80 protein-coding genes, 1 other RNA gene and 4 CRISPR repeat arrays (1 of these 85 cut by a window edge) are annotated in these 115,343 nt (G+C 48.9%); of the genes, 43 read left to right on the top strand and 38 right to left on the bottom strand.

What is annotated here, in order from left to right; translation table 11 throughout:
* Positions 1–946, top strand: the 3' portion of a protein-coding gene (locus Pan54_RS21850) for an NAD-dependent epimerase (RefSeq protein ID WP_146505577.1). 65 nt of this gene lie to the left of the window's left edge; 946 of the gene's 1,011 nt are visible here — the last part of the coding sequence; its start codon lies off the left edge, out of view; the stop codon is at positions 944–946.
* 66 nt (positions 947–1,012) lie between these two features.
* Positions 1,013–1,882: a glucose-1-phosphate thymidylyltransferase RfbA gene (gene rfbA, locus Pan54_RS21845; RefSeq protein WP_146505576.1), complete on the top strand. Its 870-nt coding sequence runs from the start codon at positions 1,013–1,015 to the stop codon at positions 1,880–1,882.
* A gap of 6 nt (positions 1,883–1,888) precedes the next feature.
* Here the strand turns inward: rfbA and Pan54_RS21840 are convergent, their stop codons facing one another.
* The 3 genes from Pan54_RS21840 to Pan54_RS21830 all read right to left on the bottom strand — a co-directional run bounded on the left by Pan54_RS21840 (position 1,889) and on the right by Pan54_RS21830 (position 5,346).
* Positions 1,889–3,226 carry a replication-associated recombination protein A gene (locus Pan54_RS21840; protein WP_146505575.1) on the bottom strand — a complete coding sequence of 446 codons (1,338 nt, stop codon included), beginning with the start codon at positions 3,224–3,226 and terminating at the stop codon, positions 1,889–1,891.
* A gap of 98 nt (positions 3,227–3,324) precedes the next feature.
* The gene (gene folK, locus Pan54_RS21835) at positions 3,325–4,080 is read right to left on the bottom strand and encodes a 2-amino-4-hydroxy-6-hydroxymethyldihydropteridine diphosphokinase (RefSeq protein WP_165441919.1); all 756 of its coding nucleotides are present in this window, start codon (positions 4,078–4,080) and stop codon (positions 3,325–3,327) included.
* Positions 4,081–4,347: 267 nt separating this feature from the next.
* A complete protein-coding gene (locus Pan54_RS21830; RefSeq protein ID WP_146505573.1) occupies positions 4,348–5,346 on the bottom strand; it encodes a GDSL-type esterase/lipase family protein in 999 nt (332 codons plus the stop codon).
* A 257-nt stretch (positions 5,347–5,603) separates the two neighbouring features.
* On the opposite strand from Pan54_RS21830, the gene Pan54_RS21825 reads away from it, so the two are divergent.
* The 5 genes from Pan54_RS21825 (at position 5,604) to Pan54_RS21805 (ending at position 13,929) form a co-directional block, all read left to right on the top strand.
* A complete protein-coding gene (locus Pan54_RS21825; protein WP_165441918.1) occupies positions 5,604–7,334 on the top strand; it encodes a type II secretion system protein GspK in 1,731 nt (576 codons plus the stop codon).
* Positions 7,335–7,489: 155 nt separating this feature from the next.
* The gene (locus Pan54_RS21820) at positions 7,490–9,040 is read left to right on the top strand and encodes a hypothetical protein (protein ID WP_146505571.1); all 1,551 of its coding nucleotides are present in this window, start codon (positions 7,490–7,492) and stop codon (positions 9,038–9,040) included.
* A 2-nt stretch (positions 9,041–9,042) separates the two neighbouring features.
* On the top strand, positions 9,043–10,485 hold the full coding sequence (locus Pan54_RS21815) for a cadherin repeat domain-containing protein (RefSeq protein ID WP_146505570.1): 1,443 nt from the start codon (positions 9,043–9,045) through the stop codon (positions 10,483–10,485).
* A 440-nt stretch (positions 10,486–10,925) separates the two neighbouring features.
* A complete protein-coding gene (locus Pan54_RS21810) occupies positions 10,926–13,409 on the top strand; it encodes a transglutaminase TgpA family protein (protein ID WP_165441917.1) in 2,484 nt (827 codons plus the stop codon).
* Positions 13,410–13,545: 136 nt separating this feature from the next.
* The gene (locus Pan54_RS21805) at positions 13,546–13,929 is read left to right on the top strand and encodes an STAS domain-containing protein (protein ID WP_146505568.1); all 384 of its coding nucleotides are present in this window, start codon (positions 13,546–13,548) and stop codon (positions 13,927–13,929) included.
* Between the two features lie 367 nt (positions 13,930–14,296).
* On the opposite strand, the gene Pan54_RS21800 is transcribed toward Pan54_RS21805, so the two are convergent.
* The 3 genes from Pan54_RS21800 to mutY form a co-directional block, all read right to left on the bottom strand.
* Positions 14,297–14,512 (bottom strand): hypothetical protein, encoded by a 216-nt coding sequence (locus Pan54_RS21800; protein ID WP_146505567.1) that lies wholly within the window; start codon positions 14,510–14,512, stop codon positions 14,297–14,299.
* Positions 14,513–14,947: 435 nt separating this feature from the next.
* A complete protein-coding gene (locus Pan54_RS21795) occupies positions 14,948–16,528 on the bottom strand; it encodes an SLC13 family permease (protein ID WP_146505566.1) in 1,581 nt (526 codons plus the stop codon).
* Between the two features lie 117 nt (positions 16,529–16,645).
* Entirely contained in the window at positions 16,646–17,824 is a 1,179-nt protein-coding gene (mutY, locus tag Pan54_RS21790) for an A/G-specific adenine glycosylase (RefSeq protein WP_146505565.1), read from the bottom strand.
* Positions 17,825–18,035: 211 nt separating this feature from the next.
* Here mutY and ssrS point away from each other — a divergent pair.
* A non-coding RNA gene (ssrS, locus tag Pan54_RS21785) (6S RNA) lies at positions 18,036–18,218 on the top strand.
* Between the two features lie 174 nt (positions 18,219–18,392).
* Here the strand turns inward: ssrS and Pan54_RS21780 are convergent.
* Entirely contained in the window at positions 18,393–20,654 is a 2,262-nt protein-coding gene (locus Pan54_RS21780; protein WP_146505564.1) for an FAD-dependent oxidoreductase, read from the bottom strand.
* 189 nt (positions 20,655–20,843) lie between these two features.
* A complete protein-coding gene (sppA, locus tag Pan54_RS21775) occupies positions 20,844–22,691 on the bottom strand; it encodes a signal peptide peptidase SppA (protein WP_242631395.1) in 1,848 nt (615 codons plus the stop codon).
* A gap of 292 nt (positions 22,692–22,983) precedes the next feature.
* Here sppA and Pan54_RS21770 point away from each other — a divergent pair, with 292 nt between their 5' ends.
* The 3 genes from Pan54_RS21770 (at position 22,984) to Pan54_RS21760 (ending at position 26,690) form a co-directional block, all read left to right on the top strand.
* Entirely contained in the window at positions 22,984–23,979 is a 996-nt protein-coding gene (locus tag Pan54_RS21770; protein ID WP_146505562.1) for a 3'(2'),5'-bisphosphate nucleotidase, read from the top strand.
* Positions 23,980–24,108: 129 nt separating this feature from the next.
* Positions 24,109–25,875 (top strand): SLC13 family permease, encoded by a 1,767-nt coding sequence (locus Pan54_RS21765; protein WP_146505561.1) that lies wholly within the window; start codon positions 24,109–24,111, stop codon positions 25,873–25,875.
* Positions 25,876–26,222: 347 nt separating this feature from the next.
* Positions 26,223–26,690, top strand: coding sequence for a hypothetical protein (locus tag Pan54_RS21760; RefSeq protein ID WP_146505560.1), 468 nt, complete (start codon positions 26,223–26,225; stop codon positions 26,688–26,690).
* Between the two features lie 225 nt (positions 26,691–26,915).
* On the opposite strand, the gene Pan54_RS21755 is transcribed toward Pan54_RS21760, so the two are convergent.
* Together Pan54_RS21755 and Pan54_RS21750 are read right to left on the bottom strand one after the other, a co-directional pair.
* Positions 26,916–28,400 carry a leucyl aminopeptidase gene (locus Pan54_RS21755; protein WP_242631394.1) on the bottom strand — a complete coding sequence of 495 codons (1,485 nt, stop codon included), beginning with the start codon at positions 28,398–28,400 and terminating at the stop codon, positions 26,916–26,918.
* A gap of 137 nt (positions 28,401–28,537) precedes the next feature.
* Entirely contained in the window at positions 28,538–29,632 is a 1,095-nt protein-coding gene (locus Pan54_RS21750; protein ID WP_146505559.1) for a sodium:calcium antiporter, read from the bottom strand.
* Positions 29,633–30,342: 710 nt separating this feature from the next.
* On the opposite strand from Pan54_RS21750, the gene Pan54_RS21745 reads away from it, so the two are divergent.
* Both Pan54_RS21745 and Pan54_RS21740 read left to right on the top strand, forming a co-directional pair.
* The gene (locus Pan54_RS21745; RefSeq protein ID WP_146505558.1) at positions 30,343–31,641 is read left to right on the top strand and encodes an ABC transporter substrate-binding protein; all 1,299 of its coding nucleotides are present in this window, start codon (positions 30,343–30,345) and stop codon (positions 31,639–31,641) included.
* A gap of 9 nt (positions 31,642–31,650) precedes the next feature.
* Entirely contained in the window at positions 31,651–34,077 is a 2,427-nt protein-coding gene (locus tag Pan54_RS21740; protein WP_146505557.1) for an ATP-binding protein, read from the top strand.
* Between the two features lie 140 nt (positions 34,078–34,217).
* Here Pan54_RS21740 and Pan54_RS21735 read toward each other — a convergent pair whose 3' ends face one another.
* The gene (locus tag Pan54_RS21735) at positions 34,218–35,138 is read right to left on the bottom strand and encodes a M48 family metallopeptidase (protein WP_146505556.1); all 921 of its coding nucleotides are present in this window, start codon (positions 35,136–35,138) and stop codon (positions 34,218–34,220) included.
* A gap of 268 nt (positions 35,139–35,406) precedes the next feature.
* Between Pan54_RS21735 and Pan54_RS21730 the strand changes: the two genes are divergently transcribed.
* From Pan54_RS21730 to Pan54_RS21720, 3 genes are all read left to right on the top strand, one after another.
* Positions 35,407–35,886 carry a PDZ domain-containing protein gene (locus Pan54_RS21730; RefSeq protein ID WP_146505555.1) on the top strand — a complete coding sequence of 160 codons (480 nt, stop codon included), beginning with the start codon at positions 35,407–35,409 and terminating at the stop codon, positions 35,884–35,886.
* A gap of 393 nt (positions 35,887–36,279) precedes the next feature.
* A complete protein-coding gene (locus Pan54_RS21725; RefSeq protein ID WP_146505554.1) occupies positions 36,280–36,765 on the top strand; it encodes a hypothetical protein in 486 nt (161 codons plus the stop codon).
* A 96-nt stretch (positions 36,766–36,861) separates the two neighbouring features.
* Complete coding sequence (locus tag Pan54_RS21720) at positions 36,862–37,335, top strand: hypothetical protein (RefSeq protein WP_146505553.1); 474 nt, start codon at positions 36,862–36,864, stop codon at positions 37,333–37,335.
* Positions 37,336–37,549: 214 nt separating this feature from the next.
* Here the strand turns inward: Pan54_RS21720 and Pan54_RS21715 are convergent, their stop codons facing one another.
* The 3 genes from Pan54_RS21715 to Pan54_RS21705 form a co-directional block, all read right to left on the bottom strand.
* Positions 37,550–40,246, bottom strand: coding sequence for an O-antigen ligase family protein (locus Pan54_RS21715; protein ID WP_146505552.1), 2,697 nt, complete (start codon positions 40,244–40,246; stop codon positions 37,550–37,552).
* 95 nt (positions 40,247–40,341) lie between these two features.
* Positions 40,342–42,672 (bottom strand): polysaccharide biosynthesis tyrosine autokinase, encoded by a 2,331-nt coding sequence (locus Pan54_RS21710; protein ID WP_146505551.1) that lies wholly within the window; start codon positions 42,670–42,672, stop codon positions 40,342–40,344.
* Between the two features lie 388 nt (positions 42,673–43,060).
* Entirely contained in the window at positions 43,061–44,149 is a 1,089-nt protein-coding gene (locus Pan54_RS21705) for a polysaccharide biosynthesis/export family protein (RefSeq protein ID WP_165441916.1), read from the bottom strand.
* Between the two features lie 491 nt (positions 44,150–44,640).
* Here Pan54_RS21705 and Pan54_RS26620 point away from each other — a divergent pair, with 491 nt between their 5' ends.
* A complete protein-coding gene (locus tag Pan54_RS26620) occupies positions 44,641–45,030 on the top strand; it encodes a DUF2946 family protein (RefSeq protein WP_146505549.1) in 390 nt (129 codons plus the stop codon).
* A gap of 393 nt (positions 45,031–45,423) precedes the next feature.
* Complete coding sequence (locus Pan54_RS21695) at positions 45,424–46,359, top strand: DUF1559 domain-containing protein (RefSeq protein WP_146505548.1); 936 nt, start codon at positions 45,424–45,426, stop codon at positions 46,357–46,359.
* Positions 46,360–46,543: 184 nt separating this feature from the next.
* On the opposite strand, the gene Pan54_RS21690 is transcribed toward Pan54_RS21695, so the two are convergent.
* From Pan54_RS21690 to Pan54_RS21675, 4 genes are all read right to left on the bottom strand, one after another.
* The gene (locus Pan54_RS21690) at positions 46,544–47,524 is read right to left on the bottom strand and encodes a hypothetical protein (RefSeq protein WP_146505547.1); all 981 of its coding nucleotides are present in this window, start codon (positions 47,522–47,524) and stop codon (positions 46,544–46,546) included.
* Positions 47,525–47,532: 8 nt separating this feature from the next.
* Positions 47,533–49,677, bottom strand: coding sequence for a 3-hydroxyacyl-CoA dehydrogenase NAD-binding domain-containing protein (locus Pan54_RS21685; protein ID WP_146505546.1), 2,145 nt, complete (start codon positions 49,675–49,677; stop codon positions 47,533–47,535).
* A gap of 166 nt (positions 49,678–49,843) precedes the next feature.
* Positions 49,844–51,166, bottom strand: coding sequence for a thiolase family protein (locus Pan54_RS21680; RefSeq protein ID WP_146505545.1), 1,323 nt, complete (start codon positions 51,164–51,166; stop codon positions 49,844–49,846).
* A gap of 282 nt (positions 51,167–51,448) precedes the next feature.
* Positions 51,449–53,242: an arylsulfatase gene (locus tag Pan54_RS21675; RefSeq protein ID WP_146505544.1), complete on the bottom strand. Its 1,794-nt coding sequence runs from the start codon at positions 53,240–53,242 to the stop codon at positions 51,449–51,451.
* Between the two features lie 249 nt (positions 53,243–53,491).
* Here Pan54_RS21675 and Pan54_RS21670 point away from each other — a divergent pair, with 249 nt between their 5' ends.
* The 3 genes from Pan54_RS21670 (at position 53,492) to Pan54_RS21660 (ending at position 55,781) form a co-directional block, all read left to right on the top strand.
* Positions 53,492–54,409, top strand: a complete 918-nt coding sequence (locus Pan54_RS21670) for a mechanosensitive ion channel family protein (protein ID WP_146505543.1) — start codon at positions 53,492–53,494, stop codon at positions 54,407–54,409.
* An 81-nt stretch (positions 54,410–54,490) separates the two neighbouring features.
* Positions 54,491–55,168: a hypothetical protein gene (locus Pan54_RS21665; protein ID WP_146505542.1), complete on the top strand. Its 678-nt coding sequence runs from the start codon at positions 54,491–54,493 to the stop codon at positions 55,166–55,168.
* 130 nt (positions 55,169–55,298) lie between these two features.
* A complete protein-coding gene (locus Pan54_RS21660; RefSeq protein WP_146505541.1) occupies positions 55,299–55,781 on the top strand; it encodes a PDZ domain-containing protein in 483 nt (160 codons plus the stop codon).
* Between the two features lie 155 nt (positions 55,782–55,936).
* Here the strand turns inward: Pan54_RS21660 and Pan54_RS21655 are convergent, their stop codons facing one another.
* The gene (locus Pan54_RS21655) at positions 55,937–56,452 is read right to left on the bottom strand and encodes an REP-associated tyrosine transposase (RefSeq protein WP_146505540.1); all 516 of its coding nucleotides are present in this window, start codon (positions 56,450–56,452) and stop codon (positions 55,937–55,939) included.
* A 91-nt stretch (positions 56,453–56,543) separates the two neighbouring features.
* On the opposite strand from Pan54_RS21655, the gene Pan54_RS21650 reads away from it, so the two are divergent.
* Complete coding sequence (locus Pan54_RS21650) at positions 56,544–59,120, top strand: recombinase family protein (protein WP_146505539.1); 2,577 nt, start codon at positions 56,544–56,546, stop codon at positions 59,118–59,120.
* Between the two features lie 227 nt (positions 59,121–59,347).
* Positions 59,348–62,466: a CRISPR direct-repeat array (repeat unit 36 nt; unit sequence GCTTCAATGGGGCCGTCCATTTTCAGGACGGAAGAC).
* A 186-nt stretch (positions 62,467–62,652) separates the two neighbouring features.
* Here Pan54_RS21650 and cas2 (Pan54_RS21645) read toward each other — a convergent pair.
* The 11 genes from cas2 (Pan54_RS21645) to Pan54_RS21595 all read right to left on the bottom strand — a co-directional run bounded on the left by cas2 (Pan54_RS21645) (position 62,653) and on the right by Pan54_RS21595 (position 77,083).
* Positions 62,653–62,946 carry a CRISPR-associated endonuclease Cas2 gene (gene cas2 / locus Pan54_RS21645; RefSeq protein ID WP_146505538.1) on the bottom strand — a complete coding sequence of 98 codons (294 nt, stop codon included), beginning with the start codon at positions 62,944–62,946 and terminating at the stop codon, positions 62,653–62,655.
* A gap of 73 nt (positions 62,947–63,019) precedes the next feature.
* Positions 63,020–64,822 carry a CRISPR-associated endonuclease Cas4g/Cas1g gene (gene cas4g/cas1g / locus Pan54_RS21640; protein WP_207310200.1) on the bottom strand — a complete coding sequence of 601 codons (1,803 nt, stop codon included), beginning with the start codon at positions 64,820–64,822 and terminating at the stop codon, positions 63,020–63,022.
* A gap of 285 nt (positions 64,823–65,107) precedes the next feature.
* A complete protein-coding gene (gene csb2 / locus Pan54_RS21635) occupies positions 65,108–66,760 on the bottom strand; it encodes a type I-G CRISPR-associated protein Csb2 (RefSeq protein WP_146505537.1) in 1,653 nt (550 codons plus the stop codon).
* A gap of 6 nt (positions 66,761–66,766) precedes the next feature.
* Positions 66,767–67,726, bottom strand: a complete 960-nt coding sequence (gene cas7g / locus Pan54_RS21630; RefSeq protein WP_146505536.1) for a type I-G CRISPR-associated RAMP protein Csb1/Cas7g — start codon at positions 67,724–67,726, stop codon at positions 66,767–66,769.
* Positions 67,727–67,783: 57 nt separating this feature from the next.
* The gene (gene cas8g1 / locus Pan54_RS21625) at positions 67,784–69,964 is read right to left on the bottom strand and encodes a type I-G CRISPR-associated protein Cas8g1/Csx17 (protein ID WP_146505535.1); all 2,181 of its coding nucleotides are present in this window, start codon (positions 69,962–69,964) and stop codon (positions 67,784–67,786) included.
* A complete protein-coding gene (cas3g, locus tag Pan54_RS26930; RefSeq protein WP_146505534.1) occupies positions 69,961–72,477 on the bottom strand; it encodes a type I-G CRISPR-associated helicase/endonuclease Cas3g in 2,517 nt (838 codons plus the stop codon). The genes cas8g1 and cas3g overlap by 4 nt, the downstream gene beginning before the upstream one ends.
* A gap of 12 nt (positions 72,478–72,489) precedes the next feature.
* Entirely contained in the window at positions 72,490–73,500 is a 1,011-nt protein-coding gene (locus Pan54_RS21615; protein WP_146505533.1) for a helix-turn-helix transcriptional regulator, read from the bottom strand.
* Positions 73,501–73,706: 206 nt separating this feature from the next.
* Positions 73,707–74,024 carry a hypothetical protein gene (locus Pan54_RS21610; RefSeq protein WP_146505532.1) on the bottom strand — a complete coding sequence of 106 codons (318 nt, stop codon included), beginning with the start codon at positions 74,022–74,024 and terminating at the stop codon, positions 73,707–73,709.
* A 39-nt stretch (positions 74,025–74,063) separates the two neighbouring features.
* Entirely contained in the window at positions 74,064–74,288 is a 225-nt protein-coding gene (locus Pan54_RS21605; protein WP_146505531.1) for a hypothetical protein, read from the bottom strand.
* On the bottom strand, positions 74,266–75,666 hold the full coding sequence (locus Pan54_RS21600) for a type IV secretory system conjugative DNA transfer family protein (RefSeq protein ID WP_165441914.1): 1,401 nt from the start codon (positions 75,664–75,666) through the stop codon (positions 74,266–74,268). The genes Pan54_RS21605 and Pan54_RS21600 overlap by 23 nt, the downstream gene beginning before the upstream one ends.
* A gap of 454 nt (positions 75,667–76,120) precedes the next feature.
* The gene (locus Pan54_RS21595) at positions 76,121–77,083 is read right to left on the bottom strand and encodes a substrate-binding domain-containing protein (RefSeq protein ID WP_165441913.1); all 963 of its coding nucleotides are present in this window, start codon (positions 77,081–77,083) and stop codon (positions 76,121–76,123) included.
* Positions 77,084–77,236: 153 nt separating this feature from the next.
* On the opposite strand from Pan54_RS21595, the gene Pan54_RS21590 reads away from it, so the two are divergent.
* From Pan54_RS21590 to Pan54_RS21570, 5 genes are all read left to right on the top strand, one after another.
* Positions 77,237–77,701, top strand: coding sequence for a hypothetical protein (locus Pan54_RS21590; RefSeq protein WP_146505528.1), 465 nt, complete (start codon positions 77,237–77,239; stop codon positions 77,699–77,701).
* A 51-nt stretch (positions 77,702–77,752) separates the two neighbouring features.
* Positions 77,753–78,742 carry an NUDIX hydrolase gene (locus tag Pan54_RS21585; RefSeq protein ID WP_146505527.1) on the top strand — a complete coding sequence of 330 codons (990 nt, stop codon included), beginning with the start codon at positions 77,753–77,755 and terminating at the stop codon, positions 78,740–78,742.
* A 20-nt stretch (positions 78,743–78,762) separates the two neighbouring features.
* The gene (locus Pan54_RS21580; RefSeq protein WP_146505526.1) at positions 78,763–80,850 is read left to right on the top strand and encodes a tetratricopeptide repeat-containing protein; all 2,088 of its coding nucleotides are present in this window, start codon (positions 78,763–78,765) and stop codon (positions 80,848–80,850) included.
* Complete coding sequence (locus Pan54_RS21575; protein ID WP_146505525.1) at positions 80,847–81,131, top strand: RyR domain-containing protein; 285 nt, start codon at positions 80,847–80,849, stop codon at positions 81,129–81,131. Before Pan54_RS21580 ends, Pan54_RS21575 begins: the two co-directional genes overlap by 4 nt.
* A gap of 158 nt (positions 81,132–81,289) precedes the next feature.
* Positions 81,290–83,164 carry a hypothetical protein gene (locus Pan54_RS21570; RefSeq protein WP_146505524.1) on the top strand — a complete coding sequence of 625 codons (1,875 nt, stop codon included), beginning with the start codon at positions 81,290–81,292 and terminating at the stop codon, positions 83,162–83,164.
* A 40-nt stretch (positions 83,165–83,204) separates the two neighbouring features.
* Here Pan54_RS21570 and Pan54_RS21565 read toward each other — a convergent pair whose 3' ends face one another.
* The 5 genes from Pan54_RS21565 to cas6 all read right to left on the bottom strand — a co-directional run bounded on the left by Pan54_RS21565 (position 83,205) and on the right by cas6 (position 91,696).
* On the bottom strand, positions 83,205–85,382 hold the full coding sequence (locus Pan54_RS21565; protein ID WP_165441912.1) for an NAD(P)-binding protein: 2,178 nt from the start codon (positions 85,380–85,382) through the stop codon (positions 83,205–83,207).
* Between the two features lie 163 nt (positions 85,383–85,545).
* On the bottom strand, positions 85,546–86,937 hold the full coding sequence (locus Pan54_RS21560; protein WP_146505522.1) for a hypothetical protein: 1,392 nt from the start codon (positions 86,935–86,937) through the stop codon (positions 85,546–85,548).
* 48 nt (positions 86,938–86,985) lie between these two features.
* Positions 86,986–87,984 (bottom strand): hypothetical protein, encoded by a 999-nt coding sequence (locus Pan54_RS21555; protein ID WP_146505521.1) that lies wholly within the window; start codon positions 87,982–87,984, stop codon positions 86,986–86,988.
* A gap of 95 nt (positions 87,985–88,079) precedes the next feature.
* Complete coding sequence (locus Pan54_RS21550) at positions 88,080–89,162, bottom strand: hypothetical protein (RefSeq protein WP_146505520.1); 1,083 nt, start codon at positions 89,160–89,162, stop codon at positions 88,080–88,082.
* Positions 89,163–89,418: 256 nt separating this feature from the next.
* Positions 89,419–90,485: direct repeats of the CRISPR family, unit length 37 nt; unit sequence GTTTCAAAGCCCTCAAGCGGGCAACAGCTCATGCAAC.
* Between the two features lie 203 nt (positions 90,486–90,688).
* Entirely contained in the window at positions 90,689–91,696 is a 1,008-nt protein-coding gene (cas6, locus tag Pan54_RS21545; protein ID WP_146505519.1) for a CRISPR system precrRNA processing endoribonuclease RAMP protein Cas6, read from the bottom strand.
* A gap of 181 nt (positions 91,697–91,877) precedes the next feature.
* On the opposite strand from cas6, the gene Pan54_RS21540 reads away from it, so the two are divergent.
* From Pan54_RS21540 to Pan54_RS21515, 6 genes are read left to right on the top strand one after another with little or no spacing between them, the layout of a single operon-like run.
* Positions 91,878–93,782, top strand: coding sequence for a Cas10/Cmr2 second palm domain-containing protein (locus tag Pan54_RS21540; RefSeq protein WP_146505518.1), 1,905 nt, complete (start codon positions 91,878–91,880; stop codon positions 93,780–93,782).
* Complete coding sequence (locus tag Pan54_RS21535) at positions 93,779–96,184, top strand: RAMP superfamily CRISPR-associated protein (RefSeq protein WP_146505517.1); 2,406 nt, start codon at positions 93,779–93,781, stop codon at positions 96,182–96,184. Before Pan54_RS21540 ends, Pan54_RS21535 begins: the two co-directional genes overlap by 4 nt.
* Positions 96,184–97,794, top strand: a complete 1,611-nt coding sequence (locus Pan54_RS21530; protein WP_146505516.1) for an RAMP superfamily CRISPR-associated protein — start codon at positions 96,184–96,186, stop codon at positions 97,792–97,794. Before Pan54_RS21535 ends, Pan54_RS21530 begins: the two co-directional genes overlap by 1 nt.
* Positions 97,787–98,389, top strand: a complete 603-nt coding sequence (gene csx19, locus Pan54_RS21525) for a type III-D CRISPR-associated protein Csx19 (RefSeq protein ID WP_146505515.1) — start codon at positions 97,787–97,789, stop codon at positions 98,387–98,389. The genes Pan54_RS21530 and csx19 overlap by 8 nt, the downstream gene beginning before the upstream one ends.
* On the top strand, positions 98,382–100,952 hold the full coding sequence (locus Pan54_RS21520; protein WP_165441911.1) for a TIGR03986 family type III CRISPR-associated RAMP protein: 2,571 nt from the start codon (positions 98,382–98,384) through the stop codon (positions 100,950–100,952). Before csx19 ends, Pan54_RS21520 begins: the two co-directional genes overlap by 8 nt.
* Entirely contained in the window at positions 100,949–102,277 is a 1,329-nt protein-coding gene (locus Pan54_RS21515; protein WP_146505513.1) for an STIV orfB116 family protein, read from the top strand. Before Pan54_RS21520 ends, Pan54_RS21515 begins: the two co-directional genes overlap by 4 nt.
* Before the next feature lie 340 nt (positions 102,278–102,617).
* Positions 102,618–103,248: a CRISPR direct-repeat array (repeat unit 37 nt; unit sequence GTTTCAAAGCCCTCAAGCGGGCAACGCTTCATGCAAC).
* A gap of 206 nt (positions 103,249–103,454) precedes the next feature.
* Here Pan54_RS21515 and cas1 read toward each other — a convergent pair.
* The 3 genes from cas1 to cas2 (Pan54_RS21500) form a co-directional block, all read right to left on the bottom strand.
* Positions 103,455–104,540, bottom strand: a complete 1,086-nt coding sequence (gene cas1, locus Pan54_RS21510) for a CRISPR-associated endonuclease Cas1 (RefSeq protein WP_146505512.1) — start codon at positions 104,538–104,540, stop codon at positions 103,455–103,457.
* 147 nt (positions 104,541–104,687) lie between these two features.
* The gene (locus tag Pan54_RS21505) at positions 104,688–106,157 is read right to left on the bottom strand and encodes a reverse transcriptase domain-containing protein (RefSeq protein WP_146505511.1); all 1,470 of its coding nucleotides are present in this window, start codon (positions 106,155–106,157) and stop codon (positions 104,688–104,690) included.
* 70 nt (positions 106,158–106,227) lie between these two features.
* Positions 106,228–106,500, bottom strand: coding sequence for a CRISPR-associated endonuclease Cas2 (cas2, locus tag Pan54_RS21500; RefSeq protein ID WP_146505510.1), 273 nt, complete (start codon positions 106,498–106,500; stop codon positions 106,228–106,230).
* A 525-nt stretch (positions 106,501–107,025) separates the two neighbouring features.
* A CRISPR array of direct repeats spans positions 107,026–107,877; the repeat unit is 37 nt; unit sequence GTTTCAAAGCCCTCAAGCGGGCAACGCTTCATGCAAC.
* Between the two features lie 957 nt (positions 107,878–108,834).
* On the opposite strand from cas2 (Pan54_RS21500), the gene Pan54_RS21495 reads away from it, so the two are divergent.
* The 10 genes from Pan54_RS21495 to Pan54_RS25965 all read left to right on the top strand — a co-directional run.
* Positions 108,835–109,542 carry a CBS domain-containing protein gene (locus Pan54_RS21495; RefSeq protein ID WP_165441910.1) on the top strand — a complete coding sequence of 236 codons (708 nt, stop codon included), beginning with the start codon at positions 108,835–108,837 and terminating at the stop codon, positions 109,540–109,542.
* A 487-nt stretch (positions 109,543–110,029) separates the two neighbouring features.
* Positions 110,030–110,338: a hypothetical protein gene (locus Pan54_RS21490; protein ID WP_146505508.1), complete on the top strand. Its 309-nt coding sequence runs from the start codon at positions 110,030–110,032 to the stop codon at positions 110,336–110,338.
* Positions 110,339–110,515: 177 nt separating this feature from the next.
* Positions 110,516–110,830, top strand: a complete 315-nt coding sequence (locus Pan54_RS21485; protein WP_146505507.1) for a hypothetical protein — start codon at positions 110,516–110,518, stop codon at positions 110,828–110,830.
* Positions 110,809–110,997: a hypothetical protein gene (locus Pan54_RS21480; protein ID WP_146505506.1), complete on the top strand. Its 189-nt coding sequence runs from the start codon at positions 110,809–110,811 to the stop codon at positions 110,995–110,997. Before Pan54_RS21485 ends, Pan54_RS21480 begins: the two co-directional genes overlap by 22 nt.
* 42 nt (positions 110,998–111,039) lie before the next feature.
* Positions 111,040–111,327, top strand: coding sequence for a molybdopterin converting factor (locus tag Pan54_RS21475; protein ID WP_207310199.1), 288 nt, complete (start codon positions 111,040–111,042; stop codon positions 111,325–111,327).
* Positions 111,328–111,443: 116 nt separating this feature from the next.
* Positions 111,444–112,487, top strand: a complete 1,044-nt coding sequence (locus Pan54_RS21470; protein ID WP_146505505.1) for a hypothetical protein — start codon at positions 111,444–111,446, stop codon at positions 112,485–112,487.
* On the top strand, positions 112,423–113,094 hold the full coding sequence (locus Pan54_RS21465) for a hypothetical protein (protein WP_146505504.1): 672 nt from the start codon (positions 112,423–112,425) through the stop codon (positions 113,092–113,094). Before Pan54_RS21470 ends, Pan54_RS21465 begins: the two co-directional genes overlap by 65 nt.
* Entirely contained in the window at positions 113,091–113,750 is a 660-nt protein-coding gene (locus tag Pan54_RS21460) for a ThiF family adenylyltransferase (protein WP_146505503.1), read from the top strand. The genes Pan54_RS21465 and Pan54_RS21460 overlap by 4 nt, the downstream gene beginning before the upstream one ends.
* Before the next feature lie 417 nt (positions 113,751–114,167).
* Entirely contained in the window at positions 114,168–114,329 is a 162-nt protein-coding gene (locus Pan54_RS25970) for a hypothetical protein (protein ID WP_165441493.1), read from the top strand.
* 71 nt (positions 114,330–114,400) lie between these two features.
* Positions 114,401–115,343: hypothetical protein (locus Pan54_RS25965; protein WP_165441909.1), on the top strand; the 943-nt coding region annotated here is incomplete at its 3' end.

The following is a 115,343-nucleotide window of genomic DNA, read 5'->3' as shown; positions in this document are numbered from 1 at the left end:
CGATCGTGGTGATGAAGTGATCGGGATCGATAATCTGAACGACTATTACGACCCGGCTCTCAAAGAGGCTCGTCTGGCGCAACTGACTCCTCGTGACAATTTCAGTTTTCAGAAAATTGCCCTGGAAGATCGCGACGAGATCAATCGCATGTTCTCAGAGGAAAAACCAGAGGTAGTCGTGAATCTGGCTGCACAGGCGGGTGTGCGCTATTCGCTGAAGAACCCCCACGCTTATGTGGAAAGCAACTTGGTCGGGTTTGTTAATATTCTGGAAGCATGCCGTCATAATGAGACGAAGCATCTGGTCTACGCATCGTCGAGTTCTGTGTACGGTGCGAATAAGACGATGCCATTTTCAATTCATCATAGTGTCGACCATCCGGTCAGTCTGTATGCGGCTTCCAAAAAGGCGAACGAATTGATGGCTCATACTTACAGCCATCTGTATGATTTGCCGACAACGGGCCTGCGGTTCTTCACCGTTTATGGACCGTGGGGACGTCCCGATATGGCATTGTTCCTGTTCACAAAAGCGATTTTGGAAGGACGGCCCATCGATGTCTTTAATTACGGCAAGATGAAACGCGATTTCACTTATGTGGATGATATTGTTGAAGGAGTCATTCGGGTTTCCGATAAAGTCCCTCAGCGAAACGACAACTGGATTGCTGAAGAAGCCGATCCGGGATCAAGCTCTGCTCCCTATAAACTGTACAACATCGGGAATAACAATCCTGTTGAATTGATGTACATGATTGAAACACTCGAAAAATGCCTCGGTAAAACCGCAGAGAAAAACATGATGCCGATCCAACCGGGCGATGTCCCGGCAACTTATGCCGATGTCGATGATCTCATCCGCGATGTCGGCTTCCGACCTGATACGTCCATCGAAACCGGCGTGAAGAATTTTGTGGATTGGTATCGTGAGTTTTATAATGTCTAGTCGCTAGTTATTAGAGGACTTATTAACTCAACCTTCAACCTTCAACCTTCAACCTTCAAAACAACAATGTCTCGACGTGGAATAATTCTGGCTGGTGGAACTGGAACGCGGTTGTATCCGGCGACACTACCGATCAGTAAGCAACTGCTGCCGGTGTACGACAAGCCGATGATTTACTATCCGCTTTCGACGCTGATGCTGGCGGGAATTCGGGATGTGTTGATTATCAGCACACCACACGATTTACCATTGTTCGAGCGACTGCTGGGAGATGGTTCAAAATGGGGGATGAATCTGGTTTATGCCGAGCAGCCTAAGCCAGAAGGTCTGGCTCAGGCGTTCCTGATTGGTGCGGATTTTATAGGCGACGAGCCGAGTTGCCTGATACTGGGCGACAACATTTTTTACGGCGACAAGCTCAGTCACTCTCTTCAACGCGTAAATGAGCAGACGGATCAGTCGACCGTATTTGCCTATCACGTTCGCGATCCTGAACGTTATGGCGTAATTGTTCCCGATGAAAATGGCAAAGCGATTGATATCGAGGAAAAGCCAAAGCAGCCGAAATCAAAGCTGGCGGTGACCGGTCTGTACTTCTATGACAATCAGGTTGTCGAGCATGCTCGTTCGCTGAAGCCTTCGCCGCGAGGTGAGTTGGAGATTACCGATTTGAATCGAGTCTATCTTCAGGCTGGTCAACTGAATGTCGAAATACTGGGTCGGGGAACCGCCTGGCTGGATACGGGGACGCATCGTTCGCTGCTTGAGGCGTCAGATTATGTCAGCGTGATCGAGGATCGCCAGGGACTGAAAATTTCCTGCCCGGAAGAAATCGCCTGGCGGATGGGCTACATCACCAGAGAAGAACTCGCAAATCTCGCCGAACCGCTCAAGGCTGGTCAGTACGGGAAATATCTGCTGGAGTTGCTGGAGTAACGATTTTCAAGATTTCTCTTCAGCCTCCGCAGTTGAGTTTCGCAACGCTTGCAGGCGAGCAAGAATTTTGGCTTCATAGCCTCGATTGGTGGGGCGATAATAGGTGCGGTCGACGCCCAGATAGTCTTGGTCGACCCAGCCAGTTTCGGCGTTGTGTGGATATTGATAATCGTCACCGTGACCGAGTTCTTTAGCTCCCTGATAGTGTCGATCTTTCAAATGCTTCGGCACGGGCAGAACTTCCTGCGTTTTCAAATCGTGCAAAGCCTCATTGATGGCAACATAAGCAGCATTCGACTTGGGTGCACAAGCCAGATACGTACAGGCTTGAGCGAGCATGATTCGGCATTCCGGCATGCCGACCATTTCGGTGGACTGGGCAGCGGCAGTCGCGATGACGAGACCATGGGGATCTGCATTGCCGATATCTTCGGATGCGGAAATCATGAGTCGACGGGCGATGAAACGGGGCGGCTCGCCAGCATCGAGCATGCGGGCCATCCAGTAGATTGCGGCATCAGGATCGGAACCGCGAATGCTTTTAATGAGCGCGCTGGCAGCATCGTAATGTTCGTCGCCGGCTCGATCATATCGAATCGATTTCTGCTGCAGCGATTCCTCAGCCACTTCCAATGAGACAACTTTTTCATCAACTGGTAAGTCGGTGACAGAGAGCACTGCCACTTCAAGTGCATTCAAAGCCCGACGGACATCACCATCGGCCCCTTTGGCCAGAAACTCAAACGCTTCATCCTCCACAGTCACTCCAGTTGACTGAAGACCTCGCTCTGAATCTGACATCGCCCGATGAAGTTGGGAAATCAAATCGGTTGAACTGAGAGGTTCGAATTCGAAGATTTGACTCCGACTTAACAACGGAGCCACCAGCGCGAAGTAGGGGTTATCGGTCGTCGCCCCAATAAAAATGACCGTCCCCTTTTCGAGATCGGGCAGCAGAACATCCTGTTGCGTTTTACTGAAATGATGCAGTTCATCGACAAACAGAATGGTTCGTCGACCCGAAGCGGCGAGTTCATTATCAGCCTGTTGAAGAACCGCTCGGACATCCTTCACTCCACAGGAAGCCGCATTGAGGGAAAAGAATTTCGATTCCGTTTGGCGGGCAATCAAATGAGCGAGTGTCGTTTTTCCAGTCCCGGGAGGGCCGTAGAAAATCAGCGAACTGATACGATTGGACTTGAGCAGCCGACGCAGCAGTTTTCCTTCTGCTAGAAAATGCTGCTGTCCTGCAAATTCATCGAGGGAACGGGGGCGCATTCGCGCTGCCAGCGGCTGCACACGCTCGCGGTTCTTCTGTTCCGATTTATCAAATAATCCAGCCATGCGAACAGAATGCGTGATTATGATGAAAACATCAATCCAACATGGAGAATTTTAGTAGATTATAGTACGTGAGCGATCGCCGGGAATGTCGACTTATTTTATTCGGTAACTAAGCAGACCGGTTGATCTAAACCTGCATGAACGACATCGGCCATGGAAACTTCAAAAGTTCCGGGTAACTCCCATTCAAACAGTCCCCCAGACTCACGAATCCCTTCCTGTTCATTCGTCAGCAGTATCCAGGTTGCTGCAGATGAACTATTCCGATCTGAACTTAAGAGAAGTGTACTCGATGTTATTAACTCCAGTTGATGCATGCCGAACACATTCCTGAGCGTCTCTTGCAAAACCTGCTGACGAGATGTCTCCAGGCGGCTCAAGTCAACACAGAGCGGTCGGCTGAGTAAGCGTTGGCGCAATTCTGCAAATGTCTTCCCAAAGACGGGATTCACAAATTCTGCCGCGACATCGCATAATGGATCGAGTACAAAGCGTCGATACCAGCAGGCGGGATGCGGCAGGTTTAACCGCTCTGAGCGAAGAATGATCTGGTCGCAGAAAATCAGATCCAAATCGATTGTGCGTGGTCCCCAGTGAATTTCTCGTGTTCGCCCGGAGTCGGTTTCCAATTTCTGACAGACATCGAGCAACGCGATGGGTTGTAAGGAGGTCTCAATTAACGCAGTCGCATTCAGAAATCGATTTCCAGCTTTCTCCCCCACAGCAGTGGTCTCATATAACCGGCTCTGTTTGAGCACGGAAATGGAATCGTTGGCATCGAGTTGATGGAGCACCGTTTGAATGATTTGAGCGGTGTCCCCAAGATTCCCACCGAGAGCAATGCCAGCGATCACAGAGTGTCCTTTTCTGAATAATTGGCGACAAGCACATTGCAAATAAAATAAATAGCTGAGACGTCAACTGTCCCCTCTCCCTCTGGGAAAGGGTTAGGGTGAGGGGAAATCGGTGTCGATATGTACGACTACGTCGAAGGGATCCCCTCATCCGGCCTTCGGCCACCTTCTCCCCAAGGAGAAGCGAAGAAAACCGCTCCCCAAGGAGAAGGGAAGAAACTCGCTTCCCTCGTCGGAGAATCATGGATTTCAGGGCCAAAATTAGTTTTATCGAGCCCAGTTTTTCAGAACGTTGCTCGCCTCAGTCTGAAGCTTCTGATCCTGCTCCTCAATCAGCGGTTCGAATTCGAGAATTTCTTTGGCGTTCTGGCCTTGTTCGTGCTTGCGGAAGCCGCGGAGGTAGGTTTCGTTCTGCGGTCGGAAGCGATGAAAGAAGAGCTCGTTTTTCCAGAGAATCTTTTCATAAACGGGAGCCACCTGAGCAGCGAATTGAGAGTCCTGCAGAATTGATTCGTTACCTTTGAGGAATGATCTGCCCAGCGAATTGGCAAGGACCTCACCAGCTGCAATATAGCCCGCGTGATGTAGATGGACTCCGTTTTCGGTCAGCGAATCCAGCTTCAGTGTATTCTGAACCTGCTGCATTGACTCGAGCATGTCGACATACACATAGCCATTGCTTTCACACATCTGTTGAATGGCTTGTCCATATTTGTTGCGGGTTTCATTTTGTGCGTTCACAACCTCTGCGGAGCGGACCATCGGTTCCAGAGGAGTAGGTCCCAGGACGATAATGCGGCGATTCTCAGCGGAGAGATCTTTGAGCAGTTGTTCGTAATTCGTAATGAACTCTTTCAAACGATCTTCGCCATTGAAGGCGGCGTTTTGTCCATAATTTACGATTAGTACGGTCGGATTTGTCAGCTGCACATACTCAAGAATGTGCTTGTAACCCTGCTCGACAGGGCCGAAGTAGGCTCGCGATTCTCCGAGGACGTTATCACCCGACCAGCCCAGATTTCGTACCGTAATATTCGTTTCCGGGGCAGCCAGCCGAAGTGACATTTCGAGGACGCCCTGCGTATTTTCCCGTTCAATAAACGTGCTGCCGAGCATGACAACGCGATCACCTGGTTTGAGTTCCCACTTCGCTTGCAGATCAGCAGCTGAACCAGGTGTTGAATTGAGCAGGCCAAATGCCAGCAAACTCAAAAGGACACCTCTGCTGAAAACGGGCATGGCTTTTATTGGATTCAATGGAAACATGGACCAACTCCACTTTATTTAGACGCATAAAAAGATTCAGTCCTGACAGTATGTCGTTCTGAGTGAATGAGTTCAACAAATGGAGAGATATTGCATACGAACGGCTTACCAAAAATTTCGGCTATTTCAAACCTGATAATCCAAATATTACTCAAAGAGTGAGTCAGACAGGTTTCCAGTTTGACAAACATCCGGGTTTTGAACATTCTTGAGCGGTCCGTTTTCCGTTAATGTGGGTTCAATCTGATATGCATAGAATGAAATCAAATTGGGACTCCTCAGTCGAACGGCGGGGCTTTTTACTGGTGATTGTGATGGTCGTCATCGTGATGGCTTCGCTCACGTGCTATCAATTTGCTGATCGGATGACGACCGAACGACAGGTCGTCAACGTCTACAAGATGGAATCCCAAGCCCAGCAGGCAGCTGAGTCGGCAATCGATTATATGATGGCGATGTTGACGGACCCCGAAATGGACCTGTCCACGCTGCCGACTTTGCCAGCAGAGGATTATGCCTGGCAGATTATTCTTCCGGGCTCTCCCGATTTGGAATCTCCCAATGATTTGATGGCGGTCGTGCTCAGTCGGCAAAGCACTGTGCAATATGGCGAGCTGACATTCGGTTTCGCCTCCGAAGCCGGGAAGATCAATTTGAATGCTTTGGCGGAGCTGGATGTGCCGCTGGAGGATCAGCGGAATATGCTGATGTCCCTGCCGGAAATGACAGAAACTCTGGCCGATACGATTCTCGATTTCATCGACAAAGATGCCACGCCACGCGATTTCGGAACGGAATCGGACGATGGCGAAATAATCATTCGTAATGCCCCGCTGACCTCGCTCGATGAATTGCTGGTTATTCCCGAGATTACACCTTCTCTGATTTATGGAGAAGATACCAACCGCAACGGTCTCCTTGATTCTTCGGAAGATGATGGGGAACTTCGCGAACCATACGACGATGCCGATGGCGTTTTGACGCTCGGTTGGGAAGATTCTCTCACTCTCTGGAGTCGAGAAACAAATTTGCGACCGGATGGAACTCCGAAAATCAATCTCAATTCGGATGATCTGGTTCAACTGGAGGCCGATCTGACATCAGAATTTGGCAGTGATCTGGCAACTTTTGTGATCGCTTACCGACAGAATGGCCCCAAAAAGCAAAGCTCGACTAGCAGCGGTGGGAGCGGAAGCGGATCTGGAGGTTCTGGCAGTGGGAATGGTTCGATGAATTCTCAACCTGCACCGCAATCGGGAAGCGGGCGCACGCGGGGAGGAGGTTCGACAAATCAGCAGCAGACAACACCTGCCCCTGCTCCTGCCGCACCAACGAGTCAGCTCGATTCGCTGCTGCCTGACTGGAATCTTACAAAATTGTTTACTGTTCAAGCGATGCAGTCCTCACCGTCATCACAGAATGGGGGAGGGGCCTCGTCCGCAGGATCGAGTACTGGTTCCTCTTCAAATTCAGGCCAATATCAACTGCAGTCACCCTATGAATTAATCGGGGCCATCGTGGAAGATGATGGAGACGATCTGATCAGCCCGTGGCAGGTTGGAGATTTGACATTTCTCGCCCAAATGGAAGAATCCTTAACGATTAACGAAGGCGAGACACGGGATGGTCGGATTGATATGAACTATGCGACTTATGAATCGTTGGCCGGGTTACCAGAAATTTCGGATGCTTTGATAGATGAGATTCTCAGTGGGACCGGCAGTTGGGTTTCTCCAGCTGAACTTCTACAGAATGGTCAGATAGATGTAGCCGGTGTCGTCCAACTTGAACCGTTCCTGACGGCTCAAAGTCGAACTTATCGATTTATTGCCGCTGGCTTCTGGAAAACGGGTGGACCGGTTGTCAGAATTGAAGTGGTTCTCGATGTGGCGGGTGCGGCACCGGTCATTCTCCAGCATCGAAATCTGACAGCCACCGGGCCGGGATATCTTCCGGAAGAATTATCAGGGGGATTTGTTGGGGAATAACATTTGAGGCGCGCTAAGTCAGTCATGACTTGGGTTCATTCGAATGTCTTTCGATCATCTATTCTTTAAGCCCTCTGGAATTCAATCGCATAATAATCAAGACAATCCCCGTGCTATAACTGGCATAGCTCGCCAAAATCAGTTTGATACGCTTTATGAATAACCGTCACCTTGTCATTGAATGGGATTTGCCCCATGTCAGCCTTATGCTTGCTCGTCGAGAGGGAGCCAGCTGGGAGATTCTGCAGTGGCATCGCTGCGATTTGCCGGAGCATGTGGCCGAATCCAAGTCGCTGAGCAGGGATGCTGCCAGTTGGTTGCTGAGCGAGTGTCCGAGTTGGCTGCGGGAGTTGGAAACATCAGGCGAGACGACTTCGCTTTCGATCATCTTGCCGCGAGATCGAGTGACATTGCGAAAACTGGAATTGCCGCCCATTCCGGCGGAAGAATTGGCGGGTGTCGTGCCATTGCAAATGGCGAGCCAGCTTTCTGCTCGGATGGAAGATCTGGCAATTGATTTTCTTCCGCCGAATTCCTCAGGATCGGCAGAGAGTCAAACCGTGCTGGCGGCTGCGTTGCCGATGGATCAATTACGAACCTTGCAGGCATTGTCGGTACACTTACATTGTGAGCTGACATTTGTTGGCCTTTCCTCGCTCACCTTGCTGGAGGCGGTGCCGCATTTTACGAACAGCACTGCAGTCTCACATCGATCACTGCTCTGTGTTTATTCAGAGGAACGACTGGAAGCCTTATATTGTGAAGCGGGGCACTTGATCGGGGCTGGATTTCGACGACGGAATCGTGAATTACCATTCCAGGCGAAAGAAGCAGTTGCAGAAATTCGCAGATTGCTGGCTACTGAAACCGAGACGTCCAACCTTCCCATCCAGATTCTATCGTTGTCGAGTACAAGAAATGTGGGAGTCATCTCGGACGCCGAAAAGGCGTTAGGGATGACTGTTCAGCCTCTGGAAATAGAATCGACAAATTCGACCGTTCGTCTCAGTGAAAACTTTTCACTGACAATTTCTGAACTGTTTTCCCAAGGAGGATTACGTTCGATTGGAGCCCTGTTCGCTGGCCAGTCTCCGAAAGTCGATCAACTCAACCTGCAAATGCCTCGTCAGCTTCAGGAGCATAAGGATTACAAAAAAGCCTGGATTGTCGGAGGTGCAGCAGCTTGTGTCGGCGGATTGATCATCGCTTATCTGGCCTGGTGGGGACAGTTGGCAGGTCTGGATGAAAAAATCGAGCGGCTCAATTCCGAGATTGTCGAAGTCGACAAGTTCATGAAAGATCAGGGCAAAGTCGTAGAACAGGCAACCAAGCTCAAAGTCTATGAAGATCGTTCCTTTGACTTCGAGGCTCACTTCGAAAAGATCCTGGCGATCCTTCCTGTTCGCGATCAACTTCTGTTGACCGAGTGGCAAAGCCTGCCATTGTCGGGCGATTCTCATACCCGAATCACTGCCAGTGGATTAGCTCGATCTCGACAGAGTATTGAATCGTTTGCGGAAAAGCTGGCTCAGGATGGCTGGATTGTTCGTTCTCCGACGATTCGAGCCAATCCGGATCGTCAACCGTTCGGATATGAATTCGATCTCGATTTCGAAATCCCCGCACCGGCATCTGCCGTGAAATCTTCCAAACGAATTCGCGTCTCCCAGTCCGATAATTCTGATGTGACATGGGGGAGAAGCTGATTATGCAGACTCGTGAAAAAGTATTATTGATTGGACTGATTACCGTTGTACTCTTCTGGTGGGCTCGCCCTGTCCTGCTGCAGAGCTTTCTGGAACCACTGAACGAGCGAAAAGCCGATGTCGAGAGAATTGCAAATACTCTCGAACAAAAGCAACTCCAGCAAAATCTTGTGCTCGCCGCCACCAGAGAGATGACAAACTATCAGGAACAATCACTGCCAGCAGATCCTTACGATGCTCAACGAAGCTACACGGCCTGGTTGACTGATCAACTCGAAGCTGCAGGCTGGGCGAAGAATGAAGTGACACCTGGAAAAATCACCCGATTTGAAGATCTCGGTTCGAGCGTTCAAGTCCGCGTGGAAGGAGTTGCCACAGCGGCCAATCTTTCGGAGTTTCTGGCGAATTTCGATCACTCAGGAATGTTACACCGACTCGAACGATTGAGCATCGACAGCCGTTCGATCCAGCCAGGGGAACTCCTCGATATTTCCTTCACGGCTGAAGCCATTGCATTGAAAACCTCGAAGCGAAAGGATTTGGATACGGTTGCCTCCACCGATAATACGCCTGAAATCTGGTCCAATTTTGCCAGACGCAGTCCGTTTTCACTCCTGCCACCAGAAGTGGTGATGACCCCGGGAATCGATATTCCGACTCGCATTCAGGTTTATCCCGGCGATCTGTTACAGGAAATAATCAGTTGGTCGGGGTTTCCGGCTGAAGCAAAACTTTCTGTGTCTTTGACTGGAGACAAGCCCGCCGGACTCGAGTATGACGAGTCGGCTCGGGAACTCATCTGGCAAACACAAACCGACACACCGCTCAAAGAACATCTACTGGCGTTGACTGTTACCAATAATGATTCAGCGGTATCGATCCGCAAAGAATTTGTGATCGATGTCCGACTGCCGAATGCGACTCCAACCGTTCAGCAGCCTCCAACACAAAACGTATTTGCGGGAGGGATGTGGCAATATCAATTGCAGGCCACCGATCCCGACCAGCCGAACCAATCACTGAATTATCGAATCGAGGGCAGTCCTCCCGCGGGATTACAACTCGATTCACGATCTGGTCGATTGCAATGGTCACCTGCGGAAGATCAAGTTGGCCAGGATATCCGTCTGAATATCGTCGTAACCGATAACGGTTCGCCCTCGAAAGAAGCCCGGACATCCTTTAATCTCAGTGTGAAAGCAGATCTGGAACCGACGACTCAACTGGTGGGGTGCCTGCAGGTTGATGGAGAATGGACGGCCTGGTTTCGAGAAAAATCGTCACAGGATCGATTTCAATTGCAACTGGGCGATCGACTCGAGGTCAGTCGTTTTCAGGCTACCATCAGTCAGATCAATGTCGATCGGATTGTTCTTGAAAACGAGAACGGTCAGCAAGTCCTGCGTGTTGGCAAACTCCTGACTGAGCGTCAATCTGCTCAATAACGACGATCAGCAATTACTCTTATCCCGGATTGTTCATGACTGATCAGGAATTACTGATTCGTGTTCCAAGACAGTAAATGTTTTGCGTCTATTAAAATTCATCCTACGAATGTTGGGGAATGAGATTCTATACAAGCACGAAGCGCAAGCGAGTGTGATTAAGAATCATGTCGATTCACTCGCTTGCGCTTCGTGCTTGTATTCTCCATCAATAAATGTTCATCAAGTTCTGATCGCAGATTCGCAAATCTATCGATTAAACAGTAGTCAGCAAAGCCTCGGGACGTCTAAAATGAAAACGTAAAGAAGGTAGTCTTCCACTTTTTACGTTATTACCAATTTTGGCACGGCAACGCCCCAGAGAGCCGACCTGTAATATGATTGATCAGATCACACAAGTTTTTCGACTTAGCCTATATTTATTGCTTGGGCTCTCCTGCGTGACAATTGGACTGGCGGAGGGTCATTTGTATCCTCATCTGTTGACCATTCCATTAATTGTGCTGGCCTACTGGTATCTCGATGATAATCCTCCGCTGAAAATCGACAGCGCGTTTACGAGTCTGTTTGGGATTGCGGCCTTGCTGATTGCAATGTGGGAATTCCAGCAAGGACGAGTGAATGTCGAGATGAGGATTTTATCCGCCTCCCACCTGCTGGCTTATTTTACCTGGATTGTTTTGATCCTCGAAAAACAGTCTCAGCAATACTGGTGGCTGCTGGCACTGGCGATTTTAAATATGGCCGTCTCGGCCAGTTTGACGACCTCTGCGGCTTTGGGGTTATCAGTCCTTCTTTTTCTGTTTCTGGCGGTCTGGACGCTGGCAATCTTCACCGCTTATCGCGGAACGGTCCACATTCGTGATTCCCGATCCACTTCAACCATAAAAACTAATAAGCAGCCAGAGACCTCACCTGCGCCTGTAAAAGCTAAAAAGTCTGTGACAGCCGTCGCAAATGCCATTCCGCTTGTCAGTCAGGTTCGTGGCGGGTTTCATTTTGATCCTTCCGATAACTGGCTCGGCTATCGGCTGATTGCATCTGTCGGCTATATAACGATCGCTTCGGTTGCGGTTGGATTAGCCATTTTCATGATCACGCCCCGTATCTGGATTGGCAACTGGACTCTTCCCTCAGGTCAGGACGAGCCATATTCATTACCTTCATTTGGCAAAAGTGTTTCCGGGTTCACATCCGAAGTGCAACTTGGAGATATTGGAGAAATCCTCTCGAATCCAACTCCTGTCCTTTATATGAAATTCAATGACTACAATTCCAAAGCCCCTCTGAACAATACAGAAGTCATGCAAAGGCTTCATATCGAAGATTTACTATTTCGGGGTGCGGTTTTATCGGACTACGTCAGTGGTCGCTGGTCTCAATCGAGTTCAAACTCAACCACGTATTCGATGAAGCGTGGTAATTTTAGAGACTCGACCAATGCGATTCGTTTTCGGTACGAACTCGAGCCTGTCGGTCGAGACATCTTATTCATGCAAATGCCGGTTTCGGGGGCTCAAATTCTGTCCGAGTCGTTTGAAAATAAAACACTCCAGCAGCATCCTCTAAGTCAGGTTGTCACTGTCACACAAGGAAGAAGGAGTGCAGAAACCAGTACCATTCAGTATGAAGCGACGACAATCCCCTCGCTGGAGAAATCGGAATCCGGGTTTCCTGAATATGAACTGGCATCCAGATGGTTTTGGCCGCAGAGTTTACAGACGATTTCTCAATCCCTCGAAGCCTCCTATCAGGCTGATGATACCGATTTGCACAGAGCTCGAACCGACTTTAAATCGACAACAGTCGATCGCAGGTCTGAGTCAAATCTCACCATTTTGGACAGTTATATTCGGAATCTATTGAATCTGAATCGTGAGCAGCTCCCCGGACTGGTCGAATTGACTGAAAAACTGTGTGCACCAGTCGATGACAAACCTCTCACTCCAGTGGAACGTGTCCAAAAACTCCATTACTACCTGCGTGATTCCGGGGAGTTCAGTTATACATTAGATTTGACGGTCACCGATCCGACTCTCGATCCAGTCGAAGACTTTCTTCTGGTCAGAAAAAGTGGTCACTGTGAATACTTTGCTTCGGCTTTAACACTGATGTTAAGGGCCGCGGGAATTCCGTCCCGCATGATCACCGGGTTTCGTACGGGACGCTGGGTTGAAGATACAAAGACCCTGGTCATCGAACAAAGACATGCCCATGCCTGGGTCGAAGCATTTGTCGATGGAAAGTGGCTGATCCTGGACCCGACAACCTATCACGATGATGAAGAGAATTATCAAGTTCAATTCAGTGCTTATTCATGGGCTGCAATTCGTGCCCAATTGGTTGGCTTCTGGCAGAATTATGTCCTCGGGGTGAGCCTGGCTGGTCAACAGCAGCGACTCTACGACCCTCTCCGCAAAACCACCGCGAATGCCTACAACGCTATTATGCAAAGTGGTGAAGAGTATCAGAATAAAATCATCCCTGAATCAAGGACTCGCTATTCTCTCTATAATCGCTTTCTGATGTTTATTGCGACAGTCTTCCCGATATTGATCATCGTTGGGGTTGTCGCCTTTTTGCTGTTTCGACAACGACTGCGGAATTTTCTCGACTGGTTATTGCCCAAACGCCGGGCTGCCCGCCGTCGCCAGATGATGGTTTTCTTTCGCAAGTTTCTGGAGGTTTCCGCAAAGCATGGATTACAGAAAAAACCCGAGCAAACTGCCCTCGAATTTGCCCGAATCTTTCAAAAGAAATTTCAGTCTCAACTGATCAATACGCCCCTTTATCAAGTACCGCTTGCGGTGACGCAAGCTTATTATCAGGCAAGATTCCGTGGGGATCCTCTGACCGAAGAGGAGATCGTCAACTGGGAAGCACAAATTCAAAGTCTTCATCAAAGACTCAGTACTTCACATTGACCCGCGGCCTGAACTTCATCATGCTGATATTGAATACTGGGAAGAGCGTAGTGCTCTCGATTTGCGAGAGATCTGAGGCTCCCCTGAGCACGACCGTCCGTTCCTGAGAAGCGCCTGACCTGGATACGTGATCGAGATGACAAATAACACCAAGTCTATTGAACTTACCCAACAAAAAGGGATTACGATTCTCACTCCGATGGGAGATACTCTGAGTTATCGGGATATCGATGTACAGCGGGAAGGGTTGGAAATCAATAGCCAGCTCAAATCGACAGAAGCACAAATGGTAATCGTCGACATGAGTCGGTCGAATTATTTCGGGAGTCTAATGATCGGCGTGATTAACAGTTTTGGACAAACAGTCAAACAGCGAAATGGGCAGATGTTTCTCTGCGGAGCTTCTGACGAGATGCAGGCCGTCCTGAAAGTGATGAAGCTCGAATCTCTCTGGCCTCATTTCCCGAAATTGGCGGATGCACTCAAAGTTGCCAGAGCCTGGAAAGCGAACCCAAACTGAATTTGGATCGACTCAAGCCGATAGTCGGCGATCATCAGAAGTTGTCTGGAGCCATGGGCTACGGACTGAAGTCTGGGAGTTCTTATGAACTGCTGTTGCAGTCCGACTCACATGTTGTGGTGAAATTTTTCGATGGAGAAGAACCTGAAGGTTTCGCCTGAATGCGAGAGCCATCGAATCAAACTCGGGCTCCATCGTTTGAAAAATAATACGCGATTGCCAAAATCCAGCCTTTCTGAAAAGGCTTCGCAATAAGACAGTTATGAATCGGTCTTATCATTGTTCAGGATCACTTCCTGAACCCCGAACGCAAGCGTCGAAGGTATGCTTTCGACACTTTAAACACATGCCAGATTGTGTTCAAATATTATTCTTCGTGATAATCCACGAGGATAAGATTGGATTTTGGCAAAGAAGATTGCTGATTGGATTGCATATCTAATTCTCTGGAAGCATTATTGATGCGTCCCCAGACGGCATCTTCTCCTGCATCATAGCCCTGCTCAAAGCCGGCGAGCCATAAGTTTGTGCCACCCCAGGTAGCTGCTGTTATAACGGCGATCATCGTGAAGGTACGCTTCATGCCTATCCCCCCTTGTTTTGGAGGTGAAGCCTATCAAATTCACGTCTTTACAGAGCCTGCGAGTGCACCCGGCTACTGGTAAGACGAGTTGTCTGCATTCATTTCCGAGGCATTCAACCCGAATAGCTTCCTGCCATTCAGTCATTCGAATCGGCAATTTGGATCAGCTGGTAAATTTCTTATCGACACAATTGTTAACCAACTTTTAACACTTGTGTTAATAATATCTTAACAATGGCTGATCTCAGGGCAATACGAAGCTTAGAAAATTAACATTTCACAAATTCGAGGGAAATACCTGCAATTTTACAACCGAAAAATTCATTTCCATACAAACACGAAGCGCAAGCGAGTGTGTCTGATTAACTCGATCGCACACTCGCTTGCGCTTCGTGTTTGTAGTAACCGATCCTGATACTCAAGAGTCTGCGATTATTACGAGACGTGAACCACACGGACGACCCACAGCATGGTCATGACAGTGACGACGAGAATTCCCAACAGGTTGAGCAGGAAGCCGGTTTTCATCATGTCCCAGACGCTCAGCTTATTCGAGCTGAAGACAATCGCATTTGGAGGCGTGGCGATGGGCAACATGAAGGCACAACTGGCGGCGATTGTCGCAGGCAGCATTAAAAATCTCGGATCCAGACTCAACGCCAGAGCCGTCTTTTCCAGAATCGGAAGCAGTGTCGAAATCGTTGCTGTGTTAGAAGTGAATTCCGTCAGAAAAATCACCAGCGTCGTCACACTGGCGACTTGGAGTGACGAAGACATCGTTGACATTTTCTGGCCCAGCATTTCTCCCAGCCAACTGGAAAGTCCTGTCGAAGAGCAGGCATCGGCAATTGCAAAGCCTCCCCCAAACAGGAGCAGAATACCCCAGGGCAATTTTTGCTCCAGGAGTTCCCAGTTCATTAAATACTGATTTGTCTCTGTTTCTTCATCTCGTACGGGAACCAGAAACATGACGATCATCATCAGCAAGCCAGCGGTCGAATCGTGGAGCAGTCCTTTGTAATTGAAGCCGGGGACATAGGAATCCAGCAGTGCGGAAAGTCCATCTTCCCAACCGACGAGCCTGAAGCTTCCAATATCCAGACTGACCCGTGTCATCCACAGGCAGGCAACGAGCAGGAAGACAATCATCATTCGGAATTCGCCAACCGACATTCGCCCCAATGCCAGATATTGATCACGAATTTCATTTCGAGCCGCATGTCCGAAAGTCAGCCCCCGCCAGATCGGCAGGCATAGCACAAACCAAACGCCAATAAACATCAACACCGACATTGGAAAGAACATGAGAAACCACTGTCCCAGCGAAACCGAATACTTCTGCAGTTCCTCGGCAGTCGCACCAGTGGACGACCAGTAACCGGCATACACACCATTAGTAGGCGTACCGATGAGCGTCGACATCCCTCCGATACTCGATGAATACGCAATCCCCAACAACAACGCCACCGCAAACCGCTTCGTCATAATAGCCTGCTTGTGTTGATCATCTTCCTGCACATTTAAAGAGGCCAGAACCGCCAGAGCGATCGGCAGCATCAACAATGCTGAAGCAGTATTACTGATCCACATCGACATCAGAGCATTTCCGAGCATAAAGCCCAGCACGACTCGTTTTGGTCCCGTTCCCAGTACAGACAGAACCCACAAGGCCAGTCGTCGATGCAATCCCCAGCGTTCCACGCCAATGGCAATCGCGAAGCCAGAAAAGTAGAGCAGGATCGTTGAATTCATATACGACTTACTGACTTCGCCAGCCGACTGAATCCCCAGAAACGGGAAAGCGACCAGCGGAATCAAACTCGTCACCGCCAGCGGGATCGACTGCGTGCACCAGAGAATGGCCATCAACGCGACAACCCCGGCCAGTCGTTGTCCCTCGGCATTAAGTTCTGAGGGCGAGGGTGAGAGCACGATACCAAGAAACAGAATCAGCGAAATAAACACAATTCCCCAGCGATAGGAAAGCGATTGATCATCGAGTGTCGAATCCGTCATGAAGAAGTGCTTTCGTCGAAGTGAAATACAGAGTTGGATCAATATTCTGGCATATGGTCAGGCAATCGCAACCGTAATACTCTCATTAAGAGTCGATTCCATCTGCTGATTTGCCATTCACTCTGAAGCGATCAGACTCTCGGCAAATTTGCGGCCTGTTTTTGAGAGCGGATATTCAGCCAGTTCAGATTTCGAAACCCAGCGAGCAGAAGTGGAAATTGTTTTCACCGATCCCTTCACATACTCGCCTGCAAAGCACATTAACGAAATTCGATAGCGAGTGACGCCGTGACGGATTGAGAGCCGAAAGTCTGTCAACTTTGCATTCAACTGATAGCGATCTGCAAGCAACTGTTCGATGCGAGCAAACTCGCGAGCATATAACTCCGTATCCTCAAACAATCCGCTCGATGTTGTGTCACACTTATTACGAACGGTTTGAAGAGTAGCCGGGAAATCATTCTGCTCCCAGCGGACAAAATCCCACAATCCGGCCCAGCGTTCTCCCTCCGCATATTGCTGTAACAAATACTTGCTGCCTTTTTTCAACGCGACGCATAAGTGGACCACATCTGTCAGTTCCGTTTTCATTTTCGGCCGGGGAATTTCCACCTGACGCCCCTGTTGAAATGCCAGACAGAATTTTGAGATGGGGCAGGCACCACAGGCCGGATCGACCGGTTTGCAAATTTGGCTACCAAGTTCCATCAATGCCTGATTGAATTCTCCGGGATCGCGTTGAGGAACAATTTCTTCCGCGAAGTTCCACAACTGTTTTTGAGCCAATGTAGTTTGCAGAGAATCTTCATAAGCAAGTAAGCGGGCATACAGCCGTTGCGTATTGGCCTCGACAATGGGGGCAGGGCGGTTGAAGGCGAAAGAGGAAATTGCCCCGGCTGTGTAGCGCCCGATCCCCGGCAGCTTCTGCAAATCATCAGCTGACTGCGGAAAGTCACTACTGAATTCCTGGGCAATCAACTTAGCCGTTTTATGAATGTTTCGCGCCCTCGAGTAATATCCCAGTCCTTCCCACAATTTGAGTACGTGAGATTCAGGAGCCACTGCCAGTTCATGAACGCTCGGAAACTGGTTCAGGAATCGTTCGTAATAGGGAATAACAGCCGCAACGGTCGTTTGTTGCAGCATGATTTCGCTCAGCCAGATGCGATAAGCATCTGAGGTCTTCCGCCAGGGCAAATCACGTTTTGAAACTTTGTACCAGCGTTTCAACTTCGCGCGAAATGATTTGAGATCCGCTTTGTCAAAGTGAGGAGAATCAGCAGTCGAGTTCGTCACAATTTCAATTTATTCCCTTTAATCCAAGTCATACAAGCACGAAGCGCGAGCGAGTGTGTTTTAGTACGCATGGACTCACTCGCTCGCGCTTCGTGCTTGTAACAATACTTAGCAATTGAGAAGGTAGCAAGCTATTGAATTGACCAGCCACAATGTTTTCAAAATGGGACTTGTATCCCGAACCGGGATGAGTAATATGTGAGCAGAGAACAAGTCTCTGCCCTGTGCGACACCGGACCTTAATTTGTTGGCCCTACAAGTTCTCCCGCGGGAACTTTTGAGTTCGGGCAACCGTGTCACCATCAGCGTGAACCACGAGACCCCGAGCCGGGATTCCCACTTTTTGAATGCGGGTTCAGAACAAATTTCGTTCGAACGGCAGGGCGGTGACTTTTCTTTTTTTAATCAGTACAAGCACGAAGCGCAAGCGAGTGTGTTCACTTTTGGACTACACACTCGCTTGCGCTTCGTGCTTGTAGAGTTGAAGAAACACTGCTGGGCAAGCCAGCAGTTGCCCACGTTAAACGACATTTAACGGCAGAGAGTATTGCCGCTTTTGATCGCGCAATCACTCGGCTGGTACGAGCCAGATGGCATCAATGTGACAGTTGCCATCGACTTGAGTCGCATCGACATGCACTTCGTAATCGGTTCCCGCTTTGAACTGATATTTGCCCAATGAAACAAAGTTCGGCTTGATGTCAGCTGCTTTTCTTTGATTCAAAGTGACATTGGAAGAGCCTTCTGCATGTGTCACGGAAACGCGGGTATTAGTCGCCCGATTTTCATGAGCACCTGTTGCAAATCGAACTTCGTATTCGCCATCTTTTTCAACACGGAATGGGAAAGTGGCCGTGCCGCCACGTCCGTAGCGATAACCGGCTTCCAGGAACGGTTTTAAACCAGTTCCGCCGGTCCAGCTTCCTGTCACCTTGGCCTTCATGTCATCTACGACCAAACCTTTGAGCGTAGAAGCCGGGACGTAGTCGTATTCCATTTCTGGAACCGTGTCCCCTTCTCGCGTGTAGAATTCGCCATCAACATTATCCCGACGCACAACTCCGGGCTTACGAGCCAGGTCTTTCAAATAGTCCAGATACGATGTGTAAATATCGCGTGGGTTACAGCCGAATTTCACACACAGCGAAGCCGCTTTGCCGACAACTTCGCCCATCATGCCGCAGGTTCGCATTACTCGTGTTGTTCCCAGAGCTTCATGTGTGACACTGATACATCGACCAGCCATGAACAGATTGGGCACATCCCGCGAATAGAAACAGCGATACGGAATCGGATATCCATACTGGCGATCAACTCCCTTGCCATGCTCGGCTACGCTGATGAAGGGATTGTCAGGATACTTCCGCATATATTGCCGCTTGGGATAATGCAGATCGATCGACCAGGTACTCGGCACCATACCATCGGGAAACTGTTTCTTGGAAACGATGTCTTCCTCAGTCAGGATGACATCGCCCAGCAACCGACGCGACTCGCGTGGTCCACCGATGTAAGCCAGCCAGGTCAAATGGGCATTCTTGTGTTTGTCTGCTCCGTCTTTATTTTTCATCGCATTCCACGCCCCATAAACGGCTCGCAGATTCCAGTCGCGAATCGATTCGAGATCCTTAATCGAATCTTTCTCAAAACCACTTTCCCAGAACCACTGACCGTGAAAGTCGCGGGGATAGGGAAAATCGTTCATAGTCAAATCGAGAGCCCAGGGAGTTTTCGGAAACGATTGCGGAGAATCAGCTTCTGCCCAGGCCCACATGTTACTCATGCCCATGCGCACGCCATCGTGAATGTCGTAATCGGCATCGGCTAGATAGCCAATCGTGCCATGGCCGGTGCAATCGGCAAATAGAGTCCCGCTGAAACGACGTATTTCGGACGTCCGCGTATCAAACGCATACACGGCTGCGATGCGATCATCGTCCATGTCGACTTTGTAGGCATGATGATTCAAAAACAGAGAGATATTCGGTTCTGCCCGAACAATCCGTTCCTTTTTTTCATCTTCGAATTCCTCGTAGGTTCCAGGCGATTTTGTCGCGTGATCGGAGATCTCATCGACAATTTCTCCAATGTGCGGAAACTCACCACGCCGGACCAACCCTTGTGCCCAGACACGAACTTCAGAACTACCGTTTCCGCCAAGTACGGGACGATTCTGAATCAAAGCAACTTTGATTCCCATGCGAGCAGCCGAGATGGCTGTTCCCATTCCAGAGTAACCACCACCGATAACGACCAGATCGTAAGGGCCATCTTCAATCGGTTCTTCAGAGAGACCAAGTTCCGTTTTTCGCCAGCTGGAAAGAATTTTTGCTTCTGCTGGAGGAGTCGAGTCATCGGTTGTGAACCAGATTGCATCGCAACGACCATCGAAGCCTGTCAAATCGTGCAGACTGATTTCCGTTTCTGGCTTTGTGATTTCAACTGTTCCGCCAGGCTGCCAGCTCCATTGGGAAGACTGTGTCCCGAAAATGGGATCCAGGGTTTTACCACCAACGGAAACCTGAAACTGCCCCGGTGGTTCCCCCGGGGCATTCCACTGTTTGACCCAGTCCTTGGTTCTCACGAACACCTGATAGGTGCCTGTAGTCGGGAATTTGACAGTGGTCTTCGCATCCTCGACCGGCTTTCCCATCCCATGTGCAAGCAGATAGGGTGAGCCCATCAGCTCGATGAACTGGGTATCGAGTTTCCAGCCACCGTGGTTGTCGAACGATTCAGTTTCCACGAGTAAAGATTCAGCGGAGGCTGAAGCTGGCATGAGCAATGCACTGATTGTCAGGCAAAGACTAATTGTCAAAAGAGAACGCATTTAAATTGTTCCTGTATTAATTATAAACTCAGTACTTCTGGGAGTTGTGCTTCGCTGCGACCTCAGCCACCCAGAATACTCTCTTGTTCCCAAGGAGGACCTTGGAAACAAGTTGAAAGTACGCCCAAGGGCCCCCCTCATCCGGCCTTTGGCCACCTTCTCCCTCAGGGAGAAGGTGATCGTCACTATTTATTCAAACTTCAAATCAAACGGCATCAACAGCAGACGGGGCTCTGTCTTGGACAGATTGTCGATCATCAGGGCTCGCTTGAGTTGAGCAGTCATTTCCACAGGAAGAACACCTTCCACCAATTCGGCTGCAGAGGCCTGCTGCATGCGGGTGTCAATCGGCCCGAATAATTGTTCGAACGGGCTGGTTGGTTTTGGCAGCAGTAGTCGTTCAACTTTGTTGTTCCCTTTGAGGTCAGCCAGTTCTTTGGCTTTTTCGACTGCCTGATCGAGCGTGCCGATTTCATCGACCAGTCCATTTTCCACGGCGACTTCACCCGTATAAATTCGTCCGCCACCAAGTTCTTTAAGACGCTCAACTTTCATGTCACGACCCTCAGCCGCTTTCGTGACGAACAACTCGTAAATATCGTTCATCATTTTCTGCATCGCTTTGCGTTCACTGTCGTTGAACGGTTGCATCGCACTCAACGCCCCCGAGTTATCTCCCCGAGTGACATAAGAGGTCGTGATCCCAATTTTTTCAAATAGTCCTTCGAGTGCCAGTTTGCCGCCAACAACGCCAATAGACCCAGTCACAGTACCGGGTTCAGCATAAATATAGTTGGCTCCCATCGAAATGTAATATCCGCCACTGGCAGCGACATCTCCCATGCTCACGACAATCGGTTTGTCAACCTGTTCCAGAGCACGCCAGATCAAGTCGCTTGCTAAAGCACTTCCGCCAGGACTGTTCACTCGCAGCACAATCGCTTTCACACGATCATTCTCAGCGGCTTCGCGAATGGTTTCGATCATCGTATCGGAACCAATGCCATCTCCACCGAATAATCCCCCAGAGCCACGGCCCGACATGATCGCACCGGTTGCATAAATGACGGCAATCTGAGGTTCAACAGACTTCTTACTGCGAGGCTCAACGCCCATCATCAGATTCATCATCTTCATCATGCCGGTGAAACCATCAAAATTCACATCGACTTTTTCTTTGCCGTATTTTTTGGCCAGCTTGAAGGTCGCATCGTCCTCGTTTTCCAAGGCGATTTCTTCGAGCTGATCTGAATAATACAGACCATCGATCAGTCCGGCTTCAAGGGCAGAGGCAGCCGTGTGTGGGCCGGTATTGATGGCGGCTTCGACTTCTTTTTCCGTCATATTCCGTGAATCTGCAATCATCTTAATCAGCATTGCATACTGACCATCGAGCAGTTCGCTGATTTCCTCGCGGAATTCCGGACTCATTTCGGTACGTGTGTAAGGCTCGGCTGCGGCTTTGTATTTGCCGACGCGGAGAATATCGGCTTCAATATCGAGTCTGTCGAACAGGTTTTTATAGAAGCTGACCTCGGCTCGCATACCAGTCATCAGCAGCATGCCCGGTTCGGGCTGATAAATTTTATCGCAGGCGGTCGCGATCAGATAATCGGGAGTGAGTGCGGTTTCGAGCATCGCATACACAGGTTTGCCCTGCTTGCGAATCGCTTTGATTTTCGTGTGCAGTTCGTAAACCGTCCCCATGCCCACGAGGGGATTATTGATTTTCAGAACAATCGCATCGACTTCATCATCTTCGATGGCTCGATCGAGTCGATCGAAAATCCGGTTCACCGATTCGCTGATCTCGCCAAACAAACCGGGCAGCGAAGGCCCTTCCGGCAGCATGCCCGAGAGTTCAATTTCCGCCCATTTGATCTCAGTTTGCTCTGATTCAGCTTTCTCCGAACTTTTCTCTTTTTCAGCCACAGCTGTCGCACTACTGGAACGACGACTGCTCTGAGCCTGAACCAGTTCGACTGATCCGAAAATCAACAACAGACAAATTAGAGACGACAATCGATTCAATATCATGGAAACTTCCTTGAAAATTTGAAGTGCCTCATCAAGGTCCATCTTAGACGATGAGGCATTAAGTTTTGTGTACCGTGGAACGCATCAATTACAGCCAATCTTACCCAGCTTAAAAGCTGATGGTCAAATCAGAAGTCAAATTGACTCTCAAATTCTAAGGAACGGGTCATTTTCCCCGAAGAATCAGGCATTCCCGAAGTGTACGAAAGACATTTGCCAGTCACTGGATTATAGTACTGCTGATTTTATTAATCATTTACATGCAGTCAGGCTTGAGAGTTGAGGAGTTAGGATGTCAGCAGATTATTCACGCGAATTGGAATTTGCGTTGCGAGCCGTGTCCCATGCGTCGGAATTGTGTTGCTCCGTCAACGGGAAAATTTCTCCCGATGTGTTGGAAAAAAGCGATAAAAGCCCAGTCACAATTGCCGACTTCGGTTCACAGGCATTAGTCAGTCGCATTCTGGAAGAAGCATTTCCCGATGATCCCATTATCGGCGAAGAAGATGCTTCCGAATTGAAGCAGCCGGACCAGATGAACTTCCTGAACGCCATTCATGCAGAAATGGCTGTGTTGGGATTGCATCCGACAAGCGAGCAGATCTTTCATTGGATTGATCGCTGCTCACAAAAAGAATATTGCGATCGTTTCTGGACGCTCGACCCGATCGATGGCACCAAAGGATTTCTCCGCAAGGGACAATACGCAATTTCACTGGCGTTGATCGTCAATGGTGAAGTGACCGTTGCCGCTGTCGGCTGTCCTAATCTGGGTTCCACCGTGGATGATGTCCCGGAATCGATTCAGGGCGAAGTTTTTTCAGCCATTCGCGGGCAAGGGGCGACTGCTCGCCCGATAGCGTCATTAAGGAATCCGGAATCGATTAAAGTCAGTTCAAGAACCGCGACCTCTGAAATGGTCTTGTGTGAATCGGTCGAATCGGGACACAGTTCACACTCTCACTCAGCTCAAGTCGCTGAACGCCTCCAAATCTCAGCAGACCCTGTGCGGCTCGACAGCCAGGCAAAATACTGTGTCGTTGCCCGGGGAGAAGCCGATATTTATCTGCGACTTCCAACTCGCCCCGGCTATCAGGAGAAAATCTGGGATCATGCCGGGGGCGTACTGGTGGTTGAAGAAGCGGGCGGAACCGTGACAGACGTCACAGGCAAGCCACTCGATTTTCGCCAGGGTTCCGAACTGAGTAACAATCGCGGTGTGGTTGTCTCCAACGGTGCCTGTCACGATCAGATTATTGAAGCACTCAAAGCGGTCGGCGTTTCCTGAGCGGTAACTTTATTACTTTAACTTGTTCCCAAGGTCTCCCTTGGGAACAAGTTAAATGAGTTTGAATTTCCATCTCACATCTGAACATCAATTGAAACTATGCATTGAAGCATTGAGGAACCCGTCAGGATGAACTGGGAGATAGGACTGACACTGCTCGTTGTGCTGGGCTCGATCATTGCGATGATTCGATCGCGATTGGGCCCGGACTTAATTCTGATTGGTGCTCTCGCATTTCTAATGCTGGCCGATGTTGTCGATGTCAATCGTGCCCTCAAAGGATTTGCCAACCAGGGACTCGCTACCGTTGCGATTTTGTTTGTCGTCGCTGAAGGGTTGAATCAAACCGGAGCAATCAATCGCTTCGTTCAGAGTTTATTGGGACACCCCAAAACCGCTCTCGTCGGCCAACTTCGGCTCGTCTTCCCGGCTGCATTCATGTCGGCTTTTATCAATAACACGCCTGTCGTTGCGATGCTGTTACCTGTCGTGAATGACTGGTCAAAAAAATGTGGGTTTTCCATTTCCCGGTTCCTGTTGCCGCTCAGCTTCGCCACCATTCTGGGAGGCATGTGTACCATTTTCGGGACGAGTACCACATTGATTCTCAATGGCTGGTTCGTGCAGGCCGGTTACGATTCCATCGGCTTATTCGAGATCGCCTGGATCGGCCTTCCTCTGGCAATCATTGGACTGATTTATCTCCTGTTAACCAGTTCGTGGTTACTGCCGGAACGAGTTTCCGCAGAAACTCAGTTTGATGACCCTCGCGAATACACCATCGAAATGATTGTCGAAAGCGGCAGCCCGTTAATCGGCAAGTCAATCGGCGATGCCGGTCTAAGATCGCTGCCCGGCCTCTATTTGATCGAGATTTCGCGCGATGATGAGTTGATCGCAGCCGTTTCTCCTGATCGAAAAATTCAGGTGCAGGACCGCCTGATTTTCGTCGGCGTCGTCGAATCGATCAAAGATCTCCAGAAAATGGCTGGCCTGAAACCAGCCACCAATCAGGTCTTCAAACTCGACAGTCCCCGCTCGCAACGCTGTCTGGTTGAGGCGGTCGTTTCCAACACTTGCCCGGCTGTCCAGCAGACAATTCGCGATGTCCATTTCCGCACGCAATACAATGCCGTCGTGATTGCCGTTTCCCGTAACGGACATCGCATCCGCGGGAAAATTGGAGATATCGTTTTGCAGCCGGGCGACACTCTGTTACTCGAAGCTCATCCGTCTTTTGCTGATGTCCATCGCAACAGTCGCGACTTCTTTCTGGTCAGCCGTGTGGAAGACTCGACACCTCTGCGGCACGAACAGGCCTGGATGGCACAAATCATTCTCGGCATCATGATCATCACCGCTACCGTCCTTAACTTCGGCATGTTGAAAGCCTCATTATTTGCGGCCATGCTGATGATCCTCTCCCGCTGTACTCGTCCTTCGGAAGCCCGAACCTGTATCGACTGGTCAATTCTTGTGACCATTGGCGCAGGCATTGGACTCGGTGAAGCGATGGAACAAAGCGGAGCCGCCAAGCTGGTTGCCGAAAGCGTGATCAACAGTGCGGGCAGTTCACCAACGGCTGTGCTGGCCGTCGTGTATGGCATCACGATGCTCATGACGAACCTCATCACGGCCAAAGCAGCCGGCATGCTCGTCTTCCCAATTGCATTACAAGCCGCAGTGAACCTCGGTGTCGACCCAACGCCGTTTGCGATCACGGTGATGATCTCCGCAGCCGCTTCCTTCGCCACCCCGCACGGCTTCCAGACCAACCTCATGGTCTACGGCCCCGGCGGCTACCACGCCAGCGACTTCCTCCGCATCGGCGGCCCCCTAAGCCTCATCCTCTGGGGCTGCAGCGTAGCACTGATCCCAATGATCTGGCCATTTTGAGTAGCAGTAGGGCCCGCTTCGCGGACCTTGAGAACCGTTTTCCAGCAGGGATCATAGGTCGTGGGGTGCGTCAGGACGCACCTTTCACTATTTATTAATTCGATCAGGAATTCATAATCCTACCTGGCTGGGTGGCTGGGCCATCTCGCCACAGCACGAGTGATCCGCGGGTGGCCCAGATAGCTCCGCTATCTGGGTGGACGAAGTCCATGAGAGGCTTTCAGATTGAGAGTGAGTTGTCCAAGAAGTATCTTACGGCTGCGCCGCCCCAAAAGCATCTTTCGGGGCCACCCGCGTATGATGAGTTCAGCAAATTCAAAAACATTGAGTCCTGAAAGATTGAGGCAATGAACGGAAATGAAAATCTTCATTCAGAGGAATTCTTTGCGAAATCTGTTTATTCAAAATTTGAATTCCTAGTATCCAAATATGGATACACTATCACCTGCAATAAAATCAACAGAATGCATACTCAAATTGTATACTCATGCAGTCCATTAAATATTTCATTCTGCCATGAGCCCCGTGCCGTTACTTATAGTATTACATATTCGGTCCAGTCAGTTGATTATCCAAAAGGGATAGGATGCTCTTCGCAACATGCCATGTTAATGAGATGTCCTGAAGAAGCTGGATGGCCATATTCCCGACGTTTATCCGATTTATGGCCAAAGTCTTCTGATCTTCTCAATACAAAAGTAATGGACAAAGTTTTAGAAAATGAAAAACGGGTAATGCTTGCGTATTTTGATGATGTTGTAAATTCTAAAAAGTTTACGATGAATGCATTTTATGAGCTTACTAAGCATAAATAAATTGCACATAAATCAGATATTTATTCCAGTCATTGAAATAACTTCACCCGCACCAGGGTGGCACTGATCCTGATCATTCGGGCATTCTAATCTGAACCCGAAGCGTCGCGAGGTTCCGGTTGAATCCTTCTGCCTCTTGAAAATGATTAGGCCAAAGAGGGTGTTATGTCGCATTATGTGGCTTTGGATGCACTGCGGGTAACTGTATGGAAGTATGCTGACGATTTACGATGCATATGCTTTCAGCAGATTCACAACACTGCGAATCATCACCCCGCTCGCTCCGCCTTCGCGTTCGGGTTTGCTGTCGGTACGGAAGGCGGGGCCGGCGATGTCGCAGTGAATCCACGGCGTATTTGAGACAAACTTTTCCAGGAACTTGGCGGCTGTAATCGACCCTCCCCAACGGGTGCCGACGTTTTTGCAATCGGCAATGTCGGACTTGAGTTGATCGTTAAACGAATCGCACATCGGCATCTGCCAGGCCTTTTCGCCCGTCGCCTCGGCTGACTTCATCAACTGATCACACCACTCCTGATTGTTCGTGAACACGCCCGTGTAATCTTCTCCCAAAGCAACCACACAGGAACCGGTCAATGTGGCGAAGTCGATCAGCTTGGATGTTCCCTCATCAACCGCATAACATAAAACATCCGCCAACACGAGTCGCCCCTCGGCATCGGTGTTCAGAACTTCGATGGTCGTGCCATTGCGAGCGGTCAATACATCGCCCACTCGATAAGACTTCCCGCTGATCATGTTCTCTGCCAAACCCATATAACATCGCAGGTTGACGGGCAGTTTCAACTCGGCAACCGCCTGCATCACCCCGAGCACCGTGGCTGCTCCCGACATATCCGATTTCATTGTCTTCATACTGTCGGTCGGCTTGATGGAGAGTCCACCGCTGTCGTAGGTGACTCCTTTACCGACAAGTCCAATAAATGGGGCATCGCCATTGCCCTGATATTCGAGCTTCACCATTCGCGGCGGTTCATCAGATCCTCTCGCCACGCCGAGCATCGAGTTCATTCGTTCTGCTCGGAGTTGGGGTTCATCGAAGATCTGACAAGTCACGCCGACCGTACTGGCGACAGCCGAGGCTCGATTGGCAAATGCAGTGGGCGTGACTTCCTCGGCGGTCCGATTGATAAGATCTCGAGCCAGATTGATCGCTCGCCCCATCGCCCGTCCCGATGCAACTGCTTTTTCATCCCCGGCAGAACTGCCAATGAGCGTCACTTTCTGATAAGGATGCTTCTTCAGTTCCTGCTGATAGACCGCCTGCGATTGCACACCCGATTCAATTGCCATCGCTGCCAGTTCGATTTGTTCAGAGTCATCGAGCTGATCTCCGCTGACTTCCGGCAGCACCCAGGCCACTTCTCGCTTTGGCTGATCACATAAGGCACGAGCAGCAATCGAAAATAGACGATACCGCTCCTGCTCGCAGGATTTGACATCTTCAGCTGGCCCCAATCCGACTAGCAGAATCCGCTTGGGGAGTGATTCGCTCAGTCCCAGCAACGGCTTTGTCTCGCCAGATTTTTTCGGCAAATCCCCCACAGTTGCTACTCGTTTGACAACCGCTGCGACTTCATCGGGTACAACTGCAGAAAGATTGGGATTGTCTCCAGAAGTGACAAACAGAACCAGCCAGTCGAGAGCTGTCAGTTCGGCAAGTTTAGGGCTGAGGGCGATATCCATCATGAACTCCGTTTCGTAATTATTTTTGTATTCGATATTTCAGGCGAGCCGGGTCAGTCATGACTCGGGTGTTGTCACGATCATTCTAGTCGATTTCGTCATGCACAGCCTGAATTAAAACGATTTAATGTAACCAATTACTACATGCTGACCACAAACTGCGACACGACATAGACTACATACATGAGAACCAGTGGTCCTCCCATCCAACGATCGAAATGACCAACTCGCGTCGCTTTGAAAATGCAGATGCGGAAATAGGTCAATATCAGCAGCATCGCTGGTAAGTGCAGGTAGAGGAATATTTCCGGAACTTTGGCGGCTGAGTCAATAATAGGCAGAGCGGCCGCTGAAGAAGCCGCTCCCGTCACGAACAGGATGTTCAGAATGTCTGCTCCGATCACATTCCCGACGAGCAACTCAGGATGCCCACGACGAATTGCCGTGAATCCGACCACTAATTCTGGCAGCGATGTCCCCAATGCAACAAGTGTGGCCGCGATGACCACTTGAGGAATCCCAATCCGAACGGCCAGTTCCGAAGCGGCTTCAATGGCGACATGCCCAGAGAAAATGACCACAACGAGACCGGCAATCATCATGCCCCACAACGCCAGCGGACCTTTCTTTGTGACATGTTCATCAGCCACATGCACCTTTTCGCCCGGTTCAACATGCTCGGCAATATTCTCGGAGACACGAGCCGTCGTTTCATTCGGATGACGACGAGACCAGCGAACCGAAATCACCATGTAAGCGGCCAGCAAAGCCAGCAGGATCACGCCATAGTATCGTTCAATACTTGCTTCAGCACCCTGTCGGGAAAACTGAAAATAACAGATCCCTGCCAATAACACGGCCGATCCATATTGCACCCAGCCCTGGCGAGAGAGAATATATTTGTCAGCGGGCAGACGAACTAACAGACACCCCAGGCCGAATATCAATGCGGTATCGGCAATCACCGAACCAACCGCATTCCCTAATGCCAGCCCGGCATTTCCATTGAAAGCCGCCAGCACAGAAACCGCACATTCCGGAGCAGTCGTTCCCAGAGAAACAATGGTTGCTCCCACGACAACTTCAGGCATTCCGAGTCGATACGCAATCGCCGAGGCTCCCTCGACCAGCCACTCGGCTCCCATCTGCAGAAAATAGAGTCCGCCAATCGCATACATGACCAGCAAAATCGAGTTCGCATCAGTAAACCAGTGATGAGGGATGAGATATTCCAAGGGCGTCTTTCAAGGGGGTTGCGAACAGCAGATCGCAGGCACAACTGTCCAGCAATCCAATTTTTATAGCGACTCAACTTTATCGGCTGCGGACGCGAGTCTCAACTGTGCGTCTGCCGAGAAGCCAATTCACGGACAGACAACGCAGGAATCTCAGAGATAGCCCAATATTTCCGGGACGCAATAGCAGCCTGAAAGACATCAGAGATACAGTAGTAATCTGTCTAACATAAAATGTCGTCTTATTCTGAAACACAACATCGTTTTCAACACTGCTGGTTTAGTCAGCAGTGGCACACATTATACGACATCTAGCGATAGTTGGATTGCTTACTGGATTGGCTGAGCTTGGGATTTCATTCCTGATCTGAATGAATCGCCGGTTTGCATGAGGATGCATTTGAGAGATACGACGTCAACGGTGTGAATATTAATCTGAGGTTTAACGATACATCGTAATGTCAGCTTTTCAATTCGATGGTTTCTGTGAGATCAGACCGAAGAAATTATTGTCGATTTTGAGATGAATTCCTGAAGTGATCATTTTTACGATCATTTCAATTAAAGGAATTACGTGATCAGAGATCACCAGCGTGCAAAAAATTGCCGAAACTATTTATACACGTCTTCATCTACATATTCTGAAGCTGCTACGACGCGCTCGTATCACTTGTCAGCGATTTCAGTATTCCATCGGCTGATCAAAATCAATGAATTGCCCATCCAAAAAACAAAATCAGCCTTCGGGAATATCGTCACGACGAGTATTTCTCGGCAAATTGGCCAGTGCAGTCGCTACCTCCTCATGGTTAGTCAGCCCCCCCGCTGTTCATGCTCGTGAGAAAACGACGATTCGTGTTCTAGGGACCGATGTCACTTTGCAGGAAGAGATCCGCAGAAAAGCCGAACAGGATTTGGGGATTAAGATCCTGTTTGAACCTCGAGGCAGTGCACAGGTATTGCAAAAAGCGTCCACAAGGCCCGAGAGTTTTGATGTTTACGAGCAATGGTCGAACAGTATTAACGTGCTCTGGGGAGCCAATGCAATACAACCAATCAGTATCGAACGCATTCCGTTGTGGAGCCAGATCAACCCTTTAAGCAAAACGGGAAGACTCCAGGAAGACATGCCAATTGGAGCAGGAGATGCTCCTCATAAAATCCTTTATGTTCAACAGGATCGTTCCCTTGCTGCGAATCCAACTGCACAAATCAGCTTTCTGCCTTATGTGCATAATGTGGATTCGTTTGGCTATAACACAAAATTTATTCCACAAGGTACCGCTTACGAAAGCGAGAGCTGGGGATGGTTGCTGTCCCCAGAGCATTCTGGACGTGTCGGTCTTGTCAATGAACCGACGATTGGAATTTTCGATGCGGCACTTGCCGCACAGTCTCTGGGACTGATTCAATTCCAGGACATCGGCAATATGACCCGGAACGAAATTGATGAGTTATTTGAGATCCTGATCCGTCTCAAACGCAACGGTCATTTCAATGGCATCTGGAGTTCGGTGCCGCAGTCGGTCCGTTTTATGAAAACCGGGCGGGTTGTGATTGAAAGCATGTTTTCTCCAGCTGTTTCCACTCTCAACGGTTCGGGAATACCGGTTACCTATGCCGCACCAAAAGAAGGATATCGAGGCTGGCATGGAGTGCTCTGCATCTCTTCGCAGACAAAAGGTTATGAACTCGACGCCGCCTACGACTATATCAACTGGTGGCTACAGGGTTGGGCAGGAGCTTATATGGCCCGTCAGGGATACTACATTTCGGTTCCGGATTTTGCCCGCGATTATCTGTCAGAACCCGAGTGGGATTACTGGTATGAAGGCAAAGTGTCAAAATTCAACTTACCTGGTATCGATGGCCAGATCGCTGTGCCGGCAAACACGCAGAGGAATGGGGGATCATATGAAGAACGCTTCAGCCGAGTCGCCGTATGGAATACGGTGATGGATGTTTATGAATACAGTCTTGTTCGCTGGTACGAATTTCTAACGGCCTAGGAGCAAGCTGTGATCATTCTGAAATTTCTGAATCAAATCATTCGACATCCGCTTCAAAGTGTGAACGCCAAAATTTCACTCGGATTTACTATCGTACTCATGCTGCATATTTCGATTGTCTGGCTCAATCATATCGGGCTTGAGATAGCCGACCACAACTTGCAGCAATCTCAGAAAATCCATCAGCAGGTAGGCCGATACGATGAAATTGATCGTGTCGTAAGTGAACTGCAACGACAGATCCTGGTTTACACTTTCAGCGGGTTTCAAGGTCCCGAAATCCGCACAGGAGAATTGCAGCGCGAACTGGCGAGATTGCTGGACGAGGCTGAGTTGGCAACCGAAGATGTTCAGGAACAGTCTGATATTCGGTCAATGCGAAATCATGCACTGTCTCATCAGGAAATTTTTGAGATGGTCATCGTCGACCGGGCAAAACGCAAAAAGCTTCTCAATGTTGATTTGAAGAATATTGGAGATCAGTTTGAGAGGCAAATTTCTGAGTTGGATCTAATTGTTCCTCAGAAATTCGATCTGCAATCGGTTAATGCCGCCTTTCAAGCTGCCAAGCTCAATACACTCAAATTTGTTTATTCTCCAGATTCTTCACACTTTCGAAAAGCTAAAACGGAATTAAATGAATGCCGCACGATATTAACGAGTTCAGGCAAGAACGCGGCTGACAACTTGAGCGCTCAGATTCAAAGTTTGATCAACTCGATCGATCAATATGAAAACGCTCTCATTCAAATGATTCAGGCGACGCGTGGCTATCTGCATCTCGTCAATGTTGTACTGACTGGGGAGTCAGAGGAACTGAAGTATCTCGCAACCAGCACACGCATGAAGCAAGCTCAAAGGATTAGCTCACTCGAAGAAAATATGAGTATTAGCAACCGCCAATTTGCAAATGCCAGTAATATCTTTTCTATTGCGACAATTCTATTGGGAATCATTGCGGCCTGGCTGATCAGTCGGGACATTGTGCCTCCCATTCAAAATCTGGCAGCGACATTTCGTGATCTTGCCAATGGAAAGTCCTGCGAATTGAATCTCAATGAGGAGCGTAACGATGAACTTGGACTCCTTTCCAAAGCCGCATGTGTATTTAATGAAAAAGCCCAGGAGACAGAATCGTTACTCAGCTTAGTGATGGAAAGGAAAGAAAAACTCCGTGACCTGAATTTGCAGCTGGAAGAACAATCAGTACACAGTTTGCAGATGGCTGAAAAGGCAAACGCAGCAGCTGCTGCAAAAACCGAATTTCTGGCTAACATGAGTCATGAAATTCGCTCACCACTCACCGCCATTATCGGATATTCGGAAATTCTACTGGAGCAGACCGAGGCTCCTGAAGCTTGTGAACGGATCATGACGATTCAACGCAATGGGAAATACCTGCTGGCGTTAATTAACGACATTCTCGATCTGTCAAAAATCGAATCCGGAAAAATGGAAAGTGAATTGATTCCAGTCGAAATTCGACAACTGGTCGATGAGGTCATTGAACTGGTTCGACCAATTGCCGAATCAGGTAATATTGATTTCTCCGTTGAATATTCCGATGACCTGCCGGTCACCATTATTTCTGATCCTACACGATTGCGACAAATCCTGATTAATCTGTTATCCAATGCTTACAAATTTACGCACATGGGCAGTGTCCAACTCAAGGTCAGAAAGTCAGTAAGCGATCAGCGAGACGAGATTCAGTTCGATATTATCGATACCGGAATCGGAATTGCGGAAGAACACGTCAACAAGCTTTTCCAGACATTTACTCAGGCAGATTCCTCAACATCCCGGCGTTATGGAGGATCAGGACTCGGATTGGCGATCTGTGACCGGCTTTCAAAAATTGTGAATGGTCGTGTTGAACTTGTGAGCAGCACAGTCAATCAGGGGTCTCATTTTCGATTCACTTTGTATGAGCCAATAATTGTTAATCAATCCGCCAGTCCAATTAATAAGAACAGCGAATCACCAATTCTCACCCTCAACGGGAATCTGCCAGCATTGTCCGGATTTCGAATTCTACTGGCAGAAGACTCTCCAGATAATCAGAAACTGATCAGTTACTTTCTTGAAAAGGCAGGTGCTCAGGTCGATATTGCCGGCACAGGACTGGACGCAATTCACCTTGCGAAAGAGCAAGACGAAAATGGTTCTCCTTACTCATGTATCCTTATGGATATTCAGATGCCAGAAATGGATGGACTGGAAGCAACTCGAATCCTGAGGCAGAATCGATACTCCCACCCAATTATCGCCCTGACGGCTAATGTTATGAATATCGATCAGACAATGTGTCTGATTGCAGGGTGTGATGCCCATATGGGCAAACCTGTAAAGAGGCAGGAGCTGATTAAGATCATTCACAAATGGAGTCAGACTGCCCGATCGCTGCCTTCTGAAAAAGATCAATCCCTCAGTTAATAACGCTGGTGTCCCCGAAGATTCTTTCGGGACTGCGAACCAGAAGCTGTCACAGTGAATATCATTCCTTAAATGGAAACCCCTTGTGGCTTAACCAAAAGAAGTCGACTCCAAAGGTCATATTGTTTCACCCTACCGACCTACGGCTTCGTAAAGAATGGATCATCCGTTGGGGGGGCGCTCAAGCTTGAAGCTGGGATAATGGCGTTGGCTGCCGGCTTTGGTTTTGAACCCGCCAGATTTGACGCGTTGAAAATTGGTTTGCCGAGGGCGTATTGTTCGGTGGCAGTGCTGTATTCGGCGAGGGCTTCAGGGAGCATCGCTTCGAGGTCGGCTGCTCGTCGTTCATCGGAAGGATGGGTCGACATAAACTCGGGTGGTTTTTGACCGCCCTGCTGGGAAAAGCGTTTCCAGAATCTTGGAGCTTCTTTAGGATCGTAACCGGCTCGGGACATCAGGATCAGGCCGATTTGATCGGCTTCCGATTCGTGCTTGCGGCTGTAAGGGAGAATATAGCCATACTGAGCTGCCGCTCCGAAGACGGCGCGAACACGTTCGCGTTCTTTCTGCTCCTTATCTTTCGAATAGAAATCGACCACTTTGCCCGCTGCCGTTGCCACACCCTGCTGAGTCATGCGTTCTCCGCCGTGACGGGCAATCGCGTGAGCAATTTCGTGAGACATCACGACAGCCAATCCAGCTTCGTTTTCGCAGATCGGCAGAATTCCTTCATAGATGGCGACTTTGCCGCCGGGTAATGCAAAGGCATTCATCTCGGGAGAATCGATCACGCGGAACTCCCAGGCATATTCATCGTGTCCGGCTTCGGCTGCGATCCTCTGACCGACCCGCTGAACCATCTCCACATAGTGGGGATTGGAAGAGAGTTTTTCTTCGGCCAGGATGTCTTCATAGGATTGCATGCCCAGCGTGATTTCCTGCTGTTCCGGAATCAGCAGCAACTGCTTGCGATTACTGATGGGTGTGGAATAGCAGCCAGCCGTTCCGAGTATCGAAACGAGCAGGATCGTCATTATGAATTGGTCATGAAATTTAAACATGAACTCGGCTCCCTGAAAACAGACCTTCCACGCAAACCTGAAAGGTGGGCGCAGGGGGGAACTGTAACGAGGAACCTGAAATCGACTCAACACGAGTTCAAAGCCTTGTCATTTGGGCCTGTTTCCAGCCGAAATTTGTAGCTGTTACAAAATAATTGCACTCTTTACCAGTTTTGACGTCCCCTCCTGCATCTGAATTACGCCTTACATCTCATCAGTAACACAACCATCACCCAACCAAACACTTATAAAAACGAGGAACAAAACCATGACGATTTTCAACTCAACCAAACTGTTCGCTGTCGCCATCATCGTTGTCGCATCAGCAGCCACTGCCAACGCAGAAAACAAGAAGTATCTGATCAATCCTGGTCAGCAAAATCAAAACTACCAACCCAAAACAAAAATGTATCTGGTGAATCCTGATCAGAACAATCATGATTGCCACATCGACATTCCAACTCTGGGTTTTTACGGGTACCAGACTTATCGGGGAATGGTGGTGACCAAAGTGAACCGGGGAACAGAAGCCTGGAAAATTGGCCTGGAACCTGGCGATATTATTGTCAGCATCGACGGTCAGCACCTGCACCATGATGGCGACTATACACGAGCGATGCGACGAGCCGGTCGTCATATTGATTTGCGAGTTAAAGATGTCCATGGTCGAGGGATCTTCACTGTGGAAGCTCACCTGCACGGCAACAACAACCGTCCTGTAATTGAGTACCGATCGACTCTGAACTAGGACGTATCAATAAAGGGCGACTGAGTCCTGCAAGCCGCACACATTAAAGTGTGCGGCTTTTTTTATGCGCAGAAGGTCTCAAGCTCCATTCACATGTCTCGATGTGAGGATTGTGCAAAAATTCCTGAACAGGTAATGGGCGAAGTTCAGTCAAGCTTTGCGTGGGACTCTCAGAAATAGTCTGTAAATGGTGGCGGTTTCACCAGGAATATCCAGCAACGTTTGTGGAGTGTGATAAGTTTGCAGTACCAAGGACCGTCAAGGTCCAGAAGCACTGATGCTCAGCTGTCGCATTGATGAGAGATGAAATCTTCGATGACTGGGTGATTTCAAATCGCAGGGTATGGCGACTCTGCCGAACTAACACTCTCTGAATTCGGAATGGAACTCCTGATGAAATCTTCAATCACTTCCTTAATCGCACTGGGCGTTACGCTATCGGCAACGGCCCAGTGGGCGAATGCAGAATGTCCCTGCGAGCGCAATCCTCAATCCAACTATCAGATGCCACCATTGCCGGCTGGCCCTGATCGGATGACAGCCGCTCCGTCACCGGGAACATTGGGCCGCACTTATTATTTACCCAGTCGGGACATCCCAGCCAGTAAACATCCTCGGATCGCTATGATCGATATCATCGTACCCGATGCTACAAGTGTGCGGGTTGTCAATATGTATGTGCATCGCGAAGAGGATGATGTCGATGGCTATGAGGACACGCGTCTAAATGGGCTGTGGCGATTTGAAACTCTACCACTTCTGCCCGGTATCCCACATATCTATAAAGTGATCTTCCGATTCTCTGATGATCCGACCGCTCCCGAGACCGTTCGGTATGTTCGGCTGATTCCAGGGCGAATTATTGAATTGACCTATTGATTCCACTTAACAAATTCGGCATGATATTGTCTCAGGTATCTGACTAAGACTTTCAGCGTTCATGCAAATCATCCGAATAGAACAGGAATTTCAACAATGAAGTGTTTCATGATCAATGGGCTTCGGTACCGCGTGGCCTTAGCTGTTCTGGCAATCGGTGCAGTATTGACATTGCCAGGCTCTGCCCAGGCAAAAGACGACGGTCGACTTTCAGCAATCGGTGGACTGTCAGCCGCTCACATGTATACCACCTATATTGCGATCGGTGCAACAGCCGATGCTTTCGGCAATGATGTGTACGAAACCGAGCAGGTTCAGGATATCATGTCGGGAATGGTCGGGATGATCGACACGCTGAAAAAACAGTTGTTGCTCGTCCAGGAAAACTGTGAAGACAAAGACGACCAGCGTTATATCGACGATACGATCCAGGTTTATAACCTGCTTCAGGAGGAAGCACGGCAATTGTCTACATTTGCCGAAACTCGGGACATTACTGATCATCGTGCCTATGAAAAAGCCCGAACGACCGTATGGCCTCGCATCGAAAAGCTCCTCGGCTTGGATTAATTAGAGCATCTTGCTCGAAATGCCTTCGAGATTTGAAAGCGGAAACACTTCAAGACCCACTTTTACGGTGGGTCTTTTTTATTGAATTATGCGTCTTGAGAAGGCTCTGCAATCGTTGAGCCAATCAGGCGCTTCAGTGATTGTGAAGGGGGATCGTGAAGGTGCGAAAGAAAATATTCGATCGACTGAAACCCAGCTGAACATTAACCTTCGGTCAACGATAGAGTCTCATTGAAGATTGCCGAGCGATTTGATCCATTGCCTTTTGCGACTTCTGCAACCACTCTTTCGCCTGAACATCTCCGGGGGATCGAGAGATGCAGTATTCCAGATGAGGTTCTGCCAATGCGAATTCTTTTTGACTGACCAGCCATTGAGCAAACTGTCTGCGCATTGGAACCGAGGATTCGAAATATTCGGCAGATTGATTGATGAATGCAATTGTTTCAGGCTTAACTTTCGCAGAACGAAGTCGAATGAATGCAATATTGACATAATCGAGCCGTTCGGAGGCGGGCAATTCCGGGATCGCTTTTGTTGTCGCATTGGCCAAAGCAATTGCAGCTTGAGCATATTGCTCTTCTCCAAGTTTCTGATAGACCATCGTGATCGTATTCAACGTCTCTAACGTAGGATGAATCGTATTGATCAAATCTGTTGGGGAAAGGACAGGAGCTATAATGGATAAAATTCGCGACTGGTTCGGATCCTTGTCATTAAATACGGGCTGCCATTCCTGGAATGCCTTTTCAATATCCCCACGATTCCAGGCCATATAACCTCGGTCGAATGCAACATCCATACTCTGGGGTTCAGCACGTTCGCTTCTGGCAAAATAGTAATCGACCTGCTCAGAATCCGGTGAATTCGTAAAGCAATATTCCGCCTGAATCAGTAGGGGATCTGATCGCAACGGACAGAGCAGGCTCGCAAGTCTGGCGTGCTGAAGACAGGTGTTAATCAACGGCAAGGCTTGTTGCATGACTGCTTTGTTTTCCAGCCAGCTTGTCAATTGTTTAGAATCCTGAAATCCCCCCGAGTAAACGGCGGCTCGTACCTGAGCAAGGGGCATCGGGTAGAGATGATGCAGATCCTGAAGCTCAAAAGCTCGCCGCAGGCATTTCGCCATGCTAATCTGATTTTCGATATCGTCAGGATTAATCTGCAACGATTTACGCAATTCACTGACGCGAATCTTTAATATCGCCATTTCATCATCGACGTTATCGACATGCTTCGTCTGAGCTGTGTAGCAGAGATATCTCATCGTTGCAGGTTCTGCCAGTGCAGCTGGACCGACGGCGTCGTATCCGAACGTCAGGAATGCAATTAAACCACCTGCCATAATCAGGGAACTGAATGTTTTTCTGGAATATTGTTTCTCCGCCTCGGGATGAGTGGTTTGAATTGAGAACACATAGGCCAGATACAGTGCCAGGACGAGCATGTAGGCTGGTGCATACCACGCAAAATCATAAGTACCATGACACAAAAACACGCCAAAACTTGCCATGGATCCAATAATGAATGGGAGTTCTGTTTTTGAAACGTTGCTTGAAAACGCAGCTTTCATTAATTTGATTATCACAAGTAGAATCGCCAGGGTCAGAAGGATCCAACCGACAACTCCGTTCTCTGTTCCTATTTGTAAGTAGCTGTTTTCTGCGTGTGTGTAAATCCGTCTCGAAACTTTTTCTTCGTGATAAGCAGGGATGACATGCCTGTGCGTTCCCAGTCCGGTCCCGAACCAGCGAAATTCTTTTTGGGCGGCCAGATTAGATTCCCAGATAATTCCACGAGCATTTCCACGATCCATTTTTTCGATGTCCGCAGAGACAAGTTCCTGAGCATTGACGTCCAGTACCCGATCTCCAATCAATGAAATTGCTCCTAATCCAATTATCCCGAAAACGGCAAAAATAATTGGTAAGCGAGCATCAGCGGCACGACGAATCATTGTCAATGACATCGTGATGACAAGCGAAACAGTGGCTAAAATCAGTCCTCCTCGCGAGCCACTTAGGACGATTCCAATCAACAATAAAATCGAAGCGACTCCCCCAAAAGCAATTCGCATATTCGAATTCCATTCCCGTCGATGAGATCGGGAAGTTTTCGAATGAGCGTCGCTGGTAATCGTCCAGGCCAGCAGTGGGCCTAACGCAAGTGCCAGAAATCCAGCGAAATGATTTGAATTCGTAAAGGACCCCTTTGACCCTGTAAAAGTGTTTGTAAAGGGGTGAGTGATCAGCCCAAAAAACTTTCCATTTCCAAGCAGGTATTGCAAAGTTCCAAAAAGAGCATATGCAGCCATTCCCAGAGATATGACAAGCATTACAGAACGGGCATGTTTGCGATGCTGGAATCGCTGCACCATCAAGAGGAACAACAAAAGCACACAAAGTATTGGCACAAAAGTCAGGCGAGTTTCCACGGGAGCCAACGAAATTTTATTCCATGAGAATCGAGGCTCTGTTCCGATTAGTTCCGGATACAAATCGGCGAGCAAAAATCGTTCAACTGCAGGTGAGACCGCCTGAAGAGTTTCTGTAGAAAGTGGCGTGAGTTGAAATGTCACCATACCAATCACGCAAAGCAGCAGGAATTCAAACCCCGTCCATTTCCAAGGTAAAGTCGGCTGAGTGGCTCGATGAACAAGCCAGAGAGTCATTGTGACTCCCGTAGCAAACAACAAAATGAGATGTCCAACAGGAGTTCGTCCTGCGAAAGCCAATAGTACTGCCAATAGACCAACATACAGCGAGATGTCGAATATTTTCAGAAGCAGGTTCGTCTTTTCATGGGGATCTGTAGAGTTAATATGTGAGGAGCGATGTGAAGAGCCACGCAAAGAATGACGGCGAGATCGCTTCTTGCCGACAGGTCTGTCGAATGATGTATTGAAACTCACCTTCAGCCCACTTTCCAGCGATGAGATCTTCGCGATCTCAAAGAGAGTATTCCTTTAATGACTTAAAACATAAAAATCAGATCGTAAATCGCTTTTTATGCAGCGTAACGATCGGATGACTGATCTCGTGAAAATCGTTTTCGAGGTCGTTGACTATTGTTATTGGATATGGGGATTGCTTCCTCTTCCCCTTCATAGGCGGGATCATCATGACCTTCTCCATAGCCTTCGCCATATCCATAACCGTAGCCATAGCCGTATTCACCTCTGCTGTCACTCAACCCATTAACAACCACTCCTAGAAGAGTTCCTCCCAGAGAAGTGACGGACTCAGCAGCTCGAAGGATCATGCGACGTTTATTTCGATCCGGCCGGACGGTGAGAATAATACCATCGACCAATCGGCCAATAATCGCCGGATCTGTCACAGCCAGCGAAGGTGGGGCGTCGATCAGGATCTGGTCGTACACCCCCTCTGCCCAGCCTATTAATTCTTCGAAACGTTCGCTCGTTAGCAATTCCACAGGATTGCTGGGACGTGGCCCTGCTGAGATCACATCGAGATTTTCGAGTCGCGTTTTTGTGATATATTTTGATGCCGATTCTTCAATCGTAGCGGTGTCTCTGAGAATGGTTGAGAGCCCGGCCTGTCCTTTCAATGCAAAGACTGCTGTCAATCCAGGACGCCGCATATCTCCATCGATGATCAGCGTTTTCTTGCCGGCTTGAGCAAATGCGACAGCTGTATTTGAAATGACCGTGGTTTTTCCATCGCTAGGCTGAGTGCTGGTAATACTGATGCGCTGATGATTTTCGCAAGCAAACTCAATCGATGTTCGCAAAGTGCGGAACGCTTCCGTTTCGACACTATTAGGCTTTGTATAGGTGAAGATTGATTCCAGACCATGGGTATGGGGCAATGAAGGCAGGCTGCGAACCATCGCCATGACGGGAGCTCCCAGTTCTCGCTTGAGTTCATCGGGTGAATGGAAACGGTCGTCGAGCAAGTCGAGTAGTAAGACAGTAGTCGCACCGAAGAATAATCCCGCTAGAATGCTTAGCATTAACGTACTGGTCAGCTTGGGAGTGACTGGAGTCCGATTCGGTTCCGCATGTTTTGTGATTCGCGTTCGCAAACTGGACTGCTTATTGAGATCGATTGTGTTAATTCGATCCCGCATCATGTCGTAATCGGATTGCAATCGACTCAAATCACGCTCGGCCAGTTGTAGAAGCATCAGTCGTTGATTCATTTGGGACGCCAACTGCTTTTCCTGCATGAACCGTTGATAAATGTCCTGTTCATGAGTCACGGCATGTTGATAGCGTTGTTTGGCCATTTCCAGCATTTGGGGCCCCATGTCGCGGGTCAATTGTTTGGAATCCTGAGTGGCTTGCTGACCACGTCCATTCATCCAGTCTCGGGCAGCTTTAACCCGTTCTTGCAGTTCCAGAACTTCTGGATGATTCGGGCCCAATTTCCCATTGAGCTTATCTCGCAGGGACGCTTCATCTTCAATCAATTGTTGTTGCAGGCGGGCATAGGCATACGAGTCGCGACTGTCGACTCCGGCGCTCAATTTCATCAATTCATTCGCCAGCGTCTGGTTTGACTGATTCATCAATTGCTGGAGACTTTCTCCATTGCGAACCGCCTGTTCAACAGCAGTATAGTAGGAACGGGCCTGAATCGATTCCTGCTGTGCTTTTGCTAACGCATGATTCAATTCAATAACTCGCTCATTAACAACACTCATGACATTATCACCAGTGCCAATCAAAGAATCGGATTCTCTTTGAAGATCCAGAAGTTCGGATTGCTTCACTAAGATCTGATTTTGAATGTTATCTCGTTCTTTTGTTAGCGTATCCAGCATTTGCCCCGAACTGCTTTCGTGCATTTCATGCATGAATTTAAAGTAGGAATTCAGAATTTCCGTGACGATCATTGAAGATTCTTCAGGCGATTCTGAACAGTATTTCACCTCCAGCAGATTGGTTTGCCGGGCAGTATTGACGGTCAGGCTTGAGCGAAGCTTTTCGATCGCCTGATGTTTCGTCATTCCGATGAATTTAGTTCTTGCGGTGTCTGGCAGCCGGACCAAGGCTCCTTTAAGAACTTCATCGCTGGCAAGAACTTTTGTGTATGTCGGCAGATAGTCCTGGAGGGTTCGTTGACTTTGCTGAGTTTGATCGACATTTCCATCACCAGTATGCAAAACCAATAATTCCGCACTTGATTCGTATTTCCGCGGTGCCAAGGCAAAATAAGTCATTCCAAGACTGACCGTGAACGTCAGCCACGCCATAACGGTCCATTTTCTTCTCAGCAACGATTGCAAAAAGCGGAGAATTGTCTGTAAAGGATTATGATTATCCTGAAGTTGGATATTCATTTGTGGATCGTAATTCTCAGGTGCAGGCATAGTTCAATTCCCAAATTACCAACATCAAGCTCTTCAGCTCACAAACTGGCATGACATTGTTATCTGAGGTCAATAAATAAGATCCGTTGAATCAATTGTTACACTTCTATCAAGGTATTAGGCTTATGGAGTCTCATGGACATCAATAAACTGAACTCGCTCCAGTCGGAAATGGCAGAGTATTAAATTGAGCGCTCATCCGACCGCAAGTGGAAGAACGAAATGCCCTGGTGCTCTGTTCCAATTAAATATTAAGGTGCTACGCGAAGTGTTAATCGGAACAATCCACTAGACCATTTTTAAATGGTTACTGCAGGCAAATGGACCTTTAAAAACAGTAAAACGCTGTATTTTCCTATCCGATGCTGCGGTATATAATGAAAATGCTCTAGAACGCTCGTCCGCTCACGCCGAATCCAATCAAACGGACAGCTTCATAAACGGATGTGGTTGGGGTTTGCTCAATACTCACAATATCTCCTGGTGCCAAACGCAGGTCGGCCCGACCATTCCGTTTTGCCTTTTTGATACTGGCTTCAATTAATGTGGGCTCTTCAGATTCTGGTGTATTGCGAATGATATAAACCTTGTCTGCCAGCGGATTGTTCGTGCCGGAAGCGAGTGCAATGGCATCGAGTAGACGTAGATCTTCAGCAACTGGGAATTCATAGCGATCTGGTTTTTTAACAAGTCCCAATACATGAATCGGCTTGGGATCTCGCCGTTCAACCATCACGATTCCTCCATCTGGCAATCGCAAGGATTCCGGTTTTTGAGTCGCCGCTGAGGCCAGATCAATCCGGACGGTTTGATGACCAATCGGTTGTACGATGGTTTCCTGTCCGACCTGCTGAATATCTGAACCGCTTTCAAGTGAAGCAATCAAATCTTGTGGTTCACTCGCTTGATTACGATAACCGGGATGCCGGACCTGGACAAAAACGCCTGCATCTTCGGAGAGCCCCCCAGCAGCGACAATCGCCTGGAGCACATCCGACTGACCCGCGCGAAGTTCATAAGTCGCCGGTTCCTCAACTGCCCCTAACACTGTAATTATATGGACTTTAGGACGTTTCATTGTGACAGTGACATGCGGCGATTTGTACAACCCTTTTTCAATACAAGCTCCTGAAATCACAGCCTCAGCTTCTTCCAGATCCATTTCTTTCAGACTGACAGTTCCCACAATTGGCAATAAGGCAGTGCCATTTTCACTGACACGAACAGGAAATGTTGCGGTGTCTGTCGCAGAGAGGCCCGCAGAGATCGACACCTCAATCACGTCGCCGCTACCAATCAAATCCTGCGTTGTTGTTGCGGTTGCTAATTTTGTCAAATCCAGTGTCTGTGCGTTTTCATTTCTGGGAGCCTGCAAATGTGCAGGGAGATTTTCTGCCTGATAATTTTTTGCAGCAGTACAGCCTGTCAAACTCCAGGAACAGACCACCAGAAAAATGATGCCGTAAGAGATTCTCATCTCTCGCTTCAAAATGCGTAAGCCTCTCAACACGAAAATCACACGGAAATCGTTGCGAGAAAAGACGGTCTGGAATATTCTTGTGAGGAATTTCCATGAATACAAAGGCGTTTCCATACGCTTTGAAATTCTATCTTGGAGACAAGGTATTAGAAAAAATGCAGAAATTCCTTACGCATCCATTGCGTCTTAATCTCTTACACATAAATAAGTTATGACAAAACAGCAGATGTAATTTCATCTTTTAGACGTGATCTCTCTGGAGAATCCCCAACAGATCACAGCGAAAAGTAGCCCTTTTTGTCGATTTGAGTCAATATCAACTTAAGCTTCGAAAAAGCTCCAACAGCCACATCGCTTCTGACGTAAGAAAACATTAATACGATTAAAAATTAGACAATTTCAGAACTTAGTTCTCGACCTCTTCCAATTCACGAGTAACATGACAGGGAATTATCAATAAAATTTCAGTCAGGACGATTCAACTTCAGATGAGACAGCAGTTCGTATTATCAGGGATTCTAGCCGCCTATATTTTTGGCGGTTTGATATACCCTTATGCGCACATTCACACACATAGCTGCAGTCATCACCATGGTTCTCAGCAATCAACTGAGATCCATCATGAGTCGCACTCACATTGTCATCATGTGCACTCATCAACTGAAAAGCATCAGGACAGCCATCAGCATTCGCACGATCATTCCCATTCGGAATGCCCAGCTTGTGAACTGCTGTGGATGGCCCAGTTTACTCCTGACTTACCAGTCATTATTGAAAACTACAGTGTTGTTTGGCTGGAGTCACCGGCTCCAGCGATGGTTGCAATTAATACCGACGCTTCTTTGCCGCTGCTACGCGGCCCCCCGGTCCTGGCATAGCCAATTGGCACAAATTTGATGACCACCCATTATTCGAACATTGTTCTGAATCAATGGTGGTATGTTCGATTTCCGGCCAAAGATATCGCAGGGCATTCAACGGATCTGCAGCTTCCGTATTCATTCCCGTCACTTTCTAACTGAGAAAGTGTAAGCGAATGTTGCTGGCTGGAGTCGCTATATGTGCTGAACGTTATTCAGTGTTGTGATCTTTTGAAGTTGATGCACTTACATATTCACAACCATTGATACCCCAAATCGCTGCATAACAGGCAAATATTTGTGTTTGCGTGTGTAACTATTGACGGATCTTCAATAACTCATTTCTGCGACAGAAACCTGAGTTCATAAACCATAACAGATCAATAAATCTAAAATACCATTGGAATAATTATGTTGTTAAATAAGACTTTCCCTCAAACGGTGAAGCCTCGTGGCTTTACTCTCATTGAGCTTCTTGTCGTCATCGCAATCATTGCCGTGCTGGTGGCTTTACTTCTTCCAGCCGTCCAACAGGCTCGCGAAGCAGCCAGGCGATCGAGCTGTAAAAACAATCTCAAGCAGCTCGGACTGGCACTGCACAATTATCATGATGTCCACAATACACTCCCTCCCGGCTGGATTGCAGTCGCTCCGACCGCCACTCACATGCCTCACGAAGGAACCAGTGGAGCGGGTTGGGGAACTATGATCCTTCCATTCATCGAACAGCCCGCACTCTATGACCAGTTCAATCCCAACGTCAGCATTGCTGCTCCTCTCAACGATACTTTCCGGCTCAATAACATCGCCACGTTTGAATGTCCTTCCGATCCGAAACCACAGCAGTTTGAAATTGAAGAAGAAGGGTCCCCCGGAACGGTTCTGGCTGAGTTACCCACCGCCAATTATGTCGGCATCTTCGGAACTGAAGAACTCGATGCCTGTGAGAATTCTGCAGGCACTGCTCCCGTAACAAGTTCGGGACAGTGCAAAGGCGATGGAGCATTCTACCACAACAGCAAAGTGAAATTCCGAGACTTCACAGACGGGCTGAGCAATACAATGATGATTGGCGAACGTCTCACCCGAGAGCCACTCGGCTGGTACTCAACCTGGGTTGGCATGGTTCCAGAAGGTGAAGAAGCGTTTCAGCGTGTCTTAGGTTCCATGGACCACGTTCCAAACGATCCTGTCGCTCACTTCGATGATCTAAGCAGTCAGCATAAAGGTGGAGCCCAGTTTGTTCTCGGAGATGGCCATGTTCGTTTCCTAAGTGAAAACATCGACAAAGGTGTCTATCAATCGCTCGGCACTATTCAGGGTGGCGAAGTCGTTGGCGAGTATTAATAACGGGAGCATTTCCAAAATCAATTTTCTGTGTTCTGCATGAGCAAATGCAGCGATTTAGGCAAACAATCGTACATGCGAATGCACACTGCATTTAGAAATGCTCTAAATTGAAGAATGACTTAGAGTCCTCGATACGAACTCTTCAGGAGACCTGCATTTTCCTGAAGAGTTCCCGAGGGATTTAATCAGTCAATTCACCTGTTGACAATGCACGCTCCAGTTCGCAGCGGCCCATTGTAAACCGTCCATTAATATCCTGAAGAGGACGCTCCAAGAGTGTGCCGTCGGAGATTCGATATCGCATTGCATCGATACTCAGAGGCCCAAAATATCCTCGACTTGCAGCTTCTTCGGCAAAAGCACTCGTCTGCTCATAGCTGACTTGCCATTGCCTGATGAATTCTGCTTCTTCATTTTTTGCGACTGCGACATTTCCCAGATATCGTCCATGAGCATCCGTATGCAAATGGGTGCAGCCGAGTCTCTTCACAGACCGATTCGTATCGATCTGAAAATGAATACTCATCTCTGCAACTCGATCCAGCCAGGGTTCAAAATAGAGAGCCTGACCTTTGATCAGTCGATGCTCTGCCCAGTTCTGATCATTTCCGGTTAGAGTGCGTCCTCGCCCCATCAGTCGTTCTCGTGATGACATGCTGAACTCCGCTTTCACCAGCCAGTTCGCAGTCTCATCCTGAGCTGCTACAATTTCCTTTAAGTCGGTCAGTGAATGAATAACGCGACAACCTGCTGGAGCAATATTCCATTTTTCTTCAAACTGAAACGACGTTCCACGCGAGTTGATCCACTCCACAGTTTCGAGGAGAGGAGCAGAGAAGGTCCAGCCGTTTTTCGTTGCCAGTTGAGTCATCGCCTGTGACCAGCCCCAGGAAATCAATTCGACTTCAGCTGAAGCGGATTGCATGCCATCGAATGTTTCCAGCGGAGTGACACCCTGCTGAGCACATTCAGAAGTGAGTCGCCTACGAGATTCGTCATCCAGCAGATCAATTTCCGGCAACCACAAATAATCGTCTGGTGACATTAAGGGAATGACCCGATGTGCCCAGCGGGCATTGACTTGAGCCAGTTTTTTTGGCAACTGCCAGGGGGAATTGCCGGCTGCGAGTTGATGTTCAAATTCGAAATTCGGACGAAACAACCGACGCATCATTGTTGGCCCAACTGGCGGATCGATTCCGCAGGCTGAAATCGCTCGCCGTAAACGGCTGCCAGTTTTTCCAGAGTGTCGATCAGATTGTTGTGATTGAGCTGTCGAGCAAATCTCAGCGGGCCTCCTCGAAATGGAGCAAAGCCAGTCCCGAGAACCATCGCCAGATCGATCATCCACGCGTCTGCCACAACAGCTTCGTCGAGACATCGCCCCGCTTCATTCACCATCGCCAGCACCAGCCGCTGTTGAATGGGCGTTAGAACTTCCTCCAGTTCGGTTGTGGGCGACTCGACGAGATCGACATCAATCCCCGAAACCAATGGCTGTAAGCCGATCGCGTTCGTTTTTTTGCCTTTCACGTAGTTATAAAAACCAGCGTCCGATTTCCGCCCCAGCCGCTTCGCCTCCACCATGCGTTCGAGCACGGTCGCAGTATCGGACTCCTCACCAAAAACAATTGACATCGAACCGGCCACATGGGCAGCGACATCAACGCCAACCTGATCGATCAACTCGAGTGGTCCCATCGGCATGCCGAAGCTTTTCATTTCTCGATCTATCAAGGCGGGGTCGCGATTTTGAGCTGTAAATTCGATTGCGATCTTAATCGCTTCATCCAGATACGGCATCAATATCCGATTGACCACAAACCCCGGCGAATCTTTTGTCAAAATTGGAGTCTTGCCGAGTTGCTTCGCCAGTTTCAGCAATCGGCCAACGGTTTCCGGTGAACTGTAAGACCCGGAAATCACTTCAATCAAATCCATTCGATGGACCGGATTAAAGAAGTGTAAGCCTCCAACCCGAGACTTCGGCTCCACACCCGCAAAGATTTCATCCACAGAAAGAGCAGAGGTATTCGTGGCAAAGATCGTATCCTGATTACAGGTCCCTGCCAGTTCATTGAAGATCTTCTGCTTCAATCCGAGCGATTCTGGAACCGCTTCCACAACAACATCGACATCCGCAATTCCCTCTAACGATGTCGTAAAGGTCAAATGAGCCTGCTGTTCATTCGCCTCGTCTTCAGTCAGGCTTTTTCGATCAAGCAGAGCTTCATAAATTGAATGAATCCGAGACCGAGCCGCATCGAGAGCTTCTTCATTCACTTCTTTGAGGACAACTTGCATCCCTTTTTTGATGCCCGCCTGGGCAATCCCTGCTCCCATCGTCCCGCCACCGAGCACGGCCAGAGATTTGATTTTCTCTTCCTGAATTGAAGTTGGCACGTCCCATGTATCGAGAGAACGGGCGCGCTCTTTGTTCAGAAACAAACTGACCAGACTCTGACAAGTCGGCGTAAACAGTAAATCGCCAATCGCCTGCTGCTCGAATTCAAATCCACTCGCATCCTCTTTGAATGACTGACGAATCGCCTCTAACGATTTCCCTAATGCAGGATAGTGGAGATTCTGTCGAGCAATTCTCTTTTCAGTCGCATTGAAGATCAGTTTACGGCCAAAAGAAGTCTCATTCAAAAACCAGCCGATCCAGGTGCTGGATTTTTGAGGATTCAAATCGATTGTGGAATTCCTCAACTCTTTCAGCAGTGATTCCAACTCGTCAGGCTTAACTGCTCGATCAACCAGACCAACTTTCGCTGCTTTTTCTGCAGAGAATTTCTTCGCCTGCAGAATCATTCCGATCGCCTGCAGCAAGTCGACCTGTTTCGGAAGTCGTTGCGTCCCTCCCCAGCCCGGCAGAATTCCCAGCCCGGTTTCGGGAAGTCCAATGCGTGTTGAAGAATCGATGACGGCGATGCGATGATCACACGCCAATGCCATTTCCAATCCACCACCCAGGCAAGCCCCTTGAATCACGGCGATTGTCGTCGGCTCAATTGCTTCAAGACGTGCAAAGATATCCTGTCCTCGTCTGGAAACTTCGCGAGCTTGTTCGATGGTTTCGATCTTTGCAAATTCAGTAATATCCGCTCCGGCAAAAAAACTATTGGCCTTTCGACTGCGGATAAAAATAGTTTTCACACCCTGGCGTGATACCAATTCATCAAGAACGGAATCGAGTTCCGAGATGACTTCGGTCGAAAAGACATTCTGGCTCTGACCCTGCACATCAATCCAGAGGGTCAGTATCTGATCGGTCGTTTGTTCAAGGTCCCAATGCGTCCAGAGTGCCGCCATCTTCCGTCTCCTTCATCAGTGTCAGCGAATTTTATTATGCAAAGGGTGGCGGGGGCGCTCTCGAAGAGAAGCCCCCGAATCGTAAAACATCCGGGGGCTTCCGCTTATGCGGAGCGCCCCCGCCACCCCCGATTATTATATCTTAATCAAGTTATGTCCGGTGTAACTAAGCTCGTTCCAACCACATCGCCACACCCTGTCCACCTCCGACACAAAGCGATGCCAACCCCGTATTCAATTGCCGCTCTCCCAATGCCCGCAGCAAAGTGAGAATCAGTCGTGCTCCCGTGGCTCCTACTGGGTGCCCTAATGCAATCGCTCCGCCATTCACATTCAACTGATTCAATGGCAATTCTCCAATTGGCTCTTCACGACCAAGGACCGATTTACAGAAGTCGGCTGACTTCATCGCATCCAGACAAGCCAGCACTTGAGCGGCGAAGGCTTCGTTGATTTCAACCAGTTCGAAATCTGAAAGAACTTTTTTGGTGCCGTGCAGCAGTTTATCGACGGCAAAGACTGGCCCGAGTCCCATACGCTTGGGGTCGCAACCAGCTATGGAATAAGCATGCAGGAATCCCAGCGGGTTTATACTTTTTTTCTCAGCGGTCTCTGCAGACATGACAACCAGCCCGACGGCTCCATCGGTAATCGGACAACTGTTGCCAACAGTCACTGTTCCACTATTTTTTCGGAAGATCGGCTTTAATTTACCGAGTGATTCCATCGTCTGATTTTTTCGAGGTCCGAGATCCTCATGTAATGGAGCAGAACCGGTCAGGTCGCCGGAAATCATCAAGATCTCATCATTGAAGAACCCTTTTTCCTGAGCCAGGACCGCTCTCCGATGACTCTCCAGTGCAAACTCATCCTGTCGTTTCCGGGAGATATCAAAATCATCTGCCAGAACCTCAGCTGTCTCACCCATGTTTAATCCACAGACAGGGTCAGTCAACCCGAGTTGAATCTGTGGGACCGGTTTGAAATGACCGGGACGTAATTGTGAAAGCAGCGAGAGTTTATCAGTCCAGGATTTGGCTCGCTGGAATTTCATAAACCAGCCCTTGGCTTCCTCATTGTACAGGAAGGGCACCTGCGACATCGACTCGGCTCCACCCGCCATCAGCACCTCGGCTCGACCTTCGCGGATAATCTGACTGGCCTCAATGACGGACTCCATCCCTGAAGCACAGTTTCGATTGACGGTATGTGCAATCCGATCCTGCGGAATCCCTGCCCGGAGTGCAATCACCCTCGCGACATTGGCAGCATCACTCTGACCGCAGACCGAGCCGAAGATCAACTCATCAATTTCCTTCGGCTCCATATTGATTTGAGCAAGTGCTTCGCGGACCGCCATCACTCCCAGTTGATCAGCCGGAAATTTTGCCAATGCTCCATAAGCTTTGACGAATGGAGTCCGCTTGCCGGCAACTATGGCCAGAGGCGGATCGAGACGGGTGCAGATCGAGCGGGTGTCGGCATTCACGGCGATAGCCTCATTCTAAGATGTGATTTCTAAATGGTTATTGTCCTGCTTTTATTATACCTCCGGGAAGTTTCAATTTTAAGACCCAATCGCAAAGCGGTAATCTTTCACTTTCATTGGGGAGCAGTTTTCTTTCCTTCTCCTTGGGGAGAAGGTGGCCGAAGGCCGGATGAGGGGAATCCCTTCGACGTTCCCATCCAAAGTGACGCGCATTTGCCTCAACCTAACCCTTTCCCAAGGGGAGAGTTGACAGTTCAGTGCATTAACTTCTTCTTGAAAAGCTCAATTCTTCTTCTCAACATACGCGTAATATGCACCGTACTCTTCACCCTTATCTGTTGTAAATATAGCAGACATGGTGGTCGTTTCCGGCTTCAGATCGAGCTGAAATGTCACTTCTGTTTCATCGGCATTGACCGTTTTTGTTTTGACAATGTCTCCGATTTGCAGAGTGACCTTAACGGGCTTGATCGCCACACCGGGATGAGCACGATAAGGTTTGACCCCAGGGACGTCTGCACCGGGTGGAAGTGATGCTCCGATCGGTTGGTCCGCCTCTTCTGGCCAGCGGCGCAGGCGGATTTCATAACTGCCGGCTTCGGTGATTTTCACATTCCAGAAGCCGGTATTCTGCGGGCCGTTCATCGCTCCACGAATCTGTTGCTGATTCCAGGGCGTCATCTGAGTGGTAATCCAGTCGTGCGAAGTGAGCCGGGCAGGATTGTCGGCTGGATGACCGAGATAGATGGCCGTCGACTGAGCAAACGTCGGTTCGAGTTCTTTCCACCAGTCTTCGTAGAACTCGCGCAATCGCTCGACCACTTCCGGATTGCCAGTGGCGACATTACTTTTCTGCCCCACATCGTTTTTGATGTCGTACAGTTCTTCGCCGTTAATCAGTCGCCAGTCCGAAGTCATCACCGCTGATTTGCGCCACTTGATCGGATCTTTCACCCGCTGAGAATCCGTGACCAATATTCGATCTTTCCAATCGGTGGCCGTCCCCTTCAACAGGGGCACAATGCTGACACCATCAAATTTCAAATTGCTGGGAGCACTTACTCCACAGAACTCCAGCAATGTTGGAACGACATCGACATGAGCAGTGATAGGGGTAACATCTCGGCTTTCTGTGAATCCACCCTCAGGCCAATGCAGAAAGAACGGCACACGATGTCCGCCATCATATTCGCTTCCCTTGGCCCCTCGCATGTCCGCATTAAAAACTCGACTGCCTGAAGAAGTCCCATTGTCGGTGGTGAAGATGAAAATCGTATTCTCTGTCAGGCCTTCCTCATCTAAGAATGCGCGTAACTTTCCGACATTCTCATCGATGTTGGCAATCATGCCATAGAAGTTGGCGAGTCCCACGTTTTGATCTTCATAAGGTTCGCTGAATTCAACGGGCGAATGCATCGGACCATGGGGTGCATTCGTTGCGATGTAAGCCAGAAATGGTTTATCCGCTTTCTTCTGAGCTTTGATAAATCGTTTTGCATAATCAAAAAAGACATCCGTGCAAAAACCTTCAACGGGAACCGGCTTGCTGTTGTGCCAATAATGACCATCGAAATAGGCGTTGTTCCAGTAATCGGGAGTTTGCCCCACACCGCCTCCACCATGCCGAAGAACTTCGGTGAAACCTCGATCTTCCGGACGATACGGATAGTTATCTCCCAGATGCCACTTGCCGAACATGCCAGTTGCGTAGCCACCATCTTTGAACAGTTGCCCGAGAGTCACTTCATTCTCTCTCAGCATGGAACGCCCCATAATGGTATGCCAGACTCCCGTCCGATCCGTCCAGTGTCCCGTCAGAAAAGCACTACGGGTCGGCGAACAGGTGGGGGCCACGTGGTAGTCGGTCAGGTGAACAGACTCTTCATACAGCGCATCGATTTGAGGAGTTTTCAGAATCGGATTGCCATGACAGGAAAGATCGCCATAGCCTTGATCATCAGTAATCACGATGACTACGTTCGGTTGATCGGCAGCTAATACGGAGCCCGAATTGACGGCTCCATTGCAGAGGACTACAAGTAGAGACAAACAGGGTAAAAAGGTTCGTAGGCGCATGGGAATCCTCTCTGATGAATCCTGAATGGATACTGAATTTTCTGAACACTGATCTTAACAGCTAAAATCGCTGCAAGCTATGATGCCGCAGCCGCTGGAGCCGTATGTCGGGTTAGCAGAATGCGTAACCCAACGTCTTGAAGTTCTCATTGCCACAGTGACATCTCACCCATGTTGGGTTACCCTTCGCTTCATTCCAACCTAATTCTACTAACCTTCATCATTCAACTGTAACAAGAAAGAGACACTATGCAGGGACATTTATTGACGCTGGCCTTTCAAGCAGTACCAACACCGGTTCCCACTTCAGAGGGCGGACCAACAGAACTTTCGATCAATCAGGCAGCCGTTTGGGTGCTCCAGCTCAAAGAATATGCTCTTGAATATGGCCCTGCAATTTTACTGAATATCCTTGCGGCCGTTGCGATGTTTATCGTCGGTCGCATGGTTGCCAGCTGGTTGACAGCACTTTCAGCCAGCACGATGCGCCGCGGACGTGTCGACTCAACGCTCGTGAATTTCGCGAAGAGTATTATCTACTGGGCGTTGATGCTCTTCGTCATCATGGCGGTGCTCGATCGGCTCGGTGTCGATACCACCTCCTTCGCGGCAGTCGTCGCTGCTGCTGGTCTGGCGGTTGGTCTGGCATTGCAGGATTCGCTTTCCAACTTCGCCTCCGGCGTCATGTTGATTCTGTTTCACCCGTTCCGCGTCGGCAATTACATTGAAGCCGGTGGGACAGCTGGCATCGTTGAAGAGATTCAAATCTTCAACACCGTCATGCGAACCGGCGACAACAAGCGGATTATCGTTCCCAATAGTTCGATCACGAGCGGCATCATTACCAACTACGCGGCTCATGAACTTCGCCGCATCGATCTGGTTATCATGTGTGGATACGGAGACAACCTGCGGGAAGTGAAAGAGTTTCTCGAAGAAGTCCTCGCCGCAGAACCGCGCATTCTCGACGAACCGGCTCCGCTGGTCGCCGTCGATCAGTTAGCCGACAACGGCGTCAATCTGATTGTCCGCCCCTGGGTGAAAACAGCAGAGTATTGGGATGTCCGCTGGTCCCTCACCGAAGAAATCAAAAACGGCTTCGACGACCGCGGCTTCACCATTCCCTATCCAACACGGGATATTAACATCGTGAAACAACCTGCGTGAAAACTGTAGGGTCCGCTGTGCGGACCATATTGCACGCAGAATGTACAAATACATTGGCCTAAATTTTAGCTCTTCCGAAGTATGACAACCGAAACCTGGGATGAATGGGAAATACTTTGGACATATGAATGGCAGGAAGATGATGTCAAACGGCACTGGAAATCCAGTGCAAAAAAATTAGGATTAAATCCTTGGGACTTAACGATCCTTGAAACAATCTGGTATGGGCATGGTCAAGGAACGTCCCTTGAATTTTTAACAGAAAGATCCTTTGGGAATTCTCAACACCAGTATCCCGATCAAGTTAAAAGATCCATTGAACGTGTTTTTACAAAAGGCTGGTTACAATTTCTCGATGTTGAATTTGTGGACAGGATGGCCCAACACTTAAACAGAGAGGGGTATGAAATTGTTGACGGTTTGATTGGTACCTACGACAGAGACGATGATTCAAAAGGCCTGGAGGGGGTGATTAGCTTCACTGAAGATGGTGCCGCCATTTATAAAAGCTGGTTAAGTGACATGTGGCCTGATAAGCAATTTGTGAAAGAGCGAGACGAACACTGGGCAATCGCAGAATTGTCTGATGATCAATATGTCATTTATGGAGAAACACTCGAAGCTTGCCAGAGAGCACTTGATCATAAAACAGTCAGAAAATCTTCGCCGCCAGAAGCCGTGGGACGTTGGTGTGATCGCTGGTGGCAGAAGTTCGAATCGGGGGTTCGAATTTTTTATGAGGTGGATGAACAGGATTAGTCCCCCCTTGTTTCCGCCTTCAGCCTTCCACCTTCCATGTCCCCTCCCGGAACTCCTTTTCGATTTTAAGTGTGAGAGGCAACACAATGTTGTCAGTAACTTAAACAAAATCACACAAAGGAAATCAATCATGTCACGCATTACTCTCACACTGATCGCTCTGGCTGCTTTCACCACATTCAGCACAACTGCACAAGCAGGTGGCTGTTCAAAAGGTGGATACAAAAAAAGTTACAGCGGCCATTACGGTGGTGGAAATTATGGTTACAAGAAAACTTACCACCGCAATCACTATGTTAAACCGATTGTCAAAGAAGTCATTGTTGAAAAACCTGTCTGTCCTGCTCCACTGCCCTCACTCGGTTTCTTTGGTGTGATGTGTCCTGAAGGGATGCTCATCAAAGAAATTCAGCCGAACAGTGAAGCTTGCCGATTGGGGCTGGCTCCCGGCGATGTGATCAAAATGTTCGATGACATCCGCATCATCTGCGAAGATGACTGGATTCACGCCCTCAAATGCTCAGGCAAAGTCGCATGCTTGAAAGTGATCCCTTGCGGCGAACACAAAATCCTGGAGTTCCACGCCCAACTGGCACCGGGATTGGCATATTAAGCGAGACAGAGGTTTTATCGTCGAAACTGACCAGAAAAGAGCGAGTCTGAAAAGACTTGCTCTTTTCTTATTTGTATCTCTTAAAATTTCAACGAAAATATGTGGGTGGCCCCGAAAGATTCTTTCGGGGCGGCGCAGCCGTGCGCTGTTTGTGTTTACTCGATCCATTTAATGGGAACGCCGACTGATCTGTGTTGTTCATACCAGCGGGCGGAGCTCCATTTCCAGTCGACAGCCCTTTCGGCAAGTCCTGCCCTCACAGGATTGAGATGAAGATAGTTCAGTTTCTCCGTCAGCTTTTGCTGCTCTGAAATCTCAAAAGAAAAGTATTTTGGTGTCCAGATGCCTTCACTCAGGTCGACGTTCATCGAATAGTTCTGACGATTTTCTTCCCACCATTTGCGAATCGCATGACTGGAAAGCCGTTTCCATGTTTGCATAAAACGACTTAACTGACCCGTCTCAGGAAACCAGACGAGCAGATGCATATGATCCGGCATCACTACAAATCCAACACAAATCGCCGACTGTCTGCTTAACTGTTCGTTGAGTTTTCCCAGTAAGATCCGTTTTGGCGAGTCAGGCTGAAGCAAGTTGCGGCGACGATGACACGAAAATGTGACAAAGTGACAGTAAAGCTGATCCTGGTATTGTTGCCTGTTATCTGACATCAATGAATTATGTCGAACAATACATCAAGATACTACTGCGCACGGCTGCGCCGCCCCGAAAGAATCTTTCGGGGCACCTGCTTTTCGTAAAGTGCTTCATACACGGCAATTACAACCCAACTGTTTGAAGCCCAACGGATTAGGTAAATCCGGATACTGCTGGTCAGTTCCGGTCGTTGCTGGTTGTGGAGGTAGCAAACAGGGACAAATCCGGGACAAGTTTGATTTTGCGAGCCTCGGGCCGGGAGATTCTAATTCACCCGGTTCTTTAAGTTACTTAGTGCTTCTGGGTGTGCTGACGATGTTGTCAGCCGCCAAAGCGTTCTCACCAAATGATATCGATGATTGCGAGATTACTCAATCAGAGACTTCCGCTCAAATCGAAGCTCTCTGGCGGGAATACTCGCAGCAGTTCTCAGGCGTAACCCGTTCAGTGCCAGCGGCTATTTATGCCAGGTATAGTTCTCGGTATCAGAACAGCATTATTGATCAGGTGAGAACTTGCTTGGAATTCGCCTCAAAGAATGACATTTATGTACCGCTGGAACACATTTATTACGATGTGGCAAAAACGGGACGCCATGGAAAAAGAGCTGGTTTACAACAGATGAAAGATTGTCTCTTGAGTAAACAGGTTGAGACTCTGCTGGTCTTTGCGACAAATCGATTATATCGCAAGTCAAGCGAATGTATGAATTTTGTTGAAAAGGCCGTTAAACATAAAAAACGGCGGGTCGTGTTTGTCATGAATGGCATCGACTCGAAAACAGATTCGAAGTGGAAGCGTTTCCTGCTGTTCCTGTCAGTCTTTGATGAGTTCGCCTCGGAAATGTATGTGGATCATATCCGTGCCTCTCATATGGGCAAATTTGACCGTCGACAAGTCACTGGGACTTTGGCCTACGGGTACCGTGGGAAACGGATTTCTGATATTGCCAATCAAAAGGGAAAATTTGACCAGGAAATCATCATTGATGAGCCGGAGGCGCGCTGGGTCTCCAAGATTTTTGAGTGGTTTGTCGTTTTGAAGCTATCGATCAACACGATCATTCAACGATTAAATGACAGCCCGGACGTTCCCGAATCGCGTAAAGGCCAAGGGGCGTGGACGCGACAGGCCGTAACCAGGCTACTTAAAAATAGACGCTATTTGGGTGACTGGGCCTATGGCGTCACAGAATCAATGTTGATGTCTGAAGAGGGATACGTTCGACAGTGTGAACGAGATGAACCCTTAAGATGCCAGCATTTCGAAGAGTTACGCATCGTCTCAGATGAGCTATTCCAGAAGGCTCAGGTTCGATTGCTGGAATTGAAGCAAAGATATCAGAAGCGAAAGAATCGGATTGGTGCTATTGATCGCCCTGCTCAGATTCTCAATGGTCTATTCTTCTGTTCAGACCATGACCGCAGCCTCATCGTCGGTGGTAGCAAGTCTCAATATCTGATCTGTCCAAGATGCCAACTGAAGTCGAGAGAACATCGCTCGTTGCATTCGTATCTCAGGCGCGATCTCGCCCTCGAGTTACTATGTGAAAAACTGGCAGGTTTGATTCAGGAGGATGAGCAACTTGTGGCACGGATTGTCGCAGTTTGTCAGAGATCTGTTGAGCATTATCGAAATCTCGATGATTCAGATATTGAGAATTTGAAGCTGCGAAAAAAACAGCTTACTAGAGCACTCAACCTGCTACTGCATGAAGAACCTACGTCTGAATCTCAGGCACTCGATCTCGAACGAATTCGTAGAGAAAAGCGGGAGACATTAACAGACGTCGAAAAGCAGTTAGCAGCTGCAGATGATCAAAATATTTCAATCCTTTCCATTCCATCCGAGGATGATATTCACAAGTATCTGAAACAAATCGAAGTCACATTATTGAATGTCGCTAAGTTTGGACCTCCGGCGGAAGTTGATGCATTACGCGAGCTTCTCTTTCAACTCACTAGCGGTCGGATCGAAGTCTTCCAGAGAGGGGGACGAAGCAAAAAAGAAGGCTGGCTGGAGGGTCGGTTCACTTCGTCTTTAGAGAATTGTGCCAGCAGAGAACTTTTTGGAAGATATGGGAACAACCCTGAGAGAACTACCCTGGCGGTAGAATTTCGGAAACCGTCCGATGTCGATCCTCGCGTAGAACTCGCCTGGTCAATGCACCAGCAGGGAATGCTTGGAAAGCAAATTTCAGAAGAGCTGAAATGTTGTAAAGCGACAGTCTCCAATCTCCTGAAAATGGCAGCGGATAATGCTGGCGAAACTCTCGAAGATGGACGTACCCGCAGAGCCTCCCTCACGAATAAACAAAGTAAAGTCCCGGCTTATCAAAAGATCGCCGATGAGGTCGCCGAGGATTTCAAGCAGGGAGTGTCGCTTGCCAGAATCGCCGAAAAGTTTGACTGCAGTTCACCGACTGTGAAAAAGGCAATTGATTTCTGGTTTCAATCCAGTGATCTCCCTGTTCCAACGACTGCTGATCATCGAAAGCAAATGAAACAGAAAGCATTTGAATGGGATCAGTCCGGTATGCCACTGAAAACCATTGCTGAGAAATGCGATGTGTCTGATGTTCAGATTCGTGCGTGGTTGAATGAAGTTTATACTGAGAGGGGAGTTAAAGCCCCAGACCGCCGAAAAACACTCCATCTCAATAATTCAGGACAGTCCCAGTAATAGAAGGGCTTAGCAACCTAAAAACTGCTCTTTCTTCATCAACTTAATTAGGAAATTTCTTTAGAGACATACTCATGCATGGGTATGTCTCTTTTTGCTTTGAATCCACTTTTGAATCAACTGTTGCGTTCTTAGTGTTGTGTGATAATAAATCAGCTCGTTCCATCCATTTTCAGGACGGAAGACGTCAACATGGGAGTGATAATCGGCAGCAGCCCGGTTCATAAGCTTCAATGGGGCCGTCCATTTTCAGGACGGAAGACGAAAGACACTCCCAGAGGTAGTCTAATGAGTTTCAGCTTCAATGGGGCCGTCCATTTTCAGGACGGAAGACGTCTTGAACAACCCAGCTTTGATCAGCGTTGCTATTGCTTCAATGGGGCCGTCCATTTTCAGGACGGAAGACGTGGAAGTTTAATCCTCGGCATTTTTTCGATCCCATAGCTTCAATGGGGCCGTCCATTTTCAGGACGGAAGACAAAACTACTGCGAAAACTGCTGCGGCTTCAATGGGGCCGTCCATTTTCAGGACGGAAGACACGAACGAAAGAGGAAAACGCAAGGATGATCAGAAGCTTCAATGGGGCCGTCCATTTTCAGGACGGAAGACAAAACGCAAATTGCTACCTTTGGGATGACTCAAAGGGCTTCAATGGGGCCGTCCATTTTCAGGACGGAAGACCGGTGTAGTTCCTGATTTGCAAGAACCCCACATTGCAGCTTCAATGGGGCCGTCCATTTTCAGGACGGAAGACGAACGAGGATTAGTTGATCTAGAAGGAAATAAAGTTGCTTCAATGGGGCCGTCCATTTTCAGGACGGAAGACCAGCGTCAGTATCGTCTAAATACGGATTAGTCATCTGCTTCAATGGGGCCGTCCATTTTCAGGACGGAAGACCCAACTAAGTTCAGAGAGATATTTACCAACGTTAGTGCTTCAATGGGGCCGTCCATTTTCAGGACGGAAGACAGCCGCTGCAACTTCACCATTATCGCAGCTCGGGCCGCTTCAATGGGGCCGTCCATTTTCAGGACGGAAGACATTAACGCACATTACGATGCGGCTCGCACGACGGACGAGCTTCAATGGGGCCGTCCATTTTCAGGACGGAAGACTTGATTATCAGGACGCTCTTCGCAAAATTAAATTTGCTTCAATGGGGCCGTCCATTTTCAGGACGGAAGACGAGAAACAGATGAAACAGAACACTTGGAAATGGCTGGCTTCAATGGGGCCGTCCATTTTCAGGACGGAAGACGGATACATGCGTAGGGTTGAACTGCTTGCAATATTGGCTTCAATGGGGCCGTCCATTTTCAGGACGGAAGACATAGGGTAAAGCAGTCGCCAGAGATGCCACCCCGCGGCTTCAATGGGGCCGTCCATTTTCAGGACGGAAGACTTATTCGGCAAACAATGGAAAGTGTCTAGTTATGAGCTTCAATGGGGCCGTCCATTTTCAGGACGGAAGACCCCCCGATGGCTTTCAGAAGTTCTTGAACCTGATCAGGCTTCAATGGGGCCGTCCATTTTCAGGACGGAAGACGGATGTATCGAGCCATTCACGAGGGTCATACGCCGACGGCTTCAATGGGGCCGTCCATTTTCAGGACGGAAGACAAGAAGACTCGACGAATTGGGAATTGCTGACTGATCGCTTCAATGGGGCCGTCCATTTTCAGGACGGAAGACAATCTCAGGTCCAGATGGTATTTGCCCTGCAGCTACGGCTTCAATGGGGCCGTCCATTTTCAGGACGGAAGACCCGACTTGCGAACAATGATGATATCCGTAACGCATTGCTTCAATGGGGCCGTCCATTTTCAGGACGGAAGACCTGTCCCATCCGTAATTTTCTTTCGCTGACATAACGTGCTTCAATGGGGCCGTCCATTTTCAGGACGGAAGACAAAATAATCAGGAGGATTAGACGATGGCACAACTTGCTTCAATGGGGCCGTCCATTTTCAGGACGGAAGACACATCCGTTTTTACTTACCTTGTCAGGCCCACTACCGCTTCAATGGGGCCGTCCATTTTCAGGACGGAAGACGTGTGGAACATCGTCGCTATTATGCGAATCTTTCCGCTTCAATGGGGCCGTCCATTTTCAGGACGGAAGACAAGGCAGGGTGCAACCCACACATCGTCAGCAGTAACTGCTTCAATGGGGCCGTCCATTTTCAGGACGGAAGACGTTGAGCGAACCTGAATGCATCTTGTGTTGAGACTGCTTCAATGGGGCCGTCCATTTTCAGGACGGAAGACTTCTATCAAGCCCCCGTAGTCATCACCATCAAGATGCTTCAATGGGGCCGTCCATTTTCAGGACGGAAGACAAAAAGCGGAAAGAAAAGTAGTTGGGCCAATTGACAAGCTTCAATGGGGCCGTCCATTTTCAGGACGGAAGACCTCACGATATTTCGATTGATAGAATGAAACCACAACCGCTTCAATGGGGCCGTCCATTTTCAGGACGGAAGACAATTCCAGAAAATGAGAAAATTAACATAGGAAACTTGCTTCAATGGGGCCGTCCATTTTCAGGACGGAAGACACTGATGGAGTGATGGAGCCGGAACTGTCCAACATGCTTCAATGGGGCCGTCCATTTTCAGGACGGAAGACCAGAGACAGGAACGAAGTGGAGCATACGGAAATTAGAGCTTCAATGGGGCCGTCCATTTTCAGGACGGAAGACAGCTGATATGGGTGTAATTAGATCAGAAGTAAGGGCTTCAATGGGGCCGTCCATTTTCAGGACGGAAGACACTAATGAACAAATTCGCGTCGCCATCGCACGACTGCTTCAATGGGGCCGTCCATTTTCAGGACGGAAGACACCGGTATTGTGTACGCATCAACTCAAGATATTTTAGCTTCAATGGGGCCGTCCATTTTCAGGACGGAAGACGACAGCACAATCGTTACGTTCGTTGTAAGAGCGGGCTTCAATGGGGCCGTCCATTTTCAGGACGGAAGACGATGCGATCATTATGTGCATTGTCACATCCACGTGGCTTCAATGGGGCCGTCCATTTTCAGGACGGAAGACGACAGGCATCGTGAATTCTTCGGATCTTGTGGGAACAGCTTCAATGGGGCCGTCCATTTTCAGGACGGAAGACAGTAACTTACTTTACGGAAATGGTCAATCACAATTAGCTTCAATGGGGCCGTCCATTTTCAGGACGGAAGACCTTAAATTACTCATAACTCAAAACCTTTTTCATAAAGCTTCAATGGGGCCGTCCATTTTCAGGACGGAAGACAAGGAAGTGACAAGATGCAGACCACTGAAACCCCATGCTTCAATGGGGCCGTCCATTTTCAGGACGGAAGACCGCCCGCCTCTGATCTTTTGATCTGGCAGGGGGTTAGCGTCTCTTTTGCGAGGGCTGTTGGTTTGGGATGCTGATTTTGCATGATCCAATTCTACCATTTTTGTATCTGGTTGCCAAGGAACAGGTTACGATTGCGAGGGCTGCCGGGGGTTTTTGCGGCACTGGACCGCTCGAACCGGATTGTTCTCAAATAATTGTCGCTGTTCTTGGTTGAACGGCGACGATTGGTTCGCCCCAGAATTCGATGCAATCGTCTCCTCGGCCTTCGATCGGGCCGAGGTCGACTATCATGACACGATCTTCGTCCAGGTTCAAGACCGGCCAGAGGGCATCTTTGAGTTGCTGTAATTCCATGTCGCTCAGTTCGCAGCGGAAGACCGAATACTGCATCGGCTCGCCGTGCCCCTTCATCGATTTGTAGATTTGTCGGTATCGCTTCGGGCAGGTGATGTCGTAAGAAATGAGATAGACGGTCCGCATGGTCCACTCCTGTTGAATTTCTGATTATATCAATATTAGAGACTCACTCGCTTACGCTTCGTGCTTGTATGTATTAACGGGTTAAGAAACTGGGATATTCTGCCAATTCGCCGAGCAGGTGCCGGGCGAGTAAGCGAGACTGGACTTCCAGGATGCGTCGATAGCTGACTTTGTAGCCGAAAATCGGATGCGTGATTTCCGTATCGAGACGACGTTCATAGGCGGCAATCACACTTTTGCGACCGGCATCGGTCATCGTGACCGCCCCGGCTTTGTGCAGGAACGAATCAGGACTGACTTCCTGATTATTGAACACCGTCAAGGCGACCGAATCGGCAATGAGAGGACGAAATTCCTCAGCCAGATCCAACGCTAACGAAGGTCGTCCATAACGGGGACGATGCAGGAAGCCGAGCATGGGATCGAAGCCGGTCGACTGCAGGGCGACCGTTAATTCTTTGGTCAGCAGGCTATATAAAAATGAGAGGACGGCATTGACGGGATCGCGAGGTGGCCGGCGATTGCGGCCATCGACATCGAACTCGGGTTGATCGGGCAGAAGTGTAAAGAAAGCCGCGAAGTACTCTTTGGCGGCCATCCCTTCAAGACCGAGTAGCGTTTCGGCGGACTCGGCGCGCAAGGCACGGCGATGATATTCGTTCAATTGCCTCAATACGGGATGCTCTTTCTCGGAGAGGTGGCGTCGCAAAAGAGTTCGGCAATTCTTGATTTTTCCGGCGATGAATTGACGGGAGATCTGCAAGGCTTCGTTCGCCTGAGCTGCCGTCTGATATTGTCGGATTCTCAGTTCAATATTCTTATGCAGCAGGCCAGAGGTCATACTGTGGAACCAGCCTCCATAAGTGAGGTGGCAGATGGAGATGCCCCGATTCGTCAATTGCTGGATCGCCTGAGCCGAGAACATCACATTGCCGAAGACGCACACCTGCGAGATATCGAGCAAGCGGACACTGCTAAGTTCTTCCCCTTTGAGTTTGATGGTGATGCGGTCTCCTGATTTACCAACAAAAGCTCCCTGATGCTGCACATAGAGAGGCAGGGCATTTTGCCGGGCGGGAAGCAGTTTGCGGAGGCCATCGGGTTTGACTGGTAGTTGCGATCGCTCATGGGTCAACTGTTGTTGATCGATGAGCAGATTCGTTTCATCGGGCAGACAGATGCCCACGAGTGAGCAGCGATTGCATTTGGGGCTATCTTCCAGCGGCGGCGGACAGATTTCTGAAATCGCAGTCTCCCGGAACAACCGGACGAGTTCTCGCGTGCGTGCAATCAATTCATCGTCAAAGGGGATGACAACCCGTCGTTTGGAGGCGATGTAGTAAATCACGCCCTCTGTACAATGATAGCCATTGTCGCGAAGAATCAGACCTTGAGCACAAATCTGCACGCGTTCGGGTTCGTAGGCTCCTTCCGGTAAGTCGGGGACCTTACCCCGTTTGTAGTCCACTGGAGTGATCGTCTCGCCTTCGATTTCGAGCAGATCGAGTTTGGCAATCAAACCTTCCTGTTCGGAGGAGAGCGTGAGGGATCGGGCGTGGATGGATGTGGGGCCTTCCTCTTCAGTCTCTTCCGATTTTGCAGCCTTGCTATTGGATTTTGATCGAGCGGGAATCTGCTTGCGATCAGGTTTATCGACATTGCGATGCCCGAAAGTCCCTTCCAGGGTTTCGAGGTTTTCTGCCCATTCTCCCTGAACGAATTCGAGATAGGCCAGTCGCGGGCAATAGCTGTATTCGTTGAGCATTCGCACGGGGATCAGCCCATCAATGCCGACGTTGGCAGCGAGGGGAGAGTTTGCATTCGGTGAGGAAGACGTCCCGTTTTCCGGGGGCGTTGGTTCGGCGCGAGAGATCATGAGAGCTGCATACCGGACCGGGCTTCAGCCTGCCACCGACCTTTCCGAAGACCACGGCAGTGGACTCTCACTCAACTGAAGTCCCGTGATCGACCCGCAAGACCTCCATGCAACCCGGCAACGCTCCATTGACGCTGCCCTGTCAATTCGACATGACGATTAGAACACACATGCCGTTCAGTAGTGAACGATAAACTGAAGTATTCTGAAATTATTTGAAAATAAATCATCATCAATAACCATAAATATCACTTCTTGAATTACCAAATTTATTGCACTCGAATTCTAACCTGGAACAAAGAGTCCCAGACCAAAGTGCGATGCATAACCGAGTGCGATAGGGCCTTCGACTTGTTGGCTAAATTTTAATTTGATGCCGAAACCTGATGTATTGCCTTTTGTTCCACCCCCTTTAGTTCGTTCCCGTCGGAAATTGAGCCAGGAGGTTTCATGTCCCCCGAGTTTCGTTTTCGTATCCATTAAGGTGATGGAATCCAGAGTCGTGTAATGCTGGTCCAGCCAGTTACGACGCTCGAGTTCTTTACGAATTATTCGTGCGAGATCTTTTTCGCATCTTGATTTTTCCAAAGGATCTTCAAGTCGATATTGGCGGCGTAGTCGATCGGCTGGGACAAAAGGAGTTCGCGAAACCCAGATTTTCGATTGGGCAAAAATCGGAGCTTCTCCTTTCTTTTCATTTGAGCCGCCGAAATCTGAGGGATGCCCGATTCCGATTAGCACGAATTGCAAATCGTGACCGCCACTTCCCCAGGTTTTATTGAATTTACTCAAAGCCTCTTCCGCTGCATTGTCAAATCCTTGTGGAGCAAAAATGCTGATATGAGTGATCCGCCCTTGGAGATTGTTGTTGGACTCGCAGAAAAAGTGAGCATGCATATGTCCATGAGCTGGCTGGCTAGGTTTCTCCTTGCTCTCTCGGCCTATGAATAGTGGACTTCCATCGGAAATACTGATAAGTGAAGTTCTCACACGTTCCGAAAGAAAAATGGCGTCAGTCAACTTGGGTAGGACGGCTCCGGCAATCGCATATCGTGCGACGGTTGGCAACTCATTCTTTTTTCGAACTGCTGACTTGGTGATACTTGGAATCTGCTTCTCACGCACATAGGTCACCCATTGGCTGGCAGGAAGGCGATTCCAGCCTGCCTGACGCAGTTCGCTGGTTTCCATGTGAAGAGCCGCGAAGAAATCTTCCGGAATGCTTGTCTCGATTTTTTCAATCTCATTTTTCGAGAGTTTGATTTTATCGATGGGCTTTCCCTTTGCGAGAGCGATGGATTTCTTATCGGCAAGTTTACGGTTTCGCGAATCTGTGACCATTTCCTCACGCCAGTTGGCATATTGGTCCAATTCTCCCGGAGCGAGGAGTCGTACTATTTCCTGATGGTCTTCTGCTGGTGATCCATTGAGCGGAGATGCATTCGCATTGCTTTTCCATGACCCCAGACGGGCATCGATCCAGGATTCTGCACGCCCGAAATAGGAAATGGATTTGAGAAGTTGATCAAGAAGTTCCGATTGAGTATCTGACAATGTGATTTCGGACCAATGAATCTGCAGAGTTTCCTGGGGAGAGATTGTCAGAAACGTATCGAATACTTTATCTGGCTTTCCACCGGGGAAACTTTTTTCTGGATTCTTCTTATCTATTTTAGGATGACCTTTCATGTAGTGACGCGTGTGTCCTTCGGCATGAGTGGGGAGATGATAGACAGGTAGTTCGCTGGCGAGCGTGTCAATCAAATCCCGCATCTCCGCTTCGGACACTTCCGGATGCTTATGATGCCAGACGGCCAATAAGGTCCGCAGGATTCGCCAGGGAGCGGGAGGCCATTCGACCGCCCCTTCGTTCACCTGCCGTCCCCAAGGGGTGGCGTGCCACTTGCCCGTTAAAAATTTCAGTTCAATCGTGAGCATAATAATTTACTTCTTGTACTGGACTTGAGTCACACGAGGATCGGCGAAATGTTGAGAGGCAGCTTCGATCAAACCGGGAAGCTCTGCTTCCAGTTCCTCCAATGTGGGAACGGTGAACTCCTGAGGTCGTTTTACGATGAGATCCTCAATTGGCTCCAGATCACACGCGGTTCGCAGGCGGAGTCCCTCACGCAGGAACTTACGAATTTTGTAGAGCGAGAGTGCAATGAGGAGCGTATTTGTATCCTCATCAAGTCCGTAGCCTCGAAGCTGAGCGAGGTCGAGATTGAAATAGGCGGTGATGCTGGGGGAAGCGTATTCTTCACGATGGAATGGGACATTGCCGAATCCCTTTTTCGTATCTCCCTGCGGATCGTGGCTATCGTTTTTCACCCCACCACTGGCAACGACTTCCACCTTCTGGGCTTCGATGAATGAAGAGAGAATACGAGGCAATCGCAGTCGTCCACCGGCCAGTTCTTTTTTGGCCAGAAAGATTCCATGAATCAATGAATTCGGATCATATTTGATGAGAATTGTTGCGAGTTGACGCAGGTCGACTCGCCCGACTTCCAAACCTCCCAACTCTTCTTTGAGTTGATCAAAAAATGTTCGATCCTTACTTTCCAGAATGTAAGGACTGTTCAAACGATGTGATTCCAGCAGGGAATTGGTAATGACCTTCCCCCCCTCAGAAACTTCGATAAATGGGAGACCATCAAGAGCCTTAACAATACAACCCTCACCTTCTTCCCAGCAAACGGCTTCGAGTCGATTGGCCATGGACTGAGCAGACTCGACCAATAGGCAATCGACAGAGTTTCCTTCTTTATTGAAACCCTTGAAAGTGGCCGGCCCCAAGTCGGGGAAGCCTGTCGGTTGAAAGCGGGACCCCTGTACGGGTTGGAGAGCAACCTGCATCAAAATGCGGGGGTGTTGATCGAGTGTGGAAAAATCGAGTGACATGAACGTCTCCTGAGTAAAAAACTAAGTACCGTGAATTCAAATTGTGTACGCGAGCTTTCACGCCGGCTCGCTTTTTTTGAGATGTTTGGCAGTGATCAGATCTTTGAGATCATCTTCGGATTTCCTTGAGATCGGGAACATCAAGGCCGCAGTGGTTCTTTGAATGACTTCAGCCGAAAGATGAATTTGATTGATTGCGGGGGGAATCCCTGAAATTCGTAATCTTCGCGCTGCCAGTGTCGTCGCCCCTGCTGCATCGCCTGCGAATGCCCGAGCCGTAATTTTAGGTTGCAATTTGATTGCAGGTTCCTGATTCCGACGGGTGAGATGACAGAGTTTCAGCAACGCATAACCGGCATCTGGTGAACACGCTCCTGATGATTTCTGCCGCGTATAGGCAGAATCGGGAATACGTTGTTTCCAATCCAGGAGCATCAGCCCTTTGAATAAAGCATCGAGTCGCTGCTCATTGAGCTTACCGTTAATAAAAGCGTGGATATCGCTCAGCGACGCGGGATATTTTCCCTCAATAGGAGCTAAGAGTTCCTGGTCTCCTTGCTGTTTGCCAATTTGAATTCCCTCAATCAACCTCCTGTTGAGCACCGCATTGAGATTGCGAACCAGATTTCCGCTGGTCCAGACGATACTGGGAGAATTGGCGACTTCGAGCCATTTGAGCCACCTTTTGTGGAAAGCATTCAGATCGATCGGTTCGAGATGCTTGCGGATGGGTCCGACTTCGTTATGTCTCACACTGGCCAGAGCAGCTGCGAGATGAAACTCTGGACTAACGTCATACGCATGAGCGAGCCAGTCCATTTTAAGAAGTGGAACTGGAGAAAGTCCCGATCCTTTTTCGCCATCTCGAAGTTTGGGAGAAATCGCAATCGTGGCTTCGGCTTCACCGAGTGCGATCAGTAGTTGCTGGATGTCGGATGGGTTGCCTCGCTGACAAAGCTTGAGAATTGCTGTTTCGATTGCACGTAATGCTCGACTTGCCCTGGCAGGAGAATTGCTGGTCAGTGAACTGCGAAATCGACTGAGCCACTGGTCGATGTTCTGCTCTTCCAGCAATGATGCACCCGACTTTGGTTTTGTCGCGACATTAAATTCCCCTAAAGGAACTGCAAAATTCGATAACCCATTGCGTTGATGAAATCCGTATCGTTCAAATTTTGAGATGCCGCGATCAATTCCAAGAGTCCCTATGGCTCGGGCAAAATCAATTCCCGTTTTTGATTTTCGTCGATTGACAACTGCTCGCCCTTCACTCAATAGAGACTCCAGTTCTCTCTGATTCGTCGGTTGTCTCCAAAGGGGCAACCACATTTCCGCACGGCCTGAAGATTCATCAGACAGGTCTGCTGATTCGTATCCGACACCTGCTGTACGAACGCAAAACGGATAGGAAAGGGAACCATCACGATGATCCTCCAGTCGTTTGACAGCCGAGGCCGCGAACATCAATGAGCCTTCCAAACCCAGCAGGTAATCCCAGGGATTCAGAAAAGTATTGGCGGAAAAACCTGTGTCAGAATTTGGCCCTCCCGCAGCATCAGGCAAAAAGTGACCAGGGGTTTGTTTATCAAATAGATTCAGTCCGGTTGTGCCAAATAATGAGGGAGACAAAGACTGATCCCATTTTCGCTCAATGAGTACAGCCACAATCTGCTGAGCGTACCCCGACATATAGGAACCGCTTCCTTCATTACCCCCGGTACCCAAAAGTGGGGGAAAGGCACGACTCTCAGTAGTCAGCACATAAACCGCATCTAACCAGGCCAATAATTCATCATCCATTCGATTCCGACAGGCACGCAACAGTGCTAACTTGTCTTCCTCTGACTCGGCCTTCTGACTCAACCCCAGTTGAACTAAAATATTTTGAACCGCACTGATTGCATTTTTCATCGACAAAAGTCGAGGGTTATTCTCAGTTTGAATTGCAGTCAGGGCTTCTCGGGCAGCTTTTTCTGAAGAGGCCTCAAAAAATCCACTTCGTGCACCCCACGGCCCAACAATTGGGCTGGGTGAGTAATCATTCAGAAAGAAGTTAATTAACGCTTCCCGATCCAAAGTCGAACGCAGCCAGAATGTGTCGTTCTGCCACCAGCCCTGAGCCTGGCTTTCGGGTATTTGTTCGGAGACCAGTCGCAAAATGCCCAGGGCTTTCAGATAGTGAGCCAGTGGTTTGGGTGTGCAGCCGGTCAATTCGAGATCGTAGGTTGCTGTTTTCATTGTGCGTCCCTCTTGCTGCTGCCACGCCAATCGGCGATACGGATTAGTGTTTCCAGAAAAGCCAGTCGAAACGGGCCGTATTGGTCACGCAGTTGTAATGTTCGTGAAAGCCAACTCGGACAGGTTTGACCTGCCTCATTGCAAGTGTCACCCAATTGCATGACAGAAAGTTCCAGATTGACGGCTTGGGAGACTTCACCATTACCTATTTCGAGAGCAGGTAATTCATCGTGATCCCACAACCCCCTCGCGAATAAGCGTCCATCTTTGGGTTTCGTTTCGTTCGGCAAGCAACGAATACTCATCCGGACTTTGCCATGATGGGAGGCAATCAGGTACGCGATCAGATTCACGGTAGGGTCAGCGGCATGTTGTTGTAAGAAAGCCAGTGCGCTGGCGAGTTCATGACGAAACCCACGGCGGTTTATCGTCTCTTCTCCACCTTTCATCATGTATTGAAGATAGCCCCCATTACGTCCCGATTTCGCCCACAGTTGATCCTCCGGCAACTCCGAATTCGCCCCCCGCATCGCTCCCTGAAAAGCCGGGTGAGCCTTCCCGACATCGTGCCACCAGGCAGCTCGAATGATTTCTTCCCATGGAATCGCTGTATCCCACTGAGCATCTTCGGCTTGTTGTAACTGGATCGCGGAAGTGCCAACCTCGTTCAAGTGGGTTTGTATGGTAATCGCCGTTCCCGGTTCTTCCTGATCCATCGCCGGCAGAAACGTCTCATTTTTTCCGGAAGAACAAGGCTTGACCGGCCCATCTGAAATTTCACCCGTCCAGCCAAGTTCCTTGTCGTATCCACCAGCCTGTTGATGCAGCAACACAATTTGCCCCGGCCGTACATTCCTGCACTCTTCCCACTCGTTCTCCAAAGGATTCCAAACCCAGGCCAAAGATTTCGTCTTGTCATTCTTCTTGAGTGTTTTGGAGACAAACTCTTTGAACTGTGTGATCGATACGGCACAAAGCTCCTGTCGATCTGGAGCAGGAAATGTGTCGAGATCTGGCTGAGGTGGTTCGCGTTTCCTGTTCGACTCGCCAATCTCCCAGCCACGCCAGTAAACCTGCACGCTCGTGTCGTCTGCTTCTCGAATGTAGCGGGAAATGTCGAGATCGTTACCGCTCAAATCGGGAGTGGTATCAAAAAGTTCTATGAGGTCTTTCCTGCGAAGGACATGCACGATCGGTTCGGGTTCTGTCACCTTCGGAAGTGATTGAGGGCCGACATCGGTTAGATTACGAATCACATCTCTGGCACGATCCATCTCTTCAATCGTGTAAGGCAATGCAATAGGTGCAGCCTGCCTGGCATTTTCAGTATCAAGATCGATCCAGAAAATCTGAGCACTCGGGTGATTATCAGTTCCGCAAATTCCTTTTCGATTACAGCGACCGAATCGCTGCACCAGTGAAGACCAGGGAGCCAGTTCTGTAAACAGAGTGGTCGCCGAGATGTCGACTCCCGCTTCAATTGCTTGAGTAGCAACCAGAATTCGTCCTGCTGGCGGGATACTCTGTTCCTTCAATGCTTCCGACTGAATGTGTCCCCGCTCATGAGGACGAAATCGAGAATGGATTAATTTGATTTCGAGTCCATTTTCTTTTTCTGTCTGCTTCTGAAGCTGGCGAAATGTCTCCTGAGTTCGATCGACGCGATTGAGAACCACCAGTGTCAAAGTACCTGCTTGATGCGATTTCAAAACCTGCTCAGCCAGCTGTTGAGGGTATTTCTTTCGAGATGCAGAATCTGTCGGAACAGCCAGACTTGCTGGCAGCAATGGTTTTGAGGCGGTCAGTAAATTTTCGACACGATCATCCTCCCGGTCATCTGCTTCAATCTGTTCCGATAGCCATTTCCCGGTTTTCGGCAATGGGTGATCCACGGTATTGAGTGGATCGGGATTGAGCGTCGCGGACATCCACAATGTCTGGCAGTTTCCATAAGTTTGCAGTTTTTCACGCAGACCCTGCAATTGAGCAGACGTCGTCAAGCCGACGCCCATCAATTGTGTCTCATCCAGAACCCACAGACAATCGTTATTGACGAGCGAAAAATCGATCGGCCAGCGATAACGACTCATCCCATAACCGCGATTCAACGCCCGGGACAAAAGCATATCCTGAGTTCCAATCAAAATCGCATCCTTCTCAGGGGAGGCATACCAACGGGTATCCTCTTCGCCGCCCATCAGTACGTGCAGATTGACAGGTCTCTTCAACAACCCAGCCTGCTGCAACTGGTCGCGCCATAATCGAGTGACTTCGTGAGTTTGCTCAACCAGCGTTCGCATCGGCAGACAATAAATGAGCCGCCGAGGAGTTTGAGAAGCGCTCTCATCAAGATGACGACGATACATCCAGGCCAAAATCACCGCAGCAGTCTTACCAACTCCCGTGGGCACACTCAACACTTCGGGAAACAACTCCGCTTCCGCGAGTCGTGTCTGATAGGGGTATGGTTTAAAGCCGTCTGTAGCAGATTTAAAAAATGTTTTATAATTCATGAGGACTGTCGATTATTTATTGGAAACGGAATTCAGATACATTTGACTCATCACCCCCACCTCATCCCGAATCTGCTCAATCAATTCTGCAGGCTCAATCACGCGGGCGTGGCGGCCGAAGCTGAGGAGCCAGGAGCGGAATTCTTCGAAGGTGGAGAGGGAGTATGCGGCAATCACCGAACCATCGGATTGAGGGACAAGTTCCTGGCTCGGATGGAATTTCTTTTCATTGAGAATGCGAACGACATCTTTTGAGAAGCGGACTCTCACGGTGCTGGGAGGGTCGTCATTACTGAAGATGCCGAAAGAGTTCGCGAGAAACTCTTCGGGTTGAAAATCCTGCGGGCGTTTGAATTTCATCAGGCCGGATTGCACTTCCACTTCGGAAATGCGATCGATTTTGAAGGTGCGGATCTGCTTGTGCTGCAGCGACCACGCAATCAGATAGAGAGCTCCTTTGTGAAACACAATCGCATAAGGATGAAGATCGTAGAGCGTGACAGGTTCGGTCGAACGCAGCGATTGATAAGTGATGACGGTCAATCGGCGATCCTCGGCTGCCATCATCAAGTCGTCAATCAGCTCGGCTCGATCGGAATAATCGACATGCTGGAGTGCACTCAAGTGGACTGTCGCGGCCAGCTTTTCAAGATACTCAATCGTCTGATCACTCAGAGCCGCTCGCATTTTCTGAAACGCACTCTGCGAGCCGGCCCAGAACAGCGTCCCCGCAAAGGCTTCCAGAAACTGACGCCCCAGGTACAACGCAGCCGCCTCTTCAAGTGTAAACTGCAACTGAGCAATGCCGACTTCGGAATTGATTTTCCAATGCTTCCGCCCATGCGAACCGACGGATTCGTGAATCGGAAAGCCAACCGTTTTCAGTAAATTCAAATCCCGCACAATCGTCCGCGTGTGCACTTCCCCTTCGTCCGCCAACTCTTTGACGGTCATCCCATACCGCCGCGCAGAAAGCAACTGCAAAATCCGCCACTGCCGCATCAATTGAAAAGACTCACCCATCAGTTCTTCCTGAAACCGAAAACATGTGTTTATGAAACATTACCCAGGAACAACCGCAGATTATGTCACACGAACTCTTGTTCAGTATTCAAGTAGAAGAATTCAGCACATTGCTGTCAATCGAATGAAGTCAATAAGAAAGAATGGCAAAGATTTATTGCCACCTTTGCAAATTGATTAATTAGTCTGGCTAAATAAAAGTTCAATCAATTCTTATTCGGGCCATGCGTCTTCCGCGAAATTTCCAGAATGGTTTTGTCTTCGGCGAAGCTGAATTTTCGGTTCATGAAATGCCGGACTTCATCGGTCGGTTCTCCCTCTGCTCGCGCCAGGACGATGCAGTTGAAGTCTTTGGGGTTGAATGGTTTTTGACTTTCGAAGTGCAAGCGAATGCTGTCGAAGTCTTTGAGAAAGACTCCGAAATAGCAGTAGCCATTTTTTTCATTCGTAAGCTGGCCTTTAACCAGGATGCAGGTATAAATGTTTTTGCGATGCAGCTTTTCAGTGAAGGAATATTTATTCATGAGTCAATCCTGAATCAAAAGAATTCGTTTCAATAGGGATTAGTACATCCGTTTAATTTCTACGTCCTGTCCAATGGCCTCCGGCTCGTAAATCACTGCAACATCGTCCCGCACACGATATAGAAACTGCTGCAGCGACTTTTCGATTTCTGGGCTTGCCTCCGCATGAGCAGAGCCGATTCGCACGAACGAAACAGTCTGCAACGGGAAGTCATTTTCTTCTTCCTTGATCGTGATTTCCTCAGAGTGATTGTTTGTTGTCATCGTTTTGTTCCTTTTCTGGGGGGTCAGGAAGAGGGAGTTTACGTCCTCGATATTCAGGTCGTTTCCGGATACGTCGGGTATGGCTGTATCGAGGATTCTCATCGAACAGCCCTGCATATTCAGGATCGCATAGATAGTTGAGCCTCTGCTGAATCTCTTCGGTCCCATCGGGAAAGATCAACAGGTGTTCGTTATCAGCCAGCTTGAGTAAATCATGGGGATCGTGCTCCAAAATGGACGACCATTCCTGAGCCATGAACATTCCCGAGATGCCGAAGAGCTGCTTGATGTCACAGTTATTGAGAATCGATTTCCAGGTCTCCGGATAATGCTCCTTCAATTGCGACAGGTCCTGCCAGAAACTCCAGACCTTCAGGCCATATCCCCGGCAGAGGGTGATCGCCTGTTCCAAGAGCGGAAAATGTCCCAGCTGAGCCGCTTCATCCAGCAGAAAGAGCGTCGCATGTTCGGGACGATTTTCCCGTGTCAATACAGCCCCCAGCAGTGTCGCGATCAGCAGTCTCAACAGATTTCGATGACTGACCAGTTTTGATGGAGGAATGATGATGAAAATGGAAATTGGCTCGCCATCCACAAAATCCTGTAGCGAGAAGGACGAGTGCTTCAAGACTTCCGGAACCTTCCCGCCTGCCAGACATTTCAAGTAAGACGCCACGGTCGATTGCACACTCGGACGCGTCTCTTTTTCGGGATGCTGCAAAAATGCGGCGAGTTCTCGATAAGCAAACTGCGGCATCTCATCTTTGTGATTATCCAACAGCACAGCCAGCTGATAAATCACATCGTCCGCATGAAACTGTTCGTGGATCGCATTGACTGTGCGGGTGGAATCATCTGGTTTCGAGCCGAAATAAGCGATCAATCCCGAGAGAACACCACAAGCTGAATTGTCCCAGAAGGGGTCTCGATTGAAGCGATTGCCAGCTGCGAACATCTGAGCCAGCATCTGAGCATCACTTTCGATGTCTGCTCCTTCGAGCTGCAATAAATCGAGAGGATTGAGGCTGTCGGTCTCATCGCTCAGAACATTGAACGGGTTCAGTACAATCACCCGCTGTCCCATTTCTTTTCTGCGTCGACCTGAGATTTGATAGTTTTCGCCCTTTGGATCAAACACAATGACTGAGCCAGGGTAGTCGAGTAGCGTCGGTACGATGGAAGAGACTCCCTTGCCTCGGCCTGTCGGAGCCAAGGTAATAAGATGGCTATCACCGCGATATTCAGTAATGGGTGTATGCAAAGTTTGAAGAGGAGAACTCTGAGGATTCGGATTTGAAAATCCAAAGGAAGAAGTTCTTTCAAGCGGGCGTCCCAGTTTGATGGGCGCAGGGGAAGACGTCAGCAATTCCGGTGACATGGGAGACTCCTGAGTGAGGGATTTCTTAAGGAGAGAAACGCGGGCCATCCCTGGTTTTGTCACGGGCGATCATCTTGCTGCCCAATCCAACTATACAGAAACAAAAAAGAATTGTGCAGCCCAATAATTTACGAATGGGAAATATTTTAAAGAATTGCCGATATGGCTGAAACCCCGTCCAGTCCACCTTAATGGACCTTATGATACGGTAGACTGCATCACATTCATAATTTAGAGATCTTGCTCATAAACGGCAGCGAATTGAACCACTGACCTTCGAGGGTTGAGCTTCATCAATTTCGTTAAAGCGAAATGCTGAAGCTTCTCTGGATAGAACTGATCACTGCGAGTCCAAGCGAAAAAAGCTTTGAATTGTTCCCCGGACACTTGGTTTGACATTCAACGGAAAATCATTGATGTAGTTCATGAACTGCTTTGAACTCCTAACCACGCACTACTTCGGAGAAGCCTCTTTAATGAGTTCCGTTAATTCTTGCAGTGATGTTGATTCCGTTTGATCGTCATCAATAGGGCGTGTGATCAAACGGACGGCTGCTGGTTGCCAGTCCTTTTCGGCTTGCAACTCTTTGGTCATCAATTTCTGATTCAAGCTGGACTGACGACTGACTATGCCGATCCCCCAGCCATCTTTGACAAATTCGAGCAGAGTATTCCAGCCGCCGAGTTCCATGCGGACAGAAAGCTTATCCTGAAGTCCAGCCGCGATGACGGCTCGGTCAAATTTCTTTCTCATCCCTGCATCCGGCTCGGGAAGCAATAACGGAAAGCCAACGAGGTCGGCGAATGTGATTTTGCCGGGCAATGATTCAAATTTCTGACGAATCTCTTTCGGGGCCTTATTGCTACAGGTGGCGACCCAGGGATCTTCAAACAGATTTTCGACATGCAGCGGACGCTTGGCGATATTGAGAATATCCGCCTCATCATGGGTGACAATAGCGACATCGTAATGACCAGTCGCAACGCCCAGGATGCGTTCTTCTCCGCGGGGAGTGCTCACCCGAATTCGGAGTTCAGGATTTCGCTTACGAAATTTCAGTAACGCGTGCCGAACAAAAGTCTGTACTGCAAGTTGACCGCAGGCGATCGAAATATCGGGAGCCCGTTCAACACGCTCATCAAGATCCTCCTGCAGGTTCCGAGCCGTTCGCACAATATCGCGAATCGCTGGCAGGTTCCGTTCTCCCTCATGAGTCAGCACCCACAACTTCCCCTGCTTTTCCAGCCAGGGGTAACGAGCCAGAGGATTCGAGTGCTGCAGGATCCCGAGCCGCTTGCTCATACTCGGCTGATTGATCTCGAGCATGTCAGCTGCCATCGAGGCATCCCCCTCGCATTCAAAAAGAATGACGAGCGTTTCCATCATATCGAGAGAGAGTCGCGGTGGTCTTGGCATTTTATTTGAGAATCTTCGATTAATTTCGTGAACCAATTGATTATATCTTGCGTTCATTCTGATAAGATGAGACTCAGGACGCAAGACTTCCTCTTGTTATCCTCACAATTTCCCGTCCACCTTGCAATCAAATTTCATTGAGAAAGCCCATTCATGTCTAAGCCATTCAGTTATCCCGAAGTCAATCTCTCCGTCGCCGTCATTCTCTGTGAAGGTCGCACATTGCTCACCTGGAATGACAATTGGGGAGCCTTCTCTTTGCCGATGACAAAAATTCGTACCTGGTCCGGTCCCTCGGGAACTATCGATGAGAACAGTGAATCCGCACAGCAGGCCGCCATCCGTGCAGCAGCCGAAGGTTTGGGGCGACCGTTAAAGGACTCGGAAATTCCAGAGCAATCTGTCGAACTGGAGCTGCAACCTTACAGCCATCGAAGTCATCGGGACGGGCAGTGGAAACGATATTCCCGGGAAGTCTTTGTATTCCAGATCGAAGGCGACTTGTCATCGTTCACCGGCAAGGGTGTCTGGCTGACATCGAGTGAAGTCAGTTCCATGCAGCCGATTTCTCAGACGGCTCAGGAAATCTTGTCGGTTCTGGAAGCACAACTTAGCTGATTGAAACCGCTGTTGTAGTCAGAGCGGGTATTGCACGAATGGGAGGAAGTTATGAGGGAGTCGATCGGTGCCATCGTCTTCTACGAACGCAGGTCGGCTCGTGGCCTGGAGTATCTGGCTCAGTGGAACGCAGGCTGGAAAGCGTTTCACTTTGTCGGAGGACATCAACGGGCCGAGGAAACAAGTCTGAATTGTGCGATCCGGGAATCGAACGAAGAGCTCGAACTCGCGGCAGATCAATTTCAGATTGATCCGATCCCGATTGGAAGACTCCAGTATCGAGCGTTTTCCCAGCGGGCACAAACGGAGACCACCTATCAAACCACACTGTTTGCCGGACACTTGACGGAAGAATCTCAGCAACTGATCGAGCGGAACCCGCAAAATGTCTGGGTGACTCCTGCAGAAATTCAGCAGGGACAAACCGAAGCCGGCCAATTGATCAGCCCGACCTCTGCATTGCTGCTCCAGAAGACGGGACGGTTGCCGTGTGTACGAGAAGGGAACGTGCTCACGATTGGCGTCACCGGTCATCGTGATTTGCATCCCGATCAAATCCCCGATTTGAAAGTGCGACTGCACAATCTGTTCGATGATGCCGAACAGATCGCCGATGGACGCTCGCTCCATTTACTTTCCCCGCTCGCAGCCGGAGCCGATCAATTGGTCGCCGAAATGGGCCTGGCCCGCGAGTGCCGACTCATCGCTCCACTCCCGTTCCGGCTGGATCAATACGCGCAGGATTTTGCCGACCAGGAATTACACCAGTTCCACCGCCTGCTCGAAGAATCCCAGGAATGGTTTTCATTGCCAGAGGCGAGTGAAACCGACGAAAAAACATCCAAACCAGGCTACAGCAAATACGCAGCAGTCGGAAGATATGTCGTCGATCACTCCGACCTGTTGATTGCTTTGTGGGACGGTCAGAGAACTCACAAACGCGGCGGCACAGAGGCTACGCTGCAGTATGCTTTGCGGGAAAAACTTAATAGAAGCTCACTTTTTAAAATTGGATTATTCCCGGTAACTCGTTTGCAATAGTGAATACAGGATCAAGACTAATGGTCAATATCGCATTTTCAGGAAAAGCGGATCGGGAGTTGACTCAGCGATTTGCTCGGGAGTTGGCGGGGGATTCTGGTTATCTCGATACCTTCCAGCAGAATCTCAGACAGCAATTAACTCACTTGTTTGCTGATGCCAATATGCTGATTGTGCAGGAGATTTTCGAAGGTTTTCGGCGTCGGGATGGTGAACTGGTACTGCATCTGGAAGTGACACGGCAGGGAGCGATTACGCCGGGCGTGCTTAAGCTGGGTCCAGAGGCGACTTTAAAGCAGGAGTGGGATGCATGGCAATCGTGCAAACCAGCAGGTTTGAAGCATGATATCGTCTTGATGGATTTGCAGCGACATCCCGCCGAGGGAGAATTGACGGCCCTGGTGTATTCCGATGCCGAACAGTTGATTGGAGTCGATGAGACGTTGCCGCTGGAAACAGCGATGCTGAAAGCCGTCTGTTATGGAGAACCACATGTGACTTCTATCTCCACTCTGATGTTTCAGCTGTATATGCGGTTGGGGACTTTGCTCTATCGGCACTCCTATGAAGATGATCCTCAGGAATGGAAGGAACCGTTGGCAGCTGATCAGCTTGATCGGCATCTATTGCAGAATCTCAAACGATGGGAAGATCCGACGGGAGACGGTATGAAATTGCGATGTGGAGTGACTGCCGATTTGGATCATACGTCGTGGAATATTCACTTCCGAGATCCTGCTTACTTCATGCGATCTTTGCTCTGTCATCATTCTGCATCGCAGATTGTACCCGCGATGCTACGAGGGCGTGCGCACGGAGATTTGCATGGTCGCAATGTGCTCGTCGGAAAGGTTGGTCATCGTGTGTTATGGCCAGCTGTGTACGATTATGGAGATATGGGGGTCAATAATCTGATTGCCTGGGATTTCGTCAAACTGGAAACCGAGTTTAAGATTCGCGTGATCCCAGAGATCTTTGGAGAAAAGGATTTCACACAAGCCGTCGTGGAGTTCGAATATCAACTCCATGAAGCGACCCGAAAGGCGCGGGATACAGGAAACTGGCCAACTCTGCCAGACAATGCGAGTCAAATAGAACGCCTTCAATGGCTGCTACTGCAATTGCGGATGTATGCTGGGAATCATTTGAGTTACCGGGGAAGGAGTCACCTCTGGTTGAAGGAATATAATTTTGTTCTCGCATTATACGGACTGAATTCCGTCCGCTTTTCCAATCTGGAACCCAGCCAGCGGAAATGGGCTTTTGTTTCCTCCGGATGTGCCGCGGCACGATTCCTTCCTCTGAGAGTTGGAGTTGGTCAAATATCGATTCCCACCTATCGAGACGTAGTTGCTCAAGCTCATGGCTGGTGGAAATCAAAATCCACCCAAGTTTTAGAACACTCAGAATCCGTTCTGAAAAAGGGACTAGAAGAACATCCGTATGCGATCCCCTTAATTGACGAGCTGGCACTTGTCTTGGAAAAACAGGGTAAAGATCAAGAGGCTCACGAGTTGTTATTGATGGCGAAATCCAATTTTGAAGCCGCAAGCGAAGAGACTTTATGCCGGTTCGGAAAGTTGCATAAGAATCGAGCCGTTAAACTGATTGGAACAAAGCCATCTACTGCGGCGATTCCAGAACTGGAAAAAGCGGAGAATTATTATCGCATGGCCTATGAGAAATCGCACGGTCATTATCCACGAATCAACCAGTTGGCAATGAAGTTTCTGAGAGCAGCCTGTCTGAAACAACCTGGGAAGGATTCTGAATCCGCAAATTTACTGAAACAGGTCCAGCAGGACGCCGAGCATATGATGAAAACTGTCGAAATGTGGCAATATAATCATGAAAATGACCTCCTCTGGATCACGGCAACTCACGGTGAAGCATACCTGCTTCAACAACAATGGGAGGCATCCGGTGCCGCTTACCAAAAGGCAGTAGAACTGACAGGTGGGCATTCCAATATTATTAAGGTCATGTACGACCAGGCGATAACTCTTCTCAATGCCTGTTATGAAATGAAAATTACTCCCACAGGATTATTAAGCCAACCTGACCAACTCTTCAAATACACATCTCCAGAGGAAAAGAAATCAATATGAAAACTTATACGCCCGATCCCATCGACACATCCCATATCAAACTCCCGGCAGAGACATTGGACCTGCTTGAACAACTTGCCGCAAACAACCACGACGTTTGGGCACGGCAGCGTATCCAGGACGGCTGGACTTACGGTCCCAAACGGGATGATGACAAAAAAGAGAATCCTTGTCTGGTTTCTTACAGCGACCTGCCGGAATCCGAAAAAGAATACGATCGGAATACGGCTATTGAGGTACTGAAGGCGATTGTAGCATTGGGATATCGGATCGAGAAGTGATGTCCTGTTGACTTCATGCTTTGTCATGCAAAGCCATGCGTATGATTAATGAACAATTCGAGGACCACGACTTCGAGTGTCAATCATTTCGGAATCATCAAAGTCTCAATGTCATGTTGCGATTTGAAATCTAAACGAATTACCGTCGGAGACGTCTTATGCTCTATTCCACCGATCAACTCAAACACCAGTTGGAAGAATCTGTGCTTCATCTGCGTGAACTCTTTCAGCAAGGAGTCTCGATCGCAGAATCTTTCAAGGATGAAATGAACGCAATGCGGGAACAGGGACGTTTGGTTTCTGTATCGCGCCGACGTGAACTGAATCAGTGGTGTGATGAATTCCAGCTCTACATTACTGAGTTGGAGGAAGCCGAGTCCTTCCAGGAATTCTTACCCGATGAAGAGGATCGTCTGGATTTAAAGAATTGGATCAGGGCATTGACACAAGGGATCGAAACCTGCAATCGTCGCAAAAAAGAAGAGCAATCGGAACGACGTCAAATCCTGGAGACTCTGGACTCGATTCTGGATCTTCAGACAGAAATGGATCCCGTTCCCCTTGAAGAATTGCAATTGCATGCGGCCAGATTGAGATCTCAATGGGAGTCTGATCAAGAGAGCCGTCTGATTTTTGAATGCGATGAAATTCGTGTTTTGAGAGACTTCTGGCAACTGCTGCTCGATACTCGGGATGGAGATTTCAATGCCCCGGAATCATTAGAACGCGCGATGCGTGTTAATGATCGATATGGATTAATCATTACCTTGCAAGTTACTCGAGGTCAGATTCAGCCGAAAGAGAAATGGCGAGACAATTCCTCAGTAGCTGACATGGTTCGCGAACTGCATTTTGGAAATCACAACCAGAAGGTCAATACCTCCAATGGCAATGGGCATCCACACAATGAGAGTCAAAATAAGGAAGACGCGGCTCAAGAAGATCCTTTTGAACTGGCACAACTTGAAGTGTTGCGAGATCAGTGCCAGGCTCGGGTGAAATGGGAAACTTCTACAGACAATCAGGAGAATGGATCTCCACGAGTTGCCATGTGCCTGGAATTAACTGGACTCATTGCCGAGTTTTTACTGCACATTTTGCGTCAGGAGACACAAGACAAAAAAGCACAAGAGGAGCAAGTTAGAAAAGGAATGCAGTATCTAGCCACGGCTCAGTCTGTATTGCAGCAGATTCAGAAGAAGGCGGGGGTGCTCGATGACCCCGAGCAAATGGCTGCTTTTCGATGGGTTGAACGAAATGCCTCAGCCAGTAATTTTTACATTGGCCGTCATATGAGAATTCAAGACCCTGCCCAAATTTCACAATTACCAAAGATCAAGCAAAAAATCGAAAGCTTCTTCGAGAAAATTCGCAAACCCCAACGCATCGCATTGGTGCTGAGTCGCATCGAGAAGGAATTTGCAGTCGTCGGGCATGATGCCTGTGAAATTTCTGCAGCCTGGGAGAATGTGGCCCAGGAAATTGATCACCTACTTGAAGATGAACATATTCCACCCAGCCATAAACAACTCCGTGAATCACTAATAGGGCATATTGATTCGATTCCAGAGCATCTGTCAGAGTCTATTAATCTTCAGAGAGTCTTATCGGAAATCCACCGGTATCTCAGCAATTGTGAATACGAGAAGATTGAATCCAGTCCACCCGAATATTCAGAGGAAGTCGAGGTCGTGGCTCAACTTCTTCGAGGTCGCAAAGTCGTAATGGTTGGCGGATCTCCCAGACCTCTCACTGAAGAAAAAATCAGAGAGGCATTCCAACTGCAGGAATTTGTCTGGAAGGAGGCGGTCGTACATTCCCCAGCGATCCAATATCAGCCCATTGTTCAAGATCCCGAAGTGACTCTGGTTCTGGTCCTCATCAAACTGGTTGGGCACGGTCACTCTGAAGGAGTCAGGCAGTATTGTCGAGAAGTTGACAAGCCGTATATTCTAATCCCCAGCGGCTATGGCATCAATCACCTTGCCCATGACATTCTGAAACAGCGCGGTGAGGATTTAAGAAATCTGTGAACTGCTCCATAAACTGAAATTAGTATCACTCATTGCCAAGTTATGCGTTCAACGATTCCTTCCGAACGAGACATATTGGCTCTGAGGTAAATTTATCTTCGTAATGTCCTGAGCACAAACGGATTATTGTAGAGATCTGATCTTTATCTTTGGCTTCATCTTTTGGGTGAAGTTGATCAAAGGGGAGGAATTGATGCCGCCTGCGTCGTCGAGTCATTTCTGATTTATAATTATCCCATCGATCTTTGGCAATTTCATTTTCTTCATCAGGATAGGGGTCAACTCCATCAGGCACTGCTTCAAACTGCCAATTTGAAAGCAATCGCTCAGCCATCCAGCGGTGATGCTCCATAGCCGCGATAGTGCTTTCCATGTTTTGATCAATTTGCAATTCTGCTGTCTCATTTTTCGATAATTGAAGTCTGTTGGTATTCTTAGCAGTAGAACTTGGCATCACTTCCAATCCGACTGTAGCCAGTTTGAATGGAGCGTGGCAGGCAGCACTTATATTTGACCAGTAAAACTGATAATTATCTTTATCATTTAATCGAGCAACATTATCTGATGAATTTGCATTTTTGATATCATAAGCAGCGGAAATCACCTTGGCCAAATCTTCACGTAGCCGTTGATCAATTCTTTTGAGTGAACAGCATTCATGCGATTGCCCAAAAGGAATCAGTCTGTGGTTGTAAGGCTCATTCGCTGTTAGCGAGGCGATCATTTCGGCCAGCTTTGGTTGAACGGGGATCCAGACAAAAACAGGCATTTGAGTTTGGTTCTGTTTAAACAATTGATGGATTCTCTCTGCCATCATTGCATTTTCCCGATCATCCTCTGAGCAGATCATCAATATCGGAAAAGTCGCCGAATCATCGGAGAGTGTATTGAGATGATCCTGTAATGACTGGTTACTCAATGAGTCAGGTTGTTCAATAAATGCAGCATTTACACAATACTCAACAACAGAGCCTTCCGTGAATTTTCGCGAGGGGCGCAAATGCTGACTGCCCCACTCATCTGCTTCAACAGGCCAGTTCCAGCCATCCAGTTCATGGTCTTTGAGTTGGACCGGATCGGGAGCAAAATTTGGATACTCCTCTCGAAATGTATCGACAAACGACTGTTCATCAGGTTGATAAAGAATGGTCATTCGCGACCGTTTCAGATTGTCAAAATGAGCAAATTCGGCCAGGGAAAGGGCAAGTTTTTGCCCCATAGGACCAAACCCCCAAATCACAAAGTGGGCGACCTGATCGGGAGCGGGGCGATAGTCAGGTAGCATTTCCAAAACTAACTGCTTGGCTGCATTATCAAGAGCGTCAAACACGACCAGTTCCGAGCGAATGCCGGAATCTTTAATTGCGGGTGAATCTCGTATCATTTGAATAAGACTTGAGGTTCCCATCTGTAAAAAGCACTTGGGTGCGGACCGCTTTTTACCGCTTTTCTTTTGGAGAACCAGATTCGCAACATCCAGTATTGTTTCAGCATTCGCCTCATCATTACCTGTCACGAAATAGATCTGATCAGCGTGATGAGCTCCAATCCAGCGGAGTAGCTTTTCTGATCGGGCATCTCCTGTGATGATCGTCGCTCCCAACTCTCTTGCTCGTTCGAGTGAGGGATTGTCTGGATCTGGTTCTACGATAATCAACCAGCAATTTCCCCCCAGATCTTCCATCACCTGCCGACCTATTCTACCCAATCCACAGATAATTGTGCGTCGATATTTCGGGATGAAAAACATCGCCGATAAGAAGGTGTCTCGAAAAAGTTTGCGAATCAGTTCAAGGGCAATTATGAATGCCAGTGCGACTGCACAATCAGCAGCTAGTATTTGATAAATGTTTTTGACATCAATAGAGCCATCAAATGTCAGGATCTGAATCGTCTCATAGAGCGCATTTTCTATTGCAGATGATTTGAGCGGTTCATCAACCGGGTTTTCTAATGGAGTTGCCTGAAGAGAGTTTTCTTCTTCCGAAACAGGATAAAGCGTACCCACAAACCCCAAGACTAAACCGAGCACACCAATACTCAGCAAAGATCCGCTGGTCACCAGATCCTGAACTCTCCGACTCCAGGTAAACGTTTTTCCCAGCCAGAAAAAACGGCCCCATTTAGTAATCCAATGGGGAGCGCTGGCCTGTAATAACAGGAAAACGACAAGCGGAATCAAAATAACTCGTAAGATGACTAAGGCCAAAAATTCCACTGAAATCATCGCTATCGGGAGACTGGACAATAACATAAGTCGCTGACTTTCGAAATCAGTGTGATAGTGGGGATCGAATGATGAAATCAATTTGAAACAGTTGGTGGCCCAAGAAGTCATCACTACCGCTATACGGTTTCATTCGCTTCGAAATGACGAAAATTTATGAATTTGACCAATCAATTTTATTTGCAGGTAGCAGGACTCCCTTTTCCGTTCCATGAATGATCTGGTCGTGATCGTATTCGCATTGAAGTAGAAAACTGCGGCAGTTGTGGATCATGGCAAAATGAGTCAATCCGACGGTGATTGATTTTGTCCCAGTGGTCAGATCGATGATCACCTCTTCATCATGACAATAATCCTGAAGGACTTGCTGGGCATTCACATATTGCTGGGGATGATCAGGAGTGCTGTCGATTTCGTGAATGATAACGCGATGGCAGTCAGGAATATCCTCTTCAATGATTCTCCGCAGCTTTTCAGCAGACGATCTAGTTTCTCTGCTGGACAGTAATAAGCACTCGTTGGGGAGAAGAATCCTGACGATCAATTCCGCGAGTTCTTCATTTCGGCTAGCTACTGTGATCAACCGGAAATTCCCAACGGTATTTAATTTCAACTGATCTCGACACTCATTGACAATTTGCGATAACATGCAAGTTCGATAATAAGTATCCGCAGACTCATCATCACTGAGTGTCTTCTTAAGAAACCAGTAGTAATAGGAATGATCCGTTAAGGATGCCTCCCTGTCAGGTACGACAAACATTCTTCTTAAAACCGGCTTGAGTGAGAGATAGGGATTAATAAACTGAGCAGGTAATTCGATCAACTCAATGCCAAGGGTTTTATGACCTGTAGGAACTTGCCCAGGAGCGACATACAGCGTTCTGATGCCTGCTCGCGTTGCAGCCAGTGCCTTCTCTTTCAATCCTCCGACTTCTATAAATCCCTGCTGTTCATTCCAGGCAGCACTGATTCCGACGGTTCGATCGGGAGTTCCACCCCGAATCGCGAGAATCCAAGCGGCTGCCAGCGCAGCCCAACTGGATGCGAATTCGCAATCCTCCAATCCAGAGAGATCGTACGCCTCCGGATAATCAACACCGAGCGTGAGACACCAATCCTCAGGAGACTCTGAAAGATCTGTACTGCAAGTATACATTTTTTCGAGAACCTCACTCGAGATACTCACCAGTCGATCAGGAAGCAGTCTGGATAATCGTTCCGTCTGTTCATCGGAGCGTTGCCATCTCAGAGGCAGCGCAATTCCCGGACTGAGAGGGGAATTGATGTTCTCAGCATTCATTGCACATAAAACCGAGCAGCTTCCACACTTCGCTGGCAGAGGCAGTGGCTGTGAAAGCCGAATCGCTTCTTGCGGATTGAGTAACGTCTCCGAATAAAAAAGCCCGGCATTGTGAAGAGCACGCGGGGTCATCATGGTTCGAGCAAGTTCACCGAAGCGGTTGACTAACTCAAAGCAGGTCTGACAATTCTCTGCATCCGCTTGGGCAGCATCTTTTAGAATTTGATCATCGATGCGAAACATAATCGTTCTGTCTTAGTCCAGTTCGATTCGCCAATCTCAAACAGGAATTCATTCGGCGAAAATCTGCTGGAACTGAACAATATCAAATTCCGCATTCCAGGGTCGACCATCTACATATAAAAGGTCAATCCACGTTTGGATATCGTAGATCTCTTCATAGAGAAACTGGACGATCCCCTGATTATCAGACAGACCTCTCAAACCAGCCAGAACAATACTTACGCCTGAGAGTGGCTGGTGATGAGTGTCTTTGAGGAGCATGAGCACAGGCTGATCTGCATGCGGCTCTGCAGGAATATCTATAACAGCCTGTCCGAAATCAGATCGCCAAATCAGAAGTGGCAGTTTTTTTCGACGATTTCCTCCCGCCGCTGCCAGCCGTTCTGGTTTTGGTACGTCTGGCAGCCAGCGATTTCTCGTGTCCCGAGTAGTCAGCGTAAACGGCTCAAAGTTCATATTTGCAGGAGGAGTCTGTTCCTCATCCTCAAGGACTTTCAACAAAGCCGTGTACTTCTGCAATGTGGCAGACCAATTCGCAGGGAGGAACTGCAGAGCAAACTCGTCTTCTGGCGTCCAAACTTTTGCCAGACTGCTCACCGGCCCAAAGACTGAAGCGTGATGGATTAACCAGTCGGCTGCTTCATCCAACTGCTCCCGCCAGTCGGCTTGAAGCTGTTCCAGTTCTTCCGACCAGGCCCACACCAATTCAGCAGCATCCAGCGACTCGACCAGTCGCTGGGCTTCATAGGTTTGTCTGAGTGAATCAATTCGGCCCCGATCAACCTGTTCATAGAAGAGGGAAACATCCTGATACCAGTTCTCTGACGGGCGATAACTCAACCAGGCTTGATCGATGAATCCCGCTGTCTGTTGGATTCGGTTGGAGGCCTCATTTAATAACGTCTGGTGATTCTCTGCTGTCGAATTGAGTAAGCTGGCCCGATAAACCTGTCCGCTGAGGATCAGTAATTCCGGTTTGATTTCAGGCCGATCCAGTGCCGTCTTCAAATCCACCACCCAATTTTGTAGTAGTGAATCCGGCACCATTTGATCCTCCCATCCTCTTTCCAATTTCCAAGTGAGGCTCTTAATCATACGACGTCCTGTCCAAAAAATGCTCTTGAAAATTCATTCTCCGTAATTCATTCAATTCCTGAAACCACTTGTACTTTTGGGTTCGTGCGGAAGATATTGGCAAAATACTGTTCCCAGTTACCATAGCCAATTGAATTCCTGACAATCTCCCGCGACTTGCGAACATGATGATTCCAGTCGACATGAGGCTTGCAGGCATTGGGATAGGCTTCCGCTACAAATTCCGGAATACTGGCATGGCGATTGAGGATCTGATCCAGCTCGGGATGAGTCCTCAGAAATTCCCAGAGTTCTTCCGCATTGGGCCAGCCGGCATGAATGCGGCGGATCCGTTCATAGCGTTCCCAGCTCAACAGTTCCTGCTTCGCCAGTTCCTCAGGTTCATAATAGTCCTGCATTTTCTGCAACCAGCGCAGGCGAAGTTCGATAGTAAACAGACAATAGTGATCGATTCGGTCAATGGTTCGAGGAACCAGCCGGGAATAAACGTCTCGCTGACGGAGAAGTAACAATGCTTCCCGCATCAACTCCAGTGGAGAAATTTTGGATTCGGGTTGTGGACGATTCTGAAACATACCGGGATCGCATGATAACAGTTTCCCGGCCTCTCGAAATCGATCAACTGTTGCATTGAAGAGAATCTTCTTTGCAAAGGGTTCGAACGGCATAGTCTGAAGAAAATCGTAATATGCCTCATAGACGATGCCAGGAGATTCCCGGATGATTTCTTCCCGTTCCTGCTCGGAATTGGTGTGGGCCTGGTAACTGATTTTCATCGCCAGTTTTTCAATCTCTGTATTAATAAACTCATCTGAAAGATGTTCAGGGAGAGATGGGTTCTCCGGTTTTTGTTTTTCGATCAGTCCCAGCCGGATCGACGCTTTGATCCGACGCCAGCGGGTTCTTGTCAGTTGGAATGTGAAGGCCTGCAAACTGCGTTCGGCTTGATCCGTATTCAGGAAGGAGATCAGGATTTCCTGCAGTTCTTTGACCAGATCTTTTTCACTGTCGGAGTTCAATTCTGCCAGCCTGGGTTCCACGTTCTTCCAGCATTCCTGGAGTTGTAACTGTTGAAACTTTTCGGCAAGAGCGAAGCGGTCTGCCTGTGTGAACCAGACGAATGTTTCCACGAGATCTCCTTCAGCGTGAGGTACTCCAGCGAGACAATCCAGCAACAGATCTCTGCGACATGAGCCGACAGCAGAGACAATTTGATTCTAGACCTCTACTTAACAGATGATCAAGTGTGCGGGTGAGAATGATTTCAATTTCCCAAAGATTGCACGACGACTCTTCACAGATTCTTCATCCCAACAAAACCCTCAGGCGGGCTACGCTTCATGCAACACAATCCGAGAAGGACAACCGAGGCCTTCAGTTCATCAAGTTTCAAAGCCCTCAAGCGGGCAACAGCTCATGCAACAACGCAGTGCTCAGTTGCGGTGTGGAAGGGGAAAAAGTTTCAAAGCCCTCAAGCGGGCAACAGCTCATGCAACAAGCCGCTACCTCACAAGATGTGGAGGTGACGGCGAAGTTTCAAAGCCCTCAAGCGGGCAACAGCTCATGCAACGATGGAGCAAGGAGAAAAATTATGTATAGGCGAGTTTCAAAGCCCTCAAGCGGGCAACAGCTCATGCAACCCAATGGTAGGCGTTATGTCGGTCTGGTTGTATTGGATGTTTCAAAGCCCTCAAGCGGGCAACAGCTCATGCAACATCGGCAACTGGCGGAGCCAGAAGAAGGTTGATCGATGTTTCAAAGCCCTCAAGCGGGCAACAGCTCATGCAACCTCGGTTCCAGGCCCCGGCCACGTGCTGCTGGTTCCGACGTTTCAAAGCCCTCAAGCGGGCAACAGCTCATGCAACCAGCCCGAGAAGCTGCGCGACGAAGTCAGGACAAGAAGTTTCAAAGCCCTCAAGCGGGCAACAGCTCATGCAACCTAGATTATGATAGCTAAAGTTATCGTTAGGTCATGAAGTTTCAAAGCCCTCAAGCGGGCAACAGCTCATGCAACTGGGGTTGTGCATGATGTGGAGGCCAGTACGGGTCGTTTCAAAGCCCTCAAGCGGGCAACAGCTCATGCAACAAGATCGAAGAGGCCGACGAGTTGGTTCCGTGCAATGTTTCAAAGCCCTCAAGCGGGCAACAGCTCATGCAACTGTGGATCAGGAGTTAAACGGCAAGTGGTACAACCGTTTCAAAGCCCTCAAGCGGGCAACAGCTCATGCAACATTATTAACCTTCCAGCGGTAGATAACTCCGGAAGTCAGTTTCAAAGCCCTCAAGCGGGCAACAGCTCATGCAACGGGGGAGGTTCTATTCTCTTTAGGAGAGATGAGATGAAGTTTCAAAGCCCTCAAGCGGGCAACAGCTCATGCAACGATGGCTCCCCCATCGTTTGGCCTAGTGAACTCAAGTTTCAAAGCCCTCAAGCGGGCAACAGCTCATGCAACGGCGGTCATTTTAAATCCATGCCACGTAAGCACTTGCAAGGGCATAATGTCAGACCCTCCCGAAAAAATCAACCCAAATTCCGTGCCAAACTCAAAAATTCCACATTCCGTTTTCATAACCTGTTTCCTGTCAATTACTTATAAAAATGTCAGAACCTCCCCCTTTTTGACTCACTTTTGCGCGCCAATGCGGGGTTTTTCCGTCACTCTGGGTAAGAAGCGAGGCTCGGGGTGAATGACTCACTGCTGAACTCGTCACGATCAGGCTTTTCCAGCGGATGTAAAAGGTATCGCCCCTGCCCAAAACTGGCCCCCTTGCCGATATGAATGAATTGTCCCAACTGCAGGTAGACCCAAAGCTCTGGCGAAATGTTTTTTAAGATCACCTGGCCCGATAATCCGGTCAGACGATGGGTGCCGTGCGTGGAACTGAACCGCTGCCACTCTTCCCGATCCAGCGATTCATCTCCCAACTGGACGGGGACGGCCAGTTGACGAGCCAATTGAATCTCTTCCGCAGAAATGTCACTACAATAGGAGGCAACAAGATCGACCACCCGTCCCACTGCCCGGGAGGCGAATTCATAACCAGTCAGGGGTTGATCGCGACGACCTTTGGTTTTGATGTCGACTGGCGTCAGGAAATTCAATTCCGCCTGTGGACTGTAAGAACTCGTTTCCTGAATTTGGTCGGCTTCAATCACAGGCCAGTAGTCGGGCGAGCAACCTGCTGGTAAAGGCTCAAATTCTCCCAGTCGCATTTCAATTTCAATGAGAACGGTTTGCCAGGCAGAACGGTCGGAACCGAGGTGCCAACAGTTCTGCAGGGAATTCAACAACCACGGAGCCCATGGCCGGGCCTCCCCGACGAGCAGAATTTCCCAGGAAATCTGCTCCCCGGCTGAATACTCGAGCCGCTGACCTGCTTCTCCAATCGGTGGAACAATGACATAAGGCTTGGGAGGTTCCCCCCGAAATCCGGGAGCCGAATCCCATAAGGCTCCAAACGCACAGGCATGGGGTCGTTGACAGTTCCCGGAAGAGCTATGCCCCGAACAACGCTCCCGCCCAGCCCACCAGCAAGCCTGCTCCTGCAGCCGATGCCCCATCGCCCCCCGAAGCATCGAACCTTTATAAGCAGGCAGACGACAATCCTGCTCCGCTTCCAGTGTAATCCGCAACGAAGTCCAGCTGAGATGTTTCCAAAGCATGAGAATTTTCCGGCAAGCTTAAGGGCATGTTTTCATCACATCTCTAATACGGCGTGACATGGCTGGAAATGACGAAATTGATAATTTTTAAAAAATAACAAAGAGTTCGTCATTTCCCATCAGAGCTTTGCGTACATGTTGAGAACAAACATAATTTGTCCTGCCTCTGTTCGGTGATTTTATGCCAAACCCTTACCATCTGATACTGATTGAAACCTCCGGGAATCAACGTCATATCTTCGAGACCAATAAACTCGCTGAGAATGTGGGAGCCTCCGAACAAATCTTTCGGCTGGGAACCGATGAGGTACTGAAGGTGGCTCGGGAAGTTGGGGGTTTGACTGACCTGATGTCTCTGGAAGACGTCAACGACCTTGCAAAAAATCCACCTCTGGAAAACTCGGATAAGAATTGTGAAGCCTGGTATGTCTCCTCCGGCAAAGCGATGTTGTTTGTCAGAGAATTTTCATTGGCTCGGGAAATTGTCCAAGCCATCACACTGAAAGCTCATCTGGACTATCCGGGAGTCGTCGTCCGCGGTGCCATTGTTAGGGTTGAATGCGACGATGATCCCAAACGTGCGGTGTTACAGTTAGCAGAAGCCGTCAAAAAAGTTCATGACAAACTGGAAGCAAAGCGGAGTCAGCTGGCACCGAACGAATGCCGCTTCCAGCGATTGCCGATTGTGGCCGAATGTCAGATGAGCGGATTACCTGCTGGTGGCATAGTGAAGGTTCCTGGCGAGACTATCGTTTCCACAATTGTTGCCGCAAAGCGGGGAGGCTTTCATAAATCGACTCAGCATAAATGGCGTGAAGGGATCAATAAGCGTCTCAATGAAATATTTGCTGGTGATGAAAGCGTATTGCTGGCTCGAAATGTCGATGAGCTGGACGATTTGCTTGAGGATGCCCGCTACCTGGCAATTATCCATGCGGATGGGAATGGGATCGGTCAGATTTTCCAGAATTTCGACCGACTGTGCGATGCAAAAGATTTAAGAGACTTCATCGTGAAGTTGAGGGCATTCTCCTATGGAATTGATCAGTGCACGAAAGCCGCGTTTAAGGAAGCCGTTCATGTTCTCTGCAAGACAGACGGCAAATTTGCAAAAGCGATGTCGGGGCAACAGAAGCATCATATTCCGCTCCTGCCTTTAATTCTGGGCGGGGATGACTGCACCGTCTTAACGACAGCCGAATTCGGTATTCCGTTGGTTCGGGAGTTCTTGCGTCAGTTTGAGTCTCAATGTGAAAATTATCGATCCACCGATTCTCAATTGACAGAAGAGTATCAACAAATCGTCGCGAAAATTGCAGAGCAGCAGTTTGGCGTCCGCCGACTCGGCATGGCAGCTGGTGTGGCAATCGTGAAACCACATTACCCCTTCTATGCCGCTTATGAAATGGCAGAAGGCTTGATCCGATCGGTAAAGTCGGGCATCAAGAAAAACCTCAAGGTGAAAGTTGGATCTGAAGACGTCCCACTTCCGGTAACTGCCTACGATTTTCATGTTCATCATGCCTCCAGCGGGGATTCCATCAAAACCATTCGAGATTCCATGGCTCTTGAAATCACACGTAAAACAGCAAATAAAATAGGTAGTGAAGAACGCAATCAGTCGACCAGAACTCGATTCTGGGGTGGCCCCTACGTGCTGACTGCGAATCTGGAGCAGGAAGAACGATTGCAAAATCAAGCTGCCGCTCTCGATTGGACGAACCCCAGAATGGATGCACGGCTTTGGGAGAAAGTCAACGCTCTGCAATCCGTTGATGCCACCAGCGAGGCTGGCAATAACGGCGGCCAGGATGTTCGAACACTTCCGAATTCTCAAATGCACGAGTTGAGAACAGCTTTGCTGAAAGGAAAGAAGCCTGCCGACCATTTACTAGAGTTGATTGGCCATCGGTATCAGTCGAGCCATATTCAAATATTAAAAGAAGAAAACTCCCTGTTCAGAAATGACCCCCCGGAAGACGATCCAGTGACTCGCATTTCCTATGAGGTAATGAGTACTTCATTGTATGACGCGATGTCACTGGCTCACCTCAAAATTCAGGATGGGAAGGTGGAAACCACATGATTGATCAATCCAAGATAGAAATTCCACTCGAATTGAAATTCGAATCCGACTGGCATATCGGCTCCGGACTGGAACAGCCGGGCGGGGATGACCGACTCGTCCGTCGAGATGCAGACAAATTGCCATTCGTGCCAGCGAAATCGCTCCGGGGAATGCTACGTGATGCAGCTGAGATGCTTGCATGGGGACTGGATCAGGAATTGAGCAAGTCGAATGATCCGCAAATCGTTGGACGCTGGCAGGATTGGGTGCAGTATCTTTTCGGAGACCAGCCGACTCGCGATGAAATTCGAGATTCGCGTCAACTGGCCTCAGGTCATGTTTCCGTTTCTCCCGCACATCTTCCCTCCGATCTGAGAGAAGCCCTCAAGCCTGTCTCCAAGCACGAGGTGGCAAGAAACAGTAACCGGCAAGATTTCAGGCAAGCTCTCGTATTCACTAAGCCTGGAGTCAAAATTGGACCAAATGGTCGGGCGATCGATCGACATCTCCGATTTGATGAAATGGTCCGTCAAGGGACACTGCTGGAATCGCAACTGCTCTTCGACACTTCTGAGCTTGATGGGACACAAAAAGCATTTGCAACGAATTTCCTGAAACTGGCAATGTTCTATGTGGAGCGAATTGGCGGAAAACGCCGTAGGGGGGCGGGGCGAGTCGTCGTTCAAGAAAAATCCGTGTCAGACAAGAAAATGCTGGTAACTTGGTTTGAAGGCGTGAAGGTTCCACCGGCGATTCCCGAACAGCACAATCGCTACAACACTGAGCCAATTCCGTTTGCGGCAGAGAAAAACGAAGACAACTGGGTGCGATATCAGCTGGACATTGACTTGCTGGATCCCTTACTGGTTGCTGATCGCGTTGCAGGCAATGTCGTCAAGTCTCTCGATTTTATTCCCGGCACATTGCTACTGCCAATTGTGACTCGTCAATTACGAAAAATAGACTCGCAAATCCAGCAGAAAATTATTGCTGGTGATGTGCGGGTTTCGAATGCCACAGTTGTGGTTCAATGTGATGATCATCTAAGCCGAGGACTTCCGACTCCTGGATGCCTCTTTCATCCTAAAGGTGATGAAAACTGGTTTAAGAAAGGGGAACTAATCAATCAATTTTCAGCAGGTGATCAAAAAGATTCAAGAAAATATATCAAAGCCTATCGTGACGGCTTTGTTGCAGTGGCCGAATCGAGACGCCCTCAACACAAAGCCGTTGACAAAATCGTCAATCCACATAATACGGTTGGAGAAAAAGAACAACGACCAACAACGGAAGTCGGTGGAATATTCAGTTACGAAGCGATCCCCGCTGGCACGAGGCTGCGCTCAGAAATTCTGATACGTGAATCAATCGCTCGGCAACTTGATACCACAGATTCCCATTGGCAGAAAAAACTGAGTCAGCAAGAAGCAATCGGTCGATCCAAGTCAGCAGATTATGGACGCGTGAAATTGACCTGCCAATCCTTGTCCGCATCAAGCACATCGCATCATTCAACAAACGAACTGATCCTCTGGCTGACATCCGATTTGATAATTAAAGATAGCACACTGCGTTCTGTGCCGACGGCAACAGAGGTTGTCGCAGCAGTTGAGTCGGTTGTTGGAGTCAAAGCAACAAGGGATGGGAATGGGAATTCCGATGTTCTCGCTTTCATACGCCATCGACGAGTCGAATCCTGGCATGTCCGCTGGGGCCTGCCCCGTCCTTCTCTGGTTTGCATCGCAGGAGGAAGTTGTCTGCGAATTCAGTTTGAGCAGGAAATCGATGCAGAGACGATAGCCAGATTAGAGCGCGAAGGCTTGGGACTACGGCGGGCTGAAGGTTTCGGAACCGTACTAATCAATCATCCGCTCACAACAAAGCCAGTCACTTCCTGGCCAGAGGAGAGTGAGGATTCGACAAAAAAAGTTGATGATTCGCCCGAGAAGCTCATCGAAAAAAGATCACCTCATTTTGATTACGCCCGGCAGATTGAAAAGACTCTGTGGCAACGAAAAATTCAGCATCGCTGCATGGAATTGATCAGCAAACCAGATCAGCGGAAAGCAATGTTTCAGTTTACCAATGAAAAACCAAACCCTGCCCAAGCGGCCTTGTTGAGAAATCAGGTTTGCCAGAAACTGAAATCAGATCAACGAACTAAGATTCTCGACAAGCTTTTAGAGAAACGAAACGAAAAGTGGCCTAATAGTACGCTTGATACGATTCGAGATCTGATCAGCGATAAACACAAGGTGTGGAACGATTCCTATATGAAATGTAAAGATTGGCCAACACTCACCGTGACTGGACAATCCGAGTTGCAGGAATTGCTCTGGGAAGAAGCGGTGCGAACTCTATTGGGGCAATTGCTTAAATCACATCAGCGTGATCGAGAAAAACGACGGGAGACAAACTGATGGCCAGAAAACTTTTGGGGCGGCTGCAAATTCATGGAACATTGGAAGCGATCGATCCTTTGCATACCGGTTGCGGGGAAGCCGATTATTTGACAGATCAAGCCTTGGCAACTGATGGCCAGGGGAATCTTTATCTGCCGGGAACAAGTCTGGCCGGTGCATTGAAGAACTGGTGCAGAAATGCCTGTGGCGAGAATCTGGTCAATTCTCCGAGTTCACCTTGGGGATATCACTCTAATAATGACCAGGGGAATGAGGTCGGACATGCGTCTTACATTTTTGTCGAAAACATGATCATCACGATGCCAGATGGTGTGCCATTCGAGATTCGGGATCATGTCGGCATTGATGATCATTATGGGACCGCAGCGGATCAAATCAAGTTTGACAGGGCAGTCATTCCGAAGGGATCCCTGCTGAAGTTGGAACTCGTGGTCGATTTGAATGGTGACGACTCGATCAGTGTTAATGACAATCAAACCAAGTCCCTGATCGGGTATTTGCTGGAATACTTGCAAAAGCATGGCATACGATTGGGAGGAGGAAAGTCGCGGGGACTCGGGCGAGTCAAGCTGAAGGATGAGATAACTATTTCCGAAGAGTTGTATACTTTTGAAGGAGTTCTGGCAAAGCTGAAGGGCGAATCGCCAACTCTAACGGTTGAGAAACTCAAGAATGCTGCTTCGATTGTGCTCCGGCTACCCAATCGATGTGAACTGGATATTCACTGGCGACCGCTCTCTCCGACATTCGTGAAGTCCAGCATTGACGGACTGAATATCGACACCTTGCCCTTACTCGGAGGCACTGCTGGCGGCCTTGCTCAGTTAATCCCCGGCAGTTCGGTCAAAGGAGTTATCAGGCAACAGGCAGAGCGGATTGTTCGTACATTAACAAATAAGCACGAACCCGCCTGGTGGAATGAAAACGGACGGCAACGCTTTCTCGATCAACTCAATGAAGATCTTCCGCTAATTCAGGAAGTCTTCGGCTCTCGCAGCGAGGCAGAAAGCACTGATGCCCGCAAAAACATGTTGGGACTGGGAGCATTGTCGATTTCAGATTGCTTTAGCAAACAGTCTGCTTTAAGTGAAGCGTGGAATGATTACTATTATGCCGATGGTCATGCTCCGACTGCAGCCAAAGACTGGCAGGATTCTTTTCATGTCGCCATCGATCGTTGGACAGGTGGTGCCGCCGATACCGCTCTGTTTCAAGTGCTTGATCCCATTGTTTCCAAGGATAATAAAGAGCCCTGGGAACCATTTCGGCTTGAAATCGATCTCGACCGTATTGCCGACATCGCCAACGCATCCAATGAGAATTCAATTGATGCGGAAACGGTGCAGATTGCCTCGATTGTCCTTCTGCTGTTGGTGATTCGTGATCTTTCCCAGCAACGCATTCCCATCGGCTTCGGCGGCAACCGGGGACGTGGAGAAATCGAAATTGAAAAGGTCGAACTCCGCTTTGAGGGTAATCAATTTGGCTTGAAGGAAAACGAAGTCACACTACCGGAAGCAGACCTTTCTTCACTTGGCGAGCAGTTATCGGCTTGGGAATCGGCCTGGCAGAATTGCATCGATCAGGAGGCAACAAACAATGTCTAACTCTCAGTCGGTTTCATTACACTATTGGGGCCTGAGCGACTGCTCGGCTCGTCAAGCCATCGATGCCATTCGGCTGCTCATCACAGAAGAACTCACAGGCTTACTGTATTCTCCTGTCGCCTGTCATGTGTATCAGTCACAGGGAGAAAGTGAAGACTGCTTTCCCGAGATTGATCCGCAATTGACGGGAGTCTTTGAGCTCAAGCTTTGGACGCCACACTGGGAACTTCGCTGGTTACATCAGCAGGCAGGGCGAGGGAACGCTGTCCTGCTGGCGGAGAACGAAAATCTGAACCCAGAGAGCTGGAACTCGCTTCGCTCATTTTCCAACCTCATCCCTCAAGATAATCAATATCTTCTCTGGGGAAAGACGGCTGATTCGAATACAGAGGGATATCCTCCCAACTGGAGTGTTCTTTCCGAAGGACGATTCGGGGAACTTCCAGTCCCGCTCAGTTCAGTTAAAACAGAGACATACATCGGACTGAAAGCGGTTGAGTATTTCGGAATCGACAAAGATGAAGACGGCAATGTCGAGTTCATCGACGAACGAATCGTGGGATTTATCTCGATTGAGGAGAAAACAAATGCCTGATGAAAACGAACAAGTTGAATTAAATAGCCAGACTAACCCAAACAGGCAATATGGGATGCTGAGCGTCAATGATGCTAAATTATATTTGCAACGTTACCATAGAGGGGAATTACAGAGACACGAAGAATATAATGAGGGAAGACGCCGAAGAACTTTTTCGGCTGATTTGTTGGAAATCGCAAATAACGATCTTACTGCACTCCATAATCAAAAAGTCGAATATGAATTCGAAGGGCAGCCTGTCAACATCTCTTTAGCTGCTGAAGTTACAGAAGCATCCGATGAAGGTCAAAATCTCCTGCAGGAAATGGACCGCCAGGCAGAACAAGCTGAAGATGCCAGGATATTTGACTCCTTCATCAATCCGTACAATTTCATCCCAACTCCGGAACGCAATTGCACTGATGAAAAGTTAGGCGACCATACTCCTTCCGGTCATCACATTTATTTTCAGGATCGCTATTCCGGAACAATTGAAGTCCAACTGACCACGAAGACACCTCTTCTGAATGTTGATGCCAGCACAGCGAAACCGGACGATGCAAAATTGCACCAAACCTTCGTAATGAAAAAGGATGTTGCGGGAAATCCAGTTCTCCCCGCAACTTCGATCAAGGGAGTGCTCAGCAGTGCCTATGAAGCGGTCACCAATTCCAGAATGCGAATTCTGGAAAAACGTGAGCGACGTCTGGGCTTACGAATGGATGCGAAAAAAGGATTGAACTTGATCCCTGCTCGGATCGAAAACGGGCGTGTTGTGCTTTATACCGGAAGTTCAAATGTTGGGAGTGGGGGTAAGCCAGATGACCGTCTTTATGCAGCTTGGCTAGCCAGTTACGGACAACACAAAAAGAGCAGACCAAATCATTTTTGTAAGCATGGAGAGTTTGTTTGGGCTTATATCACAAAATGGCACTACGAAAAAGAATACTGGAAAAAAGGAAAAATTGAACGCACAGTCTTTCCATTTTGGAATGTTGTTGAAATTGCTGCTGGTACGAAACCATGTCCAACTCATACCCCAACAGATAAGCGAAAGCCCTGGAATAAGGCTCTTGAAAAAAACGAATATCTCACAAGGCTAGAAATAGATCACGATGACCAAGAAGAAGAGCCCAAAGGACAGTGGGAAGGAGGCTACTTATTCATCACAAATCGTAATATCAATAGCAAACATGATGAAAGGTTCTTTTTTTCCTCTAATGCAAAAATTGACGCAGGTGATGCATCACCTGGATCTGACCTCACAAAGCAATGGAATGAACTCATTGTCGATTACCAGGAAATCCATGCTAAAGATGACAAACCGGGACCATCGACGGAAACTAAACAAAGCGATGTTGTATGGTCCCGTCATGTTAAAGGGAAACCGTCAGATGTTGCCAATGCGTTGACTCTTTCCGAAGGTACACTCTGTTATGCCAACGTAAACTTTAAGAATGGACAATGGACGGCAGAAGCTCTCTTCCCGGTCAATATTTCCCGTGAGTTATTCCATGAACCACCGGAAAATATGATTGACGAAAGCCTTAAACCGGCATCTAGCCTTAGGCAACTTTCCCCGGCTGATCGCGTTTTTGGCTGGGTAGCACAAGATGCTGATAAAGTCCGTAATAAAGATTCCAAAGCGAAAGTCGCCTGGAAGGGTTTGCTTCGCGTTGGGAATGTCTCCTGCGAGACTTCCGAGGCAATCGAGAAAGTTGAAGAAGGCCAAAGCATTCCTCTCGCGATTTTGAGTACGCCGAAACCTACTCAGGCGACTTTTTACCTGCAGAGGCCTAACGGTCAGCCAGTTTCTAGAAAAGAAGATGGATATAACAACGGGCAGCAGATTCGGGGACGCAAGGTCTTTCCACATCATCGCCGGATGCAGCAGAGGCACTTTGATATTAACTCCCTAAAGCCTCAGGAATATCGGCGAGCAGACAATGTGCGTGACAGCCAGAATCGATCGATTACCGAATGGGTAAAAATTGGAACAGAATTTCGATTCAAAATCCATGTCACCAATCTTTCTCAAGTCGAACTGGGAGCATTACTCTGGCTGCTCAGTCTTGATGAGCAATATCAGAACGAAGAACACTTTCTCCGATTTGGCGGAGGCAAGCCGCTCGGCTTTGGGAGTTGCTCGCTCAAAATCATCGGCTCCGATTTGCGAAACGGAAAAGAGTGGGCTCAATATTACCGCAGTCTCTCAGGCCAGCTCTCCACCTCTGATCAGGATTCGTTACGAGCCGATGCAATTGAGGCTTATAAGCTAGCCGTCCGTCAGGCGTATGGGAATCAGAGGAATGAATTTGATTCCATCGAATTCATCAACGCCTTCCTGGCTCATGCTCGTGGTTTTGAAGATGGACCAGTCCATTATCCTCGCTTAGAAAAGAAAGTGGGCACGGTCGCGGAAAATTTCAAATGGTTTGGCAGAGAAGGACCGCAGTTACCACTGCCAAAACTGCAAACCGCTCAGGCCCCATTGCTCAACTACATGAATCCAGCAGGTGCGGAAAATACTCGAAACCAAAATCGCGGACAAAATCCTCGTCAAAGGAATAATCGAAGATGACAACCTATCTGCTCAACTCCCCGGTTCTCACCAACTACGGCGATTACTCCTATTCTCAACTATCTGTCGAGCAAGCGAAGGAGATTCTAGCGGACGGCTTTGAATCCTCCGTAGGCCATGCCGGAGCCGCGGAGTTTCTTTCGATGCTGTTGGAAATGAATGTTCCATTCAATCGTTCTCAGATTCGAATGGAAGCAGGGGATCGAGCCATTGTGTTGAATCTCGGTCAGCGTCTTCCTGAAGGCACTATGATTTCTGCACTCGATATGCGTAATTTCGATTTTGAATTAGGGCTGATCAAGAATAGTCAATCCTATCTGGAAGTAGATTCATTATCGCAAGTACCAAAAAGACATTTTTTCGTCAGTTATGCACATGATGATAAGGACAAAGTTTACTCGATCGTTCGAAGGCTGGAGGCTGAGGGTTACAAGATATGGATCGATCCTCAAATACCAAACGGAGAGCGATTTGATAACGAAATTCATCAGGGAATTGAATCTGCTGCGGGATTTCTCCTGATGTGGACAGAAGCGGCTCGAAATAGTGATTGGGTCAAGAGAGAGCTAACCGCAGCTTGGCAACAACGACAAATTAATGCAGACTATCAAATCCATCCTGTCTGCCTGGAGCCGGTCGAAATTCCAGAATTGTTTGAACAGAACCAAATAAATGTTGCCACATTTGGAAAAGAATATTATCCCAAAATGATGAAGCAGATGGCCACTCATCGATATCGACAATTTCTTCCGATCAACGAGCATATCCCACTGTCTGAACATTCCAATGCGAAAAGCCTGGAATTGCCATCAGCATCCCTTACACGAATCCCATTCATTCACTCTGTTTATTGTCATGCAGATCTGGTTATCGACTCACAAGCGAGTAAGCTTTCATTGGATGAAATTCAAAGCAACACTAAGAGCCATGTGGGATTATTGATTCAAACGTTAGGTACTGCAGAAGATGATCAACCACTCAGAGATGCATATACCGCTTGGAAATTGAAATACGACGAACAGGATTTTTTATTGATCCACCTCAAAGGGCCTGTCGAAGCGGGTAAATACAAAATACAAGACCAGGAACCAACAGGCGAATGGCACGATATAGCTCGCACCGCCAAAGAAGCGATTCTGAAGCTAGCTCAGCGAAGTTGTCGGCTCTCCTTTTTCGTTGCCGCCCCGATTCCCTTGGGGACCTTGCTAGGTCAACAAGCTGACCGATACTGGCAAATTGACCATTTCCATTACGCACAGCGCCAAAACGATTCCGCGAAACGCTATCATTTCGCATGGGATTCTTCCGAACTTCCCGCAGAGTAACATCCGCATCACTCAGAGGGCTGTGGTTGCTGTCTGTCCTCTCAGCTTCGATCAGTGATGACTGCGAGCCGGTATAACGCTCCTAAACGGCTTGTTTGAGTTTAACGCTCGATCTCTTGCCATTTCCTGCGACGGCAACGACTGCAAGGTGAACTTGCTCTTATTGCAGGCAGCATCCTATTCCTTAACGGTAATACTGCTGGTCTCCTGCCTAACAGAGCCGAGCAGGGTTGCACGTACATTCTTTAGAGATGACAAAAACAATCCACGTACCCAATCAGATATTCGTGGTAAGTATACCATCAACAAAATAATTGCACCTTTGACCATCTTATTGCAATAAATAAAGCCCTCAAGCGGGCAACGCTTCATGCAACATACCCCGCAGGCATGGAACGCGTTCTATGCCATCCTGTTTCAAAGCCCTCAAGCGGGCAACGCTTCATGCAACTCTGCGTGATGATATTCGTTTCGAGGTGGGGGATCTTGTGTTTCAAAGCCCTCAAGCGGGCAACGCTTCATGCAACGGTCCGACTGTGCCGTCATCCGGACGGAGGGTGCTTGTTTCAAAGCCCTCAAGCGGGCAACGCTTCATGCAACCCAGTATCGCACTGACTTCTTCCGCTTGGAGGAAGTCGTTTCAAAGCCCTCAAGCGGGCAACGCTTCATGCAACGGTGCATGTCACCCAACGGATACATATTCATAATAAGCTGTTTCAAAGCCCTCAAGCGGGCAACGCTTCATGCAACGACGATCACCTTCTCGCGCACCGTGGAGTTTTTCTTCGTTTCAAAGCCCTCAAGCGGGCAACGCTTCATGCAACACGGAAGTGAAGATGGATGAACTCGGCCTCGACGTGTTTCAAAGCCCTCAAGCGGGCAACGCTTCATGCAACATCATCGGCGAGGAAAACAGCCCGAAGAGCAACCCCAAGTTTCAAAGCCCTCAAGCGGGCAACGCTTCATGCAACGGCGGTCATTTTAAGTCCATGCCGCGTAAGCACTTGCAGGGGCATAATGTCAGACCCTCCCAAAAAAATCAACCCAAATTCCGTGCCAAACTCAAAAATTCCGGTTTCTGTTTTCATAACCTGTTTCCTGGCAGTCACTTACGAAAATGTCAGACCCTCCCCCTTTTTGACCCACTTTTGCGCGCCAATGCGGGGTTTTTCCGTCACTATGGAGAGCCTGGGCGCTCCAGCCAAATTCCATCCCATGGTGGGAGTTTGGCGATATACTCCTGAATCGACTGATGAAGCTGGCTGCTTTGAGATTTTTTGCCTTCATACATGGTCGCCTCAAGCACACCAAGCCAACGCTTACGGGCATCTTCCTTAATGATAACCGCTTCTGACTTCTCTTTCTTCTCAAAATCATTGAGAGTCACTTCTTTTCTGGCAAGTAATCCCAGCAAAGGCTGGTCAACACAGTTCGCGCGAAACGGCTCCATCAAATCGCACGCCAGAGAGCTGCGACCGGGACGATACTCGTGATAAAAGCCAAGAGCCGGATCCAGTCCTGCGGCCTGAATTGCTGCCAGAGTTCTGTTGAGCAAAACCATATATCCAAACGAAAGCAGAGCATTTACGGGATCGGTCGGAGGACGTTTGACTCGACCGGGAAGTTCCCATCCCGTTGGCAAAAGTTCAGCCAGTATTCGAAACCAGACTCTTGCAGCCGTTCCTTCAATTCCGCGTAAGCTTTCGTGTGAAGAAACAGAGCTCAGCTTCTTTTTTGAAGTTCTCAACTCTGAGAGCAGCACGTTTGAGGTCAATCGACTCTGTTTCTGCCAATTCCGAGCGATTTCCAACATAGTCGTCAACTTGGCTTCCATCAACGTTTGGCTCAGTTTGAGTTGTTGCTCACGATCGTGACTGGCCAGATACTGCCGGTAGCGTCGGTTGCGAAACTCGTCGTGTGGAGGAGAAAGCATCCCGGCAAAACGAGAGCCGTCAGCCGAAAGATAGGCGACCGGAATTCCCGCTTCTCCCAGAACTCGAATGGCCCCCGCGGTGACTCTCACGTTCCCGTAAATACAGACTTGCTGCATACCTCGCAACGGTAATCGAAGACGACGATTTTTCGATTCGGCATCGCGACCTGTGCCGCGAAATTCAATCATTCTGTTGGGAGCAAAAACAACCCCTGGCCCAAACAGATGCAAGACACCGACTTCGCAACAGGGAATCGGAGCAGGCTTTTGCACTTTTGCTTTCGTCGAGCCAGCCATGTGATGAGCTTTCTTTGCGAAGAGTTTAATCATGAAAGGAATTGTTTTGCCGAACTGAGAAAGGCCTGGGCTGCGAGGACAGGATTGTTCTCCTTAACGCTCGCAGCCCAGAGTGATCGTCCCAGCAGCAGAAAAATTCTGAAGGTATCACCAAAGAAAATCCTGGGTTTCCATTGACAATCAACTCTGGTTGACTGCGTGTGAATCCGAGACGACTACCATCTTGCCATTCGTTTTCGTTTCGGATTGATCAGTGATGCGAATGGGGGGTACTGGTGAGAGTGGCGAAGCCGCATCATCCTGCCAGGGAAATCGATTTTGTCGGGCCTGATAAAAGTTGCGAGGTAACGACTGCAGCATCAGAATTTGCACACCGTCGGCTTCCCATGTGGGGTGTCCTGTGTCAGCTCGTGCACTAAACTGCTCGTTCAAGACGGCATGGCTGATTTTCAGGCAGCTCTTCAGACGCGAGCGAACCAATCGGTAGATTGACAGATCGATGGATTCAAATGCAGAGGAGGCATCCGATGCGAATTGCCAGGTTTGAAACCAACCCCGTAAGCGACGATTCAGTTTCTCAAATTGTTGTCCCAAAGGACGATCAGCCGTAAAGGATTCGATATCTTCTTTGGCGGACTGCATCGCCTCCTGAATCCGATCGGCATCCGTAATTATTAATGTTCGATTCTCATCCAGAAATGGATCATGGCTCCGCAGAAGTTTCATCCCGAGAATTGGCAACCCTTCATGCAGGGGAGTGATGCGGGTCTTCTTTTTGGCAATGGAAAGTTGTGTCGACTCCTTCAATTGTCGAATCAACACTTTGCGGATCTGATTTGCCTCCTCTTTGCTGCTCGTCAGCGTGACAATGTCATCGGCATATCGAAACAACGGATTTGTCTTGCCGAACTGTCGATCCCAGTTTCGATCAAAGGAATCCAGATGCCAGTTGGCCAGCAATGGCGAAAGAGGACTTCCCTGTAGAATTCCTGCAGGGCGTTTTGTGACTAACCCGACAGCACTGGCTGATACCTGATTGAGCAGCTGTTTGACGAGTCGTGTGAAAGGCCGTTCGTTTGTGAGAAGACCGAGATCATTCAACAAACGACGATGGTCAATACGATCAAAAAAGGATTCAATGTCAATCACAAGACCGCATTGGAACCGCAGCGGATCCTGATCGACCGTTTTACGGAGTGCGTGCAATTGATCCCAGATTGTCTTCCCCGGACGAAAAGCGAAAGAGCGACGGTGTAAACGGGCTTCGATGACAGGATCAAGTACGATTTTCAGTGCATGGTGAACCACTTTATCGGCACCACTGAGAACCGCGACCCGTCGAGACTCACCCGGCTTGCCAGGCTTTGGGATTTCGTAGCTGCGAACTTTCCCGGGGCGATAAGTTCCATTCAGAAGTGAATGCCCCAGTTCCTGCAAAAAGTCGTTCGCCTGATCGACACGTCCCCTCAGCACGGCTTCTGAAGCATGATTGCCTGATCCGCGATTTGAGATTGATTTGCGCGCCCGCCGGAAAGCTTCCTGCAGAACACACCATTCCGAGAGGAAATGAAACAGGTCTGCGTGTGGCTTTGTTGGATAAGACTTGGCCTGTTCGAACAAATAATTCTGCAGTTCTCGGATTGCACTCATAAGACGTTCCTTTCAGTAACCGGACCGAACGCAATACGTGGGGTCCAAATCGGGAAGTAAACAGAGTCGTTCAAAGGATATGAAAATCTTTCTGAGTTTCGGCTCTTGGACAACCGGCATGCAAGATGCCTCGCGCCCGACCAGACATTGACCATGCGGTCAGTTGATCAGTCGCTGGATCGATTTCGGAACCCAATTCCTGCATGAGGTCTTGCATCAGTGACTGTTTCAGCTCGCCTTCAAAGACCGACTTCTGTCGGCGAAAACCAACCTGCTCCAGACGACGCGTTACACGACGACGGCGTCTGTCGCTACTGATGTCGTAGGCAATGACCCATTGCACAAATAATCAACTCCTGTGGACTCTTTCCGAGGAAAACAGTTTCCTCTCTATTATTTCGAAGACCTACCGCTTCAAATGACAGCAACGGCATAACTTTTTGAAAAAATAGGAGAGCTCAGTTTTGATAATCTTTTTTTGGCAACTGCAGTGAAGGAGCATTCCGTATTTGAAGAATACGGTTTACGAACTGACAAACGTGCAATGTCATTTTTGAGAGACTCAAAAGTGATAAGTCAGAGAACGCTCATTAGGTGCAGAAGAAATATGGTTTTGCAGACATCAGAAAGGTGAGGCTCAGAAAGAGACTTCGTCGGATCAAGCAAGCGGCTGCATCATTGAACGAGCCAGGGAAATCCAGCATGGAAAGAAATAATCCGGCGGAGTCGAACTCCTGCCGGATTATTTCTGATTTCAATAGATTGAGAACACTGCTTACAAGGGAGGATAAAACTCTATTCGGCCATTCAAGCGGGCAACAGCTCATGCAACCTCGGTTCTAAAAACTGGTATCGGGTGCGTCTCGAAGTTTCAAAGCCCTTAAGCGGGCAACGCTTCATGCAACCGTGGCAGCCATAAAAATAACCATCTCTCGGTTGCCCGGTTTCAAAGCCCTCAAGCGGGCAACGCTTCATGCAACGGGGACATGTTCCCCGAGGAGATGGGGCGCGAGGGAAACGTTTCAAAGCCCTCAAGCGGGCAACGCTTCATGCAACAGGCAGGGCGAGGGAACGCTCCATTGAAGCATTCGAAGTTTCAAAGCCCTCAAGCGGGCAACGCTTCATGCAACGCAACCGAAGTCTTCGGACAGGTCGTTGTGAACTATAAGTTTCAAAGCCCTCAAGCGGGCAACGCTTCATGCAACAACATCGAAATCACGGTCGTTCGAGTCGGACCTAATGGTTTCAAAGCCCTCAAGCGGGCAACGCTTCATGCAACTGTTCTGGACAATCACCCACATGGAGAGGGGGTGCATGTTTCAAAGCCCTCAAGCGGGCAACGCTTCATGCAACGTGGAGAAAAGATTTGCATCGGTGGCAACATTGAAGTTTCAAAGCCCTCAAGCGGGCAACGCTTCATGCAACAGCAGTGAGGCATACAGCCTCAGGGCAGGGGAAGTTTGTTTCAAAGCCCTCAAGCGGGCAACGCTTCATGCAACGGACGGCTCTCGCACACTCCGAATGCAGGGTTCTTGTTTCAAAGCCCTCAAGCGGGCAACGCTTCATGCAACCTAAGCTTCAGCTTATGGAACGAATCCTGTCTAGCGTGTTTCAAAGCCCTCAAGCGGGCAACGCTTCATGCAACGGAGCGTGGGCAATTGAATCCAGAAGGTGTACCGTTTCGTTTCAAAGCCCTCAAGCGGGCAACGCTTCATGCAACGGCGGTCATTTTAACTCCATGCCGCGTAAGCACTTGCAGGGGCATAATGTCAGACCCTCCCGAAAAAATCAACCCAAATTCCGTGCCAAACTCAAAAATTCCATTTTCCGTTTTCATAACCTGTTACCTAATAGTCACTTACAAAAATGTCAGGCCCTCACCGTTTTTGACCAACTTTTGCGCGCCAATGCGGGGTTTTTCCGTCACTATGGAGAGCCTGGGCGCTCCAGCCAAATTCCATCCCACGGCGGAAGTTCGGCGATATACTCCTGAATCGATTGATAGAGTTGGCTTATCAGAGATTTCGGACTGTCAAACAGAACAATTCCATCACGCTTCCCAGAACGGCAAGCCCAAGGACATCGGCCCTGTTTCTCAAAGCCCCCAAGCGGGCTACGCTTAATGCAACAGCGAAATGAACCGACTGCAAGAACTGCTAAATAAGCGTTTCAAAGCCCTCAAGCGGGCAACAGCTCATGCAACTGTTGGGATTGTAACCCTATGGTATACCAACATTTGCAAACCCACTTTGCAGGCTTTGGCCGAATCTGTCAAACCAAATTTCGTGCCAAACACAATAATTCTACCACTCTTTGCCATAACCTGCTCCCCTTCAACAATTTAAAAATGTGCAGGAAATTACCCCCGTTGACTACACTCGTACACGCTAATGCAGAATTTTATGTGCACTTAAACACAGTATCCCTGGGAGGTTACGTGAAAGAAAGTCCTTTTAATAATCTCTCATGCCATATTTTATCGTGAGAATACAGGTACTTCAACGAAAATCTACTTAAATTTAGCCGTTTCAATATCTGTATCTCAATTGGCATTGCTGTTTGTTGATCTGTATCAATGCTGGAAACCGACTGGAGTTTGAAACTGGCTAAGGGTACATTTATGGACACGTGACATTCCATTTCTCATCCCCTGATGACCAATGAGCAAACCGACCTTATGGATAATTTGACTTTCCGATTCCTTTCTGCTTACAACCAGATCGATGAACTGCTGCGTTCCCAGCAAAATGCTGCCGATAACATCACATTTTCCAATCTGGTGCGAACGGGGGCAAAATCGAATCGGCTGATTAAGAAACATAAATTCGCACTGTTGGAATTTTCCAAGCTCAGAAATTTTCTGGTCCATCGCTACGATCAAAAACTCATCCTTGCCAGTCCAACTTCTCAGTCAGTAGAACGAATGGAAAAGCTGGCCAATTCTCTGGCAAGTCCTGAAAAACTGATTCCGAAATATTCCGATAATGTCGTGATGTGTGCGGCAACGGATCCCATTGGCAAGATCGCCCAGTTGATGCGTGAGAAAAAGTATTCGCAAGTTCCGGTGGTCAGAGATGGAATCATCATTGATTTACTGACAGCGCATACCATCGCAATGTGGCTGGCGGCTACGCTCTCCAAAGAAACCGAGTTTAATGTAGAACAGCCAGTCGCTGACGTGCTCCCTTTTTCAGAAGACAAACACTCCTTCATCTTCATCAATCGCAATGCGAACATTATTGATGCACTCAGCCTGATTGAGAAGGAATACAAAAAGGGAAATTTACTTCAGGCTATTCTGGTGACAGAGCATGGAAAGCCCTCTGAAAAACCGATGGGAATCTTAACCCTTTCCGATCTCCCAGCACTGCGAGCGGAATTGTAAGTAGAATCTCTCTGGCATGATTGCTTATTACAAACTGATCGGGCACTTCAATCTGGTTTCGAGTAACCGACATTATTGAGCTAAGGTCTTTCTTTTCAGGATCAGCTCCCAATTTGATGGTGCGCATTCTGCATCATTGATATCAATATTTCCTGGAAAAGATGCACCTGCGAAGTCGCATCGCCTCTCGAAAGGCTCTGAATCTCCAGGCTGCCGAGCTATTAGGGGATGGGCTAAACAATCGGCAAAAACGTGTCACTATAAGGTGATGGAGAAATATTAATCTTCAGTCGCAGTCTTTTCTCGCTGTCTGTTGGAATTCATGAACTGATTTTTCGATCTTAGCAATCCGATTCATGACCGCGACTTGCCGAATCTGCTGTTTGGCTTCTGCTTACGGACAATTCTGCGTTCATTGTCTCCGATGCATACCTTAGTCCTGAATGCATCAACCACAGCACTCCCCTCTATTGAACAGAAAGGTTTTATGATCGCATTCAATGACTCAGCTGATTCCTCTTCCTCTGGCCACTTGCGTTTCCCTTCCGGCCAGATCGTCATCACCCCCAACGCTCTCTCCCAGTTGCCTCCCTCCGAAGTTCTCCGAGCTCTCAAACGTCACCTCACCGGCGACTGGGGGGACTGCTGCTCGGAAGATCGGCAGGCCAACGACCAGGCTCTGGAATCGGGTGGTCGTGTCTTCTCGGTGTATCACTCTGAAGATCAGAAAAAATTCTGGATCATCACGGAATCGGATCATTCCCTCACGACCGTGTTGATGCCAGAAGATTACTGAGGCGGTTCGCCGCCATCTACTGCTTCTCGCTAACTGCCACCTTTCGGCAGTCTGCAGGAGCCCACAATCCGTCGGTCAATTCTTGACCACCCTGTGACTGCCCCGGTGGAGCAGTCTGCTCCCTGACTCCCGTTTCGCGGGAGTTTTTTTACGTACTTTTACAAACAAGGAATCCTTATGACTTCTCAATCACATTCTCTGAATCCCTGCTCAGAAACTGGTTGTCCGCTGCGACAACGCGATTTTGATCGGGCAGTCGCCCGGGCCACCGGCGAATCAGTTCGCACGATCCACTCACGGGGATTCGTCCCTCTCTACCCCGATGTCATCGATGACGACATTCCGATCCTCGACTGGGATGAACTCGATCGCCAGCACAGCGTCGGCGTTCATCGATTGCGACATCCACTCCCCGAGGATTGCTGGATGTCTCCGGAATTCCTCATTTCTCAAACCCCACAAGGAGGATCATGTCCGCTCGGCACAAGCTGAATGCCGCCTATCTCCATGGTTCGCTGATTATCGCCGGCATCATTGGAGGGATTTCCGAGTCGTTTATCGCTTTCGGGATCACCTTTGCCGTGCTGTTGATCGGCAACATCCAAGGCGGCGACATTCGCCTGAATCGTCATCGAACTCGTCGACCTCGACGAAAATGACAGCCCCTTTACACCTCATTACTTTCACACAAGGAGCCCATTTTGAAGATTCTCTATATCAACAACGACGGCGGCGGTTTCGCCGACTACATCTCCATCGAACCCGAGACCACCATCTCCAAGTTCGTTGACCAACGCCTCAAGCACGGCATCGCAGCCGACTATCTCATCCGCGTCAACCGCCAACCGGTCAGCTCGGACTACATCCTCCAGGAAGGCGACCGCGTCTCCCTCACCCCCACAAAAATCGAAGGGGCACGAGGTGCCTCTGGGAAGTCGCATGGGCCTCGGGAGACTGAGAGAGTTCAGTTTGCTCCTACAGGGTGTTGATGAATTTAAAGGGGGGAATGAGTTCTCCCTTGGTTTTTTGGGCCGGGCAGTCAGGTTATTGAACCTGGCTGCCCGGCCCTTTTTCTTCCACAAACACTTTTTGAGAAAGGCTTCCTATGAATGACTTTCAGCGACTTGCGTTGCGAGCCGCGATCTCCATTCGAGAGGCAATGCTGGTCGATCCGTCGAATCGGGAGATCGATCTCCCTGAGAAGGACTGGAATCGCCTCCAGCGATTGCTGCGACAGAAGCAGTTGGCTCAAGACCACGAGTGGTCAATGGCCGAACGGATCATCAACACGCGGCTGATCTTCACCATGGAACGTCTCGCTACCGATCTGCGACAACGGACACGTGATCTGGAGCAGTCCATCAAATCGCGATCCACCGCACCCGATCTCCGCTTGATCTACGAAGAACTGATCGCCCTCCCGAGCGAATTCAGCGAAGTGAGTATCGATCTACGACACGGCATCCTCCGTGTGGTGACGGACGAGATTACTCTCGAAGAAATCACGCTTGGTCGCTTCGATATTGTTTACAACTGGACAAATGATGGACCTGGTCCCAGTTACGACATCCACGCTCTTGACCCCGCGCCCTCGAATGCCAATTCCGACTTCGTCCATCCGCACATTTCTGATGGCATCCTCTGCGAAGGGGAAGCGAAGTCGGGGATCGAAGCGGCACTCGCTCAGGGACGTTTCTGCGATTTCTTTCTGATCGTCGCCAACACGCTCAACACCTACAACGACGACTCGGCCTACGTCACCCTTAAGGAGTGGTACGGCACCCCCTGTCTGGATTGTGGAACCAGTTGCGGTGATGACGACCTCACTGTCTGCAGTGGCTGTGAAGATCCCTACTGCCATCAGTGCTGTGATTGCTGTCGGAACTGTCACGACTCGCTATGCGGTTCCTGTCTGCTGTGCTGCGAGGAGTGCTCTGCACCCCATTGCCAAGACTGCCTCAATACATGCAGCGAATGCAATCACGACTTCTGCAGTAACTGCCTGACCGATGGCTATTGCGAAGCCTGTTACGAAACCCTTTCTGAAACTGATCCTGAACTCGAAGAAGAAGAGGACAATCATTATGAAACGACGCACCCCCAACAAATCCCCACTCCCACGACGCCTGCAGAGACGGCCTCGTCGTAAACGCTTTCATCGACCGGCCTTGAAGTTCAGCCCGACGGCTTGGGCCAAGTTGATTTATCTGCGCGATGCCGGCCCGACTGAAGTGGGGGGCTTCGGAATCTCCTCTGCAGACGATCTGCTCTATGTCGAAGAGCTGGTTTTGTTACCGCAGATCTGCACAGCCGTGACCGTCAGCTTTGCCGAGGACGCGATTGCCGATTACTTCGATCAGCAAATTGATCGCGGATTAAAGCCCGAGCAATTCGCTCGCATCTGGATCCATACGCATCCGGGGGAGTCCCCGGAACCGAGTCCCACGGATCTGGACACAATGGAAACCAGTTTCGGGGAGTGTGACTGGGCCGTGATGTTTATTCTGGCCAGGGAAGGCAAACGCTACGCAGAACTTCGCTGGAACCGCATGCAGGATTCCCGCCTGCGAATCAAAACCTCGATCGATTACCGGCAACCGTTTGCCGGGACCGACTATGCCGCCTGGCAGGACGAGTATGACGAGAACGTGGTCGATCAATCCCAGAACTGGACGGACCTCATGGAACCCGACGAACTCTGGGAGTATGGCGACCTGTTTGACAATCCCCACTCTTTTCTGGAGTTCAACGCATGACCAATCAAGACCGTTTTACCCGACAAGCTGACCTCGTCCCCCGAGAGCGGATCGAAGAGTTGCAGGCAACCGTGATCGGGGTGGGAGCGATCGGACGTCAGGTCGCCCTGCAACTGGCCGCTCTGGGAGTACCACGACTGCAGCTGATCGATTTTGATCAGGTCGAACCGACCAACATCACCACACAAGGTTATGACCATCAGGATCTGGGACAGCTCAAAGTCGAGGCCACGGCCCGACGCATCCAGGAACTCGATCCCACAATCACAGTGACGACAATTGCCGACCGCTTCCGCTCCCGCATGGAAGTCGGAACGGTCGTCTTCTGCTGCGTCGACCGGATCAGCACCCGCGAATCCATCTGGCGAACTCTCAAAGATCATTGCGAATTCTGGAGCGACGGCCGCATGCTGGGAGAATCGATGCGGATCCTGACAGCCACGGATCACAATTCCCGACAGCATTACGCGACCACACTGTTCTGGCAGGCCGAAGCCCAAACTGGCCAATGCACTGCCCGGAGCACCATCTACACGGCCAACATCGCCGCCGGCCTGATGCTGCACCAGTTCTCCCGCTGGTTACGCGGCATGGGGAACGATTGGGACCTCTGCATGAATCTGCTGGCGAATGAATTGATGATTGCCAATTCTTAGTTGGAGAAGCTTTCAGACCCAAACAGTGAATTTACTCCTAAGAGAATTGGCGATTGCTGGAGGATACCAGCAATCGCTTAACTGGTAACCCGTAAATTACAGTTTCGTGCTTAAAAACAGGCGTTTTCGAGTTTTTACTGATTCTCTGAGCCTCGCTGGCTCCCGACGATTCCGGTCAATTTGCAGTTTCAATGCAAAGTTTCGAAACTCCGGTACGCTTTGCTCGCAGCGCTAAATAATCGCGAAAAATGTGTCATCATTAGATGAGAGAGAAGTCTTAATTCTCAGGGACTCTTTCAGACACAGGCAATTGCTGTTTCTAATTGTCGGTAACACAACCGCTCAAAACTGCTTTCACGCCGAAGGCTTATCTGACAGTCTTCGCACGTTCGTCCATTTCCTCAAGAAAGGTACCGGATGCCCAGACCCGACAAAGGTTCTCCCAAATCGAAAACACCCCCACCAAATTCTGACGAAATCCGTCAAAACATCTCCCAGTTGATCGGTCAATTGATCGCCTGGGACTGGATTCAGCAAAATTCCACACAGAAAGGGACAAAATCGAAAAATCAGTATTGAACAGTGCAACCACAATTTTGGAAAATGACAGTAGAAATTATTAGAGACGAGATACGGAGGCTGTGAGCAGGATGCAAAACACGACCACGAACTTACATGCGAAAGCGGCAGAGGATGCCGATTGGAAAATGAGCCAGTCTGTACTTGCAGATTTCCAGCGGATTGCTGAAAAAAATCAAAACCGAGGCATTTCCAGTTTTCGAGTCGGATCCATCGTCGATGATCGACGATTCCATCAGCTAGTGGATGAAAATAAACAATGGTTTCGCGATCGACTGGCAGAAAACGAAGTGATTTTCTGCCTGGACTGGAACCTTTATCTCCTTTTGAACAAGTACTACCGTTTGAGTCCTGCAGAGCAGAGAATCGAAGCAGAGTTCAGCACTCTGTGTCAGTTTCATCGAACACTGGGGGTCAGTCAATTTAACGCCATCAAATTTGCTCCACTCTCTGATGGTTTGAACAACGAATTATTGAAATTGAGGCCCCGGGCTGAAAGCGAATGGACGGAACCGCTAGGTTCTGTTTGCTCAAGGCAAATTCGTCACGTGACGGGAAAGCATCAAGAAATTCTTGATCGCTTACTTGGTGCCGCGGGTTGGCTCATCAGTCATCCCTCTTTCTTAGCTGACAGAGATGGCATTCGTGATCAATGGAAGAAGTTACCAGAAGGGAGCGATCATGTATTCCCGCTCAAGAAAACAACAAAAATTCCTCGGCTCAACTCTGAATTCCATTATGAACGTATTGAACCATTGCAAATAGATAATTTCAGAATAGCCTTCGATCAATTCTGCGAAACGTGGCAGTTGGAAGGCATGCTGAGCTGGGAACTTCCTGAACCTTCGGGGCCGCATTGGGACTACTTTGATTTTACGGATCCTGAAATGATGTCCAAACCAGCGGAACCGAAGACTCCGTTTCATACACCTGTTCTGGTTAAGGATAAAATGGCTTCAGCTGACTACGAATGCCATGTTCGGAATTCCGCCGAACACAGGTTTAATGATCAAC

The sequence above is a fragment of the Rubinisphaera italica genome (assembly GCF_007859715.1).
Lineage (GTDB): Bacteria > Planctomycetota > Planctomycetia > Planctomycetales > Planctomycetaceae > Rubinisphaera > Rubinisphaera italica.
The sequence above is the reverse complement of the archived record's forward strand: the minus strand, read 5'-3'. Positions and strand labels throughout refer to the sequence as shown.

Excerpts from the sequence above, each read along its gene's own strand:
- cas3g (WP_146505534.1), bottom strand. The coding sequence starts at position 72,477 with ATGAATTATAAAACATTTTTTAAATCTGCTACAGACGGCTTTAAACCA.
- Pan54_RS21535 (WP_146505517.1), top strand. The coding sequence starts at position 93,779 with ATGATTGATCAATCCAAGATAGAAATTCCACTCGAATTGAAATTCGAA.
- Pan54_RS21570 (WP_146505524.1), top strand. The coding sequence starts at position 81,290 with ATGCTCTATTCCACCGATCAACTCAAACACCAGTTGGAAGAATCTGTG.
- Pan54_RS21460 (WP_146505503.1), top strand. The coding sequence starts at position 113,091 with ATGACCAATCAAGACCGTTTTACCCGACAAGCTGACCTCGTCCCCCGA.
- Pan54_RS21490 (WP_146505508.1), top strand. The coding sequence starts at position 110,030 with ATGATCGCATTCAATGACTCAGCTGATTCCTCTTCCTCTGGCCACTTG.
- Pan54_RS21745 (WP_146505558.1), top strand. The coding sequence starts at position 30,343 with ATGAATTGCCCATCCAAAAAACAAAATCAGCCTTCGGGAATATCGTCA.
- Pan54_RS21670 (WP_146505543.1), top strand. The coding sequence starts at position 53,492 with ATGCAGGGACATTTATTGACGCTGGCCTTTCAAGCAGTACCAACACCG.
- Pan54_RS21505 (WP_146505511.1), bottom strand. The coding sequence starts at position 106,157 with ATGAGTGCAATCCGAGAACTGCAGAATTATTTGTTCGAACAGGCCAAG.
- Pan54_RS21675 (WP_146505544.1), bottom strand. The coding sequence starts at position 53,242 with ATGCGCCTACGAACCTTTTTACCCTGTTTGTCTCTACTTGTAGTCCTC.
- cas7g (WP_146505536.1), bottom strand. The coding sequence starts at position 67,726 with ATGTCACTCGATTTTTCCACACTCGATCAACACCCCCGCATTTTGATG.
- Pan54_RS21580 (WP_146505526.1), top strand. The coding sequence starts at position 78,763 with ATGGTCAATATCGCATTTTCAGGAAAAGCGGATCGGGAGTTGACTCAG.
- Pan54_RS21755 (WP_242631394.1), bottom strand. The coding sequence starts at position 28,400 with ATGATGGATATCGCCCTCAGCCCTAAACTTGCCGAACTGACAGCTCTC.
- Pan54_RS21770 (WP_146505562.1), top strand. The coding sequence starts at position 22,984 with ATGTCAGCAGATTATTCACGCGAATTGGAATTTGCGTTGCGAGCCGTG.
- Pan54_RS21780 (WP_146505564.1), bottom strand. The coding sequence starts at position 20,654 with ATGCGTTCTCTTTTGACAATTAGTCTTTGCCTGACAATCAGTGCATTG.
- cas1 (WP_146505512.1), bottom strand. The coding sequence starts at position 104,540 with ATGATTAAACTCTTCGCAAAGAAAGCTCATCACATGGCTGGCTCGACG.
- csx19 (WP_146505515.1), top strand. The coding sequence starts at position 97,787 with ATGTCTAACTCTCAGTCGGTTTCATTACACTATTGGGGCCTGAGCGAC.
- Pan54_RS21495 (WP_165441910.1), top strand. The coding sequence starts at position 108,835 with ATGGATAATTTGACTTTCCGATTCCTTTCTGCTTACAACCAGATCGAT.
- Pan54_RS21605 (WP_146505531.1), bottom strand. The coding sequence starts at position 74,288 with ATGACAACAAACAATCACTCTGAGGAAATCACGATCAAGGAAGAAGAA.
- Pan54_RS21695 (WP_146505548.1), top strand. The coding sequence starts at position 45,424 with ATGTTGTTAAATAAGACTTTCCCTCAAACGGTGAAGCCTCGTGGCTTT.
- Pan54_RS21830 (WP_146505573.1), bottom strand. The coding sequence starts at position 5,346 with ATGTTTCCATTGAATCCAATAAAAGCCATGCCCGTTTTCAGCAGAGGT.
- Pan54_RS21470 (WP_146505505.1), top strand. The coding sequence starts at position 111,444 with ATGAATGACTTTCAGCGACTTGCGTTGCGAGCCGCGATCTCCATTCGA.
- Pan54_RS21725 (WP_146505554.1), top strand. The coding sequence starts at position 36,280 with ATGAAATCTTCAATCACTTCCTTAATCGCACTGGGCGTTACGCTATCG.
- Pan54_RS21520 (WP_165441911.1), top strand. The coding sequence starts at position 98,382 with ATGCCTGATGAAAACGAACAAGTTGAATTAAATAGCCAGACTAACCCA.
- Pan54_RS21590 (WP_146505528.1), top strand. The coding sequence starts at position 77,237 with ATGTCTAAGCCATTCAGTTATCCCGAAGTCAATCTCTCCGTCGCCGTC.
- Pan54_RS21760 (WP_146505560.1), top strand. The coding sequence starts at position 26,223 with ATGAACGGAAATGAAAATCTTCATTCAGAGGAATTCTTTGCGAAATCT.
- Pan54_RS21800 (WP_146505567.1), bottom strand. The coding sequence starts at position 14,512 with ATGAAGCGTACCTTCACGATGATCGCCGTTATAACAGCAGCTACCTGG.
- Pan54_RS21665 (WP_146505542.1), top strand. The coding sequence starts at position 54,491 with ATGACAACCGAAACCTGGGATGAATGGGAAATACTTTGGACATATGAA.
- Pan54_RS21480 (WP_146505506.1), top strand. The coding sequence starts at position 110,809 with ATGTCCGCTCGGCACAAGCTGAATGCCGCCTATCTCCATGGTTCGCTG.
- rfbA (WP_146505576.1), top strand. The coding sequence starts at position 1,013 with ATGTCTCGACGTGGAATAATTCTGGCTGGTGGAACTGGAACGCGGTTG.
- Pan54_RS26620 (WP_146505549.1), top strand. The coding sequence starts at position 44,641 with ATGAGACAGCAGTTCGTATTATCAGGGATTCTAGCCGCCTATATTTTT.
- Pan54_RS21555 (WP_146505521.1), bottom strand. The coding sequence starts at position 87,984 with ATGGTGCCGGATTCACTACTACAAAATTGGGTGGTGGATTTGAAGACG.
- Pan54_RS21720 (WP_146505553.1), top strand. The coding sequence starts at position 36,862 with ATGAAGTGTTTCATGATCAATGGGCTTCGGTACCGCGTGGCCTTAGCT.
- Pan54_RS21795 (WP_146505566.1), bottom strand. The coding sequence starts at position 16,528 with ATGACGGATTCGACACTCGATGATCAATCGCTTTCCTATCGCTGGGGA.
- Pan54_RS21685 (WP_146505546.1), bottom strand. The coding sequence starts at position 49,677 with ATGGCGGCACTCTGGACGCATTGGGACCTTGAACAAACGACCGATCAG.
- Pan54_RS21485 (WP_146505507.1), top strand. The coding sequence starts at position 110,516 with ATGACTTCTCAATCACATTCTCTGAATCCCTGCTCAGAAACTGGTTGT.
- cas2 (WP_146505538.1), bottom strand. The coding sequence starts at position 62,946 with ATGCGGACCGTCTATCTCATTTCTTACGACATCACCTGCCCGAAGCGA.
- Pan54_RS21615 (WP_146505533.1), bottom strand. The coding sequence starts at position 73,500 with ATGGGTGAGTCTTTTCAATTGATGCGGCAGTGGCGGATTTTGCAGTTG.
- Pan54_RS21730 (WP_146505555.1), top strand. The coding sequence starts at position 35,407 with ATGACGATTTTCAACTCAACCAAACTGTTCGCTGTCGCCATCATCGTT.
- Pan54_RS21600 (WP_165441914.1), bottom strand. The coding sequence starts at position 75,666 with ATGTCACCGGAATTGCTGACGTCTTCCCCTGCGCCCATCAAACTGGGA.
- Pan54_RS21805 (WP_146505568.1), top strand. The coding sequence starts at position 13,546 with ATGACAAATAACACCAAGTCTATTGAACTTACCCAACAAAAAGGGATT.
- Pan54_RS21765 (WP_146505561.1), top strand. The coding sequence starts at position 24,109 with ATGAACTGGGAGATAGGACTGACACTGCTCGTTGTGCTGGGCTCGATC.
- Pan54_RS21660 (WP_146505541.1), top strand. The coding sequence starts at position 55,299 with ATGTCACGCATTACTCTCACACTGATCGCTCTGGCTGCTTTCACCACA.
- Pan54_RS21735 (WP_146505556.1), bottom strand. The coding sequence starts at position 35,138 with ATGTTTAAATTTCATGACCAATTCATAATGACGATCCTGCTCGTTTCG.
- Pan54_RS21530 (WP_146505516.1), top strand. The coding sequence starts at position 96,184 with ATGGCCAGAAAACTTTTGGGGCGGCTGCAAATTCATGGAACATTGGAA.
- cas8g1 (WP_146505535.1), bottom strand. The coding sequence starts at position 69,964 with ATGAAAACAGCAACCTACGATCTCGAATTGACCGGCTGCACACCCAAA.
- Pan54_RS21595 (WP_165441913.1), bottom strand. The coding sequence starts at position 77,083 with ATGCCAAGACCACCGCGACTCTCTCTCGATATGATGGAAACGCTCGTC.
- Pan54_RS21540 (WP_146505518.1), top strand. The coding sequence starts at position 91,878 with ATGCCAAACCCTTACCATCTGATACTGATTGAAACCTCCGGGAATCAA.
- sppA (WP_242631395.1), bottom strand. The coding sequence starts at position 22,691 with ATGATATTGAATCGATTGTCGTCTCTAATTTGTCTGTTGTTGATTTTC.
- Pan54_RS25970 (WP_165441493.1), top strand. The coding sequence starts at position 114,168 with ATGCCCAGACCCGACAAAGGTTCTCCCAAATCGAAAACACCCCCACCA.
- Pan54_RS21465 (WP_146505504.1), top strand. The coding sequence starts at position 112,423 with ATGAAACGACGCACCCCCAACAAATCCCCACTCCCACGACGCCTGCAG.
- Pan54_RS21655 (WP_146505540.1), bottom strand. The coding sequence starts at position 56,452 with ATGTCAGATAACAGGCAACAATACCAGGATCAGCTTTACTGTCACTTT.
- Pan54_RS21710 (WP_146505551.1), bottom strand. The coding sequence starts at position 42,672 with ATGCCTGCACCTGAGAATTACGATCCACAAATGAATATCCAACTTCAG.
- Pan54_RS21560 (WP_146505522.1), bottom strand. The coding sequence starts at position 86,937 with ATGTTTCGCATCGATGATCAAATTCTAAAAGATGCTGCCCAAGCGGAT.
- Pan54_RS21840 (WP_146505575.1), bottom strand. The coding sequence starts at position 3,226 with ATGGCTGGATTATTTGATAAATCGGAACAGAAGAACCGCGAGCGTGTG.
- Pan54_RS21705 (WP_165441916.1), bottom strand. The coding sequence starts at position 44,149 with ATGAGAATCTCTTACGGCATCATTTTTCTGGTGGTCTGTTCCTGGAGT.
- cas4g/cas1g (WP_207310200.1), bottom strand. The coding sequence starts at position 64,822 with ATGATCTCTCGCGCCGAACCAACGCCCCCGGAAAACGGGACGTCTTCC.
- Pan54_RS21820 (WP_146505571.1), top strand. The coding sequence starts at position 7,490 with ATGAATAACCGTCACCTTGTCATTGAATGGGATTTGCCCCATGTCAGC.
- Pan54_RS21575 (WP_146505525.1), top strand. The coding sequence starts at position 80,847 with ATGAAAACTTATACGCCCGATCCCATCGACACATCCCATATCAAACTC.
- Pan54_RS21585 (WP_146505527.1), top strand. The coding sequence starts at position 77,753 with ATGAGGGAGTCGATCGGTGCCATCGTCTTCTACGAACGCAGGTCGGCT.
- Pan54_RS21815 (WP_146505570.1), top strand. The coding sequence starts at position 9,043 with ATGCAGACTCGTGAAAAAGTATTATTGATTGGACTGATTACCGTTGTA.
- Pan54_RS21825 (WP_165441918.1), top strand. The coding sequence starts at position 5,604 with ATGAAATCAAATTGGGACTCCTCAGTCGAACGGCGGGGCTTTTTACTG.
- Pan54_RS21610 (WP_146505532.1), bottom strand. The coding sequence starts at position 74,024 with ATGAATAAATATTCCTTCACTGAAAAGCTGCATCGCAAAAACATTTAT.
- Pan54_RS21515 (WP_146505513.1), top strand. The coding sequence starts at position 100,949 with ATGACAACCTATCTGCTCAACTCCCCGGTTCTCACCAACTACGGCGAT.
- cas6 (WP_146505519.1), bottom strand. The coding sequence starts at position 91,696 with ATGCTTTGGAAACATCTCAGCTGGACTTCGTTGCGGATTACACTGGAA.
- csb2 (WP_146505537.1), bottom strand. The coding sequence starts at position 66,760 with ATGCTCACGATTGAACTGAAATTTTTAACGGGCAAGTGGCACGCCACC.